This is a genomic window from Micromonospora sp. C95, from assembly GCF_018070465.1.
Classification (GTDB): domain Bacteria; phylum Actinomycetota; class Actinomycetes; order Mycobacteriales; family Micromonosporaceae; genus Micromonospora.
On record NZ_JAGPXT010000008.1, the window covers coordinates 169,557 to 253,051 of the forward strand.

Below are 83,495 nucleotides of genomic sequence, written 5' to 3' on the forward strand. Positions count from 1 at the left end.
GAGGCCATAGGACCCCGGTAGCCGTCGTGCCACGAACTCGAGCACCTGGCGCATCCCCGCCGCCTCGTCCCGCCGTCGGTTCGCTACTCCGTGCAGGAGCAGGTGGTACTCCCCGTTGAGTATCGTCACCTCCGCCGAGACATTCGTTGGGAAGTCCAACCCGGCTATCATCTCGTTCAGCTCATCGATGATGGCGTTGAGTTGGCCGGTGTCTGACTCCTCGGTGGTCTGCGAGAGGCGGAACCATCCGTGGAACTCGTACACGTCAACCTCCGAGCGGTCTGGTGTCGATGACGGGCTCGATGCCGTACCGGACACCGTATTCGTGCAGCTTCCTGATTACTCCACCGGCGGGTGGCCCCTCGAAGTGGAAGTACGGCACTCGTCCGATTTCGATGGCTTTCTCGAACGTGGCGTGGTGAACCGGCCGCTGCCCGCGTCGTAAGCACGCCGCCGCCATGGCCAACCCGACGTTCTACGAGCTGCAGCGCGGAGGACACCGTGCGCGCGTTCGCCGCCGACGCCTCGCACGAACTGCGGACCCCCTGGCCACCGTAAACCGCGTTCCGTCATGCCGGCCGACGACGCCAGCCCGATGCGCTGGGCTCAGGCCTCGGGGATCTTGGCCCCGAAGTTCTCCAGCGTGATGTCCTCCGGCTCCGGCCCACCGCGAACTCCGGTATCAAGGGTGTCGATGGCGGCGAGTTGATCTTCTGTGAGGTCGAAGTCGACGACGTCGAGGTTCTCCCTGATCCGCGACGGCTTGACCGACTTCGGGATCACCTGCCGGCCCTGTTGCAGGTGCCAGCGCAGCATCACCTGGGCCGGAGTCTTGTCGTGGGCAGCAGCGATCTCCACGATCACCGGGTCCTTCAGGGTGCTCTTCTTGCCCTCACCCCAGCCGGGGTAGAACGTGACGCCGCCGATGGGCGACCACGCCTGGTTGACGATGCCGCGCTCGCTGTCGTACGCCAGCAGTTCGGATTGGCGGAAGTACGGGTGGACCTCGATCTGGTTCACGGCCGGCACGATGCTCGTCTCGGCGAGCAGCCGGTCAAGGTGCCGAGGCATGAAGTTCGAGACGCCGATCGCACGCACCTTTCCGTCGGACAGCAGCTTCTCCAGCGCCCGGTACGCCTGGATCGTCAGCTCGAACCCGTTGGGAAAGGCCTGGTGCAGGATGAACAGGTCGATCTGCTCGACCCCCAGCTTGCGGGCCGACTTGTCGAAGGCGTGCAACGTGGCGTCGTAGCCGTAATCGGTGATCCACACCTTGGTTTCGATGAACACCTCCTCCCGCACCAGTCCGGAACGGCGGATGGCCTCACCCACCTCACGCTCGTTGCCGTACGCCGCAGCCGTATCGATGTGCCGGTAGCCGACCTCGAGAGCGACCGCCACGGCCTCCGTCGTCTCCTCGGGCGCGCTCTGGAACACACCGAGCCCGACAGCAGGCATCTCCACACCGCTGTTCAACGTCATTGTCGGAACACTCATGGCCTCGACGCTACGTGTGGACGGCAAACTCCCGGGAGCGATTGCCGAATCGCTATGGGCGCTTTCCTCGGTCACCGATACGGCGGGAACGCCAAGCGCCCCGATTGCGTTCAGATAGCCGCACGTCGATCAACTGTCAAAAGAGCCGGCAATATCGGATCGTAGGCCAATCTCTTCGGCTGTCTTTCGGCCTGCTCTGGCTAAGTCAGGGTCGGCGGGTGCCCCGTTCCCCGTTCGCCGGGCACCCGGCCTCGCCGAACAGACAGAGGAGGATCGCGTGCGGATCAGCATCAGGGCCGGCTTGGCCTTCGCCGGACGCCAGCGCGATCGTCTGGGACTTCGCCAAGCGCCACCCGATGCGATGAGGTCGGGCCCCGCCGGCAACGGCGCGGACGCCTCGGACGATCCCGCGGGCAAGGTATGTCACATCGGCCTCTCGGAGGCGTCCGCAACGACGATCCGACGGGCTCACGCGGTTCATCCGGTGGCCGCCGTCCAAACGGAGTACTCGCTGTGGACCCGGGTTTCAGACCGAACAGGTGGGCATCTTCGCCGGCAGCTTGAGGTCGATGAGGTAGTCCGCGGCGACGGTGTCGACGCACGTGTTCTTCCCCGAGGAGACGACGGTGTGTCCCTCACCCTCGACGGTCAGCAGGGCACTGTCCAGGGTCTCGGCGAGGCGGATGGCACCCTGGTGCGGGGTGGTGGGATCACCCGTGATCGACACGACGAGCGTGTCCGGCAGACCCTGGACGTTCTGCGCGTACGGGATGTCGAGCGTCGGCGGGGTCGGCCAGAACTCGCATCCGTCCCGGGCGCCCGATGCGGGGTCACCGCCGGGGTTCATGAAGGGCGCGACCTCGTAGGTCTTCGCGCGCAGCCGGGCGGCGTCGGACGGGGTGAGGCGTTGCTCGTCCATGCAGTTGATCGCGAACGCCGCCTCGGTGAAGTTGCCGTTCACCACCGAGTTGGGCTCACCACCTCCGAAGTCGAAGGTCAGCTCCAGCAGTTTGTCGCCACGACCCTGCCGCACCTGCTCCAGACCGCTCACGACGGTGGGCCACTTGTCCGGGCTGTACAGGCCCGCGATCACTCCGCCGACCGCGTTGTCGAAGTCGAGTTCCCGGTCGAGCGCGGGCACCGGCTTGTCCCGCAGCGGCTGAACAATCTTCTGGAAGTTCGCCGTCCACGCCTTCGGATCCGTCCCCAACGGGCAGGTCGCCGCCTTCGCACAGGCTGCGGCCATCGCCTCGAAGGCACCCTGGAAGCCCCCATATGCGGAGAGCCGACGCTCGATCGTGCCCAGGTTCGGGTCGAAGGCGCCGTCGAGGACCATCGCCCGTACCCGCTGCGGGAACTGCTCCGCGTACACCGCGCCCAGCCGGGTGCCGTAACTCTGGCCCAGGAACGTCAACTTCTCCTCGCCGAGCGCCGCCCGCAGCACGTCCATGTCCCGGGCGGTCGTGCGCGTACCCATCTGGGTGAGCGCCTCGACACCCCCGGAGCCCTTGGCGCACCGGTCGAACACCGCGCGGGTGTCCTCCTCGGTCAGCGAGGCGGTCATGGTCATCAGCGGGAACACCTCGTCGCCCCGGGTCGTGCCGCCGTCGGTGTAGCAGTCAGCCGCCGGCTTGGTCGCGCCGACACCGCGCGGGTCGAAGCCGACCACGTCGAACCGTTCGGTGATGCGGCTCTGGGTCATCTGCGCCACGACGCCCAGACCACCCAGGAGGCCAGAGCCGCCGGGGCCGCCGGGGTTGAACAGCAGCGACCCCTGCGCCGTCCCGCGCGCGGCGACGCGCAGGACGGCGACGGTGGTTTCCGCTCCCCCAGGGTCGTCGTAGTTCAGCGGTACGCTCAGCCACGCGCACTCGCCAGGGGCCTTCCCGAAGATCTCCGCCTCGCGTGGACTGGTGGCGAAGTCGGCGCACCCCTTCCACGCCAGCTTCTGGTCGTAATACCGCTGCAGTGAGGCGCTGGAGCGCCGGTCACCCTGCTCGTCGTCCCCGCCCGGCGTGCACGCCACGACCGACGACGCAGAGATCACGAGGGCGGCACCGACGAGACCGAGCCGCCGAAGGAAAGGATGGCGCCCGCCGGGCGGCATGCCACTTCTCGTTGCACTCACGTTGGTGCTCCTTGGTCGCGTTGCAGGTGTGCGGTGCAGCCGGTCGAGGGGTGTCGGCCCGCCGCCGTGCTGGCCCACCCCTTATGCCACCAGCCGCCGCAGCCGTTCGTCAGTGCCGCCGTGTCACGTCCGACTCGTGACGTGGCGTCACGAGTCGCCCCTCGGCGGCGAGGACAGTGTTGGCACGTCGGCCGCGACCCGGATGGTCCGGAGATATCGCAGATTGGTCGATCGACCGATCACGTATTCGCCGGAAGGCCACCGTCAGACACCACCGAGGCGGTACGTGACCTCGCCGAGCACCTCCGATGAGCGAGCAGGCCCGCAGAGTGCGGGGCGACGGGACAGATCCCCCTCGTTCGTGCCGAGGCTGGCGTCGGTGCCGCCACCTATACTTGTTCCCGCGGAATTCGCTCAGGACGTGATGTCGGGCGCAATGATCACCGACTCTGCCGGCGATTCCTCCAGACCTCGCACAAACTCTTCCCGTGTCGCTTCAGAGTTGTACTGATAGAGGTACGTGTATTCAGGCACCATGGCGGCCACTGCCTTCACGGCTTCGCCGGGGCCCAGTGCGTACGGAGGATACAGGGGCAGGAACGCGAGGTAGATGTCCTTTAGTTCCAACATTTCGGGTATAGCCTCGGTCGAGCCTGCGACGTATATTCTGCGGTTGTCGATCGTCACCACATATCCGTTTCCGCGCCCGCGCGGATGCCAGCGCTCGGCTTCCCCGCCGAGGCCGTATGCCGGGATCGCCTCGATCGTGATCCCGCCATTTTCGGACCGTTCGCCGTTCGCAAGTGTGACCGCGTCCGCTCTCAGGCCCGCCGGGAGCCTGTCCCTGACGTACGGGGGCACGACGAGCAACGTGTCCGGCCCGGCAAGCTCTTCCAGCGTCTCGGCGTCATAGTTCTCGGCATGCTCGTGTGACACCAGGACGACGTCAGGCGCGGGACGCCCGGCGTACGGGCCAACGCCGCCGGTGGGATCCGTGTAGATGGTGCCCGCCGGCGTATCGATGATCACGCTCATCTGCCTCATCTGGCTGACGACGATGCGGCCATCGTCGGAGACGAAGGCGACACCTGGGCGCTGAGTTTGCGGCACGCCGCCGGAACCTCGAGGCGGCTGTGCGACGTCTCCGGACACTGTGCACCCGACGGTCAGTACGGCCGCCGCGACGACCCCCGCCACCAGGGCCGTCCACCGGATCGCAGCGTCCCGTGCCGGCGCCCGCCCACTCTCGTTGATCTGTTCGCCGTCATTCATCGAAGGAGCACCTCACTATCAGGGCCTGTTTCCGTCGTGGTGTCCCTGTTCGTTGGAAAGTCCGGCCGGTCAGGCGTTCATCCCACCATCGATGGTGAGGACGGAACCGGTCATGAAGGACGACGCCGGGCTCGCCAGAAAAGCGACGACCGCGGCCACCTCGTCGGTTGTGCCGTATCGCCCGAGGGGCACCAGGCTGCGGATATAGTCAGCGTCCTCGCCGTCGCCCGGGTTCAGCGCAGTGTCGATCGGTCCGGGCTGCACCAGGTTGACAGTGATGTTGGCCGGTCCGAGCTCGCGTGCCAGGCCTCGGGTGAAGGAATGGTGTGCGGACTTGGTCAGCGCGTAGAGCGTCACCCCTGCGAACGGGACGCGATCTCCGTGGGTCGAGCCGATGGTGATGATCCGGCCTCCGTCCCCCAGATGACGGATGGCGGCCCGGGTGGTCAACACGGTGCCACGGACGTTGACATGCGAATTCTACTGATGTCGTCCGGGCTCAGATCAGTGATGTTGCCGTGGCGGATGGTGCCGGCGTTGTTGACAAGGATGTCGAGGCCACCCAGGTCGCGTACCGCACTCTCCACCAGCTTCTCGTTTGCCTCGGGATCTGCGCTGTCGGCTTGAATGGCAATGCCGCGCCGTCCCTCGTCCTCAATTCTGCTGACGATTTCTTGGGCGCGGTCGGCGGCGCGTTCGTAGCTGATGGCGACGTCAGCGCCGTTCTTGGCCAGTGTCACGGCGATCGCAGCGCCGATGCCGCGGGAACTGCCGGTCACCAGTGCCCGCTTACCCTGCAGGTTCAACATGTTCGATCCTTCTGTCGAATCGATCTGGGGCTGGCCTTTCACATCCCGCAGCCACCAGGTCCCGATCGGGGTGACCACCGAATGCCGGGATACCCCGCCATCGGCACCTGACGAGCGGAGACACCGTCACTGCCGGATGCCGGTGCGGGCGGCCTCTTCGACTCGGGCGATGAGACGGCTGTTATGGACGGCGTGGCGAAAGCCCGGGGTTCGGTAGGTCCCGTTGGTGATGTCGCGCGCCAGACTGGCGTACACCTCGCCGACATTGATGGATGCTCCGGTCCAGATGTCGGCGGCGGTCGGGCCGGTGCCGGTGGCAACGGGGTGGTCGGGCGCGGCGAAGTCCACGTTCGACGACAGCGACAGGTCGCCGACCTGGACGCCCGCCGGGTGGTTGCCGACCAACTTCAGCCAGCCCTCCGAGCCCCGGATCTCCAGGCGGAAGTGCGCGTCGGCGATGGGCATACCGGCCAGGATCTGCACCCCTACCGGTGCGCCGGAGGTGGTCTTGACGATGGCGTCGAGGTGGTCCGGCACTTCCCGGACGGAGATGGTGCCGGTGTCGGCCAGCTTCACCTCTGGCCAGAGCGTTTCGGTACGGGCGTCGACATCGGTGATATCGCCGAGGACCGCCTCGACCACATCCAGCACGTGGCCCGCAGCGATCGGCAGGAAGCCGGCCCCCGCAGCCGCCTTGTCGAAGTACTCGTACGCGCTGACCGATTCCGGGCCGTTGCCGAATGTCGTCGCAGAGACCCGCGCCGACAGCAGGCGTCCCAGCCGGCCAGCTGTGATGATCTCCGCCGCGCGGCGCACCGACGGGTTCAGCCGGCCCTGCAGGCCGATCGCGGTATGGAGCGAACCGACCGCGGCGGCCATCTCCTCTGCCTGGGCAACCGTCGTTCCGAGCGGGGATTCTGAGTAGACGGCCTTGCCTGCGGCCAGGGCTGCGAGCACGAGCTCGCGGTGGGCGGGGACCTTGACCGCGACGGTAACGAGATCGATCGACGGATCGCGGATGAGCTCGAACGGATCGGCGAACCAACGCCCAGCGCCGAATGCCTCGGCGGCGGCACGAGCGCTCTCCTCGTTGCGAGTCGCCACCGCCGCCAGGCTGAGCTGCGGCTGTGCGGCCAGCGCGGGGATGTGTGACGCCCCTGCCCAACTGGCCCTGGTGTCTGCTCCGATGATGCCGGCGCGGATCACAGTGTCTGACATGAAACTCAGCTCCGTCGTCTTCTTGGGTGGCGGCACGGCCGATTCCGCGTCGCTCGGTTGGATACGAACGAACTTGACGATTCAACAATGACACCCTGAACTTGAAGCGTCAACATCGCGGGCAAGAGGCGCGGACCACAACGAACGCGAGCGGGGCAGCCGGTCAGCAGGCGTACAAGGGGGTCAAGTGACGACATAACGGCGTTTACCGCCCGTCTCTGTCCATACGGCAGGTCGGCACACCCGGGTGACCTGACCGATGTCGTCGTAGGAGTGGATCGCCCGGGGTGCGCCACCACCGCGCTCGGGGCCCAGGCCCCACCGCTGATCTGCACCGAAGGAGTGCCGTCGGGCGGCGTTCACACACTGCTGCGTGCCGCTCGGGGAGCGGTGATCCGGTGGCGCAACGACTTCGACTGGACCGGCGTACGACTGACGGCGGCGGCTCTCCAGCGGTATCCGGCTGCGGTCCCGTGGCGGATGGCTGCGGCTGACTACCTGCTGGCGGCGGGCGCCGGTACGGCCCTGCTCGGTACGCCGGCCCGGACGCCGTGGGACGAGTCGCTGGGCGAGGCGATGCGGCGCACCGGCCGGGCGGCGATGGAGGAACGGCTGCTCGACCGGCTCATCGCCGACCTACGCGCGGCCGGCGCCAGATAGCGGCTGGCCGTCAGCACGGTCGACATTGGAGTCCGCCGAAGCTACCCGAACCGCCTGATGCTGGCGGGCTGGTCGTGCTACGCCAGCAGAGTCTCCCGCATCCGCGCGCCCAGGTTGATCCCGCCGACCACGCGCGGGCCGGTTGGATCGTGGACGTCGAGGGTGTTGTTGCGGCGCATCGCCTCGCGGACCGGCGGCGGTAGGCGAGGCGGGTCGTCGATGGCCGCGAGAACGTGCCCGGCGGTCGAGATCAGTCGGTCGGCCAGGGCTGCGGCGTCGGTGTCCACCCGCACCTGGCCGTACTCGCAGCCGATGACGGTGAGGTCGAGCACCTCGAACACGCGGGCCAGCAGCAGGTCCGGGTCGGTCACCCGGCCGAGCCGGGGCGCGCGGCTGCCGACCACTGCGACGGCGGCGGTCACCTGCACGTACGGGTGAAGCCCGCCCGGCAGTGCGAACAGTGGCCACCGCAGGGCCGGTCCGGCCTCCTTCCACAACGGCCGGTAGTTCCGGCGGTGCACCAGGAGACGCCAGCCCGTGCGTCGGTGCACGTCGTGGGCTTGGGCCTGCAGGTTCAGGTGAGCCTCGTCGGCGGCCTCGCACACCATTCGGGCCGCCACCACCAGGCCGTCGTCGTCGTCCAGCAGCCGGGTGATCGCTTCGACCTGTTCCGGAAACCGGACCGGCGAGCCAGCGCCGTACCGGTGCCGGACATCCCGCAGCAGTTCCTGTTGCCGGCCGGGATCGAGCTTGACCCGCTTGCTACCCAGCAACCGCCGGAGCCAACGCATCTCGCCTCGTTTCAGCCGCCGAAAACCGCAGCAATGCTAATGCGCCGGACGCCGCTCGTACCGCGTGGGGTACTGAGCAATCTCTCGCCTTGCCCGCGGTGGCGAGCCGCACTGCCACAAGAGATGGTGCTGGGGGCGCGAGCTGCGCGTTCGTGGCTACGCACCCGGCCAGCATGGTCAGCTCCCGCCGGTCGTGGAGACGTGCCGGTCCAGCCAGTCGACGAGCGGGGCCAGCGCGTCCCAGCCGTCCCGGACGAGGCGTACCGCCGCCTCGCCGTCGATTCCGTCCGAAACCCGGTGCACCCGGTCGGCGGCCAGCGACCGGTACCGGAGCAACTCCACCCGGGGATGATCCGCCGGGCAGCCGCGTGGTCTGGTCTTGAGCCGTTCCCCGATCAGGTGCCAGTCGTCGGCGGTGAGTTCGTCGATGATCCGTTGCAACGCGGCGCCGGAGCGGGCGTCGTCAACCGCATCGCGGTAGCGCTCGACCTGCTCCGAGGACAGGCCGTGGTAGCCGCCGCCCATTCGCAGCCCTTCGGCGTCGAGCTGCAGGTAGTAGCCGACGCTGTCGGCCGAGCCGGCGGTCAACCCCTGGTACGTCTTGTACGGCGACTTGTCCTTCGCGAACCGGACGTCGCGCTGCGGTCGCCACACCTTGACCGCGCCGTACTTCTCCCCGAGTTCGGCGGCGAGCGCCTCCATCGGCTCGCGGACGCACGAGTCGTACGTCTCCTTGTGCCGGTGCCAGTGGTCTCGGGTGTTGTGCTTCTCCAACTCCTGATAGAAGCGGAACGCCTCGGCCGGGAAGCCGCCGAACGTCTTGACGTCCGCGCTGCCCTGCTGTCGTCTGCTCATCGCTGGTTCACCTCCGTCGGGTAAGGCTCTCGTCCGCCTGTGTCCGGTTGAGCCGCGGGGCGCAGGCGCTTGTGTGCCGGGGTTGCGCGACCCGCGTCGGGGACACCGGGGCGGCGACGCACTCGGTGACGTCGCGGTCCACCTTCGGGCGCCACGCCGACCAGCGCCGGTCAACCGGCGCCCGTGGAGCTGCTACCCAGATCGGCGGCGCTGAATCAGCCTCGACTGGTGATCGTGAATCCGGGCCCTCAGCCGGACGTGGCCGAGGTCAGGCCACCGCGCGGCTGGGCCACGTCCTCCTCGATCGCGGCCTGGAAGTTCTCGGCGGCGCTGACCTTGCGGGCGATCACCCCGATCAGCACTCCGTAGATCACCTTCGAGGTGATGTCGGCAAGCGTGTAGGTGATCTGCCGGGCGACCACCCCATCGGCGGAGTCCCACATCGCCGGCATGAGATACGCCCCGGGATAGAGCATCCAGGAGACGAGGATCAGCCACCAGACGGACCGGGCCGCCCCCTGGGCGGCGCGGGGCAGGCGGCGCAGGTTGCCGAAGATCAGGCGGGCCACCAGGACGAGCAGGAACAGGAAGAAGACGGTGCTGACCAGACCCCAGAGCCAGTACGGCCAGGACCTGTCCACCTCGTAGAACTGGCCCGCGTAGCCCGTGTAGATCATGGCCAGGCCGGCGGCGACGAACAGCGCCCAGGTGCGGTGGAAGCGCCGACCGGTGACTCCCAGCACCACCAGCAACTGGATCAGCAGCACGGGTACGTCGATTGACCAGTTCATGTACCGGTAGCCGTTGGAGAACAGGGCGTCGGTACCCACGAACGCGCTCCCGTCCCAGGTGAACGCCGCTGACCACCGCTGCGACAGCACCCAGAGTTCGAAGAACGCGGAGATCATGACCACCGCGGAGAGCACCGAGGCGAGCCGGTACCGAGGAGCGACACCCGACATGGTGAGCAGGAAGTAGACGAGCCCGGCGGCCATGACGGCGTAGCCGAGAGTGAGTACGTGCGACACCAGCGTGTACTGGATGACGTTGTAGCCGAACTCGTTCTCGAAGTTCATGCCGCCGACCCACCTTTTCCGACCTGGGCTCCCCTGCCATCGCGGCACCTGGTGCCGCGTCTCCTACGACGGGGGTGATTACCCCTTGTCGCCCTAATAAGCCCATAAACATCCTAAACTGGCATCAAGGGGATGTTCCCTCGTTCCCGCAGAGCCGGTATTGGCTAGGGAGTCGCCGTGGAGTTCTGGCTGTGGTTCTACGTCGCCGCCATGGCGGCCGGTGTCGCGCTGTTCCGCTCTTGGCGGGCCAACCCCAAGGGCGTCCCGCCGGTGGAGTACTCGATCGCCACGGCGATCCCGCTCTGGTCGGGATTCTGGTACGTGGTGATGGCGGTTGGTGGCGGTCGGATCGAGATCGCCGACCAGACGACCTTCTGGGCCCGCTACGCCGACTGGGTGGTCACCACCCCGCTGCTGTTGGTGGCCCTCTCGCTGACCGCGATGCACGCGTTGCCCCGCAAGCGCTGGGGCCTGGTCCGCGCGCTCGTCGTCGCCGACATCGTCATGATCACAAGCGGATTCCTGGCTGACCTGATGGAGAGCCGGGCTGGGCGGTACGGGCTCTACGCCGTCGGGGTGGTGGCCCTGCTGGTCGTCTTCGGGCTGATCTGGGGACCGTTGCGGGCCATCGCCGCCGCTCAGCCGGCCCCCATGTCGAGGGTCTTCAGGCAGGTGGCGCTCCTGCTCAGTGTGCTCTGGGTGGGCTACCCGCTGATCTGGATCCTGGGGCCGTCCGGGCTCGGGCAGTTCGGGGACGCCACCGACACCGCCCTGTTCGTGATGCTGCCGATCCTGTCCAAGGTGGTGTGGAGCGCGGTCGACCTGGGTCTCCTGCGGCGGCTTTCCGACCGCCGCCTGCTCACAGTCGCGTGACGCCAGCCTCCCGTCAGGTCGGCCGGCCGGTCCACCATCCACCCGGCGACTGGCTGCTGCGCCGGGCCGGCCGCCCCGGCCCGATCGTCCTGGCCGGCCTCGTCTGCCTGGACCTGCTGGTGCCGAACGCGGGAACCTGGGCGGGAACTCTCCCGCTGCTCGTGGGCCTGCTGATCGGCCTGCCGCACGGCGCCGTTGATCACCTGGTACCGGCCTGGGTCTGCGCCAGGGCCCGGTCCCTTCGGATCACCGTCGGGCTGCTGCTCGCGTACGCCGGGACGGCGGCCGCCACGGTCGCGCTGTTCCTCTGGGCACCCGTCCCCGCTCTGACCGGATTCCTGATCCTCGCGATGCTGCACTTCGGCACCGGTGACGTGGCTTACCACGCCGAGCGGGACGGGCGGTCAATAGTCCGTCCCGTGCTCGCCGTCCTGGCCTTCGGGGGTACTCCGGTGGTGCTGCCAATCGCGCTGTGGCCCGGGACGGTCGATCCACTGCTGGACGCGGTCGCCCCCGGCGCCACAGCCGCGTTCACGCCGGCCGCGCGGCTGATCGCGTTGTCCGTCGTACTCCTGGCGGCCCTGGTGACCGGGCTCCGCGAGCTGACCGCGCGCCGCGATGCGGATGCGGCGGGCCTCGGGATCCTCGTCGCGGCCTTCGCGCTGGTGCCGCCGCCGCTGGCGTTCGGCGGGTACTTCGCAGCCTGGCACTCCGCCCGGCATGTCGCCCGGTTGTTGCGCGCCGACCCCGGCAACAGCCAGCACCTCGCGGCGAGGCGGCTGGCCGGTCCGATCCGCCGGTTCGCCCGGCAGGCGACCTTGCCCACCGTCGCTGCCTTCGCCGGCCTGCTCGTCCTGGTACACGTCAGCGCAGGGACCGCAGGTGCGTTCCGAGAGGCCCCTTTTCAACTGGTCTTCGCGGTGCTCGCCGGGCTCACCGTGCCACACGCGGCAATGGTCACCCGACTCGATGTACGGACGGCGCGGTGACCGGCGAAACGATCAGGCGTCAGTGGCAACACTCCCGTTCGTCGACATCAACGCCAGGCCGTCACCCGGCGAGGTGGGCCCGGAGGAACGCGGCGATCTCCTTCCGTGCCGGCCTGGCCTGCGGCACCACGCCCGGCATGCTGAGGAACGCGTGGGTGGCGCCGGGGTGTTCGGTGAGCTGGGCGGGTGTCCCGGCCTCGCGCAACCGTTGCGCGTACGTACGTCCGTGATCGGCAAGCGGGTCGAGCGTCGGCACCACCACCAGCGCCGGGGCCAGCCCGCTCAGGTCGTCGGCGAACAACGGTGACACCGCGCGAGGATCCGTTCCGTCCGGGGCGGCCAGCCGGCGGAACAGTTCCAGCTGTGGCACGGTGAGGGTCGGGCTGGTGGCGTACTCGTTCATCGAGGCGTAGTCGAACGCCGTCGACGTCAGATCGACGCAGGGATTGACAAGCACCTGTGCCCGCATCGTCAGGTCGGACTCCCGGGCACGGATCGCGGCCAGAGCGGCCACCACCGACCCGGCACTCTCGCCGAAGACAGCCAGCCGCGTCGGGTCGATCTTCCACTGGGCGGCCTGCTGCACCACCTGGCGCAGCACGTCCCAGCCGTCGTCGACAGCAGCGGCCAGCGAGATTCCCGGTGCGACAAGGCGGTGTTCGACCGACACGACCACTGCGGGCAGTCGACAGGCGAGGTGGCTGTTGACCCAGTCGCTCTGCACCGCTGTGCCCACGAACCCACCGCCGTGGACGTGGAGCACGAGCGGCAGGCCGACCTGGTGGCCGCGTTCGGGCGACGGCCGGTAGACCCGGACCTGGAGCACCCGGTCGGGCAGCGTCACCTGCTGCCAGTCGATCCTGGCCCGGCGGTCCGGAAACCCGGTGATCACTCGCGCCAGGCCGGAGGCCCGCCTGCGGTTCTCCGCGGCACGGAATGCGTCAAGCGCCTCGGCCGGCATCGTCGACCAGTCCGGCTCCTTGCGCAGGGCGTGCAGCAGCCGGACTCCCAACGGCGGCCGTTGGATATCCACGGTTTCGCTCATGTCCCCTCCTCGGTCGGAGATTACGCTACCTCCGGTATCGATACTAGAGGTAGCGTAACTGGCTATCGTGTGGAGCATGGACCGAGCAACCACACCCACCAGGCCGGCGGGCCGCCCCCGCTCCAGCGTCGACGCCACGGTCTTCGCCGCCACGCTCAACACGGTCCACCAGCTCGGCTACGCTCACGCCACCGTCGATCGCATCGCCGGCGCAGCAGGCGTCGCGAAGACCACGATCTACCGGCGCTGGCCGTCAAAGGGCGCGCTGATCACCGCCTGCCTCGTCGACGCCTTCGGCCCGGCGCCGCTGACGGGCGCCAGCCGGGAGGAGATCATGTCGACAGCGGTCCGGTGGACCGCGGCGAAGATCGGTGAGCCCGGGATCGGCGCGGCATTCGCCGGCGTGTTCACCGATGCGGTGAACGATCCCGCCCTGCGCCAGCTTCTTTCCGCACAGTTGCAGGACCCCTACCGGCTCGCGCTTCAGGAGGCGCTCGGCGAGCCGGAGAACCGGGTTCTCTTCTTCATCGATGTCGTGGTCGGAACGCTGCTCCACCGGATGGGCATGACCGGCGAGCCGATGGCCGACGCCGACGTCGACGCCCTGGTCGAGATGGTCCTACGTGCCCTTCGCTAGTGCGAGGGGTGCTGGCTGGTCACGGGTTCGGCAGGGTGGTTCGCCAGGCCGCGACGAGGGCCCCCACGTCGGGATATCGGTCGGCGGGTGTGGCGGTGGCGGCTCGTGCGGCTACCTGGCGTTGAAGCTGTGAGCCACGCCAGCCGGGTGACGAGTCGAGGAGGTGGTGGATGGTACGGCCCAGGGTGTGGACGGTGGTGCGCTCGTCGATGACGGCGTCCCGGACGAACTCCTCGGGCGCCATGTAGCGACGGGATCCGGGGAGGCGGTCGGCGTCGAGGGTGAACGGACCGGGACGGTACTCGTCGAGGTCGATCAGGCGTAGTCGACGGGCGTCGAAGTCGTAGTGGAAGCAGCCGTCGTAGAGGTCTACCGCGACGTAGCCGGCGGCGGTGACCGCCACGTGCGCGTCGAGGATGGTGTCGATGGCCGTTTCGACATCGTGCAGGGGTAGCTGCTGGAACCGGTGCAGGGCGCTGCGGTCCGAGCCGTGCGTGGTGGCGTGGTTCAGCACGTCACCGTCGTGCCACGGGTAGACCAGCATCGGCCCGTCGAGAACGCGCTCGGGGCGAACGATTGCCGGGTGCCGCACCGCGGCGTGGAAGCGGACGGCCCGCAGGAGGGAATGGCGGCTCCGCGCGCTGGTGGCTGTCTTGACGAACCACCGGCGCCCGAACGCCTCGACGCCGTAGGAGACGCACCCGGAATCCTGGGCGTCGAAGACCGCGAACGCGGAGTGCAAGGGTAGTTCCACGCCCAGAACGGTAAGGCGACAGTCCGCCCTTTTCTTCGCGGGACGGCGCAGTCGGCACGGATCGAACAAGCGCGGACGTCGCCTGCTGAGAATCCGGGTGTTTCCCTCTTCACTGGCCGGGCATGCACCATTCGTTCACCTCATCGGAATTCCGGGTCCCGGCGAGGCATCCACTCCGCCGGGCGTGAGGAGAGAGGTTTGGTCATGCCCGACAAGCACGAGCAGGCCGAAGAGATGCGCGACGACGTACCGTCGACGATCGCACGTTCCGACGACAAGGCGGTCCGAACCTACAAGGAGACCCTCGAGTCGGCCGAGGAGACCTACGGAGACGGCGAGCGGGCCCACCGCACCGCGTACGCCTCGCTGAAGCACACCCACGAGAAGGTCGGCGACCACTGGGAGCCCAAGGAACACAAGGGCCCCTCGGACCCACAGGCGGCGCAGGGTACGCCCGAGTCCGCGCGGGGCCGGCGGGACACCGCCCAGGGAGTCGACGCCAACGCCAGCAAGGGCCATCTCGACGACGTCGCCCGGCGGGTCGGCATCGACCAGCCGGAGAACCTGAACAAGGACGACGAGGTGAAGGCGATCGAGAAGGCCAACGCCCGCGCCACCGCCCGGGCCCGGAAGAAGTGACGAGACCCTGCGACCGCTCCGGCTCCATGTCTGCGCCGGCACGTCGAGTCACATCACAGTGAGTCACCATTTCGACACACCTCTACCCCGGCGGGCGGCGGGTCACCAACACTTCTCCCATGGAGAGCAGTGGGCGTGAGCGCAGCGACGAGCGTTTCGAGAAGGTGGCCGAGGAGACCTCGGAGACGGTGACCCATGCGGCCAGCGTGCTGGAGGAGGAACTCGCCGCGGGCATTGCCAGCGCGCGGCGGCTGGAGGAGAAGCTGAGCGCCGACCGCAGGGTGGACCCGGAGGCGTTCGACGAGCTGGTGACGCGGGTCCGCACCGACGGGCACGCACTGATCGACACCGTGGTCGCGCAGTTGAAGACCGCCGACGACCGGCGTGGTGAGGTCATCCGTCGGTACACGTCGGACGCGCACGACGCCCTCGACGGCGTGCTCAACCTCGCGCGGCTGGTGCCGGACATGGCGAACGGGCTGGTCGACCGGCTCAAGCCGGAGGCCACGCAGAAGCCCACGCCCTCGGACAGGTAGCCGGAGCAACAGCGTGACCGACGGCCATGTCACGCAGATGCTGGAGCGCTATCGCGCCCTTGCGGTCGACGCGCTCCTCGCGGGGGTGCCGTCGGGCGGACCGCACTACCTCTACGACCTGGTGAGCGAGTACCCACGACGGTGGGGCAAGGGGCTGCGGGCCGCCCTCTGCCTCGCGGCCTGCCGGGCCTTCGGTGGCACGCGGTCGGTGGGGCTCAACGCCGCGGTGACCGTGGAACTGTTCCACAACGCGTTCCTCATTCACGACGACATCCAGGACGAGAGCGAGCAGCGGCGCGGAGCACAGACCCTGCACGGCGAGTACGGCGTCGGTGTCGCCCTCAACGTGGGGAACATGACGAACCTGCTCGCGTTGCAGCGGCTCGCCGCCAACCGCCGGGCCCTCGGCTCGGGGATCGCGTGGCGGCTGTTCGAAGAGACCCAACTCATGCTGCGTCACTCGTTGGAGGGGCAGGCGATCGAGGTCGGCTGGATCCGCGACAACGTGTGCGACCTCGACGCGGACGACTACTACCGGATGTGTCTGAAGAAGACCTCCTGGTACACCTGCATCTACCCGTGCCGTACCGGCATCCTGGTCGCGACCGGTCAACACGACGCGATCGACGTCCTCGACCGCTACGGCTGGTATCTGGGTGCCGCGTTCCAGATCCAGGACGACGCGCTCAACCTCGTGGGGGACTTCGCCCGCTACGGCAAGGAGATCGCGGGTGATCTCTGGGAGGGCAAGCGGACACTGATCCTCATCGACTTCATGCGGCGATGCACCGGTGACGAACGCGAGCGGCTGGTGGCGTTCCTGCGCCGGACCAGAACGCAGCGCACGGCCGCTGAGGTGCGCTGGCTGCACGGACGGCTGCTCGCCTACGACTGCGTCGAGTCCGCCCGCCGCAGCGCCCGTGACCTGGCCGCCGCCGCGTGGCGGGAAGGTCAGCGGGCGTTGGGGCCGGCGGCCGAGACCGAAGACGGCCGATTCCTGCTCGGCCTGCCCGAGTACGTCGTGGAACGCAGCCGGTAGCGACGGGGTCAGCCGCCGAGGGTGGCCAGTTCCGAGACGACGACGTTCGTCAGCGCCCGGCCGTCCCGGCGAACCTGGCGCAGATACCACTTCTGGATGGGCGCGTGGGTGGACTTCGCGAACTGCCAGGGACCACGGGGGCTGTTGAGCTGCCCGAGTCCGGCGATCGCGGCATTGATCTGCTCCGGGGTGGGGTTCGTACCCGCTGCGGCGATCGCCCGGTCCAGCACGGCCGCCGCGTCGTACGACGCCATCACGATCGAGGTGGGTACCCGGCCGGGGTAGGCCGCGTTCCAGGCGGCGACGAATTCCCGGTTGGCCGCGTTGTCGAGGTCGGGTGAGTAGTTCAGGCCGTTGTAGATGCCCTCGGCCGCGTCGCCCTGCTCGACCAGGCTCGCCGGCTCGGTGACGAAGCCCGCCGCGTAGAGCGGCAGGTCGGCGACGGGCGATGCGGCGTACTGCTTGACGAAGGTGATCGCGTTCTGCGCGTCGAAGAAGCAGTAGACCGCGTCGGCCCCGGACTCGGCGATCTCGTCCAGGTACGGCCCGAAGTCCTCGGTGACCGGGAACGGGCTGAAGACGGCTTTGCCGCCGGGGTTGGCCAACTGGCCACCGAGGTCGGTGAACGTGTCGACGAATCCGCGCAATTCGTCCCGGCCGCTCTGGAAGTCCGGCCCGATGGCATAGACCCGGCCCTGCCCCACCTCCTGCTTGACGAACGGTGCCATGGCCACGCCCGGCTCCACCGAGATCAGGTTGGTGTGCCAGATGTACGTCACGTCGGTAAGCGCCGGCCGCCCCAGCGCACCGACGAGCGGCACCTTGTGCTTGTCGATGAGCGGAAGGATGGCGGCGACGCTGCCGCCGTTGATGATGCCGGTGATCGCCGAGACCCGATCCTGCTCCAGCAGTTTCGTGGCGGATTCGACGGTCACGTCGCGTTCGTATCCCTCGTCGGCGACGATCAGCTCAGCTGGGTGGCCGCCCAACTGCCGGCCGCGCATGTCCAGGTAGAGCTGGAAGCCGTCGCGCAGCTCGGAGCCGGGTGCCTCAAGTGACCCGGACAGGGCGGTGATCATCCCGATTCGGATGGTCTGGCGTTGCGGTTCCGACCCGCCGTCGCAGGCGGCGGTGACGGCGACAAGTACCCCGGTCAGCAGGGCCGCGACGAGGCGACGGGTGGGGTGGCCGGCGTTCACAGCATCCCCAGCAACTGGGACCGCACCGCCGGGGTGAGCACCTCACCCATCCGGTTCGCCAGGTCGGTCATCTCGTACGAGACCTGACCCACGTCGCAGACCGGAGACGCCAGCACCAGCAGCGAGGCCCCGTCGCTGAACGACATGCAGAACATGAAGCCGCCGTCCATCTGGGTCACGTTGGAGATCACCGTTCCGGCCTGGAAGAACCGGGCGGCGCCGACCAGCAGGGCGATCAGACCGCTGCCGGTGGCGGCGAGCTGATCCGCCCGGTCGCGGGGCAGGCCGTGATTGTGTGCCAGGACCAGCCCGTCGGTGGAGATGGCCAGAGCATGACTGACCTCAGGAGTACGGCTCACGAAGTTCTGCAACAGCCAGCTCAGGTCGTTCGGGCTTGTCACGACGTCGCTCCAGATCGGGGAGGGGTGGGCGGTCAGCGTCAGAAGGAGGTGGTGGACCGGCGTCCGGCGACGCCCTTGGCGTAGGCCGACATGGCCGCCGCCACGGTGGCCGGATCCAGCTTCCGCTGCGGGTCCGCGCTCGGTTGCGGTGTATCGGGCACCAGATGGGGCTGCGGCACCCGGCGTGGCAACCCGACCTGGGTGGACGGCGCTGGAGTGGCGGTCGCCCACTTCTCACCGGCATCGACCGGCCAGATGACGGCCACCGAGTCGCCGTCGAGGGCGGTCTTGAACCAGCCGTTCACCGTCGGCCCGGCCGGCAGCCCCACCGCGGGTTGCGGCTGGGCGGCTGGCTGGAACAGCGGTGCGGGTGCGGGGGGCGCGGCGACCGAGTTGGGTGGCGCCGGGCTGCTCGCGCGTACCGCGCCGACACCGACCGGGGCTCGCCCGACGTTCGGCACGGGGTTGCCGGAGCCGGCCACAGGGAGGCTGGCGCGGGTCCCGGAGGTCATGGCGGGACGTCCCCCGGTGGCGGAGGGTCGGCCCCGGCCCAGCTCGGACTCCACCGGTAGCGGCTGCTGCACCGGCCGGCGTACGACGATCGACGCCGGCAGCGTGATCTCGGCCACCGTTCCGCCCGTCGGCCCGGGACGCAGCTCGACCCGGACGGCGTGCCGGGCGGCGAGCCGGGCGACCACGGTCAGGCCCATGGCCCGCACGCCCGACACGTCGATCGACGATGGGTTGGCGAGCGCCATGTTCAGTTGCTCGCATCGCTGGGTGGAGAGCCCGACGCCCTGGTCCACCACCTGCACGATCGCCCGGTCGGAGAGGGCGTGCCCGGTGACCAGCACCTCGGCCTCCGGCGGGGAGTATCCGGTCGCGTTGTCGAGCAGTTCGGCGACCAGGTGCACGATCTCGTCGACCGCGTTGCCGGCGATTGCCAGTTCCTTGTCCACCGTGCCGATCCGGACCCGGGTGTAGTGCTCGATCTGGGACAGCGCGGCCTGGATCACGTGGTCGAGCGGCACCGGTTCCTGGCGTACCCGGGAGATGCCGGAACCACCGAGCACCAGCAGGCTCTGGTTGATCCGGGCCATCCGGGTCGCGAGATGGTCCAGTTGGTACAGCTGCTGGAGACGTTCGGGGTCGGCCTCGTCGCGCTCCACCTCGTCGACCTGGGCGAGCATCGCGTCCACCAGCCGCTGCTCACGTCGAGAGAGATGGACGAAGATCTCCGCGACGTTGGCCCGCATCACCGCCTGTTCGCCCGCGATCCGGACCGCTTCCCGGTGCAGTGCCCGGGTCGCGGTGGCCACCTCGGCGATCTCGTCGGAACCGGTGATCCGGAACTCCGAGACGGAACGGTCCGCCACCTCGTTGGGTTGCACGCTGCCGGGAGGGGCCGCGGTGAGTTCCCGGACGACGGCCGGTAGCCGGTCGTACGCCACCTTGGTCACCGTGTTGCGCAGGGATCGCAGCCGCCGGGTGATCCGCCGAGCCACCACACCGGTCAGTACGGCGGTGAGCGCCAGGACCAGGAAGATGCCGACGCCCTGGAGCAGCGCGTTACGCAGCAGTTGTCCACGCTCGGCCGATACCCGGTCGGCGACGGTGGCATCCACGTCGCTCTGGATCCGGAACATCTGGCTGACCCAACCGTCGGTGGCCTCGACCCAGGCGTCCGGATCGACGGCGAGCCGTCCACCGGGAAGCGTCCGGCCCACCTGGTCCTGCAACCGTTGTGCGGCGACGACCTGACCATCGGTGCCGATCTGCTCCCAGCTGGCCGCCCACCCTGGTTCGGCGACGGCCAGGAAGGCGTTGGTGGCCTCGGCGTAACGAGCCTGGGCACCGACGATCTCCTGCTGCCCGGCGGGGGTCAGTTCGCCCCCGGCGAGGCTGCGCAGCACGATTACCTGAAGCTGACCGATCGCCTCGCCCGCCTCGGAGACCGCCACCGCGGCCCGGACGTCGTCGGCGATGTTCGTCGAGGTGTCGGTGGCCACCGACGCGCGGAAGGTGAGCAGGTCCGCAACGAGAATCCGGTAGCTGAAGGCGATCGCGGACAGGGTGGCGCGAGGGCTTGAGCGGACCTGCTCGCGTACCGAGCCGAGCGCCGTCAGACCGGCGTCGATCCGTTGCAGGGCCGAGTTCCCGGCCGACACCTCGGCCCGGCGTCGTTGGAACTCGACGATCTCGGCGTCGGTCTTCGCCACCTGGTCGTCGAAGGTGGCGCTGGCGGCCTGACTCTGGGTGGTCACTTCGACCGCGGCGATCACCCGTTCGGCCTGTAGGGCGCGGGCCAGCGCACCGGCCTGGGTGGAGAGTGTGACGACGTCGTGCACGGTGCCCGCGTTGAGCACCTGCCGGACCGTGCCCTCAAGGGCCAGGCCGGCGAATGCCACGACGGCGATCAATGGTACGGCGACCAGCAGCCGTAACAGGCGGACGATGCTGCCCCGGGCCAGCCATCCCCGGCGCGCTTCGGCATGGGTACGCACCGCGGCTGCCGCTGTAGCACGTGTCACCGGCGTACTCCGCCCCCTTGCCTCATCGGCGTTGATCTCAGCAGGAACCGGCACGCACGCCGGCTACATGGTGGAGGGTGGGCATGCCTGCCCATGTCAGAGCGCCATTCCTACCACGATGTATCGGTTCACCTCTAGATCCCTTATCGCCCGCCGACGGGTTGACTGACGGCTCGGACATGAACCGAAAACACGATAGCGAAACTTGTTCGACCGATCATCGTGAGCTACTGGAGGAAAGGGCGAGGCCAGATTCGGCTTGATCTTGTTATGCAGTTGCACATACCCCTGGGGGGTATAGAATAGGGGTCGGGAGGCGATGACATGTCCCACGTCGACACGAAAAACCATCCGAATCAGCACGGGCACGGCGGGCACGACAAGCACGCCGGGCACGATCCGGCGGCGTTCCGCCGCAAGTTCTGGCTCAGCCTGGCGCTGACCGTGCCGATCGTGGCCACCAGTCACATGGTGATGGACTGGTTCGGCTACGAACTGGACTTTCCCGGGATCAGCCTGGTGGGGCCGGTGCTCGGCACGGTGGTCTTCGGCTACGGGGGCTGGCCCTTCCTCCAGGGCGCGGTGCGCGAGGTCCGGGACCGGGCACCGGGGATGATGCTGCTGATCGCGATGGCGATCACGGTCGCCTACGCGGCATCGCTGGCCACCTCGTTCGGCGCCTTCGACCTGGACTTCTGGTGGGAACTCGCGGCGCTGGTGACCATCATGCTGCTCGGGCACTGGCAGGAGATGAAGGCGATCGGCCAGGCCCGGGGCGCCCTGTCGGCGCTCGCGGCGCTGCTGCCCGACGACGCCGAGCGGCTGGACCCGGACGGCGCGCCGCACCGGGTCACGGTGAGCGAACTGGGCGTCGGCGACGTGGTCCTGGTCCGTCCGGGTGCCCGGGTGCCGGCGGACGGCACCGTGGTCGACGGTCGCGCCGAGATGGACGAGTCGATGATCACGGGTGAGTCCCGGCCGGTGGCCCGCTCCACCGGCGACCGGGTGGTAGCCGGCACGGTGGCCACCGACGCGGCGCTACGGGTGCGGATCGAGGCGGTCGGCGACGACACCGCGCTGGCCGGCATCCAGCGGTTGGTGAGCGAGGCCCAGCAGTCCAGCGGCCGGGCGCAGGTGCTGGCCGACCGGTTCGCCGCCTGGCTGTTCTACATCGCCACCGCGACCGCCGTACTGACCCTCGTGGTCTGGTCCCTGCTGGGCAATGTGGACGAGGCGGTCGTGCGGACGGTGACCGTGCTGGTCATCGCCTGCCCGCACGCACTCGGGCTGGCCATTCCGCTGGTCATCGCACTGTCCACGGCGGTGGCCGCGAAGGGCGGCATCCTGGTCAAGGACCGATTGGCCCTGGAGCGGATGCGCACGGTCGACACGGTGCTGTTCGACAAGACCGGCACCCTGACCCGGGGTGAGCACGTTCTCACCGAGGTCGCCGCCGCCAGCGGCTCGACCGAACGGGACGTGCTCGCCATCGCGGCGGCGGTGGAGGCCGACAGCGAGCACCCCCTCGCCCGGGCGATCGTGACCGCCGCCGCCGACCGGGGCGGCAGCCGGGCGGCCTCCGGATTTCACGCGATGACCGGCCGGGGGGTACGCGCCGAGGTGGACGGGGTGGCCTACGCCGTCGGCGGTCCGGCGCTGCTGCGGGAACTCGACGTCACCGTTCCGGACGACCTCGACGAGCACCGGCACGACTGGTCACGTCGGGGCGCGGCAGTGCTCTACCTGCTGCGGCTCGACGACGACGCTGTCGTCCTCGGCGCCCTCGCGTTGGCCGACCAGGTTCGACCGGAGGCCCGCCAGGCCGTCGCCGAACTGCGGCAACAGGGCATCCGAAAGATCATGATGATCACCGGAGATGCGCGTCCGGTCGCCGAGGCGGTCGCCGCCGACCTCGGTTTCCGTACCGGGGAGGACGAGGTCTTCGCCGAGGTGCTACCGGCGGAGAAGGACGACACCGTGACCGGGTTGCAGCGGCGCGGGCTACGGGTCGCCATGGTGGGCGACGGGGTCAACGACGCACCCGCCCTGGCCCGGGCGAACGTCGGCATCGCGATCGGCGCCGGCACCGACGTGGCCATCGAGTCCGCCGGAGTGGTGCTCGCCTCGTCCGACCCGCGCGGCGTGAGCGGCGTGATCCGACTGTCCCAGGCCACGTACCGGAAGATGCTTCAGAACCTGGCCTGGGCCGCCGGCTACAACGTGGTCGCGCTTCCGCTCGCCGCCGGGGTCCTGGCCTGGGCCGGCGTGGCGCTGAGCCCGGCGGTCGCCGCCGTGCTGATGTCGGCCTCCACCATCGTGGTCGCGCTCAACGCCCAACTGCTGCGGCGGGTCGAACTGCGCCCGCCGGACTGAACGCCCGTCAGGGCAGTTTCGTACAAGACCCCGGCGCGGCTGCCGGCCCAGACTCGGCAGCATGGAAACCCTCACCGAGCCCGTACGCTTCGACACCAAGATCGCCGTCCTGCTCCGCGACGACCTGCCTGCCTGGCAGCGACTCAACATGACCGCGTTCCTGGTCAGCGGCATCGGTCAGGCCGCGCCCGAGGTGATCGGCCAGCCGTACGCCGACGCGGACGACACGCCCTACCTGCCCATGTTCCGTCAGCCCGTGCTGGTGTTCGCCGGTACGAAGGAGACGGTGACCGCCGCCCACCAGCGCGCCGTGACCCGCGGGCTACCCCTGGCCGTCTTCACCTCGGACCTGTTCCGGACCGGGAACGACCGGGACAACCGGGCGGCGGTTCGCGCCGTCGGCCGTGACCACCTCGACCTCACCGGGCTGGCCGTGTACGGTCCGAAGAACGCCGTGGACAAGATCCTCAAAGGTGCCCGGATGCACCCGTGACCCGGCGGTGGCGGGTGTACTGGCCGGGAGTGAAGCCGAGAATCCGCTTGAAGTGCCGACTCAGATGCGGCTGGTCATGGAAGCCGGCCGTGGCGGCTGCCTCCCCAGCCGGTACACCCTCGCGCAGCAGTCGTCGGGCGAGATCCACCCGTCGGGAGATCAGATACTGGTGCGGGCCGATACCGAAGGCCGCGGAGAAGGCCCGCACGAGGTGGGTCGGGTGGGCGTGCAGCAGACCGGCGGCCTCCGCCAGGGTCAGTCCCACCACGAAGCGCTCGTCGAGCAGGTCACGTAGCCGCTGGGCGATCCGTGGATCCCGCAGCGACGTGACCACGGGGGTACGGCGGGCCAGTCGCGCCCGCAGCCGCTCGACAACGAGTGCGAGATGCACTTCGGCGGCGAACTCGTCACCCGCCTCGGCCAGCCGTGCGTGCAGCAGATCGATCCGCCGCCGCAGGGCTTCGTCGTCGAAGGTCGGCCGGTCCACCGCCCGACCGGCCAGGCGTTCGTCGAGCTGCCCGAGGTCGAGATAGAGCACCCGTTTGCGGAACCCCTGCGCGGTGACCGGGGAGCCGTTGTGCGCCACGTTCGGCGGCAGCAACGTGACGACCTGCCGGAACGCGCCGTGCTCGTGGCGATCCAGGTCGTACCGGACGACTCCCTCGTCGACCACGAGCAGCGCCCAGCTGTCATGGGTGTGCATCGGGTAGGCGTGGTCGGTGAACCGCGCGTGCAGCACCTCCGTGATCCCGCTGACCGCGGGGGACCACGCCCGTACCTGCTGTCGCCGGGACACGGCGGAACTGTAGCCGCTCTGCTGGCGGCTACCACCAGAGCGCAAGTGACCAGGGCAACTGCGGCGGGTGGAACTTCCGGGCGGCACCGGACGACAAACCTCATGACATCGATCTTCGAGGGGAAACTAATGCCCAGCGTCCTGCCTCGCCGGTTCCTGCGCCCGGCGGCCCTGTTCACCGGGACCGCGCTCGTCGTGTCCCTGGCCGCCTGCGCGTCGTCCGAGGACGCGTCGACCGCGCCCACGCCGTCCGCCACCGCGTCCAGCGCAGCCACCGTCGAGGCGGGCGTGCTGGGTGTACGGGATCCGTGGGTGAAGGCCGCGGACGAGGGGATGACGGCGGCGTTCGCCACGCTTGTCAACGACAGCGACACCGACGTCACGATCACCGGTGCCGCCACGGACGTGTCGCCGATGGAGTTGCACGAGATGGCCATGACGGACGGCAAGATGGTGATGCGGGCCAAGCAGGACGGCGTGGTGATCAAGGCCAAGAGCGAGTACAAGCTGGAACCGGGCGGCGACCACCTGATGCTGATGGACCTCGCCAAGCCGGTGCGGGCCGGTGACGAGCTGTCCTTCACCCTGACCTTCGCCGACGGGCGCAGCCAGACGTTCCGCGCGGTGGCCAAGCCGTTCGCCGGGGCCCAGGAGAGCTACGCCCCCGGGCACGGCGAGCCGATGCCGGACATGTCGACGAGCCCCAGCCCGGCACCGTGAGTCCCACCGGCCGACCGGTGAGCCGACGGGGCCTGCTCACCGGCGGCGCGCTGGCGGCGGGTGGCACGGTGGTCGGCGCCGCCACGGTGGCCGCCACCCGCAGCGAGCCGGCCGGACGCCCGCCGGAACGTACGCCGGTGGCGGGGGTCGGCGAGGCGGTCGAACCGTTCCACGGCGTACGGCAGGCGGGGATCGTCAACGAGCCACAGGCGCATGCCGCGTTCGTCGCCTTCACCCTGCGCCCGGGAAGCGACCGGGCCTCCCTCGGGCGGCTGCTGCGGCTGCTCTCCGACGACGCCGCGCGGCTCACCCAGGGCCGACCCGCGCTCGCCGACACCGAACCCGAACTGGGGCTGCTGCCGGCCCGGCTCACCGTCACCTTCGGTTTTGGCCCGGGCCTCTACGCCGCCGCCGGTCTCGACGACCGCCGTCCGCCCTCCGTGGTCGACCTGCCCCCGTTCCGCATCGACCGGCTGCAACCACGCTGGTCGGGTGGGGATCTGCTGGTGCAGATCTGCGCCGACGACCCGATCACCGTCGCGCACGCCCAGCGGGTGCTGGTCAAGGACAGTCGACCGTTCGCCACCGTGCGCTGGGTGCAGCAGGGTTTCCGGCGGGCGGCCGGCGCCGAGCCGGACCGGACCCAACGCAACCTCTTCGGCCAGCTCGACGGCACCGCCAATCCGAAGCCGGGTACGCCGGTGGAGACGGCGGTCTGGATCGCCGACGGGCCGGACTGGTTACGCGACGGCACCACGCTTGTGGTGCGGCGGATCAGCATGAACCTGGAGGCCTGGGATCTGCTCGGCCGCACCGACCGGGAACTGGCCGTCGGCCGGCGGCTGGACAGCGGTGCCCCGCTGACCGGTACGCGCGAGCACGACGAGCCCGACTTCGCCGCCCTCGGTCCCGACGGGCTGACGGTCATCCCGGATTTCTCGCACCTCACCCGGGCACACGTCACCGACGATCGGTTCCGGATTCTGCGCCGTCCCTACAACTACGACGGGGTGCCCGCCGCCGACGGCACCGCGGACAGTGGGCTGATCTTCGCGGCGTACCAGGCGGACATCGCCACCCAGTTCCTACCCATCCAGCGACGGCTCGCCGAGCAGGACCTGCTCAACGAGTGGACCACCCCGATCGGCTCCGCCGTCTTCGCCGTCCCACCCGGCTGCCCGGAGGGTGGTTGGGTCGGTCAACAACTGCTCGACTGACGAGGAGAATGACCGCCATGTCCCAACGCCTCCGCCGGCCGCTCGCCGCCGCCCTCGCCGCCACGCTGGCCGCCGCCGCCCTGCTGGTCGGGCCGGTCTCCCCGGCGTACGCCCACAACGCGCTCCGCAAGGCCACTCCCGCGCAGGACGCCGAGCTGAAGAAGGCTCCGACCAGGATCACCCTGGAGTTCCTACAGAAGCTGAACCCGTCGTTCACCACAATCACCCTCAGCGACGCCGACAAGCAGCAGGTGGCCACAAGCGAACCGAAGGTCAGCGGCACCAAGGGAACGGTCACCATCGATCAGTCGCTGGCCAACGGCGTCTACACCGTCGCGTACCGGGTGGTCTCGACCGACGGGCACCCGGTGCAGGCGTCGTACAAGTTCACCGTCGCCGACCCGACGGCCACCGCCGACCCGAGCCCTAGCCCCACGGCGAGCGAGCCGGCATCGAGCCCGTCGGCGAGCCCGAGCGCCGAACCGACCGCCTCCGCCGCAGCTGCCAGCCCGGCCGCGAGCAGTTCCTCCGGCGGTCCCGGCACGGCGGTGCTGCTGGCCGGCGGCGGGATTCTGCTGGCCCTGGTGGCCGGCGCGGTGGTGCTCCTGCTGCGCCGCCGGTCCGCCACCGGAGGCGACCCGGCGCGGTGAGCCGGGCCGGTGCTGCCGCCCGGCGAAGTTCAGCGCAGCAGCACCGGTCCGGCGTCGATCCGGGTCCGGAACAGCGCGTACGGCTTACGACGCAGGTCCCGGCCCTGCTGGAAGCTGGGCTGCCGGTGCAGCTGGTTCGCGGTCACGTAGAGGTGCCCGTCCAGCGCCACCGACAGGGTGTCCGGCCAGAGCAGCCGAGGATCGTGGACGACCGTTTCGTACTCACCGTCCGGTCGCCGTCGCAGCACCGCGTTGTGCTCGTACGCCGTGAGATAGATCCGCCCGGCGTCGTCGGTCTCCAGGCCGTCCGAGCCGGTGCCCTTGTCGCCCTCGTGGACCACCGTCGCGGCGACCTCGTCCGCGCTGGCGGAGACGTCGCTGAGCGCGTCGGTGGCCACGCTGTACCACTGGCGCGAGGCCAACGGACAGTAGTAGAGCCGGGAACCGTCGACGGAGATGGCGATCCCGTCCGCGCCGATCGTCAACGGACCCGGCGGCCCGTCGGCCGGTCGTTGCAGAAGCGGTCTGCCCTCCACCACCGGCCGGCAGCGGGACAGTGGCTCCGGCTTGGTCGAGGGATGGTCGTGCAGCCGTCGCCAGGAGGCACCGCTGGCCAGGTCGACCACGATGATCCCGTTCGGCCCGGCCACCGCGGAATCGGTGACGTACGCGAGCCCCGCCTCGCCGCGCCGCAGGTCGAAGCGCACGTCGTTGAGGTAGGAGGTGGGCAGCGCCACGTCGGGTGGAAAGGTGATCACCTGCGCCACGGTCCCGCTGACCAGGTCGATCCGGACCAGTTTGGGGCCGCCCGGTCGAGTCGGCTGAAACTTCGGGCTGCCGGTGTCGAGCACCCAGAGCCGGTCGACGGGGTCGACCACGACGCTCTGCACCGAGACGAAGGCACCCGGGTCGTCGTCGCCGGCCGGCCGGTTCCACCGCTCGTCCGGGTACGGCACCTCGGCGCCGTCGCGCAGCTCGACCACGGTGGCAGGCACCTCGTCGCCCCAGCGGGGAAAGTTGACGAAGATCCGGCCGGTGTGCGAGACGCTGACCCCGGTGGGCATGGGCCCGGTGAAGGCGTGCACCAGTTCCAATTCGCCGACGGGCTCGTCGGACACGGGCTCGCTCATCCGCTGCTCCTGCCGTCGGGCCACGTTTCGTCCGACCCGTGCCCGGGTCTCTTACCCGACGCGGCCTGGGCAACCCCCGTTCCCGTCGTCGGACGACGCAAACGTGACGGCACTGCTTCTCCGCCCGACCCGCAGGGCGGGTGTCAGCCAGCGGCCGGGTGCGGATGCTGCCGGGGCGCGGGTAGGCGGTCGGTGTCCGCGTAGCCGGCGGCCTGGAGGGTGAACAGCTCGGCGTACCGGCCACCGGAGGCGACGAGCTCGTCGTGGGTGCCCTGCTCGATCAGACGACCGTGATGCAGCACGAAGATCCGGTCGGCGTGCCGGACGTTGGCCAGCCGGTGCGTGATCAGGATGGTGGTGGCCCGGCCGCGCCGGTCGCGGATGGCCTGGAACAGCGCGTCCTCGGCCCGCGGATCGAGCGCCGAGGACGGCTCGTCCATCACCAGCAGCTCGGCGTCGCGGAGGAAACCGCGAGCCGCGGTGATCCGCTGCCACTGCCCGCCGGAGAGATCCTGTCCCTTCGCGAAGGTACGGTCGAGCAGCGTCTCGTACCCGTGCGGCAGCTCGCGGATCATCTCGTCGGCGACCGCCCGGGCGGCGGCGGCCTCGATCCGGTCCTGCCGGGCCTCGGTGTCGATGTCCCCGATGGCGATGTTCGTGGCGGCGGTGAACGGCCACTTGTGGTACTCCTGAGTGACCACGGCGATGCGACCACGCAACTCGTCGCGGTCCAGCTCGGACAGGGGCCGCCCGTTCCACCGGATCACCCCGTCGCTGGGCGTACGCAGGGCCGCGATCATCGCGGCCAGGCTGCTCTTGCCGGAACCGTTCTCCCCGACGAAGGCCACCGTCTGCCCCGCCTCGACGGTCAACGTCACACGATCCACCGCCGGGCTGTCGCGATCCGGGTAACGCAAGCTCACCGCCTCCACGGTCAGCACCCGCAGCCGGTCGGGTGCCGCCACGACCGCCTGCTCCGGCAGGTAGGTGGCGGCCCGGGTCATGAACCCCGTGTAGTCGCGGAAGTGCTGGCCCTCGGTATAGACGCGGTCCATCTGAAAGGTCACCACGGCCAGCGAACGCTGCGCCGCCTGCACCGCGATCACACAGGTCGCCGCCGCCGCGAGCGGGATCTGTCCGTCGATGAGCAGCAGGCCGAGCAGCACGTAGACCACGGCGGTGGCGACGCCCCCGATCACCGAGCCCACCGTGACCGTCGTGGTCACCCGGCGCGCCAGGGCCAGCTCGATGTCGGTCTCCACCGCCATCACCCGGTCGTACTGGTCCAGCAGGAACCGGCGCAGGCCGTACGAGCGCAGCGCGGCCACCACCTTCTCCCCGGTCGGCCCGCCAGCTGATCCGCAGGGCCGCCCAGATCAGCCGGGGCAGTTCGGCGAAGACGGCGAGCAGACCGGCCTGGGTCCGCGCCCGCATCCCCGTCTCCCACCACATGGCCCGCAGCTCGGGGAGCACCGACTCCCCGGCAGACGGCCCGGCCTGCTCCGCTCGGTCACGACGCCGGGTCGACGTGGCGGCCATCGGGGTACCTCCTCGGGGTCGGCGACCTGTGGCCGGCACCCCTCCGAACGGTGGCACCGCCGAGGCGCGGAACCGCCGGCCTAGCCAAGAGCGACCGACCAGCTACTTATAGTCACCGTTCACGCACCGGTGGTCCAGCCCTGTGGGCGCGGCGAATCGCCCGACCGGGGCACCAGGTCCGGTCCGGGGTGGTGCGGGGTCAGGCGCTGCGTGGGGCGTACATGATGACCGCGACGCCGAGCAGGCAGATCGCGGCGCCGGTGAGATCCCACCGGTCGGGGCGGAAGCCGTCGAAGACCATCCCCCAGGCGAGCGAGCCGGCGACGAAAACCCCGCCGTACGCGGCCAGGATGCGGCCGAAGTTCGGGTCGGGCTGAAACGTGGCGACGAAGCCGTACGCGCCGAGGGCGAGCACCCCGGCGGCGACGAACCACAGCCCCCGATGCTCCCGCCAGCCCTGCCACACCAGCCACGCCCCGCCGATCTCGGCGGTCGCGGCCAGGACGAACAGCAGCACGGAACGCAGCACGGTCACCCGGCGCACCCTACCGCCGCCGGCTGGCCGCGCCTCGGTTGACGTCGGGATGGCGGCGTTATCCTCTGCACGGGGGCACCCGCCGGAGGAGATGCCTGTGGCGGTGGGGCCCGCCACCGGTGCCGGCGCCGGGCAACCACCGCCAACGGTCCCTGCCAGGGCCCACGCCTACCGGTAGGGGGTGACCGTGGGAGCACAGCGACCGCCCGTCGATCCCGATGTCGATCTCAGTCTGCCGCGCCAGCGCGCGGAACTGCGGGGCGGGACCGCAGGCCTGCTCGCCACGATCGCGGTCGGCGGGATGGTCGGCGCGGTGGCGCGATACGGGCTTACCGTGGCCCTTCCGCACCCGGCGCACGGCTTTCCCTGGGCCACCTTCGCCGTCAACGTCGCCGGCTGCCTGCTGATCGGGGTACTGATGGTGCTGATCACCGAGGTGTGGACCGCGCATCGACTGGTCCGGCCCTTCCTCGGCGTCGGCGTGCTCGGTGGCTTCACCACCTTTTCGACGTATGCCGTGGAGGTGCAGCAGGCGGTGGCGGCTGGCGCGGCGCGGGTCGGCCTGCTGTATCTCGCCGTGACCCTCGTCGCCGCCCTCGCCGCCGTCCGGCTGGGCATCACCGTGACCCGGCTGGCGGCCAGCGTGGACCGGAGCGCCGGATGACCGTCATCCTGGTGGCACTCGGCGCCGCTGTCGGCGCGCCGCTGCGCTACCTCGTCGACCGGGCGGTGCAGGCACGTCACGACTCCGTCCTTCCGTGGGGCACCCTCGTGGTCAACGTGGTCGGGTCGTTTCTTCTCGGCGTCCTGATCGGTGGTGCCGCCGTGGGCGCGGTGCCCGGTTCCCTGGTCGCCCTGCTCGGCGTCGGTCTGTGCGGTGCGCTGACCACCTACTCGACCTTCGGCTACGAGACGGTCCGGCTCTTCGAGGACGGTGCCCGACTCCCCGCACTGATCAACGCCGCAGTCAGCGTCGGCGCCGCGCTGGGTGCCGCGTTCGTCGGGGTCACCCTCGCCGAGGCGCTGTGGGCCTGAACACCGCGCGTTCTCGGGATGGCCGGGAGCATGCCCGGGTCTGACCCTCAGCCGAGATTGTGGCGCAGTCGCTTGTCGACAGCGACCACAACGGCGGCGACGGCCCCCACGGCCAGGATGCGCAACCACACTTCCGGCCCGATCGGTGCCGTACCGAAGGTCGTGTTCATCGGCGGCAGGTACGTGATCGCGAGCTGGAGCAGCGCCTGCGCGGCGACGCCGAGCAGCAGCAGGCGGTTGGTGAAGAAGCCGATCCGCCATGCCGACCGGGTCAGCGACCGGCAGCTGAACAGGTAGAACGTCTCGACCACGACAAAGACGTTCATGGCGGCGGTACGCGCCTGCGCGACATCTGCACCGTTCGAGTACTCCCACTGGAACACCCACCACGCGCCGGCGACCAGCAACGCGGCCACCAGCAGGATCCGGATCACCAGGGCACCGGTCAGCAGCGGCCGGGCCGGGTCACGGGGCGGCCGTCGCATGATGCCACGCTCCTTCGGCTCGAAGGCCAGCATCAGGCCGAGCAGAACCGCGGTGGTCATGTTGATCCAGAGAATCTGGGTGGGCAGCAGCGGCAGGGTGGCACCCAGCACGATGGCGACCAGCACCACCAGCCCTTCGCCGAGGTTCGTCGGCAGCGTCCAGACGATGAACTTGGTGATGTTGTCGAAGACCCCGCGGCCCTCCTCCACCGCGGCCTCGATGGTGGCGAAGTCGTCATCGGTGAGGACCATGTCGGCGGCTTCCTTGGCCACCTCGGTCCCGGAACGGGCCATGGCGATACCGATGTTCGCCTGCCGCAACGCGGGGGCGTCGTTGACGCCGTCGCCGGTCACCGCCACCACGTGGCCGCGTTGCTGAAGCGTCTCGACCAGCCGGAGTTTCTGTTCCGGGGAGACCCGGGCGAAGACGGCGGCCCGGTCCACCGCCTCGGCGAACCCCTCGGCAGGCAACTCGTCGAGATCCGTGCCGGTGACCACGCGGTCCGGCCGGTCGGCGTCGAGCAGCCCGAGCTGGCGGGCGATGGCGCCGGCCGTCGCCGCATGGTCCCCTGTGATCATCTTGACGTCGATACCGGCCGTGTGGCAAGCCCGCACCGCCGGGGCTGCCGCGCTGCGGGGCGGGTCGAGCATCGCCTGCAATCCGGTCAGGATCAGGGTGCCGGGCAGCGCGACCTCGTCGAAGCCGTCGTCCGCGCCGTCCGGCGGTCGCACGGCGGTAGCGAGCACCCGCAACCCCCGGCCAGCCAGCTCCTCGGCCGCCCGCAGGGCAGCCTCGGCGCGGAGCGGGCGGATCTCCCCGTCGACGCCCATCTCGCCCCGGCACATCGACACGATCCGCTCGACACCCCCCTTGGCCAGGACCACCGTCCGGCCGGTGGCCCGCTCGTCGTGCAGCGTCGCCATGTACTGCCGCTTCGAGTCGAAGGGGATGGTGTCCCGGCGCGGATAGTCCGCCGAGAGCCGACCGGGGTCGATCCCCACCTTGGCCGCGACCACCTGCATCGCGCCCTCGGTCGGATCACCGGCCAGCAGCCACTCGCCGTCCTGCTCCCGTACCCGCGCGTCGTTGCATCCGGCGCCGGCCAGCAGGGACCAGCGCAGCGCCTCGCCGCCCCGGCCGTCGTCGCGGACCTCCCCGTCCGGCCGGTAACCGGACCCGGTCACCTCGAACCCGGCGTCCGGGGTCCACAGCGCCCGGACCGTCATCTGGTTCTCGGTCAGGGTGCCGGTCTTGTCGGAGCAGACGACGGTCGTGCTGCCCAGGGTCTCGATCGCCGGGAGCCGACGGACCACCGCCCGTCGACGGGCCATCCGGGTCACCCCGATCGCCAGGGTGATCGTGACCGCCGCCGGCAGCCCTTCGGGGATCGCACCGACGGCGAGCGCCACGGCCGCCGTGAACGTCTCGACCACGTCCTGGCCACGAAGCAGGCCGACCGCGAACGTCAACACCGCGAGCACCAGGATGATCACGGTCAGCACCTTGCTGAACCGGGCCAGCTTGCGGGTGAGCGGGGTGGCGAGCGCCTCCGCCGCGCCGACCAGGCGGTGGATCTGACCGAGTTCGGTCTCGGCTCCGGTGGCCACCGCGATACCGGCACCGCCGCCCGCCGCGATGAGCGTGCCCGACCAGACCATGTTGCGCCGGTCGGCCACCGGGGTGCCCACCGGCAGTTCCGCCTCCAGCTTGTCCACCGGCACGGATTCGCCCGTCAGCGCCGATTCGTCGACCCGCAGCTCGGCCAGCCGGACCAACCGCAGATCCACCGGCACCTTGTCGCCCGCCTCCAGCACCACCAGATCGCCGGGGACCAGGTCGTCGGAGGAGATCGCCCGCCGCTCGCCGTCGCGGATCACGCGCGCCTCGGTACGCACCATCGAGCGCAGACTGTCCAGGGCCGCCTCGGCCCGCGACTCCTGGGCGTACCCGATCGCGGCGTTGATCAGCACCACCGCGAAGATCACCGCCGAGTCGACGTACTCCCCGAGGACCGCGGTGACCACGCCGGCCGCAATCAGCACGTAGATGAGCGGGTTGTGGAACTGCCGCAGAATCCGGCGCAGCAGTCCGCCACCACCGGCGGCGGGCAGCACGTTCGGCCCGTAGCGCGCCAGCCGCCGGGCGGCCTCGGCACCGCTGAGGCCACGCTGCGGATCCGTCTCCAGCAGCAGCACCACCTCGTGGGCGGACATGCCGTGGTGTTCGTCGGACCGCGACGTCCCAGCTGACTGTTCGAGCGTCACCGTCACCCCGCCGACGATCAGAAGACCGGATCCGCGGCCGCCGGCCCGGGTCGCCGCCGGCGTCCCGGCGGCCGGCCGGACGCCGCGCCCACCATCTTGCGGGACAGACTCCGTCCGGCAGGCCGGAACGCCCGATCACGCACCGGCCGCCGGCAGCGTTCAGTCGGCGGGCCGCTCGGCGTGGTCGGGGTCGAGGCGCCCGCCGGTGCGCTCGGCCAAATCGGGATCGAGACGCCGCCGCAGGGCGGCGATCTCGGCGCGCAGGGCCGCCACGTCGTCGCCGGTGACCTCCGCCGGCTTGTCGGCGGAGGCCGAGACGCGGTCGACGATCCAGGTCGCCAGCGACCCCGTGACGAAACCGATCAGACCGATCCCACCGATCATCAGACCGAGGGCGACGAACCGGCCTGCGGTGGTCACCGGATAGAAATCGCCGTAGCCGACGGTGGTGATGGTGACCGTCGACCACCACAACGCGTCGTCGAAGGCGGTGATGTTGGCGTCCGGTGCGAGTCGTTCGGCGTCCAGCACGGCCAGCGCGGAGACCAGCACCAGCAGCGCCGTGGTGGCGGCGACGTAGACGGCCAGCCGGCCACGCGCCCACACCTCGGTGCGGCGGTTGATGGTCAGCACCACCATGACCAGGCGTACCGCGCGTAGTGGTCGCAGCATCGGCAACGTCAGCACCACGAGGTCGAACAGGTGCTCCCGGAGGAATCTCCGCCGGTTCGTGGCCAGCCGCAGCCGGACGAGGATGTCGGCCCAGAACAGCACCCAGACGACGACCGTCGTGGCGGCGCAGGCGGCCCGCCACTGCGGGCTGAGGCCCGGATCGAGGATCGGTACCGCGTACACCACCAGGAACACCACGGACAGTACGGTGAGCGGTGCGGCGCTGACCCGCTCCCACGCCTCCAGCCGATCGGTCTGCGCTGCTGTCCCGCCGCTCATGAGCCGGCTCCCGTCTCCGTTGTCGTACGCGTGACCGAGCCATGGTCGCGCAGGCGGCAACGACACCGACAAGCGGTCCACCGGCCGACCGGGCGGTGATTCACCGTCACGCTCAGCGTTCGGCGACTGTCCGCCCGGTAACGTGAGCGGGGGGACACACCATGGCACGGGTCGTTACCTGGTCGACAGGGCCGGGCGGCGACGGCTGTGCGTCCGTGGGGGCGGGCGGTGGCGTTGTACCCGCACCGGACGCGAGCGTGAGGGGGCGGAAGCATGGGTCGACGGCGGCTGGGACGGGTTCCGGGATGACCCTGCAACAGGTCTACCTGCTGATGATCGCCGCAGCGGCGACGGTCCTGGTCAGCGTCACCGCCGCCCGGCTGGCCACCCGGGTCGGCGTGCCGATGCTGCTGGCGTACCTCGGCATCGGGCTGCTGCTCGGCGAGAACGGGCTCGGTCTGCGCTTCGACGACGCCGCCCTGGCACAGGCCCTGGGCACGGCAGCGCTCGCGGTGATCCTGGTGGAGGGTGGCCTGACCACCCGGTTCTCCGACATCCGGCCGGTGCTGGCACCGGCGACCGCGCTCGCCACCGCCGGGGTGCTGATAAGTGTCGGGGTCACCGCTCTCGGTGCTTATCTGCTGCTCGACGTCTCGTGGCAGTTGGCCCTGCTGCTGGGTGCGGTGGTGTCCTCCACCGACGCGGCGGCGGTCTTCTCGGTGCTGCGTACGCTGCCGCTGCCCCGGCGGCTGGCCGGGCTGGTCGAGGCCGAGTCGGGGCTGAACGACGCGCCCACCGTCATCCTGGTCCTCGCCCTGAGCGCCACCGGGCTGACCGTGACCAGTCCGCTGGAACTGCTGGTCCAGATGATCTACCAGCTCGGCGTCGGTGGTGCGAGCGGCATCGTGATCGGGATCGCCGGTGTGTGGTTCCTGCGTCGGCTCACCCTGCCCGCCTCGGGTCTCTACCCGATCGCCACCTTCTCCTGCGGCATCCTGGCCTTCGCCGCTGCCGGGCTCGCTCAGGCCAGCGGTTTCCTCGCCGCATACCTTGCCGCGTTGATCCTGGGCAACGCCCGGCTGGCGCACCGCCGGGCCACCGTGTCGGTGGCCGAGGGACTCGGCTGGATCGCGCAGATCGGCCTGTTCGTCATGCTCGGCCTGTTGGCCAATCCCAGCGAGCTGCCCGCCGCGATCCTGCCCGCGCTCGCCGTCGGCCTGGTGCTGCTGCTGCTCGCCCGACCGATGTCGGTGCTGATCACCCTGCTGCCGTTCCGGATTCCGCTCCGCGAACAGGTGCTGCTGTCCTGGGCGGGGCTGCGTGGTGCCGTACCCATCGTGCTGGCCACCATCCCCGTCGTGGCCGGGGTCGGTGGCAGCGGGCAGCTGTTCAACATCGTGTTCGTGCTGGTGGTGGTGTTCACGCTGGTCCAGGCTCCGACGCTGCCGTGGCTGGCCAAGCGACTGCGGCTCAGCTCGGCCGGGATCGGCCCGGACCTTCAGGTCGAGTCCGCGCCGCTGGACGCCATCGACGCGGACCTGCTGCACCTCACCGTGGAGGCCGACTCCCGGATGCACGGCGTGCACATCCGCGAACTACGGCTGCCTCCGCCGGCCGCGATCACCCTCGTGGTCCGCGACGGCACCGCCTTCGTACCCGAGTCGGGCACCCGACTACGCCGTGGTGATCAGTTGCTGGTGGTCACCACGTCACACGTCCGGGACCGTGCGGAACGCCGGCTGCGGGCGGTCGCCCGGGCCGGACGGCTGGCCCACTGGCGCGGCGAGACCGGCGACCCGGAGCGACCGGCCAGAATTCGGCGCCACCCGGAAGTCCGCACGGCTCCCCCGCCCACCGCACCACCGCCGGACACCGGCGACGAATCACCGTCGGTCCTCGTCCAGTCGCCTGGTTGAGCGCCCGGCTAGGGCATTGACACGGGCCCTACGGTGAGGCTGGTGTGCCGGGAAGCCTGGTCGGCGGTCGTGTCCCTGATCCCACGGAGGCCGCCGTGCAGCCACCCGCCATCCGCACCGAGCACCTGACCAAGCGCTACGGTTCGCTGCTCGCCCTCGACGATCTCGACCTGACCGTCAACGCCGGTGAGGTGTTCGGCTTCCTGGGCCCCAACGGGGCGGGCAAGTCCACCACCATCCGGCTGCTGCTCGGCCTGGCTCGTCCGACCGCCGGCCAGGCGCGGATCTTCGGCACTCCCGCCGCTGAGGTGGCCACGGCACACCAGCGGATCGCGTACGTGCCGGCCGACGTGACGCTGTGGCCGCAGCTCACCGGCGCGGAGATCCTGGCGCTGCTCGGCTCGACCGGCCCGGGCGTGGACGTCGCCTACCGCGACGAACTGGTGGCCCGGTTCGCCCTCGACCTGTCCAAGCCGGGCCGGGCCTACTCCACCGGTAACCGGCAGAAGGTGGCCCTGGTCGCCGCGTTCGCCACCCGCGCACCGCTGCTCGTCCTGGACGAACCGACCGCCGGTCTGGACCCGCTGATGGAGCGCGAGTTCCGCCGCGCCGTGGTCGAGGCCCGCGACGCCGGGAGCACGGTGTTCCTCTCCTCCCACCAACTGGCGGAGGTGGAGGCCGTCTGCGACCGGGTGGGCATTCTGCGCGCCGGACGCCTCGTCGATGTCGCCACCATGCCCGAGCTGCGCCGGCTGCACCGCACCGAGGTGCTGGTGCGGTTCGCCGGTCCCGCGCCCGAGTTGACCGGCGTGGCCGGGGTCGACGGCGTGCAGGTCGACGGGGCCGCGCTGCGGTTCACCCTCACCGGGCCGCCCGGCCCGGCCCTGCGGGCACTGGCCGCGACGGACGTCACCACGCTCACCATGCGCGAGCCCACGCTGGAGGAGATCTTCCTCGACTACTACGGCGAGGAGGGCCGATGACCGCCGTCGGTGTCGGTACCGCCAGGGCCGCCGTCACCCGGCTCGCGCTGCGTCAGGTCCGCCGGCCCGCGCTCGTCGTGTCCGCGGTGGCGGCCGGTGTCACCGCCGTCGTCGTCGCCGGGTACGAGAGCACGGCCGGCACCGCCCTCGACGCCGCCGCGTTGGCCACTCTCGCCGAGAACCCGGCGGTCCGTACCCTCTTCGGCGAACCGTTCGCGCTGGACACCCCGGGTGGGTTCACCGTCTGGCGGACCGGCACCGTGCTTGCCGTCCTGCTCTCGGTGTGGGCGGTGCTCGCCACCACCCGGGTCACCCGGGGCGAGGAGGAGAGCGGCCGGTGGGACCTCCTGCTGGCCGGTCGGCTGGCGGTGCCGACCGTGCTCGGTCGGCACCTCGCGGTGCTGAGTGTCGCCGTGGTGGTCGCCGGGGCGGCGGCGGGGGTCGTGCTGGTCGCGGCCGGCACACCACCGAACGGCGCGCTCCGGTACGCGGTGGGTCTCGTGCTGGTCGCCCTCTTCGCCGTGTCGACGGCGCTGCTGAGCGCGCAGGTGATGCCGACCCGGGCCGGGGCGAGCGGGTCGGCCCTGGCCGTGCTCGGCGTCGGGCTGCTGGCCCGGATGGTCGGCGACGGTGTCGCCGCGTTGGGGTGGTTGCGCTGGCTGTCGCCGTACGGGCTGATCGCCCTCGTCCGCCCCTACCACGACGACCGGCTGCTGCCGCTGTTCGTGCTCGCCGGTGCGGCGCTCCTGGTGGGTGCGGCGGCGATGGCGCTGTCCGGGCGTCGCGACGTGCGGGCCGGGCTGGTCGCCGCGCCGGCCGGCCGGCCGCCCCGGACGTGGCTGCTCGGCACGGTCGGCGGGTTCGCGGTACGCCGGATGATGCGCCCGCTGGTCGGCTGGTCCGCCGGGATCGGCGCGTACTTTCTGCTGATCGGGCTGCTGGCGACGTCGATGACCCGCTTCCTGTCGGACAATCCGCGCTTCGCCGAACTGGCCGCGCAGGCCGGCTTCACCGAGCTGGGCAGCGTACGCGGCTACACCGCTTCCCTGTTCGTCCTGCTCGCCGTGCCGGTCGGGGTGTTCGCCGCGTCCCGGCTCGCCGAGTTCGTGGCCGCCGAGACGGACGGCCGGTTGACCTCGCTGTACGCACAGCCGGTCAGCCGCAACCGGCTGCTGACCGCCGAGACGCTGGCCACCCTCGCCGGGGTGGCCGTCCTCGTCACCGTGGCGGCGACGGCGACCTGGCTCGGTGCCGCCCTGGTGAACGCCCCGCTGCCGCTGACCGCGGCCCTGGCCGGCACCTGGAACGTGCTGCCGGTCGTGTTGCTCTGCGTCGGTGCGGCGATACTCGCGCTCGGTTGGCTGCCCCGGGCCACCGCGGCCGTCGGCGCCCTACCCGCTGTCGGCGGCTTCCTGCTCCAGGTGCTCGCCGACAGCGCCGACCTGCCCGGGTGGCTGGCCGCGATCTCACCGTTCGCCCATCTGGCGGCGGTTCCGGCCGAGTCACCGGGCTGGACGGCGGCGCGCGTCATGATCGTGATCGCGGTCGCCGCCGCCGCCCTCGGCCGGCTCGGCAACCGCCGTCGCGACCTGCTGGGGTGATCAGCGACCGGCGACCCGCCGCGGCCGGCCCGAGCGCCTACCGGCGACCGAGACGTTTCCTCGGCTAGCCGACGGGGTGGGCCATGGTCCCGGTGAGTGCCACCGTGCCCGGCAAGCGGGTGTCCTGCCGAAGGAACTGCACCACCACCGGCACCGGTGAGCTGAGCACGCAGCCGTACGGGCGGTCGAGGTGGACGGCTTCCGGATCGATCAGGTCGTTGATCCGTACGTGCCGGATCCGTCGGGCGCCGACGGTGAACCGGTACGGCCCGACCGGTTCGGTGTCCTCGTAGTAGAAGTGCAGCGTCACCTCCGCCGCGGAGTCGGTGGTGTTCAGCACGCACAACTTGTCGAAGCTGGTGAACTGCGGCTCGCCGCCGGTGCCGCCGAACGGCACGTGGCCACCCGGCACCGCCCACACCTGCGCCATCACGCCTCCTCCAACAGTCGGGCCAGGTCCGGGGTGAGGAAGACTCCGTCCGGGTCGAGGCGGCGACGGGCCGCTTGAAAGGCGTCCCAACGGGGGAAGAGCGGGCGCAGGTCGTCGGCGGACAACCAGTGCTTCTTGCCCCAGTGCGGTCGCCCGCCGTACTGCCGGAAGACGGCCTCCATGTCCCGGAAGTACTCCTCGTACGGCAGTGCGGCGTTCTGCAGGCAGGCGATGGCGGTGGTGGGGCGACCGTAGGCGTTGCTGAGCCAGATGTCGTCGGCGGCGATGCTGCGGACCAGCACCCGCCAGCCCACGGTGCGCCGGTGCCGGTCCAGGATCCGTCGCCGGACCTCCGCGAAGCAGGCCGGAAACGCCTCCGACGGGAGCATGTACTCGATCTCCTCGAAAGGCAGTTCCCGGTCCTGCGGGATGGTGCGGTGGGTCGGTCCGACCTCGAGTTCCCGGGGCTCGTACCACCCGTCGGACTTCGGCGTCCGACCGGCCGCGGCCACCGGCGGTCCGGATGCGCCGTCTGCCCGGTTCATGGTGCGGATCTGGGTCAGGTCGCTGCGCGGGTACCAGTAGAAGTCCATGTTGCGGTTCGTGTGCTGCAGGTCCGCCAGGTGATCGAGGGTCCACTCGACCGGCGCGCACCAGGCCCGTCGGTGCAGGTCGTAGCGGGGCTGCAGGTCAAGCGTGAGCTGGGTGACCACGCCGAGCACGCCGAGGGAAAGCCGGACGGCGGGCAACAGCTCGCTGTTGCTGGTGGCGGAGACGTCAAGCACCTCGCCGGTGCCGGTGACGAGGCGTACCTCCGACACCTGGGTGGACAGGTTGCCGAAGCCGAGGCCGGTGCCGTGGGTACCGGTGGCGGTGGCACCCGCGATGGACTGGTAGTCCACGTCGCCGAGGTTGTCCATCGCCAGCCCGACGTCGTAGAGGCCCGCACCCAACTCCTTGAGCCGGCTGCCGCCCCGGACCGTGGCCCGGTCGCCGGCCTTGTCGATCACTCCGGCCATCCGGTGCAGGCTGACCAGGGTGCCGTCGGTGCGTACCAGCGGGCTCGACGAGTGGCCCGAGCCGACCGGGCGCAGGGTGTCTCCCGACTCCCGGACCCTCGTTACCAGCTTCCGCACCTCCTCCTCGTCGGTCGGCTCGGCGTAGCCGGACGGGGTGAAGGCGAGACTGCCGGACCAGTTCACGAACGGACGGGACACCCCCGGCAACCTCCTCGCGACGGACGAGCCGTGGGCTTACCCCCGGCCTGGCCGGGTAGTCGCGGGTATGACCGAAGCCGTCCCTGCCACGTCGAAGGTCAGACCCGCCGACGGGGTACGCCGTGTCTGAGTGGTGGTACGCGGCGTTGGTGGCGGTGCTCTGGCTGGCCGTCGGCCTGGGCACCGCGGCGTTCTTCGTCACTCGTGGCGGTCATCGCAGCCCACTCTGGTATCTGGTGGGTGCGCTGCTCGGGCCGCTGTTCGTACCGATCGCCGTCGAGCGGGGCCGGGCCCGTCCGCAGGTGGTCGACGTACGTCACCGACCGTCCGAGGCGGTCGGCACCGGGCTGCGCGTGCTGGTCGGCGTGGATGGCTCCGAGCACTCCGACCGGGCGCTGCGCGCCATCGTCCGCACCCTCACCGGTAGCACAAGTGAACTCGTCCTGGTCACCGTGACCAGCCCCGACCTGTCCGACGCCGAGTCCCGGCGGGAGCACGAGCGGGCTCGCCGCATGATCGACGAACGGGCCGCCGAGCTGCCCGAGGGGCTGCCCCGGCCCACCACCGCGATCGTCACCGGCCATCCCATCGACGCCCTGCTCACGGTCGCCGACGACCGAGATGTGGACCTGCTGGTGGTCGGCCGACACGGACACGGGATCGGCGACCGCTTGCTGGGCAGCGTCGCCGAGGGCCTCACCCACCGGTCGACGCGGGCCGTGCTGCTCGGCAGCCTGCCCGGCCGCTGAGGTGGTCGACGAACGACGTCGCACCAAGAGCAGCGGCCGGGAGGGCTTTGACCTCGGCGTCGGCCGGTTCCGCCGGTCCCGGCCGGGAACCATGCCGGCGCGGGGAGCGACTATTGCTACATGCGGTGTGAGCAGTGGCGGGAGATTCTGTCGGCGCAGCTGGACGGTGAGGTGACGGCGGACGAGCAGCGCCGGGCCGGCGGGCACCTGGAGACGTGTGCCGGTTGCCGGACCTGGCTGGACTCGGCGGCGAGGGTGACCCGCCGGGCACGTACCCGGGTGGTGACCGCGCAGCCGGATCTGACCGAGGCGATCCTCGCCGCCGCGCCGCCGCCACGGCACGGCCGGCGCAAGCTCGTCACCATCGGGCTGCCCCGACGCTTGTGGCCGGCGGCCGGCCGACGGCTCACGCTGGTCAACACGCTGCGCAGCGCGCTGGGTCTGCTCGGTGCCGTGCAACTGGTGCTCGGGCTGGCGCAGATCGGCCGGGCCGAGGTCGCCGAGCACCTGCACGCCAACGGCCAGCACCTGTGGCACGAGTCCGCCGCGTGGAACGTCGCGGTGGGCGCCGGGTTCCTCTTCGTCGCGTTGCGCCGTACCTCGCCGTCCGGGCTGCTGCCGATGCTCGGTGCCTTCGTGATCACCCTGGTGCTGCTCTCGGTCAACGACCTCGTCGCCTCGCAGGTCGCAGTGGAACGGCTGGTGAGCCACGGATTCCTGGTGGTCGGCTACCTCATCACGGTGCTGCTGGCGCGGAGCACCCGCCTGCCCGGCGAACCGGGCGACCGGCATCAATCGGAGCGGTCCCGCTGGCGGTTGCGCCTCGACGAGGTCGACGAGCCCGCCCCGCTGCGGCTGCTGCCGCCGTACTCAGCTCAGGCGCACCACGGGCCGGCCCGGGCCGGCAGCGGTGCCGGCCCGGGCGACGGCAACCGTGATCAGCGGCGGGTCGCCTGACGACGATTGCTCAGCTGGCGGCACCGGGCCGGTCGGTCGGCTGCTCCGCCGACCGGATCGCCGCGACCAGGTCCTCCCGGGCCCGGGCCACCCGGGACCGGATGGTGCCGACCGGCACGTCACACACCTTCGCGGCCTCGGCGTACGACAGGCCGAGTAGTTGGGTCGCCACGAACGCCTCCCGACGCTCGGGCGCGAGGCCGTCGAGCAGCCCACGAAGCACCACCTGCTCGTCCACCCCGGCGCGCACTCCGGTCGGCGTGCTCTCCGCGGCGGCCTGCCAGTCGCCGAGGTTCGCGGTCCGTGGCCGGCAGGTGGCGGCGCGTACCTGATCCACCGCGACCCGGCGGGCAATGGCCAGCAGCCAGGTCCGTGCCGTGGACCGACCGGCGAACGAGGGCAGCGCCCGCCAGGCGCGCAGGTACGTCTCCTGGACCAGGTCGTCGACCTCCCGGACTCCGGGCAGGTGGGCCAGGAACCGCCGTACGTCGTGCTGGGTGGCCCGCACGAAAGCTGCCGCGGCGACGTGGTCGCCCCGGCCCGCGGCAAGCGCGTATCCGCTGATGTCGTCGGTCACGGCTGTCATCGCCGTATTGGTCGGTCGAAACCGCCGGTTGGTTCCCGGCCGGCCGGCAACCGGAGGACCTGCATATCGGACCCGCCCCGGGCGACGCCGTAGACTGCACTGATGGGGCACCTCACGTGAGCGGGCGGAGTGCCGTGCTTGCTGACCAGCCGCCGCGGTACTGGCACCTTTGCTGGGCGTACGACGACCCGGCCGGGTTCATGACCCATGCCGTGGAGTTCCTGCGCGCCGGGCTGGCGGCCGGCGAGCGGGTGTGGTTCGTCGTCTCCGGTCCCGCCGAGCCGGTCCGGGATCAGTTGCTCGGTGCCCGGGACTTCGCCGACGCGCTGCTGACGGGTGCCGCCCAGATCCGCTCCCTCGACGGCGCGTACCGCAGCACGGCGGTGATCGATCCGGCGAGTCAGGTAGCGGTCTACCGCAGCGCCACCCGCGAGGCCGTCGCCGACGGATACACCGGCCTACGGGTGGCCGCCGACGCCACCGAGCTGGTCCGTACCGCCGCTCAGCGCGACACGTTCGCCCGTTACGAGCAGCGGGTCAACGAGATGATGCGTACCGAGCCCTTCCGGGCCATGTGCGCGTACGACCGTTCACAGCTCGGCGAACCGGCGGTCGCCGAGCTGGCCTGCCTGCACCCGCAACACAACCTCGGCCAGCTGCTGTTCCGGTTGTACGCCGTACCGCTGCGTCAGGGACAGACCGCCCTCGCCGGCGAGTTGGACCCGTCCAACCATGACCTGTTCCGCGCCGCGCTGGACCGCGCGGATCTGCAACCCGTCGACGACGAACTGGTGCTGGACGCGCACGGCCTTCGCTTCCTCGACCACCGGGCGCTCATCCACCTCAACGAGTACGCCCGGGACCGGCAGGCGACCGTCGTGCTGCGGACCGCCCGCCCCGGGGTGGCCCGGCTCGCCGCCCTGCTGGACCTGCCCGACGTGCGGGTGGAGGTGGCTCGGTGAGAACCGGCGCGGCCGCCGGACACACCGGCTACTTCCACGAGGCTGTCTGTTACGGCTCCGACGAGGAACTGCTCGCCGTCGTGGTGCCGTTCCTGGTCGGGGGCGTCGAGGCGAACGAGCCCACCTTCGTCGCACTCGGCGAGCGCACCGGCAACCTGGTCCGCGCCGCGTTGCCCGCCGACACGAAGGTCGAGTTCCTGTCCGGTGGTGACGTCTACGGCCGGCCCACCGCCGCCATCCGGATGTACCGCCAGCTCCTCGCCGATCTGGTCGCCGACGGTGCCACCCAGATCCGGATCATCGGCGAGGTGCCGCCGGTCGGTCTCGGCCCCACATGGGACTGGTGGGCCCGGTACGAGTCGGCGATCAACCGCGCGTATGACGACTGGCCGTTGTGGAGCATGTGTGCGTACGACACCCGGACCACCGCGCCTGGGGTGCTGGCCGACGTCGCCGCCACCCACCCGTGCTTCGCCCGCGCCGACGGGCGGCATGTGCCGAGTGCCGACTACGTCGCCCCGGAGACGTTCCTGCGCGAGACGCGCCCGATGCCACCCGACCCGATCCAGGCGGCCCCGCCCCTTGTCGATCTGCTCGGCCCGACGGCCGCGCAGGCCCGTGCGGCGGTGCACCAGGCCGGCCAGGGCGGGCTACCGGACGACGAGTTCGACGACTTCGTCGTCGCCGTCAGTGAGACCGTCACCAACGGGCTGCGGCACGGCCGTCCCCCGGTCCGGTTCCGGCTGTGGGTGGGCGCGGACCGCATCGTGGCCACCGTCAGCGATTCCGGTACCGGGCCGCAGGATCCGTACGCCGGGCTGCTGCCGTCGGTCAACGGGACGCCGGGCGGGCTGGGTCTGTGGATCACCCACCAGTCGTGCAACCACGTCACCTGTCACCGCGACGCCGAGGGGTTCACCCTGCGACTCACTGGCGGTCGGCCGCTGGGCGCCTGAGCGCAGGGGAACGCCGGGCCGGCTCACGCCGGCCCGGCGTCCATGTCGCGTACCTGACTACTTGCGGAAGGCGTCCTTGATTTTCTCGCCAGCCTGCTTGATGTTGGCGCGCATCTGCTCGCCACGGCCCTCGGCCTCCAGCTGCTCGTCGTCGGTGGCCCGACCCACGCCTTCCTTGATCTTGCCACCGGTGTTCTCGGCGGTGTTGTTGAACTTGTCCTCGACGCCCATGTCAGCCTCCCGGGGGATTCCTGCCGCTACGTCCAGTCAGGTACCCAGCCCGGCGGCGGCCAACCAGGAAACTTCAGGAAACGGGGCGGAACCGGCGCAGCCGGAGGCTGTTGGCCACCACGAACACCGACGAGAACGCCATCGCCGCTCCCGCGATCATCGGGTTGAGCAGCCCGGCGGCGGCCAGCGGCAGGGCTGCCACGTTGTAGGCGAATGCCCAGAACAGGTTGCCCTTGATGGTGCCGAGGGTGTTGCGGGCCAGCCGGATCGCGTCCACCGCCGCCAGCAGGTCGTCCCGGACGAGCGTCAGGTCGGACGCCTCGATCGCCACGTCGGTGCCGGTGCCCATCGCCAGTCCGAGGTCCGCCCGGGCCAGCGCGGCGGCGTCGTTCACCCCGTCGCCGACCATAGCCACCACCCGACCCTCGCCCTGCAACCGGGCGATCACCTCGACCTTCTCCGTCGGCAGCACCTCCGCGATCACCTCGTCGACGCCCACCTCGGCCGCCACCGCCCGGGCGACCGTGGCGTTGTCACCGGTGAGCAGCACCGGTGACAGGCCGAGCGCGCGCAGCCGCCGTACCGCCTCCGCACTGGTCGGCTTCACCTGGTCGGCCACGGCGAGCAGGCCCCGGGCCCGACCATCCCAGCCGACCAGCACGGCCGTGCGCCCCGCCGCCTCCGCGTCGGTCGCCGCCCGAGCAAGGTCGTCCGGTACGACCAGACCCCGCTCGCGCAGCAGCCGGCCCCGGCCGAGCAGCACCTGACGGCCGTCCACGGTGCCGGTCACGCCCAACCCCGCCACGCTTGCGAAGTCGATGACCGGCGGCAGCACGCCGGCCTCGCTGGCACCGGCCACCACCGCCCGGGCGACCGGATGCTCCGAGCCGCTCTCCAGGGCGGCGGCCAGCCGCAGCACCTCGTCGCGCCGTTCACCCTCGGCGGGGGTCACCGCGAGCAGACTCATCCGGCCGGTGGTCACAGTGCCGGTCTTGTCGAGCACCACGGTGTCCACCCGCCGGGTGGACTCCAGCGCCTCGGGTCCCTTGATCAGGATGCCGAGCTGTGCGCCACGGCCGGTGCCGACCAGCAGCGCGGTCGGTGTGGCCAGGCCGAGGGCGCACGGGCAGGCGATGATCAGAACTGCCACTGCGGCGGTGAACGCGGCGGCCGGTCCGGCGCCGTTGCCCAGCCACCAACCCAGCGTGCCGACGGCCAGCGCGATCACGATCGGCACGAAGACCCCGGAGATGCGGTCGGCGAGCCGTTGCGCGGCGGCCTTGCCGCTCTGCGCCTGCTCGACCAGCCGGGCCATCTGGGCGAGCTGGGTGTCGGCACCGACCCGGGTCGCGGCGACCACCAGTCGGCCGCCGGCGTTGACGCAGCCGCCGATCACCGTGTCGCCCGTGCCCACCTCGACCGGCATCGACTCACCGGTGACCAGGCTGGCGTCGACCGCCGAGGTGCCCTCCTCCACCGTTCCGTCGGTGGCGATCTTCTCTCCGGGCCGGACCACGAAGCGGTCGCCCACCGCGAGCTGGTCGATCGGGATCCGGGTCTCCGCCCCGTCACGCAGCACGGACACGTCCCGGGCGCCCAGTTCCAGCAGTGCCCGCAGGGCCGCCCCGGCGGTGCGCTTCGCCCGCGCCTCGAAGTAGCGGCCGGCGAGGATGAAGGTGGTCACCCCGGCGGCCGCCTCCAGATAGATGTTGCCGGAGCCGTCGGTGCGCCCGATGTCGAAACTGAACGGATGGGTCATTCCCGGGGTGCCGGCGGTGCCGAGGAACAGTGCCCACACCGACCAGCCCAGGGCGGCCAGCGTGCCCAGCGACACCAGGGTGTCCATGGTCGCGGCGCCGTGCCGCAGGTTGACCAGCGCGGCCCGGTGGAAGGGCAGCCCACCGTAGACCACCACCGGGGCGGCCAGGGTGAGCGACAGCCACTGCCAGTAGGTGAACTGCCAGGCCGGCACCATGGCCAGCGCGATCACCGGCACGCTCAGCGCCACCGAGACCCACAACCGGGTACGCAGGGCGGGCAGCGGATCCGCCGCTTCGGCGGCGACCGTCGGTGCGGTCGGGGTGGGCGGTGGTGGCAGGGCGGCCCGGTAACCGGTCTTCTCGACCGTGGCGACCAGGTCGTCCGGGGTGACCGGTTCGGCGTAGGAGACCGTCGCCTTCTCGGTGGCGTAGTTGACGGTGGCCTGCACGCCGTCCATCCGGTTGAGCTTCTTCTCGATCCGGGCGGCGCAGGACGCACAGGTCATCCCGCCGATGGCCAGCTCGATCAGGTGCGGTGCGGCGGTCAGGGGTCGGCTCGTGCTCATGGTTGATCCCGTCAGTCGTGCCCGTGCCCGGGGGTGCCGTGCCCGTCCTCGGGCCCGGAGGTGGCCTGCCCGTCGGCTGGCCCGGTGGTGCCGCCCAGGTCACCGACCTGCACCGTGAACTCGGCGGTACGCACCACGCCCCGGTGGCGGAAGTCGAGGTAGAGCCGGTACGCGCCAGCCGAGGGGAACTCGGCGGCGAAGCTGACCTGCGGGCCGGGGGCGGTGCGCCCGTCTCCCGGCGCGCCCTCGGGGTGTACGTGCAGATAGGCCAGGTCACCGCGGCGCAGCGCCACCAGGTGACCGTACGCGCCGAGGTACGGCTCCAGGTCGGTGACCGGCGCGCCCGCGCGGCTGACGGTGAGGGCCAGCGTGCTGCTGCGTCCGGGCTGCGGCGTGCCGGCGAGGGTGACCGTGTAACCGTCGACGGTGGCGCTGCTCGCCGGAGCCGGTAGCGGTCGCTCGGTAAGCGCGCCGGGGACGGTCACGTCGACGCCGAGTGTCAGGGCGTCGCCGCCGGTCGGGGTGAAGTCGGCGAAGGCCCGCCACACCCCCGGAGCGTCCAGCGGCGAGGCGATCCGCCAGGTGCCGTCCTCGGCCAGTTCCGGATGGACGTGCCGGAAGCCGGAGAGGTCGCGGCGGGCCACGATGAGGTGCATCCGCTCGTCGTGGGTGACGTCGTACCCGGTGACCGGACGGCCGTCGGGGCCGGTGATCCGGAACGCGAACTCACCCGGCGGCGCGGCAACCGGCACCAGGGTGTAGCCACGGTCGGCGACGAGCAGTCCGCCGGGCAGGTGCCCGGCCTCGTCCTCGTGCCCGGCCGCCTGATGGTCGGCAGCCGCACCGCTCAGGTCAGCGCCGTGGCCGGCACCCTCGCTGTCGTGGTCGGCGGCGATCACGGTCACCGGGCCGGCCAGGTGCCCCACCCCGTACGCCGCGCCGAAGACGGCCGTCAGGGCGAGCAAGAAGCCGCTCAGCTTCGTCGCCGTGTTCATGGTCTGACCCCTCGATTTCCGCCCGCCGGCCGACTCAGGCCCCGACCAGTTCGTATCCGGCCTCGTCCACGGCGGTACGCACCGCGTCGCCGGAGAGCGGCTGGTCGCTGGTGACGGTCACCTGACCGGTGGCCAGGTCCACCTGGACGTCGCTGACCCCCTCGATCGCACCGATCTCGGCGCTGACCGCGTTGACGCAGTGCCCGCAGGTCATGCCCTGCACCTGGTACGTCGTGCTGACCATGGAACTCTCCTCCCACTCCTCCGGTGGAGCGAACATCCACCCCGGATACCCGCAGGGGGTATCCACGGCATCGACCGTACCATACCCCCTGGGGGTAGGTTACTCTTGTCGGCATGACCACACCCACGCCGATCCGTGGCTACACCGCCAGCAAGGACCAACTCCTCGCCCGGCTACGCCGGGTGGAGGGCCAGGTGCGCGGCGTCGAGAAGATGGTCGACGACGATCGCTACTGCATCGACGTGCTCACTCAGATCTCCGCCATCCAGGCCGCGCTGGACAAGGTCGCCCTCGGCCTGCTCGACGGCCACGCCCGGCACTGCATGCACGAAGGCGCCGCCGAGGGTCGCGCCGACGAGATGGCCACCGAGATGATGGCCGCCATCGGCCGCCTCATGAAACGCGGCTGACCCGACCCGCCGACGCAGCCTCGCGACCGGCGTCGTGATGTCAGGCTGGTTACCATTCGCACACGATGGCCAGCCGAAAATCCGTGCCGCGCGGCCCGCGGTCACTGTCGGGCGGACGCCCCCACGGTCGTCCCGGGCCAACCCACAGCTCACGGTACGCAGCCAACCCGCCACGTTCGGGCCACTCAGGCTGCCCTTCGACCCGGTCGTACGGCCGCACTGAACCGTGTCGCCCGTCGACACGTACTCAGCCCTGAAATCGTTGGGAGACACTGAATGGGCGCCGACCACACCCGTTCCGCTCCGCCCACCCCGCCCGGGGTGCGGCGGATTCTCGTCGTGACCGTGGTCCCCCTGTTCCTCGCCACCCTGGTCGCCGCCATCGTGCTCTGGCCCCGGGACGCTCCCCGCCCGGAAGCCACCGACGACGCTCCCCGCTACCACGGCACGGTCACCCGGGTGGTCAGCGAGCCCTGTCCACCCAACCCGGTGGTGCCCGAGGGCACCCCGTCGGCCGCGGACGGTCCCTGCGGCACGGTCACCGTCCGGGTCCAGACCGGGCCGGACGCCGGACAGGAGGTGCAGACGCCGGTCCCTGCCGGGCCGGGGGCGCCCCGCGTCGAGGTCGACGACGACGTCATCCTGGTCTCGCTGATCGACCCCGAGGACCCCTCGATCAGCTCCTACAACATCGCCGAGCACCAGCGTGGCAAGCCACTGATCTGGCTGGCCGTGCTCTTCGCCGCCGCCATCGTCGCCTTCGGGCGGTTGCGGGGCCTGGCGGCGCTGGGCGGCCTGACGGCCAGCTTCGCCATCCTGCTGACCTTCGTGCTGCCCGGCATCAGCGCTGGCCAGCCGCCGCTCGCCGTGGCCATCGTCGGCGCCTCGTTGATCATGTTCGTGGTGCTGTACCTGACCCACGGCATATCCGCGCAGACCTCGGTGGCCGTGCTCGGCACGCTGGCCAGTCTGGTGCTCACCGGCCTACTCGGGCTGGCCGCCACCGGGGCCACGCATCTGACCGGATTCGGCAGCGAGGACGCCACCACCCTGTCCATGTTCCGCGCGGACGTCGACCTGCACGGCCTGCTGCTGGCCGGCATCATCATCGGCTCGCTGGGCGTGCTCGACGACGTCACGGTCACCCAGGCCGCCGCGGTCAACGAGCTGCGCCATGCCAACCCGAACTTCTCCCGCCGGGAGCTGTACCGCTCGGCCACCCGGGTCGGGCGGGCCCACATCGCCTCGGTGGTAAACACCATCGTGCTGGCGTACGCCGGCGCCTCGCTGCCGCTGCTGCTCCTGCTGACCGCGGACTCCCGCGCGCTGGGCCAGATCCTGACCAGCGAGTTCCTCACCACGGAGATCGTCCGAAGTGTGGTCGCCACGCTCGGGCTGATCGCCGCGGTGCCGCTCACCACCGCGCTCGCCGCGCTGGTCAGCACCGCCGGGCGCGGCGACACCGGCACCCCCACCGGTGAGCCCGCCCCCGTAGTTCCCCGGCCGGCGACGGACCGGGCCGAGGCGCTCCGCGCCCTCAGCACCCCACCCACTCGAACCACGTCCCCCGCCACCCACTCGGGGTGGCCCGACCCGGACAGGAGCACGGACCCCACATGGTGACACTCCTCAGTGTGACGGCCCCTGCCGATGCGGCTCGAAACCGTGTCGCTGGTCACTCAAAGCGATTACGAAATGACGCATCTCGTCGGGTTCGGGGCGTAGAAGCACAGATGGACTGTCGGGTAACCTCACTGCCGGTCACCGCCGAAGGCGCGCAGCGGCGCCTGCGGTGCCACCGCCCAATCGCCGTCAGGCGAGCCGGGGACCCAGGTGTGTGGGGTGAATCCGCGAGAGCGGTAGGGGCCACTTCCGTCCCGAACCCGTCAGCTAACCCGGTCGGTGGTCGATGGAAGGGAAAACAGTGACGGCACCCCTACGCCGCTGGTTGACACCCGTGGTGGCCGTGTTCGCCGCGTTCGCCGTGTTCGCCGGCCCGATGCCGGCGACGGCCGCACCGAACGACCCCAAACCGGCGGAGCACGACGACGACCCGCCGATGCTCAACGATCTGATCGAGGCGACCACCCGGGACTACTCCAAGGCCAAGGCCAAGCTGGAGAAGTCCAAGAAGCGCCAGCTTCGACTGGCGGTCGAGGTCCGTTCCGCCCAGGCCGACCTGGACGCGCTCTCCCCGCAGGTGGCTCAGATCGCCACCCAGTCGTACCGGACGGGCCGGGTCGGCGCGATCGCCATGCTGTTGCAGAGCGGCGCACCCGACTCGTTCATCAACCGCGCATCGGCACTGGACGAGCTGAACCTGGTCAACGACAAGAAGCTGGGCGAGGTCAACGCGATCAAGCTTCGTGCCGAGCAGGCCAAGCTCGCGCTCGACGCCGAGGTGCGCGAGCAGAAGAAGCTGACCAACGACATGGCGCGCAAGAAGAGTGAGGCGGAGAAGTCCCTCCGGCTGGTCGGCGGTGTCGGCCTGACCGGCGGACTGGTGGACGCCACCTCTCCAGTGGCCCGGATCGGCCCGAACCGTGCCTCGGACGGCGGCTGGAAGCCCGAGTCGTGCAGCCAGAACGACCCCACCACGTCGGGCTGCATCACGCCGCGGACGCTGCACATGTACAAGGAGGTCAAGCGGGCCGGGTTCAACCGGTTCGTCGGCTGCTTCCGACCGGGCGACAAGTTCGAGCATCCCAAGGGCCGGGCCTGTGACTGGTCGTTGCAGAACAGTGGCTTCAGGCCGTGGCACAACAACGACACCCGGATCTACGGCAACAACCTGGCGGCCTTCCTGGTCCGCAACGCCGACCGGCTGGGCGTCTACTACGTGATCTGGAACCGGCAGATCTGGTTCGCGGCGACGGAGCGCTGGAGTTCCTACAGCGGCCCGTCCAACCACACGGACCACGTGCACGTGTCACTGCTCTGATCGCCCGAAGCGACGCACCTGGGGCCGTCCCGCCAGCCGTGGCAGGACGGCCCCATCGGTTTGCTCACCGAGCGGATCAGGGTGCGGTCGCCACCGCGCCGCCGAGTTCGGCGGGTTCCGCGGCCACCGCCCGCACCTCACCGGCGGCCAGCCGGTACGACATGCCGACCACCGCGCATCGACCGGCAGCCACCTCCGCCGCCAGGGTCGCAGAGGACTCCAGCATCGTCTCGACGGTCCGCGCGATGTGGACGTCCACGATCTCGTTGAGCTCGTGCACACCGGCGTCCTGCGCTCGGCGCAGGCTCGGCACCACCGCGTCGACCACGGCACCCAGATGCCCGGGAGGTGTGGTGTCGGTGGCCAGCGCCTCGCGGGCCGCCTGGACGGCGCCGCACGAGTCGTGGCCCAGCACCACCACCAGCGGCGTACGCAGGACGGCCACCGCGTACTCGACGCTGCCCAGCACCTCCGGCCCGACGGTGTGCCCGGCGGTGCGTACCACGAAGAGGTCACCCAGTCCTCGGTCGAAAATGATCTCGGCCGCGAGCCTGGAGTCGGAGCAGCCGACGATCACCGCGAAGGGGTGCTGCTCGGTCGCGACGGCGGCCCGACGCCCGGCGTTCTGATTGGGATGCCGCAGCGTGTCGGTGACGAACCGGCGGTTGCCGGCGAGCAACTCGGCGAGGGCTCGCTGCGGGGCACCGGGAAGATCCGCGCTGAGCGAGTCGCGGTCCCGACCGGGCTGCGGACCGAGCGTTCCGGGTCGACTCATCCGGCTGCACCTCATCTCTGGGAGGAATGCCTGGTCATCCCGGCCGACGCTGGTCACGGGGCTGCCATCACGGTCACACGCGGCATAACGCACGTCAAGCTATACGTGATATGCATTTCATGCATCAGTCGACACTTGCGCTCGGCCGAGCCGGGCGTCGGCGTCGGCGCGAGCCGGGGTAGCCGAACGGCAGGTCATACGATGGCGGACATGGCGAGCACTGACGGACGAGAAAGCGCGCGTAACTGGACTTTTCTCACGAACCACGCGCACGTCCTGCTCGCCATCGCCCGTAATCCCACCGCCCGGCTGCGCGACGTCGCGACCGAGGTCGGCGTCACGGAACGGGCCGCCCAGGCGATCGTGGCCGATCTGGAGGCCGGCGGCTACCTGCATCGCACCCGGGTGGGCCGGCGCAACGAGTACACCCTCAACCCCGCTGGACGGTTCCGCCACCCGGCAGAGGCCGACCACGAGGTGGGTGATCTGCTGGCCCTCTTCACCAAGGAGCCGGTCACCGACACCGCCGAGGGGCAGGTCGGCGGGGCGTCCTGATCGGACGACGTGGTGCGCTTCACCCACCCCGAACGATCGCGGCGCTGCGATCTGACCGAAGGCGGGATAGGTTGGGACCCGTGTCGTCTCCAGCGTTCGCCCGTCCACTGTGGCCGGCGACGCTGTGCGCACTGCGCGAGCTGACCCGGTTGGCGCTGGCGTCACTGGTGCTCGCCGTCGGCCTCGGCGGGGGCGTCACGACCGATCCGCCGGTCCGGTCCACCGCCGTGCCACCACCGAGCGCCACCGTCGCCGTCGGCTCGCCATCCACGATGTCGGCCGCCGCGCCCGTCGTCGAGTCCGCGCAGGCGGTCGACGCCGGCAAGTGGGAAGAGCCGACCACAAGTGCGCCGGTCCGGCCCGCAGGCACCCACGGCACATCGGCCGACGCCGCCCAGGTCGACCACCGCGTCGCCCCGGTGCCCGCCGTCCGCGCGGGCGAGCCGACCCGGCGCGGCCCTCCGACCGGCTGACCGACGGCGGCCCGGCCGACCGATCGAGTCAGGTGACGCCGCCGCGCTGGCCGGACGCCAGGCGGACCCAGGCGGCCAGCCGACTCACCGCGTCACTGCCACGGTGATCCCGGGACCATCCCGGCGAGCCCGATCCGGCCAGCCTGCAACGGCATCAGCCGCGCCCGGGGCACCTGCCCCACCGTCACGACCCGCGTCCACCACAGTCGACGACTCATCCCGACCGCGAGGTGTTGATGATGCGTACCGCCCTGGCCTCCGTCCTGCTCGACGCGCCCCGGGCCGCAGCCATCTGGCTGGGCCTGCTCGGCGTGGTGATCCTCGCCGTCACCGGCCTGCTGCTACGACCCCGACTCTTCCGTTCCGACGCCGGCACCCGCATCCGCGAGGCCGCCCTACCGAGCCGGTCCGACCACGCCGAGCAACGACGTGACCAGGAGCGCTGGGCGGAGGAGGTGACGATCGCCGCGGAGCGGGCCGACGCGACGGCCCGGCACCGCCGCGACGAGTGGCTCGCCGCCCAGGACGAGGCCGAGCAGGCGTGGCAGGCGTACGAGGCGGCGGAGGCAAACGTACGCCGGCTCTCCGGTGCCGCCGGCATGCCGTTGCCGCAGACCGCCCGCACCCCCGCCGAGTACGCCGACCGGGAACGCTGGCTGCACCGGGCCGCCCTGGACGCCTACTGGCGGCGGGAACTGTCGGTGGAGCAGTTGAGCGACGTCTTCGCGCACCGCGGCTGGGATCCCCGGTTGCACCCGGTCGAACAGGAGTTGATGCTGCGCCGAGCGGTACGCGACCATCTCCTGGCCCGGCAGCGGGCGGCCCGGGAACGGGAACAGACCACCTGGCGGGCCGCGGAGCTCTCCGCCGCCGCAGCCCGGAGTCTGCGCGAGGAAGCGGCCGCCGCGTTGGTGCCGGTGGTGGAGGAACGCGAGTCGGTCCTGCCGCTGACCGCACCCGGTGTCACCGAGCAGACCCGGGAGATCCCGGCGGTCGTCGGCCGGGCACCGGTCGCCGCCTACTGATTGCCGGTCGCTCTGAGTCGGCTCTCGCGAGCGGAACTCCCTTCCGCCCGATCGCTGGCGACTAGTGTCGGAGGGACGTTGACCGGGTACCCACCTCGCCGGACATTGAGGAGGGCCGACGTGGTCGCAAGCGATGGCGGGAACCAGCCTGACGAGACGGCGGTTCGGGGTGCCGGGCCGCGCCAGACCTGGGCCGCCCTGCCCTGGCTGGTCCGGTCCGCGGTGGTCTGGAGCGCCTGCCTGGTGGTGATCGCCGCCGGGCTCTACCTGCTGGCGCGGATCACGCTGCTGGTCACCCCGCTGGCCATCGCCGTGGCCGCCACTCTGTTCCTCGCCGGGCTGCTCGATCCGGTGAACCTGGCGCTCCGCCGGCTGCGCCTGCCGGCCGCGCTCGCCGCTCTGCTCAGCGTTCTCTTCCTGCTCGGCATCCTGGGCGGTGTCGGCGCGCTGGTGTGGAGTCTGACCGCCGATCAGTTCAGCGAGTTGGGCCAGGAACTGCGGCAAGGGCTGGAGCGCACCCGCGACTTCGTCACCTCGACCCTGCCGGTCAGCGACGCACAGCTCGACAGCCTGCTGGACCAGCTGCGCCAGGCGATCAGCCAGCAGCAGGTGGACCCGGTCGCCAGCGCCCGCACCGTGGCCGAGGTCGTGGGCTCCGCCCTGCTCGCCCTGGTGCTGCTGTTCTTCCTGCTCAAGGACGGCCGGGAGATGTGGCAATGGACGCTGCGCCGGGCCGCCGGGCGCAACCGGGACATCGCCGCCGAGGCGGGCCGCATCGGCTGGCACACCCTCGGTTCGTACAGCCGGGGCACCATGTTGATCGCGGCGATCGACGCCATGGGTATCGGCCTGGCACTGGTGCTGCTCCGGGTGCCGCTGGCGTTCCCGCTGGCGTTGATCACGTTTATCGGCGGGTTCGTGCCGATCGTCGGTGCCACCGTGGCCGGCGCCGTCGCGGTACTTGTGGCACTGGCCGCCAACGGGCCCACCACCGCGCTGCTCACCCTGGCCGCCGTGATCGCCGTCCAGCAGATCGAGGGCAACCTGCTGGAGCCGCTGGTGATGAAGCGCCAGGTGCGGCTGCATCCGGTGGTGATCCTGATCGCGGTGACCGCCGGCACCCTCATCGCCGGCATCGCGGGTGCCTTCGTGGCGGTCCCGATCACCGCGGTCGCCTGGCGGGTCATCGACAGCGTCCAGCGCCAACGGCAAGCCGCCGCGAGCACGTCCGATTCGTCGTCCGATTCATCGTCCAACCCGCCGACACCCGACTCGCCACCCTCGACGCAGCCACCATCCCGCCCCGCGACCGCCCCCTCGGGATCGTCGCCCTCCGAACGATCGTCGCCCTCCGGACCGCCGCCCTCGCCGGCCGGACCCGACGCCGAACCTGCCTGACGGCGGCAGGTCGTCGGCCTCCTCGACTTGCGGCATGTCGGGCCATCAGCCAGACGGGAGAGCCCGACATGCCGCAAACCGCGGCCTCACCCCGTCGGGAGGCCGGGGACCGGGTGGGTGGGTGTCCTAGGCGGAGGTGGGTTGCGGGTGCAGGTGGTCGTGGAACCAGTCGGCCGCCGCCCCGGCGACCTGGTCCAGCGTGCCCGGTTCCTCGAACAGGTGCGTCGCGCCGGGAATCACCCGCAGTTCGGCCCGGGACGTCAGCTGGCCGAGCGCATGCTCGTTGAGGGTGATCACCTGCTCGTCGAGGCCGCCGACGAGCAGCAGCGTGGCGGCGCGCACCTGGCCCAGCGCGGAGCCGGCCAGGTCGGGGCGACCCCCGCGGGACACCACCGCGCGTACCAGATCCGGTCGTCGCGCGGCGGCGACCAGCGCGGCGGCGGCCCCCGTGCTCGCGCCGAAGAGACCAACCGGGCTCGCCCCGAACGGCCGCTCGGTGGCCAGCCAGTCCACGATCCCGGCGAGACGGTCGGCCAGCAGTCCGATGTCGAAGCGCAGTTCGGCGGTGACCGCGTCCACCTCGTCCTCGGCCTGGGTCAGCAGATCCACCAGGACAGTCCCGAGCCCTCCACTGTTGAGCTGGTGAGCCACCGCCACGTTACGCGGGCTGTGCCGGGAACTGCCGCTGCCGTGCGCGAACAGCACCGCACCGGCCGGCTCCGCCGGCACCAGCAGATCCGCCGGGAGCAGGACCCCACCCGCCGGGATCGTCACCGCTTCGCCGCGCACGTCCATCTCGCCTCCCAGTGGCTGACCCCACCCGCCGCACAGTCGCGACCCCGCCCGCCCGCACAACCCTGACCTCACCCACCCGGATACCCGGCCCGGCCGACAACACGCCCCGGTCAGGCGGCGAGTGGGTTTGCGCCGGGGGGTGCCGGGTAGCCGACGGGCGACCGCAGCCGGACCGGCGTCACCGGCGCCGCCGACAGATCGCGAGGACCGTCATGGCGCATCACAAGCGTGAGCCGGTACAGGCCGCTGCCGAACGTGAGCAACGGGAACAGGACAACAAGCGCGGACGGGACTGGGCGGACGAGGCGGCCCAGGCGCGTTCGGCCGACGATCCCCGGGCGAGGACGCCCCACGACGCCACCGGCCGCCCATCCCAGGGCGAGCCCATCTGACGACGACGCCAGCGGCCGCCCATCCCAGGGCGAGCCCATGCGACGGCGGCGCAGCCGGGTCAGGCCGGGTTCTCCGGCAGCCGGAGCAGGGGTGCCCGGCCGGGCGCCTGCTCCGGCGTCGGCAGGTCCGTACGCGGCGGCGGATTCGGAATGGTCACCGGCTCGTCGCAGGTGACGCGCACCGGCTTGCCGTGGTGACGCAGCTCGATGACCGCGTCCGGGGCGGCGTGGTGCAGGGCGTACGTCGTGTCGTGGCCACGTACGTCGACCCGCAGCCGCATGCCGCACCACTGGAGCGAGAAGGACAGGGCGTTGAGCCGGCTGGACAGGCACGGCGCGAACGACAACGTCCCGTCATGGTCCCGCAGGCCGCCGAACCCGGCGACCAGCGCGATCCAGGCACCCGCGAGCGAGGCCATGTGCACCCCGTCGCGGGTGTTCTCGTTCAGGTCGTGCAGGTCCATCAGCGCGGCCTCACGCAGGTAGCTGTGCGCCAGATCGGCGTAACCGACCTCCGCCGCCAGCACCGCCTGGGTGCAGGCCGACAGTGACGAGTCGCGGACCGTACGGCGCTCGTAGTAGAGGAAGTTGCGCAGCTTCTCCTCGGCGGTGAAGGCGTCGCCCCGCCAGTGCATGGCCAACTCCAGGTCGGCCTGCTTGATCACCTGCTTGCGGTACAGGTCGAAGTACGGATAGTGCAACAGCAACGGATACTTGTCCGGTGGGGTCTGCTCGAAGTCCCACTCCTGCAACCGGGTGAAACCCTCCACCTGCTGGTGGACGCGCAGTTCCTCGTCGTACGGGATGTGCATGGCCGCGGCGGCGTCGCGCCACGCGGCGGCCTCCTCGTCGGTGACCCGGAGGTGGAACGCCTCGTCGCGGTACCGCATCGCCGCCTCGGCGGCGGTCCGCAGGTTCCGCTGGGCCATCACGTTCGTGTAGATGTTGTCGTTCTTGACGGCGGTGTACTCGTCGGGACCGGTGACCCCGTCGATGTGGAAGTTGCCGGCGCGGTCGTGATGCCCGAGCGAGCGCCACAGCCGCGCGGTCTCCACCAGCAGCTCCAGCCCGATCTCCCGCTCCAGCTGCCGGTCGCCGCTGACCAGCACGTAGCGGCGCAGCGCGTCGGCGATGCCGGCCGCGATGTGAAACGCGGCGGTGCCCGCCGGCCAGTACCCCGACGACTCCGGCCCCTCGATGGTGCGCCACGGGAAGGCGGCACCGGCCAGGTTGAGCGTGCGTGCCCGTTCCCGGGCCTGCTCCAGGGTGGAGAAACGCCAGTACAGCGCGTCCCGTACGGCGGCCGGGTGGGTGTATGTCAGCACCGGCAGGACGAACATCTCCGTGTCCCAGAAGGCGTGCCCGTCGTACCCGGGGCCGGTGAGCCCCTTGGCCGAGATCGGCCGGCGTTCCGCCCGCGCGCCCGCCTGGAGCACGTGGAACAGACCGAACCGGACCGCCTGCTGCACCTCCGGATCCCCGTCCACCACGACGTCGGCGGCATCCCAGAACTCGTCCAGGTACTCCCGCTGCTCACGGACCAGCCCGTCCCACCCGTCCAGTTTCGCCGCTGCCAGGGCGGCACCGACCTGGTCGCGCAGCGCCGGCAGGGAACGCCGACTGGACCAGCCGTAGGTCAGGTACTTGACCACCTGGAGCTTCTGGCCCGGCTCCAGTACGCAGGCCACGGTGGTACGCACCCAGTCCTCGTAGCCCTCGGAGCCGACGGACGTCCGGGCCGGCGAGGCCACCTCGTGGTCCATGGCGGCGGCGACCCGTAGCCCGGAGACCTTTGTCTGGTGGATCAGCAGCCCACCGGCGGGAGTGGTCAGCTCCTCCTCGGCCTGCAACGGCGACTCCAGTACGGCGGCGACGCGCGGGTCGCGGCTCTGCGGTGGCAACGTCTCGTTGGCCACCAGCTCCGACTGGACGATCAGCCGCAGCGGCTCGTCGTCGGCCACCTCCACCTCGTAGCGGATCGCGGCCACCGAGCGCTGCCGGAAGGAGACCAGCCGGGTGCTGTTCACCCGGACCTCGCGTCCGGCCGGTGAGCGCCAGTGCAGCGACCGGTGCAGGGTGCCGGCACGCATGTCGAGGATCCGCTCGTGGGCGAGCACCTCGCCGTAGCGCACGTCGAGCGGCTCGTCGTCGACCATCAGCCGGATGAGCTTGCCGTTGGTGACGTTGACGATGGTCTGGCCGGACTCGGGGAAGCCGAACCCGGCCTCCGCGTACGGCAGGGGTCGCAGCTCGTAGAACGAGTTGAGGTAGGTGCCGGGCAGCCCGTGCGGCTCCCCCTCGTCCAGGTTGCCGCGCAGGCCGACGTGCCCGTTGGACAGCGCGAACACCGATTCGGACTGGGCGAGCACGTCCATGTCCAGCCGGGTCTCCCGGACGTGCCACGGTTCGACCGGGTACGCCCGTTCCCGGATCACTCGGGCCGCCCGGTGTCGAGCAGGTCCGCGAGGTCGTCGACCACCACGTCGGCGCCGTGCGCGCGCAGCTCGTCGGCGTGGCCGGCCCGGTCCACGCCGATCACGTACCCGAAACCGCCGGCCCGGCCGGCTTCGACGCCGGCCAACGCATCCTCGACCACGGCGGCCTTCTCCGGCACCACGTCGAGCAGCTTCGCCCCGGCGAGGAAGGTGTCCGGATACGGCTTGCCGCGTAACCCCTCGGCCCGGGCGGTGAGGCCGTCCACCCGGGCCTCCAGCAGCGACTCCAGGCCGGCGGCGGCGACCACCTCGCGGCCGTTGGCGCTGGCGGTGACGACCGCCCGGCGCAGCCCCGCCGCGGCCACCGCCTTGAGGTACGCGACCGAGCCGGGATAGACGTCCACCCCGATGGTGCGGATTCGTTCCAACACCATGGCGTTCTTCTGGTTGCCGAGGCCGTGCACGGTCTGGGCACCCGGTGGATCCTCCGGTGCGCCCTCCGGCAGGTTGATGTCACGGGAGGCGAGGAAGGTCCGCACTCCGTCGAGCCGAGGGCGACCGTCGACGTAACGGTGATAGTCCGGCCCCGGATCGAACGGCCGGTAGGGCTCACCGGTGGTGGCCGACCGTCGGCGCAGGTAGTCGTCGAACGTCTCGGTCCAGGCGGCGTTGTGCACCCGGGCGGTCTGCGTGAGCACACCGTCGAGGTCGAAGAGAACAGCGGTCACATGATCAGGCAGGCCGAGCATCGTATCAATCTATCCGCCGATGCGTACCGGCAAACACACTTCCACGGATACCGGCGCGGCCCGGGTCAGAGTCCGGCTGCGGAGTCGTACCGGCGGCGTAGATCGGCCATCTCGGACGCCTCCAACGCCTCCTTCTCCGCCAGCTCCGCGTACTTGGCCGGGAACATCTGCCGCAGCCGGTCGATGAACCTGGTGTCCTCGGTCGCCTCGACCACCTGGATGCCCGCGGGTTCGACCGACATGTCGATGATCACCGGGCCGGCCAGTTTGACCGCCCAGTCCCACGGACGTCCCTGCTCGGCGACCCCGCAGAGGTGGAAGCCGTAGACCGTCCGCACGTCGGCGAGCACGGTGACCTCGGCCGGTTCGTAGCCGTAGACGTGCACCCCGCAGATCACCGCGGGCTTGGTCTCCTCACCGTTCGCCACCTGTTGGATGTCGTGCCCGGCGTGGTTGTGCTGCTCCGGGTCGGCCTGTTCCAGCGTGGTACGCATCCAGTTCATGATCTGCCCGTGCAGATCCGGCGGCTCAGATTTCGAGCTGGCTGAGTTGACCAGCACCACGGCACCGGTCGACACCACCAGCAGGATCACCGCCGCCCATACGTAGCGGTGCCGGAGCCATCCCACGAAACTCTCCCGGGAAATCATGATCGCCTCTCACCTCGTCGCCGGTTCTGTGCGTTGTGGACCGTTGGGACGCCTCCGGCGTGTCGACGCTCGACCGCCTCGGTCGGCGCGATGACAGCTGCCGGTGATACGACCGGTGGACCACCGTGCCCGGGTAGGTGTGACCGGTGAAGTTGGCCCAGGTGAGCGGCGCGCAGGCATTCGTCCGAGCGATGCGCAACCGGCACTGGGTTGCTCCCGTGCTGGCCGTGCTCAGCGCGTTTGCCCCCGCGCTGCGGCGATATGAGTCATTCCAACACGCTTGGGCCCCGCCCGGCAACATCGACGGCCCTCGACGGTCCCGGCGACGGCCCAGGACAGGCGCAGCATGCCGCATGTCGGGTGACCCCCGCGTCGGTAAACCCCGACATGCGGCATGTCGGGCCGTCACCAGGAGGAAGGGGCGACATGCGGCAGGGTGGGCGCGACCGAGGCCGGGCGTTGCGGGCCCGAGTGGCTGGGTGAGTCGCGGGTCAGTTCGGGCGCAGGGTCCAGATGACGGTCATCTCCGAGGTCGGCTTGCCCTCCTCGGTGGCGATCTCCACGCGTACCGGAAATTCGGGTCGCTCGCCGGCCGCCAGTTCCGCGACCACCTCGGCCGGCGCGCGGCCGAGCCGCGCCGTCGCCCGCACCGGGCCGAGGGCGAGCTTGCGGTACGCGATCTCCGCCCGCACCGCCAGCGGCGTGGCCCGGTCGAGCAGGTGGCCGAACGCGGCGAGCACCACCGCACCGGAGGCGGTCTCCCCGAGGGTGAACATGGCCCCGGCGTGCGGGCCACCGACGTGGTTGTGGGTGGCCGGCGAGTCGGGCAGCCGGACCACCGCCCGCACCGAACCCTCCGCCTCCGGGGCCACCTCGACGAATTCAAAGCCGAGCGTACGGGCGAAGGGCACCGCCGCAAGCATGCCGGCCGCCACCTGCCGCGAGTCGATAGTCATGCTGTCAAGCTACCCGCCGGTAACTTCGTCAGGCAAGGAGCGGACCGTGGCAGCGCAGACGGCCGACACGCCCGCTCCGGCGCACCTGCGCTGCCACGGTTCGGGTCAGCTCCGTTTGGCGTACGCCAGGAAGGACCGCCAGGTGTGGGGGGTGAAGGTGAGCGCCGGGCCGTGCCGGTCCTTGCTGTCGCGCACGCCCACCACGCCGGGCAGGTTGTCGGCGACCTCCACGCAGTCCCCCTGGTTGCCGCTGCTGCGGCTGCTCTTGCGCCAGATCGCACCGGTCAGGTCCATGATTCCGCCGCCTCCGAGATCATCTTGAGGGTGGCCCCGTGCGGCAGCGCCTCGGCCCGGACGGACTCCCAGTGCTGCCGCAGGGAAATTACGTCCACAGTGCGCTCCACGATGGCGGCCATCAGCTACCGCAGCCTGGCGGCGGACCGGCCCCGGACCGCCCCCGGGCGTACCCGGTGCACGAGACACCGCACGCCCCGCTGCGTCCGCTGTGGTGCTGCCGGGCTTGCGGGCATCCGTGGCCCTGCTCGATGGCCCGCCAGCTGTTGAAGGTCGAGTACGGCCGCAACGAGATCGGCCTGTCGATCTATCTCTCCGGCCTCTTCTACGAGGCCACCCGCGACCTCTACCGCCTCAACCCGGACGACGGCCCTACCCCACGGGAGTTGTTCACCCGCTTCGTCGCGTGGTCCCCCTACCGCCGCCCCCTGTCACCCCCGCCTCGATGATCGAGCGGGGGTCAGGTCAGCGCCAGCCGACGTCGATGCGGTCGCCGCGCTCGTCGAAGAAGTGCAGGGCGTCCATGCGTACCTGGACCGCGAGCGGGTGGCCGGCGGTGACGGCAGGGTAGGGCGCGAGCCGGACCGCGAGTTCGGCCGGGCGGCGGTGGTGCCGGCCCGGGTCGTGCAGCACGCTGGTCCGGCTGCCGTTGACCGGCTGGGTCGTCGGCTCGTTGGCCCGGCCGGCGATCCGCTGCATCACCTGGCCGAACCGGCGCAGGCCGCGCTGACCGGGCGGCGTGTCCGCGTCCGCCGGGGCACCGATGTCGTCCACCATGATGGCGGTGGCGCCGATGTCGAGGAACGCGAGCGACTCATGGCCGTGGTGTTCGAGGTAGCGAATCCGACCCTGGAGCACGTCACCGGCGGTGTCCGGGGCGACCGGGGTGAGCGCCTCGGCCCGCATCCCGACCACGATTCGCTCGCCGTGGTAGTGCGCCACGGCCCGGCTGCGGATGTCGTCCCAGGGCAGGTAGAGCGCCTGCTCGCCGAGGGTGAGCGTGACGTAGCGGTCGAGGTGGACGTAGACCGACGCCTCCAGCAGGTTCATCCGGGGGCTGCCCAGGAACGCGGCCACGTAGAGCGTCGCCGGCCGGCCGTACACCTGGGTCGGAGTGCCCACGTCCTGGAGGACGCCCTTGCGCATGATGGCGACGCGGTCGGCCATGGTCAGCGCCTCGGCCTGGTCGTGCGTCACGTAGATGGTGGTGACCCCCAGCTCGCGGGTCAGCCCGGAGATCTCCGCCCGCAGCTCCGCGCGCAGCCCACTGTCCAGGTTGGACAGTGGCTCGTCCATCAGGAACAGCCCCGGCCGGCGGACGATCGCCCGGCCCATCGCGACCCGCTGCCGCTGGCCACCGGAGAGCTGACTGGGACGTCGGGCCAGCACGTCACCGATGCCCAGCGCGCTGGCCACGTCGGTGACCCGCTCGCCGCGCGGGCTCGGCTCGACCCCGGCCAGCTTCAGCGGGAAGGCGATGTTGTCGTTGACGCTCATGTGCGGGTAGAGCGCGAAGTCCTGGAAGACCATCGCGATCTTTCGCTCCCGGGGCGGCAGGTCGTTGGCCAGTTCCCCGTTGAGCATCACCGCGCCGGAGGTCGGGTCCTCCAGGCCCGCGACCATCCGCAGCACCGTCGACTTCCCACAGCCGGACGGCCCGAGCAGCACCATGAACTCACCGTCGTTCACGTCCAGGTTGATGCTGTCGACCGCGACCGTGCCGTCGCGGAAGACCTTTGTGACGTCCTTGAGTGCGACGGTGGTCACCGTCTCCTCCCCACCTCGTCCACGGAACCCCGAATGACCGTGGCAAGGATCATGCGGATGGCACATCGGGTAAACGTGCCATGTTTGAATCGTGACAGACCTATTACGTTCCATCGACTAGCGGCGATTGTGCGGAACTTCCAACTCAGACCGGCTTCTCGCCGAGGAACACCTGGCGTACCACCCGCTCGGCGGCACGCCCGTCCTCCAGGGCGCAGAACCGTTCCCGGAAGCGCGCCCGGGCCTGCTCGGCGTCGGGTGACCTGAGCGCACCCGAGCGGAACACGTCGAGCAGTTCGGTGAAATTCCTGGCCACCGGGCCGGGCGGCTCGGCCATGAGGTCCAGGTAGACGCCCCGGGTCAGCCGGTAGGCGTCCCAGTCCGGCGCGTAGATGACTATCGGCCGGTCCAGGACGGCGTAGTCGAACATCGCCGACGAGTAGTCGGTGACCAGCACGTCGGCGGCCAGGTACAGATCCTCGACCCGGGGATGGGCACTGGCGTCCAGGACGCGGCCTCGGGCGGCCGCAGGTGGGCGCCGCCGGTCCCGGTCGTGGAAGTAGTGGCTGCGCATCAGCAGCAGGCCGGCGGGACCGAGCGCGTCCAGGAAGCGCTCCGGATCGAACGGCGGCCGGTACCGGGGCAGATGCTCCCGGTGGGTCGGCGCGTAGAGCACGACCTGCTCACCGAGGCCGGCGTCGAACTCCGCGCGCCGCCGCAGCACCTCCTCGGGGGTCGCGGTGACCAGCCGGTCGTTGCGCGGGTAGCCCACCTCCAGGGTGGTGTACCCGGCCGGATAGGCGCGTTCCCACATCTGGGTGGAGAAGCTGTTCGAGGTGACGCTGTAGTCCCACCGGTCCACCCGGCGCAGCAGTCCCGCGAAGTCCATCCCGCCCGCGCCCAGCGGATAGCGCTGCTGGTCCAGCCCCATCACCTTGACCGGGGTGCCGTGGTGGGTCTGCACGTGTACCGTGCCGGGCCGCTTGCGTACCGAGTCCGGGAAGTTGACGTTGTTTATCAGCCATCGGGCCCGGGCCAGCGTCCGGTGGTACGCGGGCGTGCCGGCGACCACGTACTCGACCCCCTCGGGCAGGGTGTGCACCCGGTCCCGCCGGACGATCCACACACCCCGGACCTGCGGTGCCAGCCGGCGGGCCGCTTCGTAGATCGCGGCGGGGTTGCAGGTGTAGCCGCGGTACCAGTACGCGGCGTAGACGGCCAGGTTGTCCTCGACCGGCCGACGCCGCTCGGCCCGCTGGTACTGGCGCAACGCCACGTCACGGACCCGCCGCACGCCGATGCGGGCCGGCGGCAGCACCCGTCGGCGGGTCCGGCCGGCAACCCGGCGGGCGGTCTCCCCCGCCCGGCTCGCGGTCCGCAACGCGCTGAACGTGCGCCACCGGCCCGCCGCCACCAGCCGGTGCTTGAGCCCGGCCACCCCGCCCGGCACCCGATATCCCCGGGCAGGGCGGAACCGGGCGTGCTCGATGGCGACCCGGGCGAAGAAGGTCGGCCGCAGCTCCGGCCCGATCCGGTCGCCGTTGCCGAGCACCACCAGGTAGTGCCACATCATCCGCTCGAAGATCGCCGGCCGCAGTTCCTCGGCCCCGAACCGGTCCAACTCCCGGAACACCCGGTGCCACTGTTCGAACACATCGAAGTGCCGCTCGCCGCGGGTTCTCGTGATCGCCCCGGCCCGCCGCTGCCGGTAGTTCAGGCAGACCTGGTCCAGCACGCCGATCCGGTCGGCGGCCAGCAGCGCCGGATAGCTGAACGAGACGTCCTCGTACCAGCCGGGTGCGAAGCGCAGCCCCACGTCGGCCAGGAACTGCCGGCGGACCAGCCGGTTCCACGCGGTGTGCAGCAGGTTCACCGTCTCCGGCCGCTCGACCAGCCGGAACGTCACCGGCCCGGGCGGCACGGGAAAGACCTCGGCCATCGCGCTGCGGGTCACCGTGTCGTCCCAGTGCGCGCGTACGTGGTCGACGAGCAGCACGTCCGGCCGGGTCTCGCGCAGTCGGGCGGCCACCTCGACCAGGCAGTCCGCCGTCAACCAGTCGTCACCGTCGACGAACCAGACGTACTCGCCGGTGGCCCGGTCCAGCCCGATGTTGCGCGCCGGTCCCAGCCCGACGTTGTGGTCCAGGCGTACGGCGGTCACCCGCTCGTCACGGTCGGCGTACTCGGCAAGGATGTCGCCGCTGCCGTCGGGCGAGCAGTCGTCGATCCCGATCACCTCGATGTCGGCGACCGGCTGGGTGAGGATCGAGTCCAGGCATTCCCGCAGGTAGCCCTGCACCCGGAAGGCCGGAACGACGAAGCTGACAAGCGTCATCGTGCCGGCCCCTCCTCACCGCATCGCGCGACCTCCCGCACCCGCCGGCACCCGCGTGGGCCGGGCCGGCCGGACGAACCAGGCCAGCACCACGCTCGCCACGAAGAGCACCAGAAGGTAAGAACCGAGTGTAGCCAGACCAATACTCACGATTCCGGCGATCGCCGCCAATGCCAGCACCACCGATCGCCCCTCCCAGCCCCCAGTGGCCGCGTGCAGCGGCGGCGCCGGTTGCCGTTTCTCCAGCCTGGCGACCAGATCGTAGTGGTGCAGCGTGAGCACGAAGAGGTACCCGAAGATCAGCCAGAGAGGTGCGCCGCCGATCAACCCGACCGCGATGGCGAACAGGAACTCGGCCGCCCGCAACGCCGCCGGCACCAGCCAGTCCAGCGGCCCGTTGTGTGCCGCCCGCGCCCCGGCCGCGCCGGCCAGCAGCACCAGCAGCGCCACCGGCACCGCGACCCCCGACACCGCCGGCAGTGCCGTCCACCGCCACCAGTCCGCCGAATCGATCTCTCCGGCCACGTCGCCGGCCCCGAACAGGTCCACGGACGGCGCCGGCAGGCGGAGCACCAGCCCGATCAGGAGCAGGATCGCCGCGCCGAGCGCCGCGACCACCGCGAGCACCAGCGGCCCCGGCCGCCGCAGCACCGGTACCCGGGCGGCCAGCGGACCGTCGTCGCGGTGCAGGGTCGCGTCCAACGTGTCCAGCACCGGCACCCACATCCAGCGGGCCCGCAGCGTACGCAGACCACCGGTGTACGCCAACGCCAGCGCCCCCCAGGTCAGCACCGCCAGCAGCGCGATCCGCTGGTCGAAGAGCGCCACGGCCAACGAGATCAACGCCCACCGCTCCCCGATCGGGAAGACCACGGTGCGCTTGAGCCAGTACGACACCGAGCCGGTGTCCGCCTGCACCCGGGTCGACGCCGCGTTAAGCCGGTCACCGATACCGCCGCCACCGGTACCGACGCTCTTCGGCCGGCGCGCCGCCTCGTCGTGCAGCACGCCGTACCACGCGTCGGTCATGTGCCGCACCGTCTGCACGGTCATCGCGGCGATGGCCAGGGCCCAGCCGTACCGGAACCCGGCCTGGGTCGCGCCGAGACCGAGCCCGCCGTAGACGAGATACTCCTTCGCCCGGTCGGCCATGGTGTCCAGCCAGCCGCCCCAGGCACTGAAGTTGCGGGTGTACCGGGCCAGCTGACCGTCCACGCAGTCCAGCACGAACCCGAGGTAGAGCAGCACCGCACCGACGACCAGCAGCGGCCGGCCACCGGCGGCGAACAGTGCCGCCGCAGCCGCCGCGAAGGCCACCGACACCATGGTCACCGCCGTCGGACTCAACCCCAACCGGGCGCAGACCTTCGTGACATACGGCGACCAGGTGCTGACGAAGTAGGTGGTGAAGAAGTCGTCCTTCTCCTTCACCGACAGCCGCAGCTCGGCCCGATCCTCGTCGACCGCGGCCACCGCCGCCTCCGCCCGGGTCAGCCCCGCGGCATCGTCGACCCGGTGCGCGACGAGCAGCCGTACCCGGTTCGCGAAGACCAGCGCGCCCTGCCCGGTGAGGGCGGCGAAAAGCTGGTCCACGACGGGCCCGGCCGGTTGCCGACCGGCGGCGACCGCACGGGCGGCGGCCACCAGCGCCGGCACGTCCTCCCGGCCCACTCGCACCGCGCCGCCGAAGATGCCGGTGGCGGTGCCCTCCGCCACCTGCGCGGGGCGGCCCGCCTCGACCACCTGCCCGCGCTCCTCGCGCACCACGGTCCGTCCATCGCTGGGCGGATCGGTCAGCACCAGGGCCACGGTCGGCCCGACCGGGCTGGTCAACAGGTGCCGCAGGACCGCCGTGTGTGCGACCAGGTCCGCCCCGCTGACCACCACCGGACCGGTCGCCGCGCCCGCCAGTTCGGCCAGTTCTTCCAGGTCGGTGGCCACCCGCACCTCGGCCGCACCGGCCCGGCGCCACTGACTGGCCAGCCGTTCGCCAATGCTCTCGCCGGTACCCGTCGGCAGGCTCGCGGCCGGTGATCCGGCGGCGAGCACGATCGCGACGGTCACCGGGGAACCGCGTCGTGGTACGCGGCCAGCGCCTCGGCGATGGTGCCGTCGACGCTCAGCCGACCCGCGTCGAGGAAGAGCCCCCGACGACAGAACCGGGTCAGATCCTTCTCGTTGTGTGACACCAGCACCAGTGTGCGCCCCTCCCCGAGCAGCCGGTCGATGGTCGTGTAGCACTTCTCGCGGAACTCGGCGTCGCCGACCGCCGTCACCTCGTCCATCAGCAGGATCGGGTGCGGCAGGTGCGAGATGATCGCGAAGCCGAGACGCACCTTCATCCCGGACGAGTAATGCCGCACCGAGGTGTCGATGGCCCGTTCCACCTGCTCTCCGGCGAATGAGACGATCTCGTCGAAGTGCCGTTTGAGGTAGCCGGCCGACAGCCCGTGCAGGCCGCCCACCAGGTACAAATTCTCCCGCCCGGTCAGGTCGCTGGCGAAGCCGGCGGAGAGTTCCAGCAGCGGTGCGACGTCACCGTTGACCCGGATCCGCCCCTCGTCGGGGATCAGCACCCCGGCGATCAGCCGCAGCAGGGTGCTCTTGCCGGTGCCGTTGCGGCCGATCACCCCGACGGTCTCCCCCGGCGTGACCGAGAACGAGACGTCGCGCAGCGGCCAGAACCGGCCGTCGAAGGCACCCCGCGTACCCCGGTGGATGAACAGCTCCCGCAGCCGCAACTGCCGGCGGCGGTTGCGGACGAATCGGATGCCGAGGCCCTCCGCCTCGATGATCGGCTCACCCATCAGAGTTCCTTGAGCACGGCGGATTCGAGCTGGCGGAACGCCCACCAGCCGGCCACCAGCAGCAGCAGACTGGCGCCGATGCTGGTGGCGAGCAGCCGAGCACCCGGGAACTCGTCCGGATACCACACCGCGTGGTGCAGCTGGAAGATGCCGACAAGTGGGTTGAGTTCGTACGCCGCCCGCAGCCAGCCCGGCAGGCCGGAGTCGCGGACCAGGCTCAGCGGGTAGATGATCGGCGTGGCGTAGAAGAGCACCCGGACGACCAGGCGCATGAATCGCTCCACGTCCCGCATCAGCACGTTGAACGCCGACAGCAGCAGCGCCAGCCCGATCAACAGGACCGCCTGGATCAGCACCGCGAGCGGCAGGGCGAGCAGCGACCAACCCGGTTCGATCCGGCCCTGTGCCGCGTACCAGATCGCGATGGCGGCCAGGATCGGCAGGCCGGCAGCGTACTCGGCGAAACGGGCGACCACGCGGCCGATCGGGAAGACCTGCCGGGGCACGTTCATCGTGGTGATCAGCCGGGCCTGGCCGGTGAGCGCGTGGGTTGCCTCACTCAACGCCGCGCTGGTCCACATCCAGGCGAAGATCCCGGTGATCAGGAAGAGCGGGTACGACCCGGCGGCCTCGCCGAGATAGCGGTTGGTGTCGCGGGAGTAGAGCACGCCGAAGACGAACCAGTAGATCGCGCCCATGCCCAGTGGCTCGATCAACGACCAGAGGTAACCCAGCACCGACTGCTGGTACTTGACCGCCAGGTCGCGTCTGACCAAAATGCGCAGCGAGTTGCGGTGCGACCACAACGCCCCGACGCCAGAGGTCACCACCGTCTCCCGCCTGGTAAGAGCCTCGGCCAGGACCCGCCTCGCCTGCACCGCCCTACTGCCGGTCGCTCTGAACGGACGACAGGTTAGCAGCCGGTGAACGTTGCCCGACGAGCGCTCAGCACTCGATCACGTTGACGGCCAAGCCACCGCGCGCCGTCTCCTTGTACTTCACCTTCATGTCCGCGCCGGTCTCCCGCATGGTCTTGATGACCTTGTCAAGCGAGACGGCGTGCACCCCGTCGCCGCGCAGCGCGAGCCGGGCGGCGGTGATCGCCTTGATGCTAGCCACCGCGTTGCGCTCGATGCACGGGATCTGCACCAGGCCACCGACCGGGTCGCAGGTCAGCCCCAGGTTGTGCTCCATGCCGATCTCGGCGGCGTTCTCCACCTGGGCCGGCGTGCCACCCAGTGCCTCGGCCAGCCCGGCGGCGGCCATCGAGCAGGCCGAACCGACCTCGCCCTGGCAGCCCACCTCCGCACCGGAGATCGACGCGTTCTCCTTGAACAGCACCCCGATGGCACCGGCCGCCAGCAGGAAGCGCACCACTCCCTCGTCGGAGGCGCCCGGCACGAACCGCGTGTAGTAGTGCAGCACCGCCGGGATGATCCCGGCTGCCCCGTTCGTCGGCGCGGTCACCACCCGGCCACCGGCCGCGTTCTCCTCGTTTACCGCCAGCGCGAACAGCGTGACCCAGTCCATCACGTGCAGCGGATCCCCACCGGCGCCCGCTGCCGGCCCGGCGGGCGCGGTTGCGGCCGGGGCGGCGGCGTCGGCCTCCAGGCTGCGACGGAGTTCGGCGGCGCGACGGCGGACCTTGAGGCCCCCGGGCAGGGTGCCGTCACGGGTGCAGCCGCGCTCGACGCATTCCCGCATGACCCGCCAGATGTCCAGCAGCCCGGCCCGGACGTCCGCCTCGGCCCGCCGGGACACCTCGTTGGCGAGCATGACCTCGCTGATGGACAGCCCGGTTCCGGCGGTCACGTCGAGCAGTTGCGCGCCGGTGAGGAATGGGTACCGGACCGGGGTGCTGTCCGGCTTGATCCGGTCCACCCCGGCCGCCGCCTCGTCCACCACGAACCCGCCACCCACCGAGTAGTAGGTGCGCGTCCGCAACTCGGCCCCGCCCGCGTCGTACGCAGAGAAGATCATCCCGTTCGGGTGGTACGGCAACGACCGGCGACGGTGCAGCGTCAGGTCGCGCTCCGGCGCAAAGTCGATCTCGTGCGTACCCAGCAGGGGCAGCCGGTGCTCCGCTCGGATCCGGCCGACCCGCCCCTCGACGCTGTCCGTGTCGACCGTCTCGGGCACCTCGCCCGCCAGGCCGAGCAGCACCGCGCGGTCACTGCCGTGCCCGTGCCCGGTGGCGCCGAGGGAACCGAACAGCTCGGCCCGCACCCGGGCGGTGTCGGTGAGCAGACCGTCGGCCTTGAGCCCGGCGACGAAGGTACGCGCCGCCCGCATCGGCCCCACCGTGTGTGAGCTGGACGGCCCGATACCCACACTGAACAGGTCGAACACGCTGATCATTACTGTGCCTTCTCGCCGTCGCCGGGGTTACCGGTATGCGGCCGGTCATGGCCGGCTCCGTGCTGGATAGCCGACCCGGGTCGTAGCCGGTCTCCGGTGCGGTCCGGCCCTGGTGACGCCCGGGTGAGGGCGTCCGACCAGCGAGCCTACTACCCGGGCCGCCACCATGACCGAGGTGCGAGCGCTGTCGACCTGACGGCGCAGACGGATCGCACCCGCGATGGCACAAATGGTTCAGCTCGACAGCGTCCGCCGGAGACTCGACAGCGTCCGCCGGAGAACAGCTCGGCCTTCCTCGGCGTCGCAGTCGGCCCTGATCCCGACAGCAGGCGTCGTCCGGAGCCCACACGGGTAAGCACCTACGGGTCAGCGGGGTGGCGTTCCTCCTACCGACCGAGGGCGGGGCGGCCATCCGTTCCTACCGTTGATCTCAGCAGCGGCGAACCGCCGCAGAGGGGAAGTACGACGATGAGTCGCAAACTGGTCCGTCCCCGCGAGGGGCGCATGCTCGCCGGGGTCTGCGCTGGTCTGGCGCGGCGGTTCGGCATGTCGGCCGGGTTGATCCGGCTGCTGTTCCTGCTGTCGCTACTGCTCCCGGGCACCCAGGTGATCGTCTACCTGGCGCTCTGGATCATCATGCCCAACGAGGACCGCCACCTGGTCACCGGCCACTGACCCCCACCCACACACCCCCCGCCCACCGCACACCCCGGCGGGGGCGGGGTCAGGGGGCGATGTAGGTGACGGTGACCTGTTCGAAGCCGAGCGAGCGGAGCAGCCCCTCCAGCATCTTGCGGGTGTTCTCCTCGGCGCGGGCGTTCAGACCGCTGTCCCGGGCCGCCGCGGTGATCCGGTCCTCGGCCAGCCGGTAGACCTCCTGCTGCCGGTTCGGGTCGCCGCCGATCAGGTCACCGACGCGGTTGAGCAGGCCGCGCTCCTCCGCGAAGACGTAGCTCTTCTCCAGGTCGAGGTTGGTCTCGGCAAGTTGCGGCGCCGGCAGCTTGATCTCGACCGACTTCCCGTCGGCCGACTGCACGATCGCCCCCTCGGTGAGGGTGGTGAAGTCGACGTACGCCTCGACGCTGCCCGACCCGACGAACAAGGTCCGCTGGTTGAGCAGCCAGTCCGGCACGTTGCGCCGGTCGTTCTGCAGGTCGACCACGACCTGGAAGTTGCCCTCGGCAGCCACGTAGCGGCTGAGGTCCTGCATCGACTCCAGCAACGCGGGCTGCGTGCGGTCGGTCTGCTCCTTGCTGAACGGATTGCGGAACTCGGGCAGGATCCCCGTGGTCTGCACGCCGAGCAGCACCACCACCGCGAGCGCCGCCGCGCCGAGCACCCAGAGCAGGGCGCGGACCGCTCCGCCGCCCGAGTGGGGAGCCTGCGGTGGTGTGTCCGGGGCGTCCGTGAGCACATCGCCCGACCGGTGGTCGGCAAACTCGCTGGTGGGCTCGTTGATGTCGCCGTCGCGTGCCATCGCCCTCACCGTCCTCGTCAGACGCGGTCTCTGGTGATGACGGTAAACCCAACCTACGACAGCCGCTCGCCGAGCCCGTCAGATGAAGTGGGCCCGGTTCAGGCGAACGCCGACACGCCGGTGAGCCGCTGCCCGACGACCAACTGGTGGATCTCCGAGGTGCCCTCGTACGTCAGCACGCTCTCCAGGTTGTTGGCGTGCCGCATCACCGGATAGTCCCCGGAGACCCCGTTGGCGCCGAGAATGGTCCGACACTGCCGGGCGATGGCCAGCGCCTCCCGTACGTTGTTCAGCTTGCCGACGCTCACCTGCTCCGGGCGCAGTCTTCCGTCGTCGGCCAGCCGGCCGAGTTGCAGCGCCAGCAGGTAGCCCTTGTTCCACTCGACCGCCATGTCGGCGAGCTTGGCCTGGGTGAGCTGGAAAGCGGCCAGCGGCCGACCGAACTGGGTGCGGGTCGTCGCGTACGTAAGCGCGGTCTCCAGACAGTCGCGGGCCGCGCCGAGCGCCCCCCAGACGATGCCGTGCCGGGCCTCGGTCAGGCAGCTCAGCGGCGCCCTCAACCCGGTCGCGTCGGGCAGCCGCGCGTCCGCCGGCAGCCGCACGTCGTCGAGGGAGATCTCTCCGGTCAGCGAGGCGCGCAGCGACATCTTCCGGGTGATCTCCCGCGCCGTCACTCCCGGCGTGTCCATCGGTACGACGAAGCCCCGCACGCCGTCGTCGGTGCGGGCCCAGATCACCGCCACATCGGCGATCGGCGCATTGGTGATCCACGTCTTGCTGCCGTCGAGCACCCAGTCGTCGCCGTCGCGGCGCGCCCGGGTCGCCATCGACGCCGGGTCGGACCCGTGATCGGGCTCGGTCAGCCCGAACGAGCCGATCGCCTCGCCGGCCGCCATCGCCGGCAGCCAGCGCTGCTTCTGCTCCTCGCTGCCGTAGCGCCAGATCGCGTACATGGCCAGCGAACCCTGCACCGAGACCAGCGACCGGACACCTGAGTCACCGGCCTCCAACTCCAGACAGGCCAACCCGTACGCGACGGCCGTCGAGCCGGCGCAGCCGTACCCGGTCAGGTGCATGCCGAGCAGGCCGAGCTTGCCGAACTCGCGGGCCAGGTCACGGGCCGGCACCTGACCGGCCTCGTACCAGCCGGCGACGTGCGGGCGGACCAGGTCGTCGACCACCCGGCGCACGACGGCGCGGATCGCTCGCTCCTCCTCGGTCAGCGACGTGTCCAGGTCGAGCAGGTCGACCGGGGTCACTCGACCGCCTCGGCGAGCACGAACACCCGGGCGTGGATCTGGTTGCGCTGTTGCAGCGCGGCACGCAGGGCCCGGTGCAGGCCGTCCTCCAGGTAGAGACCGCCGTTCCACTGCACGACGTGCGGGAACAGGTCACCGTAGAAGGTGGAGTCCTCAGCGAGGAGCTTGTCCAACGCCAGCTCGCGCTTGGTGGTGATGAGTTGGTCCAGGCGCAATGGGCGGGGCGGAATCTCCGCCCACTGCTTCAGCGTGAGGTTGTGTTCCGGATAGGGACGTCCGTCCCGGACCGCTCTGAAGATCACGACGGACGCTCCCCTCCCCTGGCCGGGCCGGTACCACGACACCGGGCCGGGTCGCGGCACGGCGCCGCGACCTGCGGCGCCGACGACCGTGCCAGCGTAGCCGGACCCCGCACCCCACGTTCTGTTCCCTGATGCCAGTTTCGCCACCGGTCGTCCGGTTCTCAACCGGACGAAATCACCGGTTCGGGTCAGCTCCACCGTCCCCGTCGGACGACCTCCTCCACCGGACGTCGCCCGCGCCGCAGCGACGGTGACCGGTGGTCGGCGGCTCGATAACCGACAGTGAGGGCACCGATCGGGTGGTACGCCTCCGGCACACCGAACGCCTCCCGATAGGACTCCAGCCGCTGCGGCGGAATGCCGAAGAAACAGGAACCCAACCCCTCGTCCACGGCGGTGAGCATCATCAGCAGCGCGGCGAAGCCGGTGTCGACGTACCAGTAGGGCACCGGCCAACGGTCCGTCGACCGATCCGCCCAGCCCTTGTCGGGCTCCGCGTACCGCTCCAGGTAGACCGAGCGGTTGGCGTGCGGCACCACGATCAGTGGGGCCCGACGCATCCCGGCCAGCCACCGCTGCATCCCGCCGCCCTCCGGGGTGCTGGCCGCCCAGAAACGCTCCCGATCCTCCGGCGACTCCAGCACCAGGAAGCCCCAGCCCTGGGAGAACCCGGCCGACGGGGCTCGCACCGCGTGCTCCAGCAGCCGCTCCAGCACCTCCGGCGGGACCGGCCGGTCCGGGTCGTAGTTGCGCACCATCCGGCGCCGCCGGACCACCTCCGCGAACTCCACGCCGTACTCCTCACTTGCCCGTCCGGTTGGTGACCGGGCGGTCAGACCCCGGGCCGAATGCCCCAACTCCCGCGCCAGGTGTCGCCCGGCGCCAGGGTGATGAGATCCCGGCCGGACCGGAACGCATCCGGCGGGCAGGTCATCGGCTCCACCGCCACCGACCGGCGGAACCGCTCGCCGGTAAGGGTGTCACCGGTGAAGACCTGCCACCAGCCGAACTGGTCGTCCGCCCAGATCCGTAGCCCGGCCGCGGCGTCCGGCCCGGTCAGGGTCACCGAGGAGCCCCCGTCGGCGTCCCGGTTCACCTGCCCGAAGGCGAGATCCAGCACCGCGTCACCGATGCGACGCGGCTCGGTGTAGTCGTACTCGCTGCCGGCCACCACGGCCGCGCCGACCGGCAGCAGCCGGCCGTCCAGCATCAGTCGGGTCCGGCCGGGTACGCACAGGGCGATGTCCTCCACGGGCACCCCCGGCAGCCGCAGGTACGGGTGCACGGAGAAGCCGAAGGGCACCTTCTCGGTGCCGGTGTTCGTGACCTCGTGCTCGGCGCGCAGCCCGTCGGCTCCCACGCGCCACCTGGTACGCAGCCGCAGCGGCCACGGGTACCCGGGCTGCGGCAACAGGTCGTAACCGACCGTGACCTCGTCCGGTTTCTGCTCGATCAGGTGCCACGACGCCCAGTTCACCAGGCCGTGGATGGCGTTGTGCCGTTCCGGCTCGGTCAGGTTCAGCTGCCGCGACCGGCCGCCGAAGGTGTAGACACCGTCGCGGATCCGGTTCGGCCAGGGTGCGAGCACCTGCCCCGCCGAGCCGGGGCACAGCTCGTCGGTGGCGTACCCGTCGAGGTGCTCGACCCCGTCCTGGTGGTAGGCGCGGAGTCCGCCGCCCACCTCGACGATGACCGCCTCGTGACCGGCGGCCGAGATGCTCCACTGGGCTCCCGAGAGGGGAAGCGGATCGCGGCTGTCCATGTCGCCAGACCCTAGCCGCCGACGCCGTGGTCCGCTCGCCGCGGTCGACGGCCGCCGTCGTGCTCGTGCTCACCGTCCCCGCTCGGCCCCGTCCCCGCTCGGCGACCGGTAGCGAGTCAGCGCCGGGAAAGCCACGGCGAGCAGCACCGCGAGCACCGCCGCCGCGACACCGCCACCGACCCAGGCCACCCCACCGCCGAACCCGGCCGCCATCGCCCCGGCCCGGAGGTCACCCAGGCGCGGACCGCCGGCCACCACGACGGTGTTGACGCCCTGTAGCCGGCCGCGCATCCGGTCCGGTGCGTAGACCAACAGCATCGACTGCCGTACCACCGAGCTGACCAGATCGGCCGCGCCGGCCAGTACCAGTAGCACCACCACCAGCCAGAGCTGGCCGGCCAGCCCGGCCAACGCCACCGCGACACCCCAGCCCACCACGGCAAGCACCAGCACCAGACCCTGCCGGCGGACCTGGCCGATCCACCCCGACACCAGACCGGCGAGCAGTGAGCCGATCGCGATGGAGCTGTAGAGCCAGCCCACCGCCGCGCCGCCGCCGAAACGTTCGGTCGCCACCTCGGGAAACAGGGCCCGAGGGAAGGCGAACACCATCGCGATCAGGTCGATTGCGAAGGAGAGCAGCAGCACCGGGCTGCCGGCCAGGTACCGGACGCCGTCGACGATGCTGCGCAGCCCCGCCTGTCGGGGCCCGCCGTCCGGATCGGGCTCCGGCGGCATGGCCGGCAGTCGCAGTGCCGCCCAGACCAGCGCGGCGAGCAGCGTCGCGTCCACGGCGTACGCGACCGGCAGCGCCACCCCGAGGTCCCAGATCGCCAGGATCAGGCCGGCGGCCAGCGGCCCGAGAACCGCGGTCGCCATCGCGGTGGTGAAGTTCAACGTGGTGGCCGCGGGCACCAGCTCGGCCGGTACCAGCCGGGCCACGAGCGCACCCCGGGCCGGCCCGGAGATCGCGAACGCCACCGAACTCAACCCGACAAGGGCCAGCAGCAGGATCGGGCTACCGATGCCGAGCAGCGCCTGGGCCAGCAACCCCAGCACCGCGACCCAGAGCAGGATGGAGCCGCCCAGCAGCACCCGCCGCCGGTCGATGGCGTCGGCGACCGCGCCGCCCCAGAGCCCGAAAACCAGCAGTGGTACGAAGGCGGCGATGCCGAGCAGACCGACCCAGAGGGAGTCCTCGGTGAGCGCGTACATCTCCACCGGCACCGCAACGGCGGTGAACTGGAAACCGAACATCGCGATGGCGTTGCCGAGCCAGAGCCGCCGGTACGCCGGTACCCGCAGCGGACGCAGATCGATCGCCCAGCGGCGCTGCTCGCGCGGCCGGTCGGTACTGCCGACGGTCACGGTGCCAGCCGCTCCACGACCCAACCGGCGTCGGCCCGGCGGAACCGCAGCCGGTCGTGCAGCCGGCTGGCTCGGCCCTGCCAGAACTCCACCGAGTCGGGACGCACCCGCAGCCCGCCCCAGTGCGGCGGCGCGGGGATCGGGTCCACCTCGGCGAAGCGCTCCGCCGCGGCCCGGTAGGCGGCGTCGAGGGCGGCCCGGTCCGGCAGCACCGACGACTGGGCACTGGCCCAGGCACCCAGCTGCGAACCGCGCGGCCGGCTGGCGAAGTACGCCTCCGTCTGCGCCCGGTCGAGTCGTTCCACCGGGCCGGCGACGATCACCTGCCGCTGCATCGGAAACCAGGGAAAGAGCAGGCTGGCGTACGGGTTGACGGCCACCTCGACGCCCTTGCGGGAGCCGTAGTTGGTGAACAGGACGAAGCCCTCCAAGTCGTACCCCTTGAGCAGCACCGTCCGCGCGCTCGGCCGCCCGGCGCCGTCGGCGGTGCCGAACACCATGGCGTTCGGCTCCGGCAGCTCGGCGGCGACCGCGTCGGCGAACCACCTGTCGAACTGGGCGTGCCAGTCGGCGGCCAGTCCGCGCTCCGTCAGGCCGGACTCGGCGGCGTACTCGTGCCGCATCCCGGCCGGCACCGGTGTGTCCCCCATCACGCTCCCGCTCCTCCCCCATGGGGCCGGTACGCACCCGGCGACCAGCCCGTCCGGCCCAGTCTTGTCGATGCCGGAAGGGGCTCGGCAAGCGGGATGTCGCCAGCAGCACATTGACAGCGTCTCGCGCACCCGGTCCCCAGCAGGCAAGATGTCACGAACACATCCCTGAGGGTCGCCTAAGGCGCTCACCCGGCCGGGGCCGGGGCACCGAGCCCGGGCGGGCGCACCGACCACACACCAGGAGCAGTGAGATGGCCGATTTCAAACCCGGACTTGAGGGCGTCGTAGCCTTCGAAACCGAGATCGCCGAGCCCGACCGCGAGGGTGGTGCGCTGCGCTATCGCGGGGTCGACATCGAGGACCTGATCGGCCAGGTCTCCTTCGGCAACGTCTGGGCGCTACTTGTCGACGGCCGCTTCGGCCCGGGCCTGCCGCCGGCCGAGCCGTTCCCGGTGCCGGTGCACTCCGGCGACATCCGGGTCGACGTGCAGTCCGCGGTCGCCATGCTCGCCCCGTACTGGGGTTTGCAGCAGCTGTTGGACATCTCCGACGAGCAGGCCCGCGGGGATCTGGCCCGGGTGTCGGTCACCGCACTCTCCTTCGTCGCCCAGTCCGCTCGCGGCCTGGGGCTGCCGGCGGTCCCGCAGAAGGAGATCGACAAGGCGGAGACGATCGTCGAGCGCTTCATGAAGCGGTGGCGCGGGGAACCCGACCCTCGGCACGTCAAGGCCGTCGACGCGTACTTCATCTCGGCCGCCGAGCACGGCCTGAACGCCTCCACCTTCACCGCCCGGATCGTCGCCTCCACCGGCGCGGACGCCGCCGCCTGCATCTCCTCGGGCATCGGGGCGCTCTCCGGCCCGCTGCACGGCGGCGCGCCGTCGCGGGTGCTGACCATGCTGGAGGCGGTCGAGCGCAGCGGCGACGCGGAGGGCTACGTCAAGGGCGTGCTCGACCGGGGTGAGCGGCTGATGGGCTTCGGCCACCGGGTCTACCGGGCCGAGGATCCGCGCGCCCGGGTGCTCCGCCGCACCGCGCGGGAACTGGGGGCCCCGCGCTTCGAGGTCGCCGAGGCCCTGGAGAAGGCCGCCCTCGCCGAGTTGCAGGCCCGCCGGCCGGACCGGGTGCTCGCCACGAACGTCGAGTTCTGGTCCGCCGTGGTGCTCGACTTCGCCGAGGTACCGGCGCACATGTTCACCTCCATGTTCACCTGCGCCCGGATGGGCGGCTGGAGCGCGCACATCCTGGAGCAGAAGAAGCTCCAGCGGCTGGTCCGCCCCTCGGCCCGCTACGTCGGCCCGGGCACCCGCAAGCCGCACGAGGTCGACGGCTGGGACGCCGTCCCGCACGACGTCTGAGACGCAGCGAAAGGGCCCCTCTGCTGGACGGCGGAGGGGCCCTTCCGACTGCTCGGGCATCGGCGGCCGGGCGGCCGGCAAGCGGACGCGGCCGGCAGGCGGGGCGGCCGACAGGCGGGGCCGACGAGCGGGAGCGGGTCGACAGGCCGGGGGCGCAGCAGGCCAGGTCGGCCGGCTGTGGCGGACGCCTCATGGTTCAGGGTGGGACCAGCGCCCGGACCGGCGGTGACTGGTGCGAGGATGAAGTCCGGCAGCGCTGCCGGACGGGCTCCGACCCGGCAACGCCGTGCGGTCACGCACGCGTCCGCGGTCGGTCCACGCCCATATTGCTCACCCGGGCCCCGACCCATGCGGAAGGATCTTGAACACCGTGGCTGACGCACCGACCATCCGGATTCCCGACGAGATCAAGCCCGCCGACGGCCGATTCGGCTGCGGGCCGTCCAAGGTCCGTCCGGCGGCGGTCTCCGCGCTCGCCGAGGTGGCCACCAGCTACCTGGGCACCTCGCACCGGCAGCAGACCGTCCGCGACCAGGTGGCCCGGTTGCGCTCCGGCATCGCCCAGTTCTTCTCGCTCCCCGAGGGGTACGAGGTGATCATCGGTAACGGTGGCACCACCGCCTTCTGGGAGGTCGCCACGTTCGGCCTGATCCGCGACCGGGCCCAGTTCGCCAGCTTCGGCGAGTTCGGCGCCAAGTTCGCCAAGGCCGTCAAGGATGCGCCCTTCCTCGGCGAGCCGACGGTCCGCAAGTCCGACCCGGGCAGCGCCCCGGCCCTGGCCGCCGAGGCCGGCGTGGACGTCTACGCCACCCCGCACAACGAGACCTCGACCGGCGTGGCGGTGCCGATCGGCCGGGTGGCCGGCGCGGACCCGGGCTCGCTGCTGCTTGTCGACGCCACCTCCGGTGCCGGCGGGCTCGAGGTCAACGTGGGCGAGACCGACGTGTACTACTTCGCCCCGCAGAAGTGCTTCGGCTCCGACGGCGGGCTCTGGTTGGCCCTGATGTCGCCGGCCGCGCTGGAGCGGGCCGCCGAGGTCAAGGCCTCCGGGCGGTACATCCCCGCGTTCCTCGACCTGGTCACCGCGATCGACAACTCGCGGCTGGAGCAGACCTACAACACCCCGGCGCTGGCCACCATCTTCCTCGCCGCCGAGCAGACCGACTGGATGAACAGCCAGGGAGGTCTGGCCTGGGCGGCCAAGCGCACCGCCGAGAGCGCCGCGATCGTCTACGGCTGGGCCGAGCGGTCGTCCGTCGCCACGCCGTTCGTCACCGACCCGGCACTGCGCTCCAACGTGGTCGCCACCATCGACTTCGCCGACGGGGTGGACGCGGGTGCGATCGCCAAGGCGCTGCGCGCCAACGGCATCGTCGACACCGAGCCCTACCGCAAGCTGGGCCGCAACCAGTTGCGGGTGGCGCTGTTCCCGGCCGTCGAGCCGGCCGACGTCGAGGCGCTGACCGCGTCCATCGACTACGTCGTCGAGCGGCTGTAGGATCGCCGACCCGCCGCACCACGGGCCCGGCACCCCTAACGGGGCGCCGGGCCCGCGCCGTAGGATGCCTGGGTCGGCTCCGGCTCGACTGCCCCCGCACCACTTCGGACCGTGTACCACGGCACTGTCGGCCGTCGACAGCTGACCCGTCACACAGCGGCGGAGCAGGCGGATCCGCCGCTTGTCCGGGCGTGGCGTCTCCCGCCGCAGGACGGATGGGCGTACCGTGGAGCGCAACGCCCCGGGTGGCCGGCTCGTGGCGTACGGCCAGCGAAGCGGGACGGAGGCAACGCGATGCGCCCAGTACGCTTCGTCGCCCTCTCCGAGGACGGCCAGGCCCTGGTGCTCGCCGACGAGGTCGGGCGACTGCTCGCCCTGCCGTTGGACGAGCGTATCGCCGGAGCGCTGCATGCCGAGCCGGGTACGCCCACGCTCGCGGTGGCACCGGCCGCCGCCGATCCGGTGCCCTCACTGTCTCCTCGGGACATCCAGGCCCGGATCCGCTCCGGTGAGTCCGCCGAGGACGTCGCGCGGATCGCCGGTGTCCCGGTCGACCGGGTGCTCCGCTACGCCGGGCCAGTGCTCCAGGAGCGCGCGATGCTCGCCCAGCACGCTCGGCGCACCCGGCTCAAGGGCGCCGAGAAGCCGACGCCGCTGGCTGAGGTGGTCAACGGTCGGCTGGCGCAGCACGGGATCGACACCGAGAAGATCTCCTGGGACGCGTGGCGCCGCGACGACGGCACCTGGCGGATCGTCGCCACCTGGCCGTCCGGCAAGGCCACCGCCCAGGCGGTCTGGGATCTGGACAAGACCCGGCAGTCGGTCGCCCCGCACGACGACATGGCGCAATATCTGTGCGCCGAGCGCCCGACGCCGATCCTGGGCCAGGAGCCGGCACCGGAGCGGGGCGGCCACGCCCTGCCTGGCCCGTCGCGCGGCGAGCCGAGCCGGGGTGGGCACGGGCTGCCCTCGCCCGCCGAGCCGGGTCGCGCAGGTCGTGACCCGATCCGCGCCGGCCGCGACGCACTGCTCGCCTCCCTCGACCGGCCACTCGGCTCGACCTCGGGCCGTGGGCTCGACCCGCGTTCGCCGGCCGCGCTCGCCGGCGGCTCGGACCCGCAGCGCCAGCGGGCGGTCGCCGGGGGCGCTGCCGCGCTGCTCGGCGGCGGTCCGGGCTCGGCTTTCGACGACGACGCGGACGCACCCAAGGAGGTGCCGGCCGTGCCCTCGTTGGCGGTGCTGCGTCCCCGCCGCACCAACGCGCCAGCCGCTGGCGCCGCCGAGTCCAACGAGGCCGGCGGCAAGCCGCGCAAGCGCCTGCCCAGCTGGGACGACGTCCTCTTCGGCACCGGCCCCGCCGCCCGCGAGTCCTCCTAACCCTCCCTGCCCCGGACCCTCCCCACCCCCCACCC

Annotated in this window: 80 protein-coding genes, 3 pseudogenes and 1 riboswitch (1 of these 84 only partly in view); of the genes and pseudogenes, 35 read left to right on the forward strand and 48 right to left on the reverse strand. The window is 71.1% G+C overall.

Translation table 11 applies throughout. The annotated features are described in order from the left end of the window. Together KBX00_RS12645 and KBX00_RS12650 are read right to left on the reverse strand one after the other, a co-directional pair. Positions 1-264 carry the 5' portion of an Imm7 family immunity protein gene (locus tag KBX00_RS12645; protein WP_210826480.1) on the reverse strand. Its footprint begins 135 nt before the window's first position, so the window shows 264 of its 399 coding nt (coding positions 1-264); its start codon is at positions 262-264; its stop codon lies beyond the left edge, outside the window. Positions 265-606: 342 nt separating this feature from the next. Continuing rightward, positions 607-1,497, reverse strand: coding sequence for an aldo/keto reductase (locus KBX00_RS12650; protein WP_210826482.1), 891 nt, complete (start codon positions 1,495-1,497; stop codon positions 607-609). A gap of 412 nt (positions 1,498-1,909) precedes the next feature. On the opposite strand from KBX00_RS12650, the pseudogene KBX00_RS29270 reads away from it, so the two are divergent. Then, positions 1,910-2,020 (forward strand): annotated as a pseudogene (locus KBX00_RS29270) (aldo/keto reductase); the annotation flags it as partial. Between the two features lie 3 nt (positions 2,021-2,023). On the opposite strand, the gene KBX00_RS12655 reads toward KBX00_RS29270, so the two are convergent. The 4 genes and pseudogenes from KBX00_RS12655 to KBX00_RS12675 all read right to left on the reverse strand — a co-directional run bounded on the left by KBX00_RS12655 (position 2,024) and on the right by KBX00_RS12675 (position 6,960). Further along, a complete protein-coding gene (locus tag KBX00_RS12655) occupies positions 2,024-3,625 on the reverse strand; it encodes an alpha/beta hydrolase (RefSeq protein ID WP_210826485.1) in 1,602 nt (533 codons plus the stop codon). A gap of 414 nt (positions 3,626-4,039) precedes the next feature. Then, on the reverse strand, positions 4,040-4,897 hold the full coding sequence (locus KBX00_RS12660; protein ID WP_210826487.1) for an MBL fold metallo-hydrolase: 858 nt from the start codon (positions 4,895-4,897) through the stop codon (positions 4,040-4,042). 69 nt (positions 4,898-4,966) lie between these two features. Beyond that, positions 4,967-5,706, reverse strand: a pseudogene (locus KBX00_RS29275) (SDR family NAD(P)-dependent oxidoreductase). Positions 5,707-5,832: 126 nt separating this feature from the next. Then, positions 5,833-6,960 (reverse strand): Gfo/Idh/MocA family protein, encoded by a 1,128-nt coding sequence (locus KBX00_RS12675; protein WP_210826492.1) that lies wholly within the window; start codon positions 6,958-6,960, stop codon positions 5,833-5,835. A gap of 237 nt (positions 6,961-7,197) precedes the next feature. Here KBX00_RS12675 and KBX00_RS12680 point away from each other — a divergent pair, with 237 nt between their 5' ends. Continuing rightward, positions 7,198-7,584, forward strand: a complete 387-nt coding sequence (locus KBX00_RS12680; protein ID WP_307868545.1) for a DUF2399 domain-containing protein — start codon at positions 7,198-7,200, stop codon at positions 7,582-7,584. Between the two features lie 77 nt (positions 7,585-7,661). On the opposite strand, the gene KBX00_RS12685 is transcribed toward KBX00_RS12680, so the two are convergent. The 3 genes from KBX00_RS12685 to KBX00_RS12695 form a co-directional block, all read right to left on the reverse strand. Beyond that, complete coding sequence (locus tag KBX00_RS12685) at positions 7,662-8,375, reverse strand: hypothetical protein (protein WP_210826493.1); 714 nt, start codon at positions 8,373-8,375, stop codon at positions 7,662-7,664. Positions 8,376-8,552: 177 nt separating this feature from the next. Continuing rightward, the gene (locus KBX00_RS12690; RefSeq protein WP_210826494.1) at positions 8,553-9,230 is read right to left on the reverse strand and encodes a DUF2461 domain-containing protein; all 678 of its coding nucleotides are present in this window, start codon (positions 9,228-9,230) and stop codon (positions 8,553-8,555) included. Positions 9,231-9,478: 248 nt separating this feature from the next. After that, positions 9,479-10,306, reverse strand: a complete 828-nt coding sequence (locus KBX00_RS12695) for a bacteriorhodopsin (RefSeq protein ID WP_210826495.1) — start codon at positions 10,304-10,306, stop codon at positions 9,479-9,481. Positions 10,307-10,483: 177 nt separating this feature from the next. Between KBX00_RS12695 and KBX00_RS12700 the strand changes: the two genes are divergently transcribed. Then, a complete protein-coding gene (locus tag KBX00_RS12700) occupies positions 10,484-11,179 on the forward strand; it encodes a bacteriorhodopsin (protein WP_210826496.1) in 696 nt (231 codons plus the stop codon). Next, on the forward strand, positions 11,176-12,168 hold the full coding sequence (locus tag KBX00_RS12705) for a Brp/Blh family beta-carotene 15,15'-dioxygenase (RefSeq protein WP_210826498.1): 993 nt from the start codon (positions 11,176-11,178) through the stop codon (positions 12,166-12,168). Before KBX00_RS12700 ends, KBX00_RS12705 begins: the two co-directional genes overlap by 4 nt. A 61-nt stretch (positions 12,169-12,229) precedes the next feature. Here KBX00_RS12705 and KBX00_RS12710 read toward each other — a convergent pair whose 3' ends face one another. Then, positions 12,230-13,213 carry an alpha/beta hydrolase gene (locus KBX00_RS12710; protein WP_301547807.1) on the reverse strand — a complete coding sequence of 328 codons (984 nt, stop codon included), beginning with the start codon at positions 13,211-13,213 and terminating at the stop codon, positions 12,230-12,232. Positions 13,214-13,289: 76 nt separating this feature from the next. Between KBX00_RS12710 and KBX00_RS12715 the strand changes: the two genes are divergently transcribed. Next, positions 13,290-13,850: a TetR/AcrR family transcriptional regulator gene (locus tag KBX00_RS12715; protein ID WP_210826500.1), complete on the forward strand. Its 561-nt coding sequence runs from the start codon at positions 13,290-13,292 to the stop codon at positions 13,848-13,850. Between the two features lie 19 nt (positions 13,851-13,869). Here the strand turns inward: KBX00_RS12715 and KBX00_RS12720 are convergent, their stop codons facing one another. Beyond that, on the reverse strand, positions 13,870-14,604 hold the full coding sequence (locus KBX00_RS12720; protein ID WP_210826503.1) for a serine/threonine protein kinase: 735 nt from the start codon (positions 14,602-14,604) through the stop codon (positions 13,870-13,872). Between the two features lie 204 nt (positions 14,605-14,808). Between KBX00_RS12720 and KBX00_RS12725 the strand changes: the two genes are divergently transcribed. The 3 genes from KBX00_RS12725 (at position 14,809) to KBX00_RS12735 (ending at position 16,818) form a co-directional block, all read left to right on the forward strand. Beyond that, positions 14,809-15,243 carry a ChaB family protein gene (locus KBX00_RS12725; protein WP_301547808.1) on the forward strand — a complete coding sequence of 145 codons (435 nt, stop codon included), beginning with the start codon at positions 14,809-14,811 and terminating at the stop codon, positions 15,241-15,243. A 119-nt stretch (positions 15,244-15,362) separates the two neighbouring features. Further along, entirely contained in the window at positions 15,363-15,779 is a 417-nt protein-coding gene (locus KBX00_RS12730; RefSeq protein WP_210826505.1) for a hypothetical protein, read from the forward strand. A 13-nt stretch (positions 15,780-15,792) separates the two neighbouring features. After that, on the forward strand, positions 15,793-16,818 hold the full coding sequence (locus KBX00_RS12735; protein ID WP_307868548.1) for a polyprenyl synthetase family protein: 1,026 nt from the start codon (positions 15,793-15,795) through the stop codon (positions 16,816-16,818). Positions 16,819-16,826: 8 nt separating this feature from the next. Here KBX00_RS12735 and KBX00_RS12740 read toward each other — a convergent pair whose 3' ends face one another. Genes KBX00_RS12740 through KBX00_RS12750 form a run of 3 tightly spaced genes read right to left on the reverse strand, consistent with a single transcriptional unit; the run spans position 16,827 to position 20,949 of the window. After that, positions 16,827-18,017, reverse strand: a complete 1,191-nt coding sequence (locus KBX00_RS12740; protein ID WP_210826507.1) for an ABC transporter substrate-binding protein — start codon at positions 18,015-18,017, stop codon at positions 16,827-16,829. Continuing rightward, positions 18,014-18,418, reverse strand: coding sequence for a roadblock/LC7 domain-containing protein (locus tag KBX00_RS12745; protein WP_093408465.1), 405 nt, complete (start codon positions 18,416-18,418; stop codon positions 18,014-18,016). Before KBX00_RS12745 ends, KBX00_RS12740 begins: the two co-directional genes overlap by 4 nt. A 38-nt stretch (positions 18,419-18,456) precedes the next feature. Then, positions 18,457-20,949: a nitrate- and nitrite sensing domain-containing protein gene (locus KBX00_RS12750; protein WP_210826509.1), complete on the reverse strand. Its 2,493-nt coding sequence runs from the start codon at positions 20,947-20,949 to the stop codon at positions 18,457-18,459. Positions 20,950-21,273: 324 nt separating this feature from the next. Between KBX00_RS12750 and KBX00_RS12755 the strand changes: the two genes are divergently transcribed. Next, positions 21,274-23,322, forward strand: a complete 2,049-nt coding sequence (locus KBX00_RS12755; protein WP_210826512.1) for a copper-translocating P-type ATPase — start codon at positions 21,274-21,276, stop codon at positions 23,320-23,322. A 61-nt stretch (positions 23,323-23,383) separates the two neighbouring features. Next, positions 23,384-23,815, forward strand: coding sequence for a DUF2000 domain-containing protein (locus KBX00_RS12760; protein WP_210826514.1), 432 nt, complete (start codon positions 23,384-23,386; stop codon positions 23,813-23,815). Here the strand turns inward: KBX00_RS12760 and KBX00_RS12765 are convergent. Continuing rightward, on the reverse strand, positions 23,790-24,611 hold the full coding sequence (locus tag KBX00_RS12765; RefSeq protein ID WP_210826516.1) for an AraC family transcriptional regulator: 822 nt from the start codon (positions 24,609-24,611) through the stop codon (positions 23,790-23,792). The two genes, KBX00_RS12760 and KBX00_RS12765, sit on opposite strands and share 26 nt — an antisense overlap. Before the next feature lie 129 nt (positions 24,612-24,740). Between KBX00_RS12765 and KBX00_RS12770 the strand changes: the two genes are divergently transcribed. Genes KBX00_RS12770 through KBX00_RS12780 form a run of 3 tightly spaced genes read left to right on the forward strand, consistent with a single transcriptional unit; the run spans position 24,741 to position 27,198 of the window. Next, on the forward strand, positions 24,741-25,331 hold the full coding sequence (locus KBX00_RS12770; RefSeq protein ID WP_210826650.1) for a copper chaperone PCu(A)C: 591 nt from the start codon (positions 24,741-24,743) through the stop codon (positions 25,329-25,331). A gap of 17 nt (positions 25,332-25,348) precedes the next feature. Then, on the forward strand, positions 25,349-26,548 hold the full coding sequence (locus KBX00_RS12775) for a Dyp-type peroxidase (RefSeq protein WP_210826518.1): 1,200 nt from the start codon (positions 25,349-25,351) through the stop codon (positions 26,546-26,548). Between the two features lie 17 nt (positions 26,549-26,565). Continuing rightward, positions 26,566-27,198: a copper resistance CopC family protein gene (locus KBX00_RS12780; RefSeq protein WP_210826521.1), complete on the forward strand. Its 633-nt coding sequence runs from the start codon at positions 26,566-26,568 to the stop codon at positions 27,196-27,198. A 29-nt stretch (positions 27,199-27,227) separates the two neighbouring features. On the opposite strand, the gene KBX00_RS12785 is transcribed toward KBX00_RS12780, so the two are convergent. The 3 genes and pseudogenes from KBX00_RS12785 to KBX00_RS12795 form a co-directional block, all read right to left on the reverse strand. Next, on the reverse strand, positions 27,228-28,328 hold the full coding sequence (locus KBX00_RS12785; protein WP_210826522.1) for an L-dopachrome tautomerase-related protein: 1,101 nt from the start codon (positions 28,326-28,328) through the stop codon (positions 27,228-27,230). A gap of 143 nt (positions 28,329-28,471) precedes the next feature. After that, positions 28,472-29,647 (reverse strand): annotated as a pseudogene (locus tag KBX00_RS12790) (ABC transporter ATP-binding protein); the annotation flags it as partial. Between the two features lie 419 nt (positions 29,648-30,066). Continuing rightward, positions 30,067-30,402, reverse strand: a complete 336-nt coding sequence (locus KBX00_RS12795; protein ID WP_210826524.1) for a YnfA family protein — start codon at positions 30,400-30,402, stop codon at positions 30,067-30,069. Positions 30,403-30,589: 187 nt separating this feature from the next. Between KBX00_RS12795 and crcB (KBX00_RS12800) the strand changes: the two genes are divergently transcribed. Further along, on the forward strand, positions 30,590-31,066 hold the full coding sequence (gene crcB / locus KBX00_RS12800) for a fluoride efflux transporter CrcB (protein ID WP_307868552.1): 477 nt from the start codon (positions 30,590-30,592) through the stop codon (positions 31,064-31,066). Continuing rightward, entirely contained in the window at positions 31,063-31,437 is a 375-nt protein-coding gene (crcB, locus tag KBX00_RS12805; RefSeq protein WP_210826528.1) for a fluoride efflux transporter CrcB, read from the forward strand. Before crcB (KBX00_RS12800) ends, crcB (KBX00_RS12805) begins: the two co-directional genes overlap by 4 nt. A 47-nt stretch (positions 31,438-31,484) precedes the next feature. Here crcB (KBX00_RS12805) and KBX00_RS12810 read toward each other — a convergent pair whose 3' ends face one another. Together KBX00_RS12810 and KBX00_RS12815 are read right to left on the reverse strand one after the other, a co-directional pair. Next, positions 31,485-34,136 carry an HAD-IC family P-type ATPase gene (locus KBX00_RS12810; RefSeq protein ID WP_210826531.1) on the reverse strand — a complete coding sequence of 884 codons (2,652 nt, stop codon included), beginning with the start codon at positions 34,134-34,136 and terminating at the stop codon, positions 31,485-31,487. Between the two features lie 210 nt (positions 34,137-34,346). Beyond that, on the reverse strand, positions 34,347-35,138 hold the full coding sequence (locus KBX00_RS12815) for a potassium channel family protein (RefSeq protein WP_210826533.1): 792 nt from the start codon (positions 35,136-35,138) through the stop codon (positions 34,347-34,349). 305 nt (positions 35,139-35,443) lie between these two features. Here KBX00_RS12815 and KBX00_RS12820 point away from each other — a divergent pair, with 305 nt between their 5' ends. The 3 genes from KBX00_RS12820 (at position 35,444) to KBX00_RS12830 (ending at position 39,638) form a co-directional block, all read left to right on the forward strand. Then, on the forward strand, positions 35,444-37,054 hold the full coding sequence (locus KBX00_RS12820) for a potassium/proton antiporter (RefSeq protein WP_210826535.1): 1,611 nt from the start codon (positions 35,444-35,446) through the stop codon (positions 37,052-37,054). A gap of 95 nt (positions 37,055-37,149) precedes the next feature. Then, positions 37,150-38,037, forward strand: coding sequence for an ABC transporter ATP-binding protein (locus KBX00_RS12825; RefSeq protein WP_307868555.1), 888 nt, complete (start codon positions 37,150-37,152; stop codon positions 38,035-38,037). Then, positions 38,034-39,638 carry an ABC transporter permease gene (locus KBX00_RS12830; protein WP_210826538.1) on the forward strand — a complete coding sequence of 535 codons (1,605 nt, stop codon included), beginning with the start codon at positions 38,034-38,036 and terminating at the stop codon, positions 39,636-39,638. The genes KBX00_RS12825 and KBX00_RS12830 overlap by 4 nt, the downstream gene beginning before the upstream one ends. A 64-nt stretch (positions 39,639-39,702) precedes the next feature. On the opposite strand, the gene KBX00_RS12835 is transcribed toward KBX00_RS12830, so the two are convergent. Beyond that, complete coding sequence (locus KBX00_RS12835; protein WP_210826540.1) at positions 39,703-40,068, reverse strand: sensory rhodopsin transducer; 366 nt, start codon at positions 40,066-40,068, stop codon at positions 39,703-39,705. Continuing rightward, entirely contained in the window at positions 40,068-41,285 is a 1,218-nt protein-coding gene (locus KBX00_RS12840; RefSeq protein WP_210826543.1) for a D-arabinono-1,4-lactone oxidase, read from the reverse strand. Before KBX00_RS12840 ends, KBX00_RS12835 begins: the two co-directional genes overlap by 1 nt. 122 nt (positions 41,286-41,407) lie before the next feature. Between KBX00_RS12840 and KBX00_RS12845 the strand changes: the two genes are divergently transcribed. Together KBX00_RS12845 and KBX00_RS12850 are read left to right on the forward strand one after the other, a co-directional pair. Further along, on the forward strand, positions 41,408-42,034 hold the full coding sequence (locus KBX00_RS12845; RefSeq protein ID WP_210826545.1) for a universal stress protein: 627 nt from the start codon (positions 41,408-41,410) through the stop codon (positions 42,032-42,034). A gap of 120 nt (positions 42,035-42,154) precedes the next feature. After that, entirely contained in the window at positions 42,155-42,991 is an 837-nt protein-coding gene (locus tag KBX00_RS12850) for a zf-HC2 domain-containing protein (protein WP_210826547.1), read from the forward strand. Positions 42,992-43,001: 10 nt separating this feature from the next. Here KBX00_RS12850 and KBX00_RS12855 read toward each other — a convergent pair whose 3' ends face one another. Next, on the reverse strand, positions 43,002-43,568 hold the full coding sequence (locus KBX00_RS12855; protein ID WP_210826654.1) for a sigma-70 family RNA polymerase sigma factor: 567 nt from the start codon (positions 43,566-43,568) through the stop codon (positions 43,002-43,004). 143 nt (positions 43,569-43,711) lie between these two features. On the opposite strand from KBX00_RS12855, the gene KBX00_RS12860 reads away from it, so the two are divergent. After that, positions 43,712-44,539 (forward strand): MEDS domain-containing protein, encoded by an 828-nt coding sequence (locus KBX00_RS12860; protein ID WP_307868558.1) that lies wholly within the window; start codon positions 43,712-43,714, stop codon positions 44,537-44,539. Further along, a complete protein-coding gene (locus KBX00_RS12865; RefSeq protein ID WP_210826549.1) occupies positions 44,536-45,495 on the forward strand; it encodes an anti-sigma factor RsbA family regulatory protein in 960 nt (319 codons plus the stop codon). The genes KBX00_RS12860 and KBX00_RS12865 overlap by 4 nt, the downstream gene beginning before the upstream one ends. Before the next feature lie 57 nt (positions 45,496-45,552). Here KBX00_RS12865 and KBX00_RS12870 read toward each other — a convergent pair whose 3' ends face one another. The 4 genes from KBX00_RS12870 to KBX00_RS12885 form a co-directional block, all read right to left on the reverse strand. Continuing rightward, the gene (locus tag KBX00_RS12870; protein ID WP_210826551.1) at positions 45,553-45,726 is read right to left on the reverse strand and encodes a CsbD family protein; all 174 of its coding nucleotides are present in this window, start codon (positions 45,724-45,726) and stop codon (positions 45,553-45,555) included. A 73-nt stretch (positions 45,727-45,799) separates the two neighbouring features. Beyond that, positions 45,800-48,052 carry a cation-translocating P-type ATPase gene (locus tag KBX00_RS12875; protein ID WP_210826553.1) on the reverse strand — a complete coding sequence of 751 codons (2,253 nt, stop codon included), beginning with the start codon at positions 48,050-48,052 and terminating at the stop codon, positions 45,800-45,802. 11 nt (positions 48,053-48,063) lie between these two features. Then, a complete protein-coding gene (locus tag KBX00_RS12880) occupies positions 48,064-49,047 on the reverse strand; it encodes a hypothetical protein (protein ID WP_210826556.1) in 984 nt (327 codons plus the stop codon). 34 nt (positions 49,048-49,081) lie between these two features. Then, on the reverse strand, positions 49,082-49,291 hold the full coding sequence (locus KBX00_RS12885; RefSeq protein WP_210826558.1) for a heavy-metal-associated domain-containing protein: 210 nt from the start codon (positions 49,289-49,291) through the stop codon (positions 49,082-49,084). 113 nt (positions 49,292-49,404) lie between these two features. On the opposite strand from KBX00_RS12885, the gene KBX00_RS12890 reads away from it, so the two are divergent. The 3 genes from KBX00_RS12890 (at position 49,405) to KBX00_RS12900 (ending at position 52,642) form a co-directional block, all read left to right on the forward strand. Continuing rightward, entirely contained in the window at positions 49,405-49,701 is a 297-nt protein-coding gene (locus KBX00_RS12890; RefSeq protein ID WP_210826559.1) for a metal-sensitive transcriptional regulator, read from the forward strand. Positions 49,702-49,977: 276 nt separating this feature from the next. Then, positions 49,978-51,324: a YibE/F family protein gene (locus KBX00_RS12895; RefSeq protein ID WP_210826560.1), complete on the forward strand. Its 1,347-nt coding sequence runs from the start codon at positions 49,978-49,980 to the stop codon at positions 51,322-51,324. A gap of 166 nt (positions 51,325-51,490) precedes the next feature. Beyond that, a riboswitch (cyclic di-AMP (ydaO/yuaA leader) is annotated at positions 51,491-51,622 on the forward strand. Between the two features lie 3 nt (positions 51,623-51,625). Then, positions 51,626-52,642: a hypothetical protein gene (locus KBX00_RS12900; RefSeq protein ID WP_210826561.1), complete on the forward strand. Its 1,017-nt coding sequence runs from the start codon at positions 51,626-51,628 to the stop codon at positions 52,640-52,642. Positions 52,643-52,718: 76 nt separating this feature from the next. Here the strand turns inward: KBX00_RS12900 and KBX00_RS12905 are convergent, their stop codons facing one another. Then, positions 52,719-53,417, reverse strand: a complete 699-nt coding sequence (locus tag KBX00_RS12905) for a carbonic anhydrase (RefSeq protein ID WP_210826562.1) — start codon at positions 53,415-53,417, stop codon at positions 52,719-52,721. A 201-nt stretch (positions 53,418-53,618) separates the two neighbouring features. Here KBX00_RS12905 and KBX00_RS12910 point away from each other — a divergent pair, with 201 nt between their 5' ends. The 4 genes from KBX00_RS12910 to KBX00_RS12925 all read left to right on the forward strand — a co-directional run bounded on the left by KBX00_RS12910 (position 53,619) and on the right by KBX00_RS12925 (position 56,868). Continuing rightward, positions 53,619-53,972, forward strand: a complete 354-nt coding sequence (locus tag KBX00_RS12910) for a helix-turn-helix domain-containing protein (protein ID WP_210826563.1) — start codon at positions 53,619-53,621, stop codon at positions 53,970-53,972. An 80-nt stretch (positions 53,973-54,052) separates the two neighbouring features. Beyond that, positions 54,053-54,445, forward strand: coding sequence for a hypothetical protein (locus tag KBX00_RS12915; RefSeq protein WP_210826564.1), 393 nt, complete (start codon positions 54,053-54,055; stop codon positions 54,443-54,445). A 239-nt stretch (positions 54,446-54,684) separates the two neighbouring features. Next, positions 54,685-55,470, forward strand: coding sequence for a hypothetical protein (locus tag KBX00_RS12920; protein WP_210826567.1), 786 nt, complete (start codon positions 54,685-54,687; stop codon positions 55,468-55,470). A 120-nt stretch (positions 55,471-55,590) separates the two neighbouring features. Continuing rightward, positions 55,591-56,868, forward strand: coding sequence for an AI-2E family transporter (locus KBX00_RS12925; protein WP_210826568.1), 1,278 nt, complete (start codon positions 55,591-55,593; stop codon positions 56,866-56,868). A 126-nt stretch (positions 56,869-56,994) separates the two neighbouring features. On the opposite strand, the gene KBX00_RS12930 is transcribed toward KBX00_RS12925, so the two are convergent. Further along, positions 56,995-57,663: a dienelactone hydrolase family protein gene (locus KBX00_RS12930; protein WP_210826570.1), complete on the reverse strand. Its 669-nt coding sequence runs from the start codon at positions 57,661-57,663 to the stop codon at positions 56,995-56,997. A 212-nt stretch (positions 57,664-57,875) separates the two neighbouring features. On the opposite strand from KBX00_RS12930, the gene KBX00_RS12935 reads away from it, so the two are divergent. Then, complete coding sequence (locus KBX00_RS12935; RefSeq protein WP_210826572.1) at positions 57,876-58,055, forward strand: hypothetical protein; 180 nt, start codon at positions 57,876-57,878, stop codon at positions 58,053-58,055. Positions 58,056-58,114: 59 nt separating this feature from the next. On the opposite strand, the gene KBX00_RS12940 is transcribed toward KBX00_RS12935, so the two are convergent. The 6 genes from KBX00_RS12940 to KBX00_RS12965 all read right to left on the reverse strand — a co-directional run bounded on the left by KBX00_RS12940 (position 58,115) and on the right by KBX00_RS12965 (position 63,261). Next, positions 58,115-60,490 carry a glycoside hydrolase family 65 protein gene (locus KBX00_RS12940; RefSeq protein ID WP_210826574.1) on the reverse strand — a complete coding sequence of 792 codons (2,376 nt, stop codon included), beginning with the start codon at positions 60,488-60,490 and terminating at the stop codon, positions 58,115-58,117. Continuing rightward, a complete protein-coding gene (locus tag KBX00_RS12945) occupies positions 60,487-61,239 on the reverse strand; it encodes an HAD family phosphatase (RefSeq protein ID WP_210826577.1) in 753 nt (250 codons plus the stop codon). The genes KBX00_RS12940 and KBX00_RS12945 overlap by 4 nt, the downstream gene beginning before the upstream one ends. Before the next feature lie 65 nt (positions 61,240-61,304). Beyond that, complete coding sequence (locus tag KBX00_RS12950; protein WP_210826579.1) at positions 61,305-61,889, reverse strand: hypothetical protein; 585 nt, start codon at positions 61,887-61,889, stop codon at positions 61,305-61,307. 491 nt (positions 61,890-62,380) lie between these two features. Next, a complete protein-coding gene (locus KBX00_RS12955) occupies positions 62,381-62,845 on the reverse strand; it encodes a DUF4442 domain-containing protein (RefSeq protein WP_210826581.1) in 465 nt (154 codons plus the stop codon). A gap of 105 nt (positions 62,846-62,950) precedes the next feature. Beyond that, positions 62,951-63,139 carry a DUF397 domain-containing protein gene (locus KBX00_RS12960; protein ID WP_210826582.1) on the reverse strand — a complete coding sequence of 63 codons (189 nt, stop codon included), beginning with the start codon at positions 63,137-63,139 and terminating at the stop codon, positions 62,951-62,953. Continuing rightward, positions 63,130-63,261: a hypothetical protein gene (locus tag KBX00_RS12965; RefSeq protein ID WP_301547874.1), complete on the reverse strand. Its 132-nt coding sequence runs from the start codon at positions 63,259-63,261 to the stop codon at positions 63,130-63,132. Before KBX00_RS12965 ends, KBX00_RS12960 begins: the two co-directional genes overlap by 10 nt. Here KBX00_RS12965 and KBX00_RS12970 point away from each other — a divergent pair. Beyond that, complete coding sequence (locus KBX00_RS12970) at positions 63,214-63,588, forward strand: hypothetical protein (protein ID WP_210826658.1); 375 nt, start codon at positions 63,214-63,216, stop codon at positions 63,586-63,588. The two genes, KBX00_RS12965 and KBX00_RS12970, sit on opposite strands and share 48 nt — an antisense overlap. Before the next feature lie 16 nt (positions 63,589-63,604). Here the strand turns inward: KBX00_RS12970 and KBX00_RS12975 are convergent, their stop codons facing one another. The 6 genes from KBX00_RS12975 to KBX00_RS13000 all read right to left on the reverse strand — a co-directional run bounded on the left by KBX00_RS12975 (position 63,605) and on the right by KBX00_RS13000 (position 72,406). After that, complete coding sequence (locus KBX00_RS12975; protein WP_210826583.1) at positions 63,605-64,906, reverse strand: ABC transporter ATP-binding protein; 1,302 nt, start codon at positions 64,904-64,906, stop codon at positions 63,605-63,607. Positions 64,907-65,051: 145 nt separating this feature from the next. Continuing rightward, positions 65,052-67,241, reverse strand: coding sequence for a bifunctional glycosyltransferase family 2 protein/CDP-glycerol:glycerophosphate glycerophosphotransferase (locus KBX00_RS12980; protein ID WP_210826584.1), 2,190 nt, complete (start codon positions 67,239-67,241; stop codon positions 65,052-65,054). A 15-nt stretch (positions 67,242-67,256) separates the two neighbouring features. Next, positions 67,257-69,305: a DUF5941 domain-containing protein gene (locus KBX00_RS12985; RefSeq protein ID WP_210826585.1), complete on the reverse strand. Its 2,049-nt coding sequence runs from the start codon at positions 69,303-69,305 to the stop codon at positions 67,257-67,259. Beyond that, on the reverse strand, positions 69,302-70,048 hold the full coding sequence (locus tag KBX00_RS12990) for an ABC transporter ATP-binding protein (RefSeq protein WP_210826586.1): 747 nt from the start codon (positions 70,046-70,048) through the stop codon (positions 69,302-69,304). Before KBX00_RS12990 ends, KBX00_RS12985 begins: the two co-directional genes overlap by 4 nt. Further along, positions 70,048-70,875 (reverse strand): ABC transporter permease, encoded by an 828-nt coding sequence (locus tag KBX00_RS12995; protein ID WP_210826588.1) that lies wholly within the window; start codon positions 70,873-70,875, stop codon positions 70,048-70,050. Before KBX00_RS12995 ends, KBX00_RS12990 begins: the two co-directional genes overlap by 1 nt. 118 nt (positions 70,876-70,993) lie before the next feature. Then, positions 70,994-72,406, reverse strand: coding sequence for an L-serine ammonia-lyase (locus KBX00_RS13000; RefSeq protein WP_210826591.1), 1,413 nt, complete (start codon positions 72,404-72,406; stop codon positions 70,994-70,996). Positions 72,407-72,874: 468 nt separating this feature from the next. Here KBX00_RS13000 and KBX00_RS13005 point away from each other — a divergent pair, with 468 nt between their 5' ends. Beyond that, positions 72,875-73,081: a PspC domain-containing protein gene (locus tag KBX00_RS13005; RefSeq protein ID WP_210826593.1), complete on the forward strand. Its 207-nt coding sequence runs from the start codon at positions 72,875-72,877 to the stop codon at positions 73,079-73,081. Positions 73,082-73,130: 49 nt separating this feature from the next. Here the strand turns inward: KBX00_RS13005 and KBX00_RS13010 are convergent, their stop codons facing one another. From KBX00_RS13010 to pdxH, 7 genes are all read right to left on the reverse strand, one after another. Beyond that, entirely contained in the window at positions 73,131-73,883 is a 753-nt protein-coding gene (locus KBX00_RS13010; RefSeq protein WP_210826595.1) for a DUF4230 domain-containing protein, read from the reverse strand. A 98-nt stretch (positions 73,884-73,981) separates the two neighbouring features. Beyond that, positions 73,982-75,142, reverse strand: a complete 1,161-nt coding sequence (locus KBX00_RS13015) for an acyl-CoA dehydrogenase family protein (RefSeq protein ID WP_210826597.1) — start codon at positions 75,140-75,142, stop codon at positions 73,982-73,984. Continuing rightward, positions 75,139-75,444, reverse strand: a complete 306-nt coding sequence (locus KBX00_RS13020) for a type II toxin-antitoxin system VapB family antitoxin (protein WP_093404142.1) — start codon at positions 75,442-75,444, stop codon at positions 75,139-75,141. The genes KBX00_RS13015 and KBX00_RS13020 overlap by 4 nt, the downstream gene beginning before the upstream one ends. A gap of 188 nt (positions 75,445-75,632) precedes the next feature. Then, entirely contained in the window at positions 75,633-76,235 is a 603-nt protein-coding gene (locus tag KBX00_RS13025) for a nitroreductase family protein (RefSeq protein ID WP_210826599.1), read from the reverse strand. Between the two features lie 41 nt (positions 76,236-76,276). Beyond that, positions 76,277-77,206 (reverse strand): aldose 1-epimerase family protein, encoded by a 930-nt coding sequence (locus KBX00_RS13030; RefSeq protein WP_210826601.1) that lies wholly within the window; start codon positions 77,204-77,206, stop codon positions 76,277-76,279. Between the two features lie 69 nt (positions 77,207-77,275). Then, the gene (locus tag KBX00_RS13035; protein ID WP_210826603.1) at positions 77,276-78,574 is read right to left on the reverse strand and encodes an MFS transporter; all 1,299 of its coding nucleotides are present in this window, start codon (positions 78,572-78,574) and stop codon (positions 77,276-77,278) included. After that, entirely contained in the window at positions 78,571-79,224 is a 654-nt protein-coding gene (gene pdxH, locus KBX00_RS13040; RefSeq protein WP_210826605.1) for a pyridoxamine 5'-phosphate oxidase, read from the reverse strand. Before pdxH ends, KBX00_RS13035 begins: the two co-directional genes overlap by 4 nt. 254 nt (positions 79,225-79,478) lie before the next feature. On the opposite strand from pdxH, the gene KBX00_RS13045 reads away from it, so the two are divergent. The 3 genes from KBX00_RS13045 (at position 79,479) to sepH (ending at position 83,460) form a co-directional block, all read left to right on the forward strand. Next, complete coding sequence (locus KBX00_RS13045) at positions 79,479-80,585, forward strand: citrate synthase 2 (protein WP_210826607.1); 1,107 nt, start codon at positions 79,479-79,481, stop codon at positions 80,583-80,585. 370 nt (positions 80,586-80,955) lie between these two features. Continuing rightward, entirely contained in the window at positions 80,956-82,083 is a 1,128-nt protein-coding gene (gene serC, locus KBX00_RS13050; RefSeq protein WP_210826609.1) for a phosphoserine transaminase, read from the forward strand. Between the two features lie 294 nt (positions 82,084-82,377). Continuing rightward, positions 82,378-83,460, forward strand: coding sequence for a septation protein SepH (gene sepH / locus KBX00_RS13055; RefSeq protein ID WP_210826611.1), 1,083 nt, complete (start codon positions 82,378-82,380; stop codon positions 83,458-83,460). Positions 83,461-83,495 lie beyond the last annotated feature (35 nt).

What these genes read in the sequence shown, in the direction of transcription:
- KBX00_RS12650 (WP_210826482.1), bottom strand. Translation starts at nt 1,497, where the DNA reads ATGAGTGTTCCGACAATGACGTTGAACAGCGGTGTGGAGATGCCTGCT.
- KBX00_RS12660 (WP_210826487.1), bottom strand. Translation starts at nt 4,897, where the DNA reads ATGAATGACGGCGAACAGATCAACGAGAGTGGGCGGGCGCCGGCACGG.
- KBX00_RS12685 (WP_210826493.1), bottom strand. Translation starts at nt 8,375, where the DNA reads ATGCGTTGGCTCCGGCGGTTGCTGGGTAGCAAGCGGGTCAAGCTCGAT.
- KBX00_RS12690 (WP_210826494.1), bottom strand. Translation starts at nt 9,230, where the DNA reads ATGAGCAGACGACAGCAGGGCAGCGCGGACGTCAAGACGTTCGGCGGC.
- KBX00_RS12695 (WP_210826495.1), bottom strand. Translation starts at nt 10,306, where the DNA reads ATGAACTTCGAGAACGAGTTCGGCTACAACGTCATCCAGTACACGCTG.
- KBX00_RS12710 (WP_301547807.1), bottom strand. Translation starts at nt 13,213, where the DNA reads ATGAGCGAAACCGTGGATATCCAACGGCCGCCGTTGGGAGTCCGGCTG.
- KBX00_RS12715 (WP_210826500.1), top strand. Translation starts at nt 13,290, where the DNA reads ATGGACCGAGCAACCACACCCACCAGGCCGGCGGGCCGCCCCCGCTCC.
- KBX00_RS12725 (WP_301547808.1), top strand. Translation starts at nt 14,809, where the DNA reads ATGCCCGACAAGCACGAGCAGGCCGAAGAGATGCGCGACGACGTACCG.
- KBX00_RS12730 (WP_210826505.1), top strand. Translation starts at nt 15,363, where the DNA reads ATGGAGAGCAGTGGGCGTGAGCGCAGCGACGAGCGTTTCGAGAAGGTG.
- KBX00_RS12755 (WP_210826512.1), top strand. Translation starts at nt 21,274, where the DNA reads ATGTCCCACGTCGACACGAAAAACCATCCGAATCAGCACGGGCACGGC.
- KBX00_RS12760 (WP_210826514.1), top strand. Translation starts at nt 23,384, where the DNA reads ATGGAAACCCTCACCGAGCCCGTACGCTTCGACACCAAGATCGCCGTC.
- KBX00_RS12770 (WP_210826650.1), top strand. Translation starts at nt 24,741, where the DNA reads ATGCCCAGCGTCCTGCCTCGCCGGTTCCTGCGCCCGGCGGCCCTGTTC.
- KBX00_RS12780 (WP_210826521.1), top strand. Translation starts at nt 26,566, where the DNA reads ATGTCCCAACGCCTCCGCCGGCCGCTCGCCGCCGCCCTCGCCGCCACG.
- KBX00_RS12785 (WP_210826522.1), bottom strand. Translation starts at nt 28,328, where the DNA reads ATGAGCGAGCCCGTGTCCGACGAGCCCGTCGGCGAATTGGAACTGGTG.
- crcB (WP_210826528.1), top strand. Translation starts at nt 31,063, where the DNA reads ATGACCGTCATCCTGGTGGCACTCGGCGCCGCTGTCGGCGCGCCGCTG.
- KBX00_RS12810 (WP_210826531.1), bottom strand. Translation starts at nt 34,136, where the DNA reads ATGTCCGCCCACGAGGTGGTGCTGCTGCTGGAGACGGATCCGCAGCGT.
- KBX00_RS12815 (WP_210826533.1), bottom strand. Translation starts at nt 35,138, where the DNA reads ATGAGCGGCGGGACAGCAGCGCAGACCGATCGGCTGGAGGCGTGGGAG.
- KBX00_RS12820 (WP_210826535.1), top strand. Translation starts at nt 35,444, where the DNA reads ATGACCCTGCAACAGGTCTACCTGCTGATGATCGCCGCAGCGGCGACG.
- KBX00_RS12830 (WP_210826538.1), top strand. Translation starts at nt 38,034, where the DNA reads ATGACCGCCGTCGGTGTCGGTACCGCCAGGGCCGCCGTCACCCGGCTC.
- KBX00_RS12835 (WP_210826540.1), bottom strand. Translation starts at nt 40,068, where the DNA reads ATGGCGCAGGTGTGGGCGGTGCCGGGTGGCCACGTGCCGTTCGGCGGC.
- KBX00_RS12850 (WP_210826547.1), top strand. Translation starts at nt 42,155, where the DNA reads ATGCGGTGTGAGCAGTGGCGGGAGATTCTGTCGGCGCAGCTGGACGGT.
- KBX00_RS12870 (WP_210826551.1), bottom strand. Translation starts at nt 45,726, where the DNA reads ATGGGCGTCGAGGACAAGTTCAACAACACCGCCGAGAACACCGGTGGC.
- KBX00_RS12875 (WP_210826553.1), bottom strand. Translation starts at nt 48,052, where the DNA reads ATGAGCACGAGCCGACCCCTGACCGCCGCACCGCACCTGATCGAGCTG.
- KBX00_RS12880 (WP_210826556.1), bottom strand. Translation starts at nt 49,047, where the DNA reads ATGAACACGGCGACGAAGCTGAGCGGCTTCTTGCTCGCCCTGACGGCC.
- KBX00_RS12885 (WP_210826558.1), bottom strand. Translation starts at nt 49,291, where the DNA reads ATGGTCAGCACGACGTACCAGGTGCAGGGCATGACCTGCGGGCACTGC.
- KBX00_RS12890 (WP_210826559.1), top strand. Translation starts at nt 49,405, where the DNA reads ATGACCACACCCACGCCGATCCGTGGCTACACCGCCAGCAAGGACCAA.
- KBX00_RS12895 (WP_210826560.1), top strand. Translation starts at nt 49,978, where the DNA reads ATGGGCGCCGACCACACCCGTTCCGCTCCGCCCACCCCGCCCGGGGTG.
- KBX00_RS12905 (WP_210826562.1), bottom strand. Translation starts at nt 53,417, where the DNA reads ATGAGTCGACCCGGAACGCTCGGTCCGCAGCCCGGTCGGGACCGCGAC.
- KBX00_RS12910 (WP_210826563.1), top strand. Translation starts at nt 53,619, where the DNA reads ATGGCGGACATGGCGAGCACTGACGGACGAGAAAGCGCGCGTAACTGG.
- KBX00_RS12920 (WP_210826567.1), top strand. Translation starts at nt 54,685, where the DNA reads ATGCGTACCGCCCTGGCCTCCGTCCTGCTCGACGCGCCCCGGGCCGCA.
- KBX00_RS12930 (WP_210826570.1), bottom strand. Translation starts at nt 57,663, where the DNA reads ATGGACGTGCGCGGCGAAGCGGTGACGATCCCGGCGGGTGGGGTCCTG.
- KBX00_RS12935 (WP_210826572.1), top strand. Translation starts at nt 57,876, where the DNA reads ATGGCGCATCACAAGCGTGAGCCGGTACAGGCCGCTGCCGAACGTGAG.
- KBX00_RS12945 (WP_210826577.1), bottom strand. Translation starts at nt 61,239, where the DNA reads ATGCTCGGCCTGCCTGATCATGTGACCGCTGTTCTCTTCGACCTCGAC.
- KBX00_RS12950 (WP_210826579.1), bottom strand. Translation starts at nt 61,889, where the DNA reads ATGATTTCCCGGGAGAGTTTCGTGGGATGGCTCCGGCACCGCTACGTA.
- KBX00_RS12955 (WP_210826581.1), bottom strand. Translation starts at nt 62,845, where the DNA reads ATGACTATCGACTCGCGGCAGGTGGCGGCCGGCATGCTTGCGGCGGTG.
- KBX00_RS12960 (WP_210826582.1), bottom strand. Translation starts at nt 63,139, where the DNA reads ATGGACCTGACCGGTGCGATCTGGCGCAAGAGCAGCCGCAGCAGCGGC.
- KBX00_RS12965 (WP_301547874.1), bottom strand. Translation starts at nt 63,261, where the DNA reads ATGGCCGCCATCGTGGAGCGCACTGTGGACGTAATTTCCCTGCGGCAG.
- KBX00_RS12980 (WP_210826584.1), bottom strand. Translation starts at nt 67,241, where the DNA reads ATGACGCTTGTCAGCTTCGTCGTTCCGGCCTTCCGGGTGCAGGGCTAC.
- KBX00_RS12990 (WP_210826586.1), bottom strand. Translation starts at nt 70,048, where the DNA reads ATGGGTGAGCCGATCATCGAGGCGGAGGGCCTCGGCATCCGATTCGTC.
- KBX00_RS13000 (WP_210826591.1), bottom strand. Translation starts at nt 72,406, where the DNA reads ATGATCAGCGTGTTCGACCTGTTCAGTGTGGGTATCGGGCCGTCCAGC.
- KBX00_RS13005 (WP_210826593.1), top strand. Translation starts at nt 72,875, where the DNA reads ATGAGTCGCAAACTGGTCCGTCCCCGCGAGGGGCGCATGCTCGCCGGG.
- KBX00_RS13010 (WP_210826595.1), bottom strand. Translation starts at nt 73,883, where the DNA reads ATGGCACGCGACGGCGACATCAACGAGCCCACCAGCGAGTTTGCCGAC.
- KBX00_RS13030 (WP_210826601.1), bottom strand. Translation starts at nt 77,206, where the DNA reads ATGGACAGCCGCGATCCGCTTCCCCTCTCGGGAGCCCAGTGGAGCATC.
- pdxH (WP_210826605.1), bottom strand. Translation starts at nt 79,224, where the DNA reads ATGGGGGACACACCGGTGCCGGCCGGGATGCGGCACGAGTACGCCGCC.
- KBX00_RS13045 (WP_210826607.1), top strand. Translation starts at nt 79,479, where the DNA reads ATGGCCGATTTCAAACCCGGACTTGAGGGCGTCGTAGCCTTCGAAACC.
- sepH (WP_210826611.1), top strand. Translation starts at nt 82,378, where the DNA reads ATGCGCCCAGTACGCTTCGTCGCCCTCTCCGAGGACGGCCAGGCCCTG.